The following is a 115343-nucleotide window of genomic DNA, read 5'->3' on the forward strand; positions in this document are numbered from 1 at the left end:
GATTGGCGAACGCGACTTCATCATGCGGTGTGCAAGTGCAACCACATCGACAGTTGGCTCCAATAGATCGGGCGCGATCTTGGCTGCGGGTTCCGGAACAAAGCGACCGTGGTATTCGACCATTTCACAGGCCCAGACCCAACCAAAGGTGCGCTGATCGTTGAAGTTGATAAGGTGCCGAGCGCCGTCCGGCAGGGCTATGTCAAATGCGGCCCTGGTGTGGCGTCCGGGCAGCGTATCGGGCGTGTACGGAGCTTCCACACGCAATTGGCCGCTCATACCCAGGTGGATGGCAATTGCGGAGTCGTCGTCAAGCGTGAGCCACATGAACTTGCCGCGGCGATCCGTAGCGATAACCGTGCGCCCGCGCGTACGACCGATAAACTCTGCGGCACCACCGGGTTGGCGCCGCACGGCACGAGCGTTGTAGACGAAAGTATCCTCGATGCGGCCACCGACGACGTAAGCGTCGAGACCGCGGCGTACGGACTCGACTTCAGGAAGCTCGGGCATTATGCAAGTGCAGTATGCGCCTGATGCGCGGCGTGCATCTCGGCTTCCTTCTTCGTGGCGCCGGTACCGCTGCCCTTAACCACGCCGTCAACCAGCACGTCGACGTAGAAAGTTAGGTCATGGTCGGGGCCGGTGGTGCGCACGGTGTACTCAGCAGCCGGTAGTTGCTTGGCTGCCAGGCGCTCCTGCAACAGCGTCTTCCAGTCACGACCGCGAGACTCCGTCGGGGCATCGTCAATCATCTGGTTAAACAGGCGAAGAACGGTCTCGCGGGCAACCTCAAAGCCATGCTGCAGGTAAATGGCACCCAGCAGTGCCTCGGTGGTGTCAGCGAGAATTGAGTGCTTATCCGCGCCACCGGTGGCCTTCTCACCGCGACCGAGGAGAATGTGCTCCCCCAATCCGATACTGCGGGCCAGGTCAGCCAGCGCGTACATGTTCACGACACCTGCGCGCATCTTGGAAATATCCTGCTCAGCACGGTCCGGGAAGCGACGGTAGAGTTCTTCAGCAACGCACATGCCCAGCACGGCGTCGCCCAGGAACTCTAGACGCTCGTTATTGGTCAGCATGCCATTTTCATTTGCGAAACTGCGGTGGGTCAGAGCGAGCTTCAGGGACTCCTCTGGTAGTTCAACACCGAGTTTTTCCAGCAGCGGGGCGTGATCGACGGCCTCAAAGGCCGCCTTTCTAGCCGCTTCACCGGTTAGCCGACGCTTGCGGCTCATCCGTTATATCTCCTTTAAAGTCTTCGTCTAAGTCGTCGTCGATTACTTATCGTCCCCGAGCGAGCCAAACTTTTCCGCCAGGCCAGCCCAACGCGGATCAATACGCTCCTCTTCACCCGAGATGCCGTCTGGTTCCGGCACTTCCGAGTCCGACTCAGCACAGCTGGAATCGAAATCCAGACAGGTCGGATTGAAGGGCAGATTCAAGCCCGCCTCATCGATGACGGCTTGAGTGATATCCACCGTATTGTCGACGATCTGACCAACTTCGTCCTCAACGTCTTCTTCCTCGGCATCGTCGCCTGTGATGAAGTCCTCGTTGTTGGAAAAGACAGCCGAAATATGGAAGCTGAGCTCCGGATTCAGCGGGGCTAGGCAGCGCACGCACTCGCCGGTGGCCTTGGCAGTCACAGTCGCGTCAACCATGACACCACTGCCGAGGTTCGTGACAATGCCGTCAACGACAACCTCCTCGCCAGCGGCGATGCCAATCATCTCGACACCAACGCGGACTGGGCTATCGCCTACCTTGCGGAACTGCTCGGGCATGCCGCCCTGCAGACATGTCGAAACGTCCAGAACAAATGGGGATGAGTCAGTCATGATAGACCTCAGTCTACCCCGAAGATGCGCTAACGCTCGTACCGGCGGCGTTCCTGCCCCTCGGAGAAGGAAGACGGCGCGTTCTGCGCCCCTGCACCACCGCCGACGGCACCGGCCCCTGAACGCAGTACAGAGCGATTGCGACCGACATTGCGCAGGGTCTCCTGGAGGGTCTGCTCAAACTCGGCGAGCTTGGAGTCAACGTAACGGTCACACTCTTCGCGGAGGCGAGAGGAATCCGCGTGTGCGTCGGACAGCAGACGATTCGCTTCGTCGTTGGCCTCGCGGACGACCGTCGACTCAGCGACCAGGCGAGCCTGCTCCTCACGGCCTTCCGCAACGGAACGCTCGTAGGATTCGTTACCAGCGTGAATCAGGCGATCGGACTCGGCAGAAGCACGATCCACAATGTTGTCGTACTCGTGCTGAGCATCCTCGCGGAGACGACGAGCGTCGTCCTCAGCGGCCGCAACGGTGCCAGCCGCGTGAGCATTGGCATTCTCAACGGTGTGGTTAGCGCGGGCCTCTGCCTCGTCGACAATACGATGGGCTTCTTCATCCGCAGACGAAATGGTGTTGTTCGCCCGGGCTTCAGCATCGTTGATAATCTCATCCCGCTGGTCCAAGACATCCTGCGCGTCATCGAGCTCAGCCGGGAAAGCATCCCTCAGTTCATCGAGCAACTCGAGAACACGCTGGCGCGGGACCATACAATTGGCCGACAGTGGCACGCCGTGTGCCTCTTCTAGGATCTGGACCAGTTCATCAAGAGATTCGAAGACGCGAAACATGACTTACATGCTACTTCAGTCTGAGCTGCAGGGCGTGCAAGACAGGCTCAGGAACTAGGCCTTCCACCGAACCGCCGTACCGAACAACTTCCTTCATCAGTGTCGACGACACGTGACCGTACTTCGGATCAGCCTCCACAAAGAGAGTTTCAATGCCAGTCATGCGCCGATTCATCTGTGCCATAGGAGCCTCATACTCGTAGTCTGCTGCCGAGCGCAGTCCCTTGACCAGGCAGGTAATCCCCTGCGCGGAGGTGTAGTCCACCAACAGCTTCGACCAGGAGTCCACCCGCACATTGTCCAGGTGCTGCGTGCACTGCCGAATGAGGTCCATGCGCTCTTCGACGTTGAACATGCCCTGCTTATTCGGGTTGTGGGTAACCAACACGGTCAACTGACCGAATTGGCGCGCGGCACGCTCAATCACATCGAGGTGACCACAGGTCATGGGATCGTAGGAACCGGGGCAGCATGCGTGAGTCATAGAGGTCAAACCACCTTTGGCCGTCGTAAAGCGTAAAGAAGAACGTTAAGCGTTGTGGATAGCGGTGTCGAAGCGCGCCAATCCATGAATGCGGCGCTTCAGCTTCTGCTGGAGCTGCTCATAGCCCTCCGGCCACTGCGTCTCGTCGTCATCGCGGTGACGCTCCACAGTCACTACCGCGCCCGGCGCGAGGAAGCTGCGCAGAGCCTCCAACATCTCTGTAACGGCCTCCCCCGCCAGCTCGTAGGGAGGATCAGCGATGACGCGGTCAAAAGGCTCGCCCGGCGCGCCCGCAAGGTACGATGACACTTTCATCGGAGACACGGCCACATCGGGATGCCCCACGGTGCGAATGTTCTTTTCAATGGCGGCAATGGCGTTCGGATCGTTTTCCACCAATACGACGGAACGCGCGCCACGGGAAGCCGCTTCCAAACCGAGCGCACCTGAGCCCGCGAACAAGTCGAGAACGCGAGTTCCCTCTAACCCAAAGCGTGTGGACCAGGATGAAAAGATGGCTTCTTTCGCGCGGTCACTGGTTGGCCGAGTGGTCTCTCCCTTGGGTGCGACTAGTCTGCGACCGCGCGCCTCACCTGCAATAATGCGGGTCATCTACTTCCCTTCGTGCGATGTGTTCTCGTTGCCGTTGTTCTGTGCCATCGTGCTGTGAGTTGCTGGCGTGATTCGTGCCAGCAGCTGACCACCTTCGACATCCACAAATTGATCTGCCGCCACCTCCGCGACCGTACCCGGGCAGGGCGCTAAAACCGGCGCTTCTAGCTTGACGGCCTCCACGACCGCAATGACCTGGCCAGTCGTCACCGAGTCTTTCTCGGCGACCTCCCAGCGGACTACTCCTGCAAAAGGTGCACAGACATTTACCATGCCCAACAGTCTACTTAGGTCTAACTAGGAGCGGTCCAAGTAGTTCGACTGCTCTTCATCAATATCGGAGATGAGCTCCCCCACAAGTCTCTCATCGCTGTCGAGGAGAGCCGTGGCGTCGTGCCGGGTGCGCTCGATGATCTCGCCGTCGGTGGTGAGGTCCACCAGACCGAGGCCAGTTGCCAGTCCCGATTGGTCATCACCGAGTAGATCACCAAAACTACGCGTGGCCAGGTCTAACTCCGCCAGTTGAATACCATCGGTGGTGGTGGCAATGCGTTCCAACCGGGTACGCTCCGGTGTCTGAGAATGCGTGTGTGTACACAGGAAACACAGTCCACCCCGGTCACCGCGGCCGACGCGACCGCGCAGCTGGTGAATCTGCGAGATACCGTAGCTCTCGGCGCGGCGAATCATCATGATCGTGGCCTCTGGTACATCCACGCCGACTTCGATAACTGTGGTGGACACCAGCACATCCAGCTGACCTCCGGCAAAAGCCTGCATCACGCGGTCTTTGTCCTCCGGTGCCATATTGCCGTGCAACTGACTGATACGTACACCGGGCAGTTTCTTCCTCGCTCGGTCGAACACCGCTTCCACAGACTCGTCGAGGAACTGTTCCTCATCGCGGGTAATACGAGGACAGACAATGAAGGCGCGGTTGCCCTTGGACACTTCTTCCCCAATGCGCTCCCAGGTTCGTGCCTCCCAGCGGGGTTTCTCCAGCGTCGGTACGACAAAGGATTGGATCTCCTGACGTCCCCGTGGCAATTCCGTCAACTGCGAAACTGCAAGGTCGCCAAAAATGGTCATCGCTACCGTGCGCGGAATCGGGGTTGCCGACATCACCAACAGATGCGGTGTCATTCCGCCCCGTCCCCTGCTGCGCAATTGATCGCGCTGGCGCACACCAAAGCGGTGCTGCTCATCGACGACCACCAACCCGAGATCGAAGAACTCCACGCCCTCACTGAGCAGGGCATGCGTGCCGACGACAATGTCCGCCTCCCCGTTGACTGCCTCCAACAGGGTTGCCCGGCGCTCCTTCGTCGACATCGAACCCGTCAGCAGTCGCACAGTCACTGCTACTCCGGCTTGCTCCAGCATCGCTGTCAGCGATCGGTAGTGCTGTTGGGCCAGGACTTCCGTCGGCGCCAGCATCGCGCACTGTCGGCTGGCATCGACTGCCTGCAGCATTCCCAGCAGGGCCACCACGGTCTTACCCGAGCCGACTTCACCTGCCAGCAGGCGGTTCATAGGGCTGGTCTGCGACATGTCGTGCGCAATATCGGCCGCGACCGCGACCTGACCGTCGGTAAGCGAAAACGGCAGTCCTCGGCGTAGCTCGTCGCGAAGCCCTCCGGTGACCTCCGTGCAGGCCGGAGCGGTGAGGCTCTCTTGAGTGCGTTTACGTGCACCAACGGCGAGTTGGAGCTCAAGCGCTTCGTCATACTTCAGCCGGGTGAGCGCAATGTCGGGGCCCGCGATGGAGGGAAAGTGTGCGCCACGCAGTGCGGAGTCGAAATCGGTAAGTCCCTCCGGTGTGGCGGGCAACGGGTCTGGCTGCAGCGGTAACCATTCGAGGATGCGCTGCATGAACAGAGCCAGGTGAATACCCGCTACTCCTTTGCGGCCACGGTAAATGGGCAGGTAAGGGCGAGTGAGAAGCCGCTGCATCTCCGCAATCCCCTTGGCCGTTTTCGTCAGTGTGGCCAGCTTGCCAGTGGCTGCGCCTACCGAACCATCGGCTTTGAGCACCATGCAGTCAACATTTTTCAGCTGCAGCTCATTGCGGAACTCGCTGAGTGTGCCAACAATGAGCAGACGCACACCGGGGTGCAGCATATTGCGCAGCCATTCGGCACCAAAAATCGCGGCCGGAAGAATGCGCACGCCGTCGCTGACATAGATTTTCAGTGGCTTGCGTCGGTCGGCGAAGGCGGGCGCTGGCGAGATGCTGTGCACCTCCACGACTGTGGTGATGGTGTCGCCAATGTCGGAAAATGACACATCTAAGCTCTTACCCTGCGCCACGTAGCGCTTTGGGAAATTCGTCAGTGCATCCGAGACGGTCTCCATACCGAAACCTGTGTGAAGTTTCTTCGCAATCTTTGGACCCACCACGATATTCAGGGGCGTGCGCGCATAATCCGAGCCGAGCCATCCGAGCATCGTGCTACTCGATTCCTATCTGCACCGGCTCATCGATGCCAGTTGCATCATAGGCTACGACCTCCACAGGCTTGTCCAGCCGCGCCCGCACTTGCTCTATGTCCACGTCCTCAGCTCCGCGCCCGAGCAGCAGAGTCACTAGTTCCCCGCCGCCAGCCAACAGGTCTGAGACGATCTCTGTGAGCGCGTCAGTCAAAGGCTTATCGACGTCCGCAGCGATTACAGCCGTTCGCGTGCCATTGGCAGCCTCGCCCATCGCGTACGCGGCAACCTCCAGCGGCAGCTCAGCCGAATGCACGGCCAAGGCCGCGAGGCCAGCCGGAATGGAGTCTGTAGAAACTACCGCGAGTGTCGGATTAGCCGCGGCAGCAGCGAATTCGATATCCGCCAATTCCTGGTCGCTGACTAGACCATTTGGCAGCAGGATTACCTCATCCGCACCCCGCATGGCAGTCAGTGCCTTGGTGACCACATTTTCAGCGAACTCCTGGTCGGCGATGGCTGCGCGATCTGTTGGAGTGGATGTGGGAGTCGGAGCGGGGGTCGGGCTGATAGCAATCGCTCCAGAGGAAGTGATGAGATCTTTCAGCGGACCGTCCGGCACTACCGCAATGAGGATGCGAGTGGACTCAGGTGTTGTCTCCGGTTCATCGAGCACCTCGATGCGGATGCCCTCCGGACGACCGAAGTCAAGTGCCGCTTCGATAACTGCGCCCGGCTCCACTGTGTGGATATGCACCATGTACTGTGCGGTCTCCGCATTACCAGCGTCACCTGCGATGATGAGCGAGTTTCCCAGCGGGTTTAACCGCTCTCGCAGTGTCTCCACCGCCTGGGTATCCGCCAAGGAAATCAGGTACATGACCTCCATCTCAACGGTGGCTACGTGCGGCGCGTCGACATGTAAATCAACCGGTGCGGCTGCGCGGCCGCTGACTTCGTCGGCAAGCGCGTCGAGCAGAATAACCAACCCCACGCCGCCGGCGTCGACCACACCCGCCTGCTGCAGTGCCGGGAGCTGGCTGGGGGTTTTCGCCAGCGCATCGCGAGCGGCATCTGCAATCGTGTCGGCGAGCTCCTCAATTGAGTCGCCCTCAAATTCCTCCGCGACAATCGCGGCGTGACGCAGGACTGTCAGAATCGTGCCCTCCACCGGATTGGCAATCGCCTGGGAGACATGTTGTACAGCTAGCTTTAGCGAGTGCTGCACCGACTCAACACCAATGCCGCTACCGGAAGCTGCCTCAGCCACCGCACGAAAAACCTGCGAGAGCACAGTGCCCGAATTACCGCGGGCACCACGCACCGCACCGGCAGCCAGCGCCGCGGTGACTGCGCGAACATCGGAAGCGTCTGCCTTTTGCGCTTCCTCATACGCCGAACTCAACGTCGCGAGCATATTCGACCCGGTATCGGAATCCGGTACTGGGAAGACATTGAGACTGTTGATCTCATCGCGGCGGGATTGAAGCGCATCAATACCCCGGGCAACCCAGCCGACAATCGCGGCAGAACCAATCTGCGAAGACATGAATTCCTATTCTAGCGTCCAGTCGATAGGGGTAGCTCCCTGACGAATCAGCGACTCATTGGCCCGGCTGAACGGGCGCGACCCGAAGAACCCACGGGATGCCGACAGCGGTGACGGGTGCGGCGAACAGATGCAGTCCACGCCCGGGAGCCAACGCTGCAAACTCTGCGCATCGCGTCCCCACAGAATTGCCACGAGAGGCTTGTCCCGAGCGACCAATGCTTTGATGGCATGCTCCGTGATTGCCTCCCAGCCCTTACCACGGTGCGAGGCAGCAGCACCCGGGCGCACGGTCAGCACACGGTTGAACAGAGCTACGCCCTGCCTACTCCACGGAGTGAGGTCACCGTTGGAGGGAGTCGGGAGCCCCAGGTCGGAGGAGTACTCCTTAAAAATATTCGCCAACGACCGCGGTACCGGCTTCACATCCGGTTGGACCGAGAAGCTGAGCCCCATCGCGTGCCCCGGGGTCGGATACGGGTCCTGGCCGATGATGAGCACCTTGACCTCATCGAATGGGTAAGTGAAGGCGCGCAGCACATCGGTGCCCGCGGGCAGGTAGCCGTAGCCGGCCGCGTTTTCCTCGCGCAGGAACTGCCCCATCCGGTGGATATCATCGGCCACTGGCTCCAGCGCTTTCTGCCACCCTTCTTCGACCGGCAACGGATCCATGTCATGCAGCCTTTCTTCTCAAAACCTCGTCGAACTCTTAAAAGGAAACCCAACCGGCATCGCGGGCAGGGGGTTTGCCGTCGATAAGCACCGAATCGAACTTTTCCTTCGACACCGTGCCGATAGCGCGGAATCCCGTCGGAGGCTCCCCCGGTGTCGAACCAATCAGTGTGTGGTCCTCCCCGCCGGTGAGCACCCACTCCCATGGATCGACGGCGAGGTATTCGCCAGCGGCAATCTGCAACTCATCGGGCGCAATCGCACTGCTGTCAACTTCCAAAGTAACCCTGGAGGCCTGCGCAATAGCGCGGAGATCCACCACCAGTCCATCGGAATTGTCCGTCAGTGAACGCACTCCTGTGGCTCGCGCCGTGGCCCCCCTGCGGTATTCAAATTCGGGCGTACAGTGTGCTGCCACCAGCTGCGCAAACTCACTTGGAACCTTTGCCGGGCTTCCGCAGTGCTGCAGCAGCGCAAGGCCCGCTGCAGAGTAGCCGATGCGCCCCGACGCAATCACCGTATCCCCCGCGCGTGCCGCTGAGCGCAGCAGCGGCCGCCCCAGCCCACCGAGTTCGCCCATCGCAGTGATGGAAATCACCAGAGAATCTCCGCTGACCATGTCACCACCGACGAGCTCCGCGGGACATTGCTTGCCTTCCTGCCACAACCCCTCGGCGATACCGGTGACCACGCTCACCGGAGTATGCAACGGTGCTGAGATGGCGAAAAGCATTGCCGTTGGACGTGCACCCATCGATTCGATGTCGGCGAAATTCTGTACCGCGGCCTTAGCTCCAACTTGCTGAGGTGTCGACCAGTCCAGGCGGAAGTGGCGCCCTTCCACCAGCATGTCAGTGGAGGTGACAAAGCGGGCGTTGGGGGTTGTCTGCGTCAAGACGGCGGCATCGTCGCCATTGCGTGCCGACGGGGCGATAGCCCGAATAGCCTCAATGACCCCAAACTCGCCAATATCGCCAATGGTCAATTCAGTCACAGTGTCGAGTCACATTCCTAATAGTCGATGGTTAACCGTTAATAACGGAACCCGTCTCGGCATTGCCCCCAACCAATTGGAGTTGGTACCGGACAACGTAGAATCAGGCCCATGGTAGACGCACCCCGATCGGGAGAAACAGTTCAGTCCAAGGGTAGCCGGACACGCGCGGGCATCGCACTCGCTATCGCCATTATCTCTATCCTCGGCATCATTTTTGCCGCAAAGATTTACCAGGATAGTCAGGCGGCGAAACCAGTCGCGATTTCCAACCCGGAGCTCCCCGCCAATGACTCGCCTGAGTGTGCGGAACTGCTCGACCGACTGCCAGAACGCGCCGCAGGTCTGGTTCGCGCCGAAATTGCAGAGCCGGCTCCAGAAGGTGCCGCTGTGTACCGAAACTTGGAACAAGACCGCATCACGCTGCGCTGTGGCGCGAACGTACCTAACCAGTACAACGAACTGGCCAAGACCGAAGAGGTCAAGGGCATTTCGTGGCTGCGCGTTGTCGACAGTACCGACGAATCTTTGGCGACTTGGTTCACCGTCGGCCGTGAGCCAGTGGTTGCGATTACCGCCGAAGGAAATGCAAAGGCGGACGACGCACTGCGTGATCTCGCCGAGGCGCTGCTCCCGGATTCCGAGTACAAGAACAAACCGGAGCGCGGCGGTGTCCCGCTGGCAGAATTGGCAGCTCCGGAAGCTGATAAGCGCTGTAGCGGCTTGGAAGCTGCCCTCCCCCGCGATCTCGGCAACCGTCACCGTCTGAGCGCAGCGGAAATGCCGGCTGACATGCCGAAGGACATGGTCATTTGGGGCGGTACCCCAGCCGATCCGGTGGTGCTGCGCTGTGGTGTCGACGAGCCGGCTGGCTACAGCACCACCACGCAGCAGCTAACACAGGTTGGTGACATTGTCTGGTTCAACGAACCAACGCTGTCCTCCGGTACCTCCGCCACCTGGTACGCCATGGGGCGTGAACGCTTCGTCGCCGTTGAAATGCCAATGTCGGAGGCCAGCTCTCTGATGCCGGTGCTCTCCTCGGTCATCGCTGACAACCTGGAGAACATCTCGCCGAGCGAAGAGAAGTAAGAACCAGCTTTTATCGACGAGCTACCAGCGCCCGCTCAATCAGGGCGCTGAGCAGCTCCTCGTAGGCAACACCTGAGGCCGCAAACATCTGCGGGTACATCGAAATCGGGGTGAAACCCGGCATGGTGTTGACCTCATTGATAATCGGGCCATTATCCGTGACAAAGAAGTCCACGCGAGTCAGACCATCAGAGCCCAGTGCCCTGAACGCCCGACGAGCATCCTTCTCCAGCGCCTTCAAAACATCCTCTGGCAGCTCAGCCGGAATCTGCGCCGAAACGATGTCATCCAAGTACTTGGTCTCAAAACCGTAGAAGCCCTCGTCGGAGTCCTCCGTGCCACGCAGCAAGGACGGAACCGATACCTGCAGGCTGCCGTCAGCGCGCTGCAACACGCCAATCTCCACCTCGGCACCGTCTACACCGGCCTCTACGATGACCTTCCAGTCATGCTCTCGGGCCAGCTCTACCGCCGCATCCAGATTCGCCCAATCATCGACGCGGGAGATACCAATCGACGATCCGCCACGGGCAGGTTTGACGAACACCGGCAGGCCAAGGGTCTCCTTGTCCTCGTCGGAAAGCGACTCGCCAACGTGCAAAACGACCTGCTTGCCGATAGGAAGCCCCGCTGCCTGCAGGAGATTCTTCGTGCGTTCCTTATCCATACCCGCCGCGGAAGCGAGCACGCCCGGGCCGACGTAAGCAATGCCGGAAAGCTCAAAGAGCCCCTGGATTGTGCCATCCTCGCCGTGCGGACCGTGGAGAACAGGGAAGATGACGTCGACAGTGTCGAAAACCTCGCCGGCGCGATCACCGGTGACATAGCGGAACTCACCGCGGCGTGACGGCGAGGTGCTCAGCGCAACTTCCTCGCCTGGGATGACCTCCGGCATCGTACGCCCCTGCGTGCGCAGCGTGTCCGTCTCACGCGTGCCGACGGTCCAGACACCATCCTTGGTAATACCAATGGGAACCACTCGGAAGCGGTTCTCATCCAGGTGATCCATAATTGCGCCAGCTGAGACACAGGAGACACTGTGTTCAGGGCTTGCGCCGCCGTAGATAACGGCGACGGAAATGCGATCTGCAGACGAGCTATTCGACGAAGTCATGGTGACTAAGTTTAGCCCCGCCCCTGCATTATTGGTTATTCCGACTTGCGGCTGCGCCCCATCAGCTTACGAATTGTCTCATCGACCTTCGCGCCTTCGTGGCAGACAGCGTAAACGGCCTCAGTAATTGGCATTTCCACGCCATTGCGGCGAGCGAGGTCACGGACCGAGATTGAAGAAATCACACCCTCAGCCACCTGACCACGCGTAGCGTGCTGCGCCTGCTCCATCGTGTCACCGCGACCGAGACGGTCACCGAAGGTGCGGTTACGCGACAGTGGTGAGGAACAGGTGGCCACCAAGTCGCCGAGACCGGCTAGACCCGCGAAGGTCTTATCCTCTGCGCCAACCGCGTCGCCCAAACGTGTGATTTCCGCCAGACCACGGGTGATGATGGTTGCCAACGTGTTCTCACCCAAGCCCTGCCCAGAGGCCATACCGCAGGCCAACGCAATGACGTTCTTGCAGGCACCGCCGATTTCGCAGCCGATCACATCGGTGTTGGTGTAGGGACGGAAGTAATTAGTGGCGACTGCCGCCTGAATCATCTTGGCGTTGTTCTCATCAGCGCAAGCAATGACCGTTGCCGCTGGCTGCTCCATCGCAACTTCGCGGGCGAGGTTCGGGCCCGATAGCACCGCAATACGCTCTGCTGGCAGGTCTGTGACCTCAGCGATGACCTCACTCATGCGCAGATGTGTCTCACGCTCCACGCCCTTCGCCAGGCTGAGCAGAATCGTCTCCGGTCCGATGAAGTCCTTCCAGACCTTGAGATTGTCACGCAGGGTCTGCGAGGGCACGCCCAGCACCACCACATCCGCGCCCTTCAGCGCGGCCTCTGCATCCGAGGTGGCTTCAATGTTTCGCGGCAGTCCCAGCCCAGGTAGGTAGTCGTGGTTTTCGCGGCTGATCTGAATACGCTGTGCCTGCTCTGCACGTCGCGACCACAGCCGTACAGGATTGCCCGCATCAGCAAAAACCTTGGCGAGCGTCGTGCCCCACGACCCCGCGCCCATCACTGAAACCTGCACCATCGCCGCGACCTTCCTCCGTTAGTCTCTAATCTCCAACAAGTCTAGCGAGACGTTCTCACACTGCGATACTAAACTAGGTCGGCGACAAAGGATTGAAAGGGAATTCACGATGATGCACGAAGAGGACAAGGACCTCAAGGGCGATACCTCCGTGACCGGTCGCCTGCGCCAGATTCCGACGAAGCCAGGTCAGGATGTCACCAAGCCGACCTTTGCGGCCGGCGCGGTTCTGTGGCGAGGCGATGTCCACAACCCTGAAATCTGCGTAATTCACCGTCCTTCTTACGACGACTGGTCGCTGCCGAAGGGAAAGCTCGACGCCGGTGAGAACCTGATTGCCACCGCTGTCCGCGAGATCTGGGAAGAAACAGGCTACCGAGTCCGGTTGGGCAAGCTGGTCGGCAACGTCTCCTACCCTGTCGCTGGACGCACGAAGTTGGTCTGGTACTGGACCGCTGAGGTGCTCGACGGCGACTTCGAGCAGAACTCCGAGGTCAATGAGCTTCGCTGGGTCTCCTGGGACGAAGCCGAGGAGCTGCTGTCCTACGATCTCGACCGCGACGTGCTGGTCAAGGCCCGCAAGCGCATGAACAAGGAACCGGACACCCGTCTCATTCTGGTTCGCCATGGGCGTGCGCACCGCCGCACCAACTGGAACGGCAATGATGCACTGCGGCCGCTGGATAAGAAGGGACGTCGTCAAGCGGAACTGCTCGTCTCTGCGCTGGAGGGTTTCCGCCCCGAGCGCGTCTACTCCGCCGAGCCCGTGCGTTGCCAGGACACCGTCGCGCCACTCGCCGCAGAGCTGGGCATGCAGGTCACAGTCGACGAACGGCTTGGCGACGAACACTGGATTGCCAACCAGGTCGAGTCCAAGAAGGCCTTCGAGGACATTGTCGCGCTAGGCGGAGTCAGCGTGGTCTGCTCTCAGGGCATCACCATCCCTGACCTGTTGGCCGCTTGGTCCGCCGAGGGCACCCTGCCCTTCGACGAGGAAATCCCGTGCAAGAAGGGCTCGGCCTGGGTACTCGGCTTCAACGACGGTGTGATGACCACGGCTGATTACTACGCCTCGGCGCTGCCGGTGAAGTAACCCCCTACAACCTCGGATCCATCGGTTCTGACTCCAGCGCCAACACGCCGAAGACAGGAACATGGATCCGATGCAGAGGCTCGCCCGCCGCTAGTCGCTCCAGCGACTCGATGCCGAGGGCATATTCGCGTAGCGCCGATGACTGCTTGTGCTGCAGATTTCGCCGCTTCAACCGCTCTTGACGCTGCGGGTGCAGGTAGTCATGCCCATAAATCATGCGCAGATACTTCCGTCCCCGCACCTTCATGCCGGGCTGTACCTGCCGGTCCACTGCGGCGTTTTCCATCGGCTTGACGACGGCCCCTTCCCCGCCCGACTCTGTCAGCTGCAACCACCACTGCGATGCGGCCTCCACCTGTTCCGGGTCACTGGGGTCAAGGACGAAGCAGCGCGTCAGCCGGTAGATCTCACTGTCAGCTGCTACTAGCTGGTTCGCGATATCCAAGTGCCATGAGTGGGGCTTGTGGTGCCAGGTGGCATCCTCACTTGCCAGCACTTGGAAAGGTGCGAACTGAATCTTCTTGTCACTGTCGACATACCGGTTGTAGGCAGCACGGAACTTCTCGAGCTCGTCCAGAATCTGCTCTGGCGCAGGACCACCGACCTCTACTCCCCTGTCGGTTGCCGCCTGCAGAGCGGCCGCGAGCTGTCTGGCAGCACCGATACCAGCGGCAGCGGTGGGTGCATAGATGTCGTCGATAAGCCCTTGGGCCTTAAGATTCCAGGGCAGCATTTCGCCGTCGAGCAGGACCCAGTCGCCGAATTGGTCGAAAAGCCCGGCGCGCTCTGCGGCCTTGGTCATGGCATCAAGTGCCGGGGACGCGTCATCGAAGAAGGCACGCCCCGTCCGGGTGTAGGCGTACGAGTTAGCACCGAAACGAGTCTTCGCCCCTGGCTGGATCAGGCACAGCACAGCTCGGGAACCCATGTGCTTTTCCTGGCACATGACCTGGTCAGTGTGCGCTGCGTAGTAGCGGAATGCCTCCTCCGGGTGTTCCAGGAATCCCTCTCGCTGCGAGGTCGGCGCCGGTGACATGGTCGGTGGCAGGTACGGAATTTTCTCCGGTGCGAGCGTGAAACGGCTGATAGTTTCCAGCGCTGCAGCTGCGCGGTCACTATCAATGCGAATGCGGCCATGCCGACCAGTCTGGATACCATCGACATCTAGCACGTCAGTGATGCGCAGCTCGGACTCCGGGCGGTTGGTGGTCTTGCGCGATGGAGCCTCCCACCAGGTCTGCTTTGCATCGACCTGCACGGTCTCTAGTTCGGGATAGCGCAGCGCAGAGAGCTTGCCGCCGAAGACACAACCGGTGTCGATGCACATGGTGTTATTGACCCAGCGCAGCCAGTCTGCTTCCATGTGGCCATAGACGACACGAGCGGAACCGCGGTAGTCCGCTGCCCAATCCAGTCGTTCTGGCAGGCCATTTTCGTCGATCTTGCCAGTAGTGGCACCGTAGAGCGCGAACTCACGGACCTTTCCGGAGGCCCTGCCATGGAGGTGCTCAGGCAGTCCCGCGTGGGCTACAACCAGGGCGCCGTCGTCAAGCACAAAGTGCACCGGCAGGTGGTCGATGAAGTCGCGGACGTCTTTCCGGAACTCCTCGCTTTCATCGGCGAGCTGAGTGAGCGTCTCGGCCAGCCCGTGACCAGTGGTGACGTTGTGGCCGTCGAGGGCGCGCACCAACTTAGAGTCGTGGTTTCCGGGCACGCAGAGAGCGTTGCCGGCCACGACCATCCCCATGACCAACTTCAAGACAGCTGGACTGTTGGGACCGCGGTCAACAAGGTCACCAACGAAAATGGCCGTACGGCCATCTGGGTGATGAGCATTGCCGCCATCTGCCGACAGCTGATAGCCGAGCTTTGCCAGCAGTGCGGTCAACTCGTCGTAGCAGCCGTGAACATCGCCGATGATGTCGAACGGACCGTGGAGATCGCTGCGGTCGACCTTCAGCGGCACACGTTCAATGGTGACGTTGTCGATTTCCGCCGCGGAATTCAAGATGAAAACATTGTGAATCTTCTCGCGCTTGAGGTGTTTGAGCCCTCGGCGCAGATCGCGGTGCTGGCGCTCCAACACCTCGACTCCGAAGTTGCGGTCAGCGCGCTGGCTGTGCCGCTCCTTCAGCTCCGCTAACGGAAGGTTCAAAACGATGGCAGCACTCAGAGCATGGTGGCTGCGCGCCAGCTTCACCAACCGGGCACGGTCCTGCGGTTTCACATTCGTCGCATCAACAACAGTAAGCAATCCGGCTTCCAGGCGCGTGCCGACGATTGTCTCCAGCAGTTCAAAAGCAGGCGCCGTCGCCGCCTGGTTATTCGGATCGTTGGAAACAATGCCGCGACAGGTATCCGAGGATACGACTTCAAATGGGCCGAAGTGTCGTGCCGCAAAAGTCGACTTTCCGGCGCCAGAGACACCGACCAGCATGACCAAGCTGAGGTTAGGAAGCGAGATGGTACTCATAATTAGCTCTCCTCTGCTGCGGTGAAGTCGAAGGAAAAGACCGCCATTTGGGTCGGTTGGCCGTAAGTTTCGTGCACGTCCCCAATACCGTCAAAGTCCACCAGATAACCGAACTTCTCGGCCACGCCCTTCGCCCACTGGCGAAATTCCACGCGGCTGAACTCGAAGCGGTGATCAAGGTGTCGGAACTGTCCGGGCGCTAGGTTTGGATAGCACGCGTTGTAGTCACTGTTCGGCGTCGTGACGATGACATACTGCGGCCTGGCAAGCCCGAAAACGTTGTTCTCCAGCGCGGGCAGCCGATCGGCATCAACATGCTCAATGACCTCCATCAGGATTGCCACGTCCATGTTCGCAATGCGCTCGTCGGCATAGGTGACCGAGGATTGGAAAAGCTCTACCCGCGCAGCTTGGCGCTCCGGCATGCGATCTAGGTTCAGCGCCTTGTGCGCCTTACGAAGCTCCCCTACAGAGACATCAGTGCCAACGATCTGCGCGATTCGCGGATTCTCCAGCAACGGCCCGAGCAACACGCCGGAACCACAGCCGATGTCCACCACGCTGCGCGGGCGCAGTCTAAATACCTCACGCAGGACTCGGTCTTGACGCTGTCGATTGAGCGGCTTGGCTGTCTGGTCACCGCTGGCCAGTTCGATTGCACCAGCTTCCCCGGCAAGCTTCACGACGGCTTCGTTGACCAGGCCTTTTTGATCGGCAAGGTAGCGCTTTAGGATTTTCTCCCGCTGCGGGTGCTCCGGCAGCCAGTCCTGGGCGCGCGCGGCCAGCTTGTCGATTTCCCGGTCATCAACCCAATAGTGTTTCCCACCGTCGAGGACGGGAAGCAGAATATACAGGTGATTGAGCAAATCACGAACGGTTGCTCGACCTGTGAGGGTCACCGTCGGTGAGAACTTCTGCCCGGCAATGTTGTTGAAGAAATCGCAGGTGACCTTCCACCCCAATGGCTCAAACAAAGCACGGATTTCTTCCTCGGTGCCGGGTACCGCCGCGACTGTCGCGGTGAGATCGCTTGGGGTTTCGTCGTAAGGCGAAGTCTTTTCCATGACCATCGCCGTGGAGAAGACCGACTTCAACGCCACAGTCAAAAGCGATGACGCAGCCCACTGCCGATCATTAATGTAGCCGGTCAGATTGAACGTATCGGCACGGTACTGCTTGAGTTTCAGCAACTCATCGCGGTCAATATCAACCCAGAGGGCTGCCGTGCATTCGGCATCGGTTGCAGTGGGGAAAAAGACGCGGGCAACACCGAACTTTAACTCGGCCTCATGCACGCGATCGGGATGCTTTCGCAAAATAAATCCCAAATCGCGTGCCGATTCACCAGGCGAAGATTCACCTAGCCGAGAGTGTTTAGTGATTGCCAGATACATACGGCAAGTTTAACGCCTACCGCGGATTGGACTAGAGCATTTTTGACCTACATCGTCTTCGGCTTGTGGGCCGGACGACTCTTCTCGTAGGCCACAATGTCCGCTTCGTTGCGCAGGGTCAGGGAGACGTCGTCAAGCCCTTCCATCAGACGCCAGCGAGTGTAGTCATCGACCTCGAATGGGAAGACCTGCTCGCCGGCCTCGACGGTGCGGGTCTCCAGGTTGACGGTGAGCTCCATGCCCGGGTTGGCCTCGAGCAACTTCCACAGCAGCTCGACATCAGACTGCTGCATCTGTGCGGCGAGCAGGCCCGCCTTGCCGGCATTACCGCGGAAGATATCGGCGAAGCGGGATGAGATGACGACGCGGAAGCCGTAGTCCATCAGCGCCCACACGGCGTGCTCACGGGAGGAACCGGTACCGAAGTCCGGCCCTGCTACGAGGATGGAGCCCTTGGCATATTCCGGGCGGTTGAGCACGAAGTCGGATTCGTTGTTGCGCCAGTTGCTGAACAAGCCATCCTCAAATCCGGTGCGGGTGACGCGCTTTAGGTAGACGGCCGGGATGATCTGGTCGGTGTCGACGTTGGATCGCTGCAGGGGAACGCCGACGCCGGTGTGAGTATCAAACTTTTCCATGGTGAAAGGTCCTTAGAAGTTCTGCTTGGGGCTGTTGTACAAAGATCGGCGGTTAGAGATCAGCCGGCGCTGCGAAGTGACCGGCGACGGCGGTAGCTGCGGCGACAGCCGGGCTGACCAGGTGGGTACGACCACCCTTACCTTGGCGACCTTCGAAGTTGCGGTTGGAGGTCGAAGCGCAACGCTGGCCCGGGGTCAGCTGGTCCGGGTTCATGCCAAGGCACATGGAACAGCCTGGCATACGCCATTCAGCGCCTGCCTCTTCGAAGATCTTGCCCAGTCCCTCTTCCTCAGCCTGCGCGCGGACCTTTGCGGAGCCCGGCACGATGAGCATCTGGACGCCGTCGGCAACCTTGCGGTCCTTCAGCACGTCGGCGACGGCGCGCATGTCCTCGATGCGGCCGTTGGTGCAGGAACCTACGAAGACCACGTTGACCTTGACATCGCGCATCGGGGTGCCCGGCTTCAGATCCATGTACTCTAGTGCGCGCTCGGCGGCGATGCGGTCGGAGTCCTCGGCGATGAACTCCGGATCCGGCACGGTCTCCCCCAGCGGCACGCCCTGGCCCGGGTTGGTACCCCAGGTAACGAATGGAGTCAGCGCGGAACCGTCGATTTCGACGACCTTGTCGAACTCTGCATCCTCGTCGGTAACCAGGGACTTCCAGTACTCGACCGCCTCGTCCCACTGCTCGCCCTGCGGCGCGTGCGGGCGGCCCTTCAGGTACTCGAAGGTGGTTTCGTCTGGAGCGATCATGCCGGCGCGGGCACCGGCCTCGATGGACATGTTGCAGATGGTCATGCGGGCTTCCATCGACAGCTTCTCGATGGCCTCGCCACGGTACTCGATAACATGGCCCTGGCCACCACCGGTACCAATCTTGGCGATAATCGCCAGAATCAGGTCCTTGGCGGTAACACCATCCTGCAGCTCGCCGGTGACATTGACCGCCATGGTCTTAAAAGGCTTCAGTGGCAGGGTCTGGGTAGCCAGAACGTGCTCAACTTCGGAAGTACCGATACCAAAGGCCATCGCGCCGAAAGCACCGTGCGTTGCAGTGTGGGAGTCACCACAGACAACGGTGGTGCCCGGTTGAGTCAGGCCCAGCTGCGGACCGACAACGTGCACGATGCCCTGTTCACGGTCGCCCATCGGATGCAGGCGGATTCCGAACTCTTCGGCATTCTTGCGCAATGTGGCAATCTGGGTGCGAGAGGTCGGTTCCTCAATTAAATCAATCTGGCCACCGGCTACAGTCGTCGGAACGTTGTGGTCCTCGGTTGCGATGGTCAGATCCGGGCGGCGCACCTTGCGCCCTGCCAGACGGAGGCCATCAAAAGCCTGCGGCGAGGTAACCTCGTGGACGAGGTGCAGATCGATATAAATCAGATCTGGTTCGCCGTTTTCGCCTTGCTTGACAACGTGGTCACGCCAGACTTTCTCGGCCAGAGTCTTCGGGCTAGTGTCCGTGGTGCGCATAGTGGGTGAGCCGCCTTCCGGATATATCGCTTTTATCTCAAAGTATGAGATGTTAATATCATGGCATGGGACAGATTAGCACATCCGAGACGCCAGCTCTAAGTGGCATTAAAGTTCTCGATCGTTCGGTACTCATTCTCAAGTCCGTTGCAGAAACTCCTCGCACCCTCGCCGAGCTCTGCGAGGACACCGGGCTGCCCCGCGCAACCGCCCATCGGCTGGCCACGGCGTTGGAAGTGCACCGCCTTGTCACCCGCACGCCGGACGGCCGCTGGACGACGGGCCCCGGGCTCACCGAGATCACGCCTGTCACCACTGACCTGCTTGCCGACGCCGCAGCGCACATCCTGCCGAAGCTGGTAGAGGTCACCGGCGAGTCAGTGCAGCTCTACCGGCTCACCGGCGACACCCGCACCTGTATTGCCTCCATGGAGCCCGCCACCGGGCTGCGTAACACCGTGCCAGTTGGCTCTCGCATGCCGCTAACCGCCGGCTCCGCCGCACGTGTTCTCCTGGCCTTTGGCCCGGCCAACCTCGCTGAGAGAATGCTTCCCGACGCCGACTTCAACCAACAGGACCTCGACGACTGCCGACGTCTCGGCTGGTCCGAGTCCATGGGTGAGCGCGACCCCGCACTTGCCTCCGTCTCCGCCCCGGTTTTCGACAGCAACCAGCGCATGATTGCAGTCCTATCCGTCTCCGGCCCCGTGGAGCGCATGACTCCGTCGCCCTACGAATGCTGGGGCGCAAAGGTTCTCGGCGCCGCTGAAGAGATGAGCTCCCGACTGTAATGCCCGCTTACCGTCACCTTGTCCTTCTTCTGTCCATGTTCGCGGCGGTCGGTTCGTCCGTCGTTCACATGGGTGTGCCTTTTCTCATCCCATCCCTACAGGAAAACGGCTTAAGCCTCTCCGCCGCCGGCCTCGTCGCAGCAATGCCGGCGGCCGGTATTGTCTTCACGCTCATCGCCTGGGGCTGGTTTGTCGACCGCTATGGCGAACGCGCAGCTCTGTTCGCCGGCCTGACCTCTACTGCCTTAACGACGGGGCTTGCGGCGCTAGCTTCGTCGTCAAGCCCGGCCCTGCTCGGGGCCACACTCTTCCTCGCCGGATGTGCGGCGGCGAGCGTGAACTCAGCATCCGGCCGCGTGGTGTCGGGCTGGTACCCACCGCATCAGCGCGGCACTGCGATGGGCATTCGCCAAATGGCTCAGCCCCTCGGAGCGGCGTTGTCCGCAGTCACCCTGCACCCGCTCGCACAGAATTACAGCATCGGAGTCGCACTCGCGATGCCCGCAATCCTGTGCACCGTGCTGGCGTTGCTTGTACTGATAGGCGTGAAGAATCCCCCACGCCCTGATGCCTCGAACCCCACCGTCACGGCCAGCCCCTACCGGGACGGCAAGTACCTCGTGCGCATCCACATCGCCTCGGCACTGCTGTCCTGGCCGCAGTCGATGATGGGCGCCTACATTCTCGTGTGGCTGTTGTCCGTGGGTTATGCCGATGGCACGGCGGGCACAATTGTGATGGTCTCGCAGCTGCTCGGTGCCGGATCGCGAGCATTGATGGGTGTGGTCTCCGACCGAGTGCGATCCCGCATCCGCCCCTACCGCTGGGTCTCGGGTGCGACCTTTGTTTTGGCTGTCGCAATGATGATTACCAGCTGGGCTGATTGGCGCACGCTTGGAACTTTGCTGGTCTGCGCACTGGCCGTTGCTGTGGTCAGCCCGAATGGTCTTGCTTTCACCGCAGTTGCTGAATACGCAGGTCCCTTCTGGTCCGGACGCGCTATGGGTACGCAGAACACGTTCCAGAACATTATCTACGCTGCAACGCCTCCGGTTTCGGGTGCGATTGTGGCCGCTGCGGGCTTCCCCGCGCTGTTTGCCGTCACGGCCCTGTTCCCCGCCGCCGCGCTGGGTATTGCGCCACGAGAAGACCAGAACCGCAACGGGCGGGTAGAGCTGGGCTAATTAGTCTGTCGCTTGCCGACGAATCGGTCGGTAGCAATGGTTGCGGCAACACCGAGGCTGGCTAGTCCAATCATCGGCCCCCACGCTAGCCACGGCGCCCGCTCGAGATATTGTGTGGATTCGTTGAGGATTACGCCCCAATCTGGACTGCCTACACCTGCGCCTACGCCGAGGAAGCCGAGTGCTGCAAGGGCTATAGCATTATGGGCAATCCTGGTCACGGCATGGCGAACTACTGCTGGAATGGTCGTGGGAAGAACATGCAGCTTCAAAAGGTGCCAACGGCTGGCTCCCATGGTTTGCGCAAATCGGTAGTGCCCGGATGCAGCGGCTTCGTTAGCAACTTCGACGCAATGTACAGCAAGTGGAATCCACCCGACCAAGAACACCGCTATCGCAGCTGTCAGCATCGAGCGGCCCAACACACCAGCCAGAATAAGGCCCAGCAATATTGCGGGTACCGCATTCATGGCGTCTCCGAAGAACTGCACTGGCGCCCCTAGATGCCCAATCACAAGGGCGATGAGTGCGCACACTACGGTCACCAGGATTGCAGTTCCGATAGTGGCGCCGATGCCGTCGGCAAGCCGCGCCCAAATGTCACGACCAAGTTGATCGGTCCCCAGTGGGTGTTGCCAGGACGGTGAAAAGAAGCGTTGCGCAGAGTCGATATCCGCGCTGCGGGGGACTCCCAGCGCAATTAGCACGATAGGAATAATCGACAGGATGAGACTCCAGAAACGTCGACCTCCTGTAGGCCGGCCAACAGTGGCGATGCTTCCTCGCAGCTTCCGCGCATACTGTCCCCGTATTGCCTGAGCCACGAATCCACAGATTATGCCGATTCCCAACACCACAGTCACCGCAGCTTGCAGAACAGGAATATCGCCCGCAGTAGCAGCCGCAACTACGTTGCGCCCAAAGCCCGGCAAATGAAAGGTGACCTCAATTGCTGCGGTGGCTGATAACGTGCCCGCAAAGAACAGCGTCAACTGTGACAGTGTCGGCAGCAGGCTACGCCAAGTGACAAATCGAATAATTGTTGATTTTGGAACGCCATTGGTGCGCCAAGATTCTACCCAGGGCTCTGCCAACGCAGTATCAGCTGAAATCAGCAGCACGCGCCCATAGAGTCCCGCGGCGGGCAGGCCAATTGCCAGCACTGGCAGCACCATATGCGCAGGTGATGCCCAACCGCTTACCGGAAACATCCGCAGTTCAACAGCCAACCACCACAACAGCAAGACCGCCACCACAAAGCTTGGCAGTGCGGCGAGAACCGCTAGCACGCTAGGTGTCCATTTCCCGGCTCGCATCCCCGCAATCCGCGGAAGTACGAGCGCCAGCGCAACGAAGACGCACAACGCCATGGAAGTCGCAGTCAATGCGAACGTAATACCGAAGCCGTTCACGGCCTGAGCGAAAGCATCTTGTCCGGTTACCCACGAGGTGCCAAAATCACCGTGAAGAATATTTGTCGTCCACTGCTGGAGTGACTCCCAAGGCGTTGTCGGCAGGCCATATTCTCTGCGAACAGCCTCAATAAGCTCCGGTGTTATCTCCCGTTCCCGCTCACGGGCACGCAGAACGGCGTATGCGGGTTCCCGTCCTGTCAACCACGGCAACAGGGCCGTGAGGACGAGAAGTCCCACAACTGAGGCAACTACCGCGAAAGCTTTCCGAATCACTTAGCCGTCTTCTCTGTGATCAGGTGGCGCTCCATCGGATCGAGTGCGATACCACGAACATTCTTCGCACCGATTAGTGATTTTTCATGAGACAGCGGAACTACTGCACCATCAGCAACAATTTCCGCGCCGATTCGAGCTGCTGCCGACAGGCGCTCCTCATCGTTGCCAAGCTCAGCGGCCTTCTCAATATCGGCATCTATGGTCTGGTTACACAGCTGCGAGAGGTTATAAGAGCTCTCACAGGTGAAGTCGGATTGTAGGAAGCTGATTGGATCAGCCGCACCGAGCATGTAATTACGGGAGCCGATGATGACATCAAAGTTCCCCTCGAGCATGTCGGCTTCCAAAGAGTTGTAGTCGGCTACCGTGATGTCGACTGTGAATCCCATCTTGCGCAGCTGATCTGCGACGAGATTGGCAACCTCGGGCAGCTCCGCGCGGGAATCCCACGTAGCCAAGCGGATTTCCTTCCCCTTGCCATCCGGCCCCGGCTTGACAGTGGTCTCAGGAGTTGTTGCCGCCCACGGGGCTGAACGATTGAAAATCGCCCCCTTCGGATTCACCGCTTGAGCTTCAAAAATGTCCCTAACCACCGGTTCGGGATCGATTGCAGCGGCTACTTCCTTACGCAGTGCGGCGTCGGCAAACACGCCTTTTTCGGTATTAAAATGCAGGAGATTGACACGAGGTAAATCCACCTTGGACACGTCGACGTCATCGAGGCCGCCAAGCGATGAGATTGGCAACCCCTTCACCAGGTCTTGTTCATCTGCGCGCAGTGCATTCGTACGAGCTGTGGAATCCCCAATGAAAGACAATGTCAGAGTCTCAGTTTCCGGCTTACCATTCCGGTAGTCGGCGAATGCACGTGCGGATACGGTACCGTCTGGATTCTTCGTCTCGAGCTCAAACGGACCTGTACCATGCCCAAAGGGATCAGGCGCGTCCCCTTCAAATGCTGCGGGTGAGAGAACCATAGTTCCCGGGTCGGCAAAGCGCTTCACCAGAATTGGATCATCTTTATCCGAAGTGACGGTAACCTCTCGGTCTCCCGTCGCGGTAGCCTGAAGTCGGTCCTTGCCGAGTCCCTTTGGCCTCGTCGGCGCATCAATGGCATGTGTAAGCGAATTAGCTACGGCCTGTGCATCGACTGGCGCTCCATCGTGAAAAGTCAATCCATCCGGCAGAGTGAATACAACGGTGCGAGCATCTTTCACTTCCCACTTCTCTGCCAGTTCGGGCTTAACGGTGCCCTCGTCATCAATCGCCACAAGCATTTCCGTGGCACCTGCGCGGGTCGACAGGACTGCGTCATCGGAGTATGGCGAGAACTCTGCAACCGGTTCGAATTGCAGGGCTACGCGCAGCGCATCCGCATCACCGCTGCCCTGCGCAAAGCAGGAGGTCAACGCGAACGGCAAAGCCGCAGTGGCCAGAATTAGGCCAATTTTTCGATTCATAAGGCTACTTCTCTTTCGCAAGTGTCTAGGTGGATTTTGAATAGTTGTTTGATGTTGTCTAGTGCTGCTGTCTAGTGCTGCTGTCTCAGCTTGATTAACCCCACGGCTGATATCAGCAATAAAACGGTCATGATTGCCCACGGCGCTGCTGCCAACAACTGTGGGGTCTCGGCCCAATCCAGGGTGGCGCCAACCACAATCGACCCCATTAAAACGGCGAGTCCACCGAAGCTGTTGAGAAAACCGTATGCAGAACCGAGGTCCCTATTCCCGGTTAGTTTTCCGACGAGGTCTTTGGCTATCGGAACTGCAATCATCATTCCGAGATGCATCACTAGCAGCATTGTCACTGCCGGCGCGAAGGCCCACCATCCCTCCATGCGGATAGGTGCGCAGACCGCAATGATGGCGAAGGCAAACGCCATCAGGCCAAAACCGCCACCGATAGCAACCCCTAATGGCAATTTCTCGGCCCACTTAGTCACGGTGGTTTGCAGCCCGATAACAAATACCGCTGAGATGACAAAGAACCAGCTCAGGTATTCATCGCTGCCTGTGGCGCGACGCAGTTCTACCGGAAGAGCCAAATACTGCTGGTTATAGGCGAGCAAATAAGTCGAGTAGAACACCGCAAACACAATGAACGCTCGATTGCGAAGGATTCGCCCCCACGCAGCGGTCATACTGCCACCAGCTGAATGTACACCTTCCCATCTCCGTGCTAACAGCAGATGCATGACAAAGATGCCGGCAAAGATGGCTGCGCCGGCAAAGGAGACAGCTGAAAAACCGATCGGGATCAGCAGCGCACCAATCACGGGGCCGGTGAGTGAGCCCAAACGGGAATAGCTTTCGTCAAGCGCAAAGAGTTGTGCCCGTGTACACACTCCTTGTTTCTCGAGTTCGGCACCCCCACCGGCCAGCAAGGACTCAACTGCAGGCGAGAACAGTGCTGCCGCAAAGCCAATGAGGACAACGCCAAGAAACACCATTGGCACAGAGGTTGCCAGTCCAGTTACCAGGAAACCTACAACGCGAAGCGCAACTCCAACGAGCAACACCTTGATTGCCCCGAAACGATCGGCAAGACCGCCGCCGAGGAAGAACATTCCCTGTTGGCTAAAGGTTCGTACACCGAGCACCAGACCAACCACGACACCGCTGGCACCCAAATTATTCGAGAGCTCGACGGCAATGAACGGGACAACGAGGTAAAAACCGATGTTGAAAAGCAGCTGCGTAATCAACAGTGCTTGAATCTTTTTGGGCAACTGCTTCACGACGCTAGCTCCTCTGCAGCCGACAGAAGCTCAACAACTTCAGGAATATCGGTCTTATGGAGCTCTCCAACCGGGCCGCTAAAGACCGCTTCTCCTGCTGACATGACAATTATGTGATTACACAATCGCAACAAGCTGCTTATGTCATGAGATACCAGCAGTACCGTCGCCTCAGTGCTGAGGAGCACCTCTTCCAACATGGCAGCGGTATCCCTGTCCAGAGCAGAAAAAGCCTCATCGGCAATGATAAGTTCAGGTTTACCAATGAGCGCACGCGCAATTGCCATTCGCTGTCGCTGACCACCAGAGAGCTCATGGGGTCGTCGATACGCAAATTCCGGATTGAGTCCCAGAGATTCCAACATCGCTCGAACATCTCCAGTTGCAAACTCACAAATGCTGTCGATTACCGGTCGATGTGGCAATAACGTGGTATCTGGATTCTGCGGAATATAGCCAATTGGCCCCTGTGCCATAGTGACCGTGCCACTGTCAGGACACAACTGACCTGTCAAGAGACTGATTAGGCTACTCTTGCCCGCCCCTGATCGCCCCATGATGCCAACCACACTTCCCTGCGGAATCGTGAGAGTGACATCGAGGAGCCTACCTTTGCAAGTAACTCCATCGATACTGATCATGCGCAGACTCGCTCTTGCACAGTGCCACTCTCCAAATAGAGGATTCGTGTAGCGATCTTTCGCGCTACTCGCTCGTCGTGGGTGGCAATAACAATGGCTGTTTGCGTGCGCTCATGCAGCTTCCGCAACGCGCCTACTACCTCTAGAGTCGCAATCGGATCCAGCGAGGAGGTAGGTTCGTCGGCAAGCAGCAGCGAAGGAGACGGTTTCATTGCCAGCGCCGCCGCAATTGCGACACGCTGACGCTGACCTCCGGACAACTCCATGGGATAGCGATGAGCCTGTTCTCGGGAAATACCACAAGCTTCGAGCGCATCGAAACCACTATTACGCGCAAGAATTCGTACTTGCCTATCGCAGCGCACAAGAGGATTAAGGCACGCCAAGGTGTCTTGCATAATAAAGCTGGTACGCAGACCTTGTTGGCTTAATGTGCGAAGTAGCGACGTCTTTCCGGATCCGGACTGTCCCATCACCGCGATAATGTCCTTTGGAAAAACATCAAGTTTGTCGATGTGGAGTACATTCAAATCGCCAGCTGATACATCGACATCATGCAAGCGCACTATCGCGGAATCGCCCATTCTCCCCTTCTTGCCAATCAGTTTCATTAAGAGGAGTTTAACACGTTGAACTCTAAATCCGTACTGCCTGCTCCCGCGCCCACCAAACAAATCGAGCCACGCACGCGCTCCAGTGCACAGCCAGTAAACACAACAGCACACCACTGACGGTGTACAGCCACTGCGCTCCAACGGTGTCGCCCAGCATGTGCGTACCAAGGCTCAGCGTGCCCACGGGGAAGGTTGCACCCCACCAACCAGGGCTATAGCCAGCCCAACGGATTACGGCGCGAGTGAATCGTCGTAAAGCAATGGCAGCGAGGAAGATGCCGACAATGAGCACCACAGCGCCGTAAGCGACAGCGAAGGTCCGATCGAAAAGCAGCTGCGCGGCAGCCGTCGACTGACCGACCAGCCCGAGCGGGATCCATGCAGTACCGGCGATGGAATCGGGGATGCGCATGGTGCCAGAGAGCAGCGCGACGTAGCAGCGTACGAAAATTGGTAGGACGGTGATTAGCGCCATCCAGAAGAATATTTGCCCGCAGACGTGATAAAAGGTGCCGTAGTCGATACTCAACTGTGCACCGCTTGTCGCCGCCACCATCGGGGCAACCAGCGCGAGGCCCCACTGAAAAGTTGGTTCGCCTTCGAATCCTCGCAGTTGGCGAAGGCTGACGTAGATTGCCAACGGCGCACCGATCCACCAGGACACCAGCTGCCACGATGAGTTACTAGCTAGCGCAGTCGCAGCACTACCGAGAGCCATGATGCCCATCGAGAGCATGCCCCACGGCGCCATCAGCTTCGAGCGGAAAGGCGGGTTTCGAAGACGCAACCAGCCGACCACGATAAAACCGAGAATACCCACCGCCATGACGAGAAGAAGCTCCGGAATCACCGGCACGTCATGGATGTGCGCAAGCGTGGCGAAGATGGACGTACCCATCAGAGATCCTGCCCACGCGGGCCCGGCGGGTGCCAGCACATCACGGCGAGAAGAGTTGGTCATGCTCATACCGTATTTGTTCTTGCCACAGCTACAGCTATCACCAGACTCTGTGAGGGGTACCATAAATGCATGTACCCCTCCGCTGTGGCCGAACTCGAAGCACTTCTCACCGCCGCCCGTGCAGGCTCGATCTCCAAGGCCGCGCGTGAGCTAGGCATCAATCAGCAGACCATGTCCGCACGCATCGCGCGGGCGGAAAAAGCGCTGGGAATCACCGTCTTCGAACGCTCCCCCTACGGCGTATCTCCCACGGAAAACGGGCAAGTGCTTATCGACGCCCTCCCAGACCTCCTCGCCGCCTGCCACAGGTTTTCGGGCATTGCCGCCAGCTTGCGTTCCGACGATGTTCCCCGCCACCTCACCCTTGCGGTGTCCAACACTGTCGCTGAGCTCTACTACCCCGGCTGGGCCGCCGAGTTCCACCGGCAACATCCCGCAGTCAAACTGTCGATGGTGCAGGCAAACTCCCGTGAGGTGCGACAACTAGTGGCCAACAGTGCGGTGGACTTCGGCCTGGTAGAGGGCGAGGCTGGTCGACACGACCTCGAAGAACGGATCATCGGCACCGACGAACTGGTCCTCGCCGTGCCGACGGGGCATCCGTGGACTGAGCGGGCTGCGGTGCATAATGCAATATCCACCGAGGAACTGCGCACTACCCCGCTTGTTATTCGCGAACCCGGTTCCGGCAGCCGGCAGGTGGTGGAAGATACGCTCGGCACTCTCACCGAGCCCGCCGGCGAATTCGGTTCCCTTTCAGCACAGCGCGCCGGCATGATTGCGCTGGCAGCGCCAACAATCATCGCCCGTGGCGCAATCCGCGATCAGGTAACACTTGGGCGCATCGTCATTGTCCCCACTGACACCCGCTTCACCCGCAACCTCAGCGCCGTCATGCGTCGCGGCAGCGAAACTAGCGGGGACATTTCGGAATTTATCCGCATTGCAAGTCCTATACTTAGCAAGCATGAGCAATCCCAATGATGAACTCTTTTCCTCCGACCGCTATGATGCCGGCATCCAAATTCGCCGCGAGGTAATGGGCGACGAATTCGTCGATGCCGCCCTCGCCCGCAACGCTGGTTCCGACGGAGAGACCCTGCAGAAGCACATCACGGCCACCGTCTGGGGCTCCGTCTGGAGCCGTGAAGGCCTGGCCAAGCGTGATCGCTCCCTGCTCAACATTGGAATGCTCGTCGCTCTGCGCGCCACCGAAGAGCTGCGCGGCCACATCAAGGGTGCCCTCGCCAACGGCCTGACCCGCACCGAGATCACCGAAGCCATCGTCCACGCTTCCGGCTACTGCGGCGCACCGGCCGCTCTGTCCGCGATGAAGGTCGCGCAGGAAGTGCTCGTCGCTGAGCTCGGACCGCTTGACGACGACGATCGGTAGGTAGCCCACGGGCTCGCAGGCCCTGGCCTCCGCGTAAGCACATCAGTGATGCGGCGCAGCAGCCACGACAGTGGCAGGGCAAAGGCAGCGGTGACGATTGCCACTGCCAACATCGAGCCTTGGAAGGTCTGATAGCCCATCAACGTCATCACCCAGTCCATGACCAGCACGTGGACGAGGAAGAACTCGTATGAGACCTCTCCCAACCACATCAAGGCTGGATGACGAAGCCACCTTACCTCCGTACCCAGTGCAATCGGGGCCACGAATGCACCAGCGGATAGGCCGTACAATGTGGTCTTCCACAACGCCTGATCGACATCATCCGGCACCAAGGTTGCTGGCCCCACATGCGTGGTCGTGGATAGGAAAAACAGCGCTAGCGCTATCAGCCAACTTGCAGCCAAATTAACGCGCCAGCCAACCTTTCGCCCATAGGCCAGCAGCATACCGATAGCGAACCAGTCAAAATACGCCATCGGCCACAGCCGTGCCACCACCGGCAGCAGGTTTTCCTGGTGCGACAGCACAGTCCAGACCGGGCCAATGAGGCCAAAACCAATAATGATGGCCAGCGTCGGACCGGGGCGCAGCCGCCCCTTTGTAACCGTCCAGATGGCAAGCCCCACCAGCGGCAATACCAAGTAGAAGCCGACTTCCACCACCATCGACCACATCTGCGGCAAGCCCGGGTGAATCCAGCCGAATTGGAGAGTCTGAGTAAAAGACATCGACCGCAGCCAGCCTTGCAGACCGCCACCGGCCGGTGGCGGGTCGTCTGCGGCGTGGATGAGGAATACCGCAGTGACCACAATCCAATAGGCCAGCAGGACTCGCTTGGCACGACTGATGAAGTATTTCCTCAGGCTAGGCGGTTTCGCGGGGACGTCGTCAGGCCAACCGAGCCAACGTCCTGTAAGCAGAAACGCGCTGAGCACAAAGAAGATGGTGACACCAATTTCGAATCGACCGCTGAGGCGCCCCCACCAATCGTCCGTGTAATGTCCAGTCCAGAACGCGGCATGCGTGAGCAGGACGCCGAATGCGCCGATTGCACGGATACTGGTTAACTCCGGAACATAGGTGGACTTGGCCGAATTCATGCCAATATTTTAGGAGCGCAAAGTACTTCCCCGTGTTATTTCGGCAAAAGTGGAATCTACATAATTTCTTCTACATGTTCTCGACGGTGCTCAAGATGTACTGAGCAGATTCACGCAGTCGCTCCAGCTCCCAGCTGTTTAGCTGTGGCGACATACGGCGAATAATTCCACCTCGGCCAATCACTGCTGGCATCGACAGCGAGACATCCGGCAACCCGTATTCACCATCCAAGCGTGTACACACCGGGTGGACGCTGTTTTGATCCAGCATCACCGCGCGGGCAATTTCCAAAGCGGAGCGTGCAACACCGGCATTAGTCCAGCCCTTGGCATTGAGAACATCGTAAGCTGCCCCGACTACGGCATCTTGAATTTCTTGCGGTGAAGGCAGCGGCGTGCCATGCCATTTTTCCAGTTCTGTCCACCTCACACCTTGCACGTTCAGCGTGGACAGAATCGGTACGGCAGTAAGACCATGCTCACCCATCATGTAGCCAGTCACTGACTTTGGGTCAATTCCCAGCTGCTTGGCAACTACCCACCGCAGTCGGGCCGAATCTAGCATCGTGCCGGTGCCAAAGAGTTTTTCCGCGGGATAATCGAACTCGGTATGTGCCAAGTGCACCACCGCATCGAGCGGATTAGTAATAAAGAGGACAATCGCATCGAGCGTATGCTTCACGATTCCCGGCATGACATCGCGAACAACTTCCCCGCTGAGCTTGGCCAATCCAGCACGGTCCGGACGGGAATCCGGGTCGTCCGGGTCCGGGAGAATGGACGCACCAGCAGCGACGATAATCATATCCGCGTCGGCGCAATCGCTGTAGTCGCCAGCATGCACATTGACATAGTCCGTGCCGGGAACACCAGTGGACTGGGATTGGTCCAGAGCCTCGCCATGCGCGACACCTGCTGCTGTGTCAATTGTGGCAATCTCAGCGAACAGCCCGGATTCCATGGCATATGTCAGGACATACGAACCGACATGACCGAGACCAATACAAACGAGTTTTGAATGTTTCATAGGTTCGATACTAGGACTGTGGAAATCCAGTGCCGCGGTGGAGGGGTAGGCAATGTAGGGGCACAAGCACGAAAAGCAAAAAGCCTCCACCCAATCACGGGCGAAGGCTTGTGCTTTGTATATCTTTGTACCCCGTACGGGATTTGAACCCGTGTTACCGCCGTGAGAGGGCGGCGTCCTAGGCCGCTAGACGAACGGGGCTTAGAACTTTTCATCCACGCGCTGCGGACTTGTTAAACAATACACTAGACACGAATAGTAACTACAAATCCGCAGGTTAGCGCCTTAAATACCTATCGTTTTCGCATTGTTTGCCAGAGCGTCTGTAAGCTCCGCTTCATCCATATTTCGCAGCGCCGCAACCTCGGCGACAGTTTCCCGCAATGCAGCGATTACCTCTGCAGCGACCATCTCCGCCCCATCACCGCTTCTAGGTTCGCGCGGAAGATCTGTCTCCAGCAAGAGCCTATCGACGGGCACCTGCGACACATAGGCCCGTCCGCGCTTTGTCCGCAACATGAGCGGGTTGACGGAGATATAACCACCGGCGCGGATCAGCCGCGTCAGTTCATCGCTAGTGCCACCGAAGCGGTGAAAGATGGGCACGAAGGTCTCGCCTGGTGCGACGCTGGAGCTGGTGTCCAAGCGCGGTTCCAGCAGGTCGAGGACCATATCAGCGCTGCGAACCGTGTGAATGGAAAGGATATGGAACAGACTCGAGGCTCGGACAGCATCCAGGATGCTGGTGAGGACATGGATTTGAGTCTCGGCGGAAACGTCGTCAAGCCTGCGGGGCGCGAAGTCCAAACCAATCTCGCCGACGAAACGGGTGCGTGGAAGAGCCTCGCGAAAGATCTCGAGCTCACGCTCATAATTATCATCGATGTACCACGGGTGATAGCCCACGGCGACCATGGGTAGGTTTTCGCGCTCTAGCTCGATAAATCCGGAGGGCCGAACCGTCTGCGCGATGATCTCCACTCCTTCCCGCGCGATACCGGCTTTGAAGCGCTCGCGCGACGCCGGTGGCAGGAAATCGTAGTGAAAGTGGGTATCGATGAGCCGCATTATTTTTCTGTTGGTGGCTGGTTTTCGTCGGCCGGACCACCGATTCGCGGGGCCAGCGGGGTTTCCTCGAAACCGAGCAGACGGCGAATGACCTTTCCGGCCAGCATCTGCCCCATGATTGGCGGTATGTAGCTCATGGTACCGAGGGTTTCCGCTTTGGTGCCGCTGCCTTTGTCCGCAATTCTCACTGGTTCTTCGGAGGAGTACAGCACTTCAAGACCGCGAATGCGTCGGCGGATACACACCTGACGGACGACCTTCGCCAGCGGACAGACCTTTGTCTTATTGATTTTTGAGAAGGTCAGCCGAGATGGGTCGAGCTTATTTCCGCCGCCCATAGCGGAAATGAGGTGGATACGATTTTCCGCGCACCACTGCGCGATCTCAATTTTCCCGGTGACATCGTCGATAGCGTCGATGATGTAATCCGGACACGGGAACTGCTCGAAGGTCTCTGACAGGTTCTCACGGGTAAGGAAGATCTGGCGGGCGTAGGTCGTACAGTCCGGGTTGATATCGGCAACCATTGCCTCCATGACCTCGGCTTTAACGCGGCCAATAGTAGAGACAAACGCCAGCGCCTGACGGTTGAGATTACTTGGCTCCACGACGTCGCCGTCGATCAAGATGAGGTTGCCCACGCCACCTCTCGCGAGAGCTTCGGCACAACTGGATCCCACGCCTCCGAGTCCGACAACCATGACGGTAGATTCAGCCAACGTTTCCAGCCCCTCCTCCCCTAGGAGTAGCTTCAATCGTGCGAAACGTTCACTGGTCATAGTCGCCCCTGGTCATAGTCGCTTCGATTCTTAAAAAACAAAAACTCCCCAGCCGACTGACTGGGGAGTATCTTTGTACCCCGTACGGGATTTGAACCCGTGTTACCGCCGTGAGAGGGCGGCGTCCTAGGCCGCTAGACGAACGGGGCTTAGAACTGAATTCGACTCAACTAATCAAGAGACTAACCAAGCGAATTCCGCTGGCCTACCAGGACTCGAACCTAGAATGACGGTACCAGAAACCGTAGTGTTGCCAATTACACCATAGGCCAATAAAGACTGGCGCTTTCACACTGTCTTTGTACCCCGTACGGGATTTGAACCCGTGTTACCGCCGTGAGAGGGCGGCGTCCTAGGCCGCTAGACGAACGGGGCTTAGAACTTTGCAGTTAGTGAATACATTCAACAATGAACTTCTTCACTGCTGGCCTACCAGGACTCGAACCTAGAATGACGGTACCAGAAACCGTTGTGTTGCCAATTACACCATAGGCCATCGCTGCTGAACGCAACGAGGAATAATATAGCCAATTAGCGTAAACAAGAGCAAATCACCTGGTCAAAGGTTCGTTGTCAAAGGTTCGTTTAAATTCGCGAGCTCCCCACAGCCCACCTCAGCAGTGCGCATAACTAATGCATAACCAATGCAGTGCATATAGCTAACACAATCCCAGATCGAAAGCCCATTCGATCGCAGCGCAAAGCCGATCCGCCCTTCAGGAGACACTTCGTGGTGATGCGGCTGGCAAACAGCCGCCGCACATCAAAAACAGACCTGAAAGGCAATCATCATGACTTCCCCCACATCCGTCAGTTCGCGAAAATCATCTCGGCCCTCAACCTCGATGCCAACCCACGCGTGTCCCGCACCGGCCGCATCACCGATGCCATCATGGAAACCATCGACACCACGCCGGAGCTCTTCGCCTACAAGTCCAAGGGTGTGCTCCTGGCCTCCACTCAGTTCACCAGTGAAGACAGTCTCTACCGCTTCACCTTCAGCAACCGTCGCATCGAAGGCATCCTCGACGGCGGCCACAACTCGCTGGCAATCGCGCTGTTCGTCCTGGGCAAGCTCACTCCGCCGCCTAGCCGCAAAATCAAGACGTGGTCCGAAATGAAGGAGGTCTGGATGGAGCGCTCCGAAGAAATCGAGGAATTGCTTGCCGACAAAAGCCTCACCGAGCTCGATGCCCGAGCTCCGGTAGAGGTACTCGTGCCCGGTGCTCGGGACGAAGACACAGTGCAAGAGTTCTCCGATGCTCTGCTCGATATCTGTGCCGCCCGCAACAACAATGCGGAGCTCAAGGCGGAAGCAAAACTCAATCGCGCCGGCTACTTTGACGATCTGAAACATGCTCTGCCGCAGGGAATTAGCGACAACGTGCAGTGGCGCACCAACGATACTGGTCGACTAAAGGTGGGCGATGTCATCGCTATGGCGTGGATTCCACTGTCCTGTATTGACCTGCCGAAGGATGCCGACGGCAAGCAGATTGAAGCACCGACCCCTACCAGCCTCTACTCCGGCAAGGCCAAGCTGCTTGACCGCTTCGAGGATGTCATGAGTTCCCCGGAGGTCACTAAACCCAGCACTGAAAGCATCAATGAGCGCACCGAAGAGGTCGTTCTCTACAATGAGAAGGTCCGCAGTGCCTTGAACCTCACGCGTGACTTCATCGATATTTTCGAGCGCATCAACGCGGAGCTACCCGATCTCTACAACAAGAGCGGGGGCAAATTCGGCGGCATTGATGCTGTTGACAAGGCCAACAAGAAGAATCCGCGGACTGGCAAGACTTCACAGAAGTACTCGAAGTTCTACCGCCAGCCCATCGGCTACGCGATTCCGGACGGGTTCATCTACCCGCTCGTGTACGCATTTGCCGCACTGCTCAAGCGAAACGAGGACGGCACGGTCTACTGGGGAACCGACTGGCACGAGTTCTTCAACAACCACATGGGGGCGCTGGTCAAGGACTACCGCGAAACCTCCATGAATATGCTGAACCGCGACCCGCAGAAGGTGGGCAAGGAAGCGGGCTCTTACACGAACCTGCTTCGCTCAGCCCAGCTCGCACTCTTTACTGAGCAGCAGTAAAAGGAGTGACCTCGAGAGCCTTGCGCAGTCGACTCAGGCTACGGCTGCGGCCAAGCAGCTCCATGGACTCGAACAGCGGCGGCGATACCTGAGCACCAGTTACAGCCACGCGCACCGGGCCAAAGGCCTTGCGTGGCTTCAGCTCCAGGTCCTCGATGAGGGCCTTCTGAAGTGCAGCTTCGAGCTTCTCGGTGACGAAGTCCTCTTCGCTGAGCGGTTCCACAGCTGCAATGGTGGCCTCCAGGACAGCGACGGCGTCTTCCTTGAAGTTACGGCGTGCCGAGCGCTCATCGAAGGTGAACTCGCCCTCTTCCACAACCAGGAACTTCGAGAGGTCCCAGGCGTCGGAAAGCGTCTTCACACGGGTCTGCAGCAGCGTTGCCAGGAAAGCGAACTTATCCTCCGGGTAGTCGGCCGGGAAGTCGAAGTGGCTTTCCAGGTAGGTGCGCAGACGCTGTTCGAAGTCCTTCGGATCGAGCATGCGGATGTGGTCAGCGTTGATAGCGTCGGCCTTCTTCTGGTCGAAGCGGGCCGGGTTGGACAGCACATCGTGGATGTCGAAAGCCTTGACCATCTCGTCCATGGTGAAGATGTCCTGATCGCCGTCCATGGACCAGCCCAGCAGCGCCAGGTAGTTCAGCAGACCCTCGCGAATGAAACCGTTATCGCGGTGGATGAAGAGGTTGGACTGTGGGTCGCGTTTGGACAGTTTCTTGTTGCCCTCGCCCATCACGAACGGCAGGTGGCCGAACTCCGGAGTGAACTTGGCGACACCGATGCGCTTCAGCGACTCGTAGAGAGCAATCTGACGCGGAGTCGATGGCAGCAGGTCCTCACCACGCAGGACGTGAGTGATCTCCATTAGAGCGTCATCCACCGGGTTAACCAGTGTGTAGAGAGGTTCACCGTTGGAGCGGGCGATGACAAAGTCCGGAACCAGGCCGGCCTTGAACTCAATGCGACCGCGAACGAGGTCCTCGAAGACAATGTCCTCGTCCGGCATGCGCAGGCGGATCACCGGCTTGCGCCCCTCTGCGCGGAAGGCTTCCTTCTGCTCCTCGGTGAGGTTGCGGTCGTAGTTGTCGTAGCCCAGCTTCGGGTCACGGCCGGCGGCCTTGTGGCGCTCCTCAACCTCTTCAGCGGTGGAAAAGGCCTCGTAAGCTTCACCAGCGTCAATGAGGCGCTGCAACACATCGGCGTAGATGTCCTTGCGCTGCGACTGGCGGTACGGGCCGTGCGGACCGCCGACATCGATGCCCTCGTCCCAGTCAATACCGAGCCAATTCAGGGCCTCGATGATTGCCTGATAGGACTCTTCGGAGTCGCGAGCGGCATCGGTATCTTCGATGCGGAAGACCAGCTTGCCACCAGTGTGACGGGCATATGCCCAATTGAACAGGGCGGTGCGGATGAGGCCAACGTGCGGGGTACCGGTTGGCGACGGGCAAAAGCGTACGCGAACATCTGACATGCTTTCCCACGATACCCGCCCTCCCACCTGCAGGCATGCATAGGGTTTTACATAGGGTTACAGAGTCCATTCCCCAGCCACTTCACCGGCGTATCCAGCGGCGCGCAGCCGCTCAACCCAGCTGCGCAGCGGCACCCCGCCGGTGCCCGGCGCGCCGCGGCCTGGGAAATCGGCAATCTGGACGTGCGCCGGCAGACTCACTCTTCCGGCCTCCACATCGGTGAGCCAGGCATCCACGTCCACGCCATTGGCCGCAAAATGGTAAAAGTCCGCGAGCACGCCAGCACCAGTCTGTTGCGCTAACTCCTCGGCCTGCCAGGGATCGGTAATGGGATAATCGCTCATCCCGGACAGTGGCTCAATCAACGCGCGGACACCACTGAGCTCCAGCTGGGCAGTGATCTCAGTTAGCCTCTGCACCTGCAAGTCCGTTAGCTCCCCAGACCGCCCCAGCAGCACATTCGAGCACTTCAACCCCGTGGCACTCGCAATCTGGCTGACTGCTTCCAAGTGTCCGGCAGGCAACCCGTCTGTATCGAGCACTCCCCGCTGTCCCGCTGCCATGTCCCCTCCCCACAGGTTCATGGCATAAAGACCAAGGCTGTCGTCAAAGAGGTCACAAAAAGCGGAAACCTCATCGGGTGCGGGCACTGCGAGGTCAAATGGCCACCAGAATTCCACGGCCGCGTAGCCGTCGTCACGCGCGGCGTTGACGGCGTCGTGCGGGGACATGTGTGCGTAGACCGTAGAACAGTTAATAATGGTGCTCATGACCAAAACGGTAGTAGTAACTGGTGGCGGCGCGGGCATTGGTCGCGAAATTGCTCTGGCTTTCGCCGCCGATGGCTGGCACGTGCATATCTGCGGCAGGCGTATCGACGCGCTCGAGACTGTTGCCGCCGAAGCGGACAACATCACCTACTCCAGGTGTGACATCACCGATCCTGAGCAGGTCCGTGCGATGTTTGAGAACGCGCAGGTGGCTACGGGAACCATCGATGTTGCAGTGCTCAATGCGGGGCTGCCCGGCACGCCCGCGGAGTTCGGAGAGACTGACATTGAGGACTTCCGGGCGGTCATCGATACGAATGTGGTCGGCTCGTACCTGTGTGCACGCGAGGCTTTTTCGCGGATGAAGGCGGGGTGCGAGGGGAAGACAGAGCAAGCGGGCGGCCGAATCCTGGTCAATTGTTCTATCGCAGCGCAGGTGCCGAGAGCGCACACGGCGGCGTACGCGACGTCGAAAAGCGCGCTTGCCGGAATGACCCACGTGCTTGCCCTCGACGGACGCGAGTATGGCATCACGGCAACGCGCATTGATATTGGCAATGCGCAGACTGACCTGTTGGGGACGTTCACAGGCAGCGAGCCGATGTTCGATGCCAAGCAGGCTGCGGAAACTTTCCTCTACGCCGCGAATCTGCCGGCAGGTGCCGTCATCGATCAGCTTACGATTACCGCTGCGGGTATGCCCTTTTTGGGCAGGGGTTAGCCTGCCCCTTAAACTGGAGCACAATTGGGTTTAGATTGAGGAGGCGGGTTAGGGCGATGTCCATGGAAAACCACCCCTCTCTGGGCGGCGGAAACGAAGAAGAGCAGCAGGAAAAGTCTCACCCGTCGAACGAGCCTGCAGCGACTCCGAAACGTTCGACGCGCTGGGACACGTCCCGCCCAACCACCGCTCCTGATTTTTTGCTCTCCCGTGCGCACGGCTCCATCCGCACGCAAGGTATTGAAGAGCAGATTTCCGACCCCTGGCTCGCAGCCGAGGGACTGCACTCGGGCATTCACAAGATGGTGGTCGGCGCCCTGCCCTTCGACTTGGACAAGCCCGCCGCCCTGACCGTTCCCCGGGAAGTCATCCGCTCCTCGCAGCCGCTGGAGCCACCCGCGCACTACCGCTGGAACGCACCGAAGCCTCACGCCAGCATCGTCGCTTACGATCCCCCGCTCGTTGAGCACGCTGAGCGCATCGCCGCAGCCATCCGCACCATCGAGTACTCGGCGCTGGAAAAGGTCGTGCTCGCGCGCGCTGTGGAACTCGAAATCGATCCCCCGATTGACCCACTCCTTCTCGCATCGCGGCTTATCGACGGATCCCCCAACCGTGATGGCTTTGTCGTGGATCTCTCTCCCGCCGGTTCCGATTATGAGGGCAAGTTGCTCATCGGTTCCTCCCCGGAGATGCTGGTCCGCCGTACGGGTGACATCGTTGAGGCATTTCCCTTGGCCGGGTCGCTGCCGAGATCCCGAAATGAAGAGGCGGACCGGGCGTCGGCTCGTCGTTTAGCGGACTCGCGCAAGAACCTGGATGAACACGCCTTCGTTGTCGATGACATCGCCGACAACCTGGCGCCGCTGTGCAGTTCGCTGGATGTTCCGGACAGCCCCGAGCTGATGAGCACCGCCGAGATGTGGCACTTGGCCACACATATCCGCGGTCGATTGAAGGATCCGTCGCTGTCCGCGCTGGATTTGGCACTGGTGGTGCACCCAACACCTGCCATTTGTGGCACGCCGACGGAATCCGCCTTCGGTGTCATCCAGGCCGTGGAAACCGACCGGGGCTTCTACTCCGGCGCTGTCGGCTGGTGCGATGAGAATGGCGATGGTGAGTTCGTGGTCTCCATTCGCTGTGCCGAAATCGACACTGAGGGGTCCGTGGCACGACTATGGGCCGGAGGCGGCATTGTGTCGCACTCCGACCCAGAAGAAGAAGTCACGGAAACCAGCGCCAAAATGGGCACTGTGCTCCGCGCTTTTGGAGTTAAGGGGGCTTAAGCCCGCTCCACCGGGTTGGCCAGCTTGCCGATACCCGGAATCTCGATTTCGATGCGGTCGCCCGGGAACATCGCAGCGGTACCGGCCGGGGAGCCGGTGCAGATGACGTCACCCGGCAGCAGCGTAATCGAGGCGGTGATGAACTCGATGATCTCCGGGATGGACATAATCATCTGGTTGGAGTTGGAGTCCTGCTTAGTCTCGGTAACACCCTCGTGAGTCAGGTGCGCCTTGATTGGCAGCTCGTTGTAGTCCAGCTCCGTCTGGATCCACGGGCCCAGCGGGCAGAAGGTATCGATACCCTTTGCGCGCGCCCACTGACCGTCGGCAAACTGCAGGTCACGGGAAGAAACATCATTGACGATGGTGTATCCGAAGATTACATCGTGAGCGTTTTCCTTCTTCACGTTCTTGCACGGCTTACCAATAACCAGTGCCAGCTCGCCCTCAAACTCGACGTTAGTGGCGAAATCCGGAATGCGAATCGGCGCTTCCGGACCAATAACGGCCGTCGGCGGCTTAATGAACATCGTCGGCGGCAGCGATTCTGCCGACTTCTTGAACACCTCGGCGACGTGGTCAGCGTAGTTACGACCAATAGCGATGACCTTCGACGGCAGCATCGGGGCGAGCAGACGTACGTCGGCAAGCGGCCAGGAACGACCAGTCTTATTCAGCTGACCGAAAGGGTGCCCTTCGATCTCGTGCAAAGTAACTTCATTGCCTTCGCCCTCGACGAGCGCGAAGCACATGCCCTCTGGGTGGGCGATTCGAGCAATACGCATAAAAATAGGGTACACGTCACATTGCAATAATTATGCAACGACCCCCACTCTCAAACACTTACGATTTAAACTCCGCGCGATTCCTGCGCAAGCCACACCAGTGCACAAGCCAGCGCATCGTTGAACGCGTGATGGGCCTTAAAACGGGGAATGCCGTACTTGTCGCACAGTGACCACAACCGCAGCTCATCACGGACCGGCTCGCGGTTGGCTCGCAGAATCGCGTCGTACTCGCGTGTCATAGTGTCCGCCACCGGCACATCAAAGCGGGCATCAAAGTACTTCCGGCACAACGGATCCAGGAACCCAACTTCCATCCGCGCGTAGTGCGCCAGCAGCTTCCGTCCCCGCAGAGCTTCTAACAGCTTGCCGACGGCTACTTCTGCCTCTACCCCGGTTGCGACCATGTCGTCGGTAAGCCCATGCACCGTCGCCGACTCGCCGACGCTCACCTCCTCGCGCTCTGGGCGAATGAGAAGGTGACCGGATTCCTCCAGCACGATGTCGTGGTCTTCCACCGCAACCCAACCGATGGAAAGCAGCTGATCTTTGGAAGGATCCAGACCTGTGGTTTCCACGTCTACCGCGAGCCAAGCATTGTCGCGGATAGGTGCGTCCAGGATTTTCTTGCGAGGTTTGAAAAACTTCAACATTGCGTGCTCACACAGCTAACTCACACAGCTAAATCACGACATCGCCCGGATGGGATACTTCGCCCCGAGACTCTGCTGCAACTTGCGGATAACACCAAACGCGTCACGCAGGTGCTCTCTTTCCAGGCTTGATAGGCGCTTCGGGTAGATGTGGTTATTCGGCTGGGTGCCGGCGTTGAACTGGGCCTGCTGGTGATGAAGCTGCACCGTGCACAGGAACTCGAACGCATCCGCAAGGTCCTGAGCACCTTGACGACTCACGCTTCCGGCTCCGGCACTTGCCGCCAAACGTTCACGTGTCGATTGCTGTGGCAGACCAGCTGCCACAGCAAATAGACGCGCGATCTGCACCACAGCAGCAGTTCCCCCCTTCTTGATGTCCAGGGTTTCCGCGTGCTCGCCGCCCTTTTCCAGCACCAGGCCACGGAAGAAGCCGAGCGGCGGCTCCCGCCAGGCCGCGAGTTTGGCCAAGTGCGCGTGCAGGCGCTGCGACCCCTGCGCCAGCGGCAGGTAGGCGGCGCGCAGTTCCTCCACTAGTTGCACGTCGCCCGCCACCCCACGCATGTCGAAGAAGGTCTGCGCATGCAACAGGGCTTCCGCCTCCGGCACAGTGATCCACCCGTGGAAAGTGCGCAACCACTGCGACTTAGTCATCCTCCACGCGGGATTGCTGGCCATCATATCCCCTGTACAGAGCGGATAACCGACTCGGTCGAGGTTAGTGCAAATCTCGTCGCTAAGCGCGGCGAAATAGTCAGCGTGAACGTCGGCGTCGTAGTCGTCGGCGAGAACCAGCGCATTGTCCTGATCGGATGCGAGCCCCATCTCTCCGCGCCCATGCGAGCCCAGGACTGCAATCGCGTAGCTGACCGGTGGGGGCCCGAGCTTTTCCTCGGCGAGAGCAACCAGGCGCCGGGTAACAGCATCGGCCACGGCAGTCAGCAGCTTCGAGACCTCCTCCCCCGAATCACCCCGGTCAATGAACCGGCCGACAATTCGTCGCGCGTTCTGGGCAATCTCTGCAATCTCTGAGATATCGCTCTTTCGCGCCAGCGTCGCCGTCGCATACACGGGATCGGTGTGCAGACTGCGCAGGAGGTCACCAATAACAATCATGCCGACCACTCTCGTCCCGTCATGCACTGGCAGGTGGTGGTAACCGCGCTCGGCCATCAGCAGCATGGCCTCGAAAACCAGCAGGTCGGGACTAATGGTTTCCGGGGTCTCGGTCATCACTTCGCTTACGAGCGTCGCCGCGGGCTTGGCCTCTGCCAGGACTCGACGACGGAGGTCGCGGTCCGTGATGATGCCAACGAGTGGGCTCTGATTAGCGCCTGCAGACTCCATCACCAGCAGACTGGAGACATTCCACTCCGTCATAATCTGCGCCGCCTCTTGCACTGTCGCATCGGCGCTGCAGGTCACCAGCGACGTTTCCATTAGGTCCGCAACCCGTGTGCGCAACGACTCCGATGCCGCAGTGCTCCGCAACTTCGAGGCCACTGCGCGAATGCGCGCGTTCTCACCGCCGTAATAGCGCCGGACCTCTACGAACTGGTCATTGAGGTGGTTAAAGACCTCCTTGGAGATCACCAGGAATACGCAGTCCTCCACCGCCGTCATCGTGTATAGCGAAGGGTCACTGCTCAGCAGCGTCGAATAGCCGAAATGATCTCCCACATCTCGTCTGTCCAGCAGTGTGCCAGCTGGGTCGAAGAGATCCACCATGCCGGAGCGAATAATGAAACAGCTATTGTTATCCGCACCCGCCCGGATAATCTCCGTGCCACGACGGGCATAGCGCATGGTCAAAAGCGGTGGGATAGTTGCGCGCTCTTCATCGGTAAGGTCCGAAAACGGGCGAGTTTGGCTGAGGAAGTCTGCGATTTCCGCAAGCTCGACGGTCATGGGGTCAATTATCCCCTATTTTTGGCCCCAATAGGAGTGATTTGCGGGAATACTCGACCTTATGACCGATTCCACACACAGCGCTTCCACAAATCCCGAATGGCCGCTCGATGCCCACATCCTCGGCAGGATGGACAAGCTCGCGGCACTCGTCGCCACGCTTGACGACGATACCTTCAACGCACCCCTCCCCATCCCAGCCATAAACTCCCTGGCCGTGCTGCTGCGTCATGTGACCGGATCAGCGAGGTACTGGCTCGAGCGCGTCTGCCTTGGGCGCGATTATGTCCGCAATCGCGATGGGGAGTTTTCTGCTCATTGCAGTGTTTCGGAAGGGCTGGAGATTTACCACCGTGATCGCGCGGCTATTGAATCCGCGCTGGTGGAGCTGCAAGGCGTTGACCGCGCTGGTGCTCCTGCTGCGATTCCTACCGATAAAGACCGTTGGTGGTGCGGCAGCATCGAAGGAGTGATTGTGCATGTCTTCCACGAGGCGGCTCAGCACCTGGGACATGCGGAGATTACGAGGGATGCACTGGTGGCAGGGCTGGGAGGGAATGGCCCCGATGGCGGCGCAGAAAGCCCTTCCCCACACACCCTCGACACCATCATCAATGTGCTTGCCCAGGTCGGACATGCGTCGGACTTCATCGAGCACACCGCCGACGGTAAGACTCACATCACTACCGTCGATGGCAAAACTGTGATTGTCTAACCCTTCCCCTGTTTTACTGCACTACTGTTTGCACTACCGCATGCGCTACTTCAAAGCAGCAGCAATGCGGTCGCCAACTTCACTGGTCTTGATTGGGCCACTACCGCGGGTAGCCATGTCAGCTTCCACAGCAGCTTCGATGCGCTGAGCGTCTTCCTCACGACCCAGATGGCGAAGCATCATGGCACCCGACAGAATGGCTGCCGTCGGGTCAGCGATCCCCTTGCCAGCAATGTCGGGCGCGGAGCCGTGAACGGGCTCAAACATGGACGGGTTGGTATTGGAGGCGTCAATGTTGCCGGACGCTGCCAGGCCAATACCGCCCGAAACTGCACCAGCTTCATCAGTAATGATGTCGCCGAAGAGATTGTCGGTGACGATGACGTCGAAACGCGAAGGATTAGTGACGAGGTAAATCGTCGCAGCGTCGATGTGCGAGTAATCGACATCTACCTCAGGGTATTCCTTAGCGACCTCGTCGACCGTACGCTGCCACATACCGCCGCCGTGCACCAGCACATTGGTCTTGTGGACGAGAGTCAGCTTCTTGCGGCGGGTCATAGCCAGCTCGAAGGCGTAGCGAACAACGCGCTCAGCACCGAAGCGGGTATTGACGGAGGTCTCGTTGGCAACCTCGTGTGGCGTGCCGACGCGAATCGCACCGCCGTTACCGGTGTAGGCACCTTCGGTTCCCTCGCGGACGACCACGAAATCAATTTCGCCCGGATTCTTCAGCGGTGACTCGACACCCGGGAAGAGCTTGGAAGGACGCAGGTTGACGTGGTGATCCAGCGCGAAGCGCATCTTCAGCAGCAGGCCGCGTTCGAGAACGCCCGGAGGAACGTTCGCCGGGTCACCGATGGCACCGAGCAGAATAGCGTCGTGCTCGCGCAGGGAGTCAAGGTCGGCGTCGGTGAGCAGTTCGCCATTGCGCAAGTAGCGACGCGAACCGAGGTCATACTCGGTGGTGTCGAACTCGCCGATAGCAGCCCCCAGCACCTTCAGTGCCTCTGCCGTAACTTCCGTGCCGATGCCATCACCCGGGATGACGGCGATCTTCAGCTTTCCTACCTCAGTCATTTTTTGAGATACCCTTCTCACTATATGGACACAAATGAGTGTAGCAGAACCTAGCACTCACTCCCCATCGCTGTCTCCGCGGTTTTTACCATCTCCTTCGCTTTCACAATCCACCCCGTCTACTGCCCTCTCCTTTTCCAAATCCCTCCGCACCTTATCCACTAGACTGCGGAGGCTGTCATGCAGTTTGCGACGTTTCTCATTGTGCTCGGCCAGCGCAGCGGTTTTCTTTTCAGTCTGCGAGGCAAAGGTGTAACGACCATGCCCAGTGTGCTCTTTGTCCGAGTGCGCAAACGGCCCCTCATCACAAGAGAGGAACGTCCAGGCTTCAGTCCCATCATCACCTCGAACAACTCGCCATATACCAGCAGTTTTAAGGTTGTGGTGCCGTCGACAAAGACAATGGAGATTATCCGTGTGCGTAGCCCCTTCCATTTGCCGCTCACCACCGGAAAGACTGTGATCAAATTCCACAATATGGTCGATATCGCACTTTTCCGCAGGGATATCGCATCCAGGAAAACTACACACACCGTCACGGGCACGCACGAATGCACGCTGCGACTCGGAGGGTCGATAGCCCTCAACGGCACTATCCCCCAGCACCCGCAATGTCGATACCCGTTTCAGCCAAGACTCGGCCACCAGCGTAGAAAGCCAACCAGCACCAGCGAGCCACACTGGAGTGTTTTCCGGTTCGCCATCCTCCCCGAGAGAGAGCACTCGGAAGAGCTCCAGATTCACCTCCACCTCACAAGTACCGCGTAGCGCATGCATGAAAGCTGCCGCGCGACTCACCTTCATCTGCTTAGCCACTGCGTCGATAATTGCAAGGGCTTCCACCGCATGATGTCGCTCGAGCACAGTAGTCAGCGTTGTCACTCCAGCGTCACCATGTTCATCAACCGCGATAAACTCCTTAGCCGTCATGCGATCGCCAAAGTAATCGAGAGCCGCAGCTTGAACCTCCTGCACCTCAGGCGACTCCGCGGGATCCTCCGCAGATTCCCCATCCTTCTCGACTTGATATGCCGCCGCATCAATTGCAGCATCTACGGTCGCTTCCACATTCCGGGCCAGGACCCTATCAGTGTGCAACCCAGCGACATCCACATCGCGTGGCCGGACTTCCGGAGCACACTCACCAATCACTCGCTGCACCCGCGTTGCCATCGCCCGCACTCCACGGAGCGCTTCCCCGTCTCGCCTTGGCTTAACGACATCCACGAGACCCGACTCAACTGCGTCAACTTTTTCATCGACTACAGGGCGTGTGTGTTTTCCGAGCATTGTCAAATGCTTCATTGACAAGTGCCCGCGCTCCCGACACATTTCCGCCAATTGCGGCATGCGCCCAAGCATGTAGCCAATTTCCATATATTTATTCACTTCGGTGCGCGAGATGCCCAGCACCACCGACCAATAAGCCAGATGAGCTTCAACATCGCCATCATCTGGTGGTGCGACCCGCTGAGCGATAACCACTTGCAAGCGATTAATCTCCCGCATCACTTCAGCGAGCGGATGAGCCCTCACCTCATGACTGAAGCGAAATTCCCCACACGATTCCAACTCCGACATTGCACTGCCCCCTCCCTAACGAGGTCCCCTAACGAACAGTTCTTTATCAATTCGCCCACACCATATCCCTCACCCCGGATTCAAACCGCCACCCAAGCCCAAGAATCACCGCCAAATTCGAACACTCTTTCGAGACGATACTAAAAGCAAATCCCGCCCTACGACGCAAACTTCGTCGTAAAGCGGGAAACGCGCTAGAACCTTAATCGACCGGCTTCATCGAGCCGTTCTCAAGGAAGCGACGGTGGAAGTCGTAAGAAGTACCCAGGTCATGCGGAGTGTGCAGGTACGGAGTGGCCTTCTCGGCACGCTCAACGTACTCGAGCAGCGCCTCCTTGTACATCGGGTGAGCACACTTCTCGATAATAAGGCGGGAGCGCTGACGTGGGGCCAGACCACGGAGGTCAGCCAGACCCTGCTCAGTGATGATAACCATCACATCGTGTTCAGTGTGGTCAACATGGGAGACCATGGGCACGATAGCAGAAATATTGCCATTCTTAGCCAACGACGGAGACACGAACGACGAAATGTAGGCGTTGCGGGTGAAGTCGCCGGAGCCACCAATACCGTTCATCAAGCGCGAGCCAGCCACGTGAGTGGAGTTGACATTACCGTAGATGTCGGCCTCAATCATGCCGTTAGTGGCAATCAGACCCATACGGCGAGTCAGCCCCGGGTTATTAGAGAGATCCTGCGGACGCAGCACAATCTTGTCACGGTAGTCAGCAGCATTCTCATTCATTCGAGCTGCATATTCCGGAGACAGCGAGAAAGCAGTGCCGGAAGCCATGGTCAGCTTGCCAGCATCCATCAGGTTAATCATTCCATCCTGAATAACCTCAGTAAAGGAGGTCAGGTTCTCATACTTGGAGTCAAGCAGCCCCGCAAGCACAGCGTTTGGAATGTTGCCGACACCCGACTGCATCGGCAGCAGGTTCTCCGGCAGACGTCCGGCCTTGACCTCACAATCGAGGAAGTCGAGCAGGTAACCCGCAATGGCCTTAGAGTCATCATCCAGCGGCTTGAACGGCGAGTTACGATCCTCGGCGTTAGTCTCAACGACAGCAACAACCTTGTCGACATCAATCGGAACATACGGGGTGCCAATACGGTCACCCGGAGTCAGAATCGGAATCTCCTTGCGGTTCGGAGGCAGGCCGACACTGTAGATATCATGCATGCCCTCGAGGTCCTCAGATTGCCAGGAGTTGACCTCAATGATGATCTTCTCGGCGGCATTCAAATATGAAACACTATTACCAACCGAAGAGGAAAGAATCAGGGAGCCATCGGCCTTAATGCGAACGGCTTCAACGACGGCAACATTGACCGGACCAAAGAAGCCCTGCTCCGTCATCGGACCAGAGTGCGAAAGGTGAATATCACTGTAGTACGCGTCGCCCGCATTAATGAGGCTACGCATTGTCGGATCAGACTGGTATGGCATGCGCCACTCGACACCATTGGCCCTTGCCAACACACCATCGAGTTCCGGAGCGGTAGAAGCACCGGTCAAGACCTTAATCTTGAACTCGTCACCCCGTTCGTGAGCGGCCTCCATGCGCTCAGCGAGAGCCGGCGGAACAACCTTCGGATAACCGGCGCCGGTAAATCCGGCAAAGCCCACCATATCTCCGTGATTGATGAACTGTGCCGCCTCCTGCGCGGTCATCACCTTGGATTTGAGGCCAGCATGGGCAATACGATCTGACATGAACTCACCTTTCTGCATCCCCCAACGCGACTATCGGGGGTAGCACTTCGAACACCGAAGCACACCCCCAACCCTATCAACGAAGCGGTTAGCACCCTTCATTCAGAAGCCCGAAAGCGCCCCCGTTTTAGGCACGCTCCATGCGCCACTAAAACCGACTACAACACCGTTTTATGCCCTACGTCACAACTGGCCAATAATCAGCCATACGACACATTTACAACCTTCCCCGCACCTTAATTTACGCACACGTTATTGATAATCATTTTCAGTACGCTAGTCTTGTTGGGTGACTTCTACCGAATTTTCTGATATCACCACCCCGACCACTCCCGTCACCGTCCTGTCCGGATTCCTGGGCGCCGGCAAGACCACGCTCCTGAACAACCTCCTGGCAAACTCACAGGGGCGCAAAATCGCGGTTATCGTCAACGACTTCTCGGAAGTCAACGTCGACGCCGCCCTGATCGAGCAGGGCACATATCTCGAGCGCGGCGAAGACCGTTTCATCGAAATGTCCAACGGCTGCATCTGCTGCACACTGCGAGATGACCTCGTTGAAAACGTCGGCAAGCTCGCGCGCAGCGGCAAATTCGAGCACATCGTCATCGAATCCACCGGCATCTCCGAACCCATGCCAGTCGCCGCTACCTTCGAGTGGGAATTCGACGACGGCCGTCGCCTCGCCGACATCGCCCCCATCGACACGATGGTCACGCTCGTCGACGCCTCCACATTCCTCGACAGCCTCCGCCAGGGGCGTGCACTGCCTGACGACGAACGCACGGTCGCCGACCTCCTTGTCGACCAGGTGGAATTCGCCGATCTCATCCTCATCACCAAATCCGATCTCGCAGGCGAAAAGCTCACCGGCGGTACCGAGGAAACCATCCGCGCAATGAACCCTCGTGCACGCATCGTCCGCGTGACTAACGGAGAAATCGCCACCTCCGCCATTCTCGACGCATCGCTTTACGACGAAGGCACGGCGGCCACTTTCCACGGATATGCAGAAGAACTTGCGAATCCCCACACGCCGGAGACCGAAGAATACGGTATTTCTTCGGTTGTTTTCCGAGGCAACCGCCCCTTCGACCGCGAACGACTAATCAAGGCCCTCCGCGGCACAAAGGGCCTCGTACGATCCAAGGGGCACTGCTGGATTTCCGACCGCCTCGAAGTCGCCCACGTGTGGAGTCAGGCGGGACCGAACCTGAAGATCACCCCTGCTGTCATGTGGGCACAAACCGATGTCCCACCATCCAATGAGGTCGTACTCATCGGTGTGAAATTTAACCCAGAGGCCACACTGCAAGCATTCGAGGATGCCATGCTGACCGACGAAGAAGTGCGGGAGTTGCTGTAGCAAAGCCCCTGGAAGAGCGCCGATAAACAACCAGCTGAAGCGATTACTATGCCATGAATCACTTCCCAACCTGCGGGTGTGGCAACACACTGTTAGCGCATGCTAGGTTAGGCGACAAAACTAAAGTCGAACAGTCAATCTAGGAGATGACATGTCTGATCGCATCGCACATGCCGGTTTGCGCGGCAAAGTAATGACCGCCGACGAGGCGGCACAGTTTATCAATCACGGTGATGCCCTCGGCATCTCTGGCTTCACCGGTGCTGGCTACCCGAAGGCTCTGCCGACTGCGCTGGCAAACCGAGGCAAGGAACTCCACGCCAAGGGTGAAGAATTCGCTGTCGACATCTACACCGGCGCTTCCACCGCCCCGGACTGTGACGGCGTGATGGCAGAAGCTGACATCATCCGCTACCGCATGCCGTACCAGGGAGATCCGGCACTGCGTAAGTCCATCAACGCCGGCAAGGCAAAGTACCAGGACATCCATCTCTCCCACTCCGCGCTGTACATCGAGCAGGGCTTCCTGCCGATTGACGCCGCAATTGTAGAGGTCACTCGTATTACGGAAGATGGACACCTCATTCCGTCGTCAAGCGTTGGCAACAACGTCGAGTGGATGGACAACGCTGACAAGATCATCATTGAGGTCAACTCGTGGCAGTCCGAGGAACTCGAGGGCATGCACGACATCTACCGCATTCAGCACCTGCCTAACCGCACGCCGGTGCCGATCAATGCCCCGGGTGATCGCATTGGTACCCCTTACATCGACATCAACCTGGACAAGGTTGTCGCAGTTGTCGAGACCAACGCGCCGGACCGCAACTCCCCGTTCAAGCCGTTGGATGAGACCTCGAAGGCCATTGCTGGCCACTTCCTCGACTTCCTCGAGGGCGAAGTTCGCGCGGGTCGCCTGGCTTACGACCAGTACATCATGCAGTCGGGCGTCGGTAACGTGCCGAACGCTGTGATGGCAGGTCTGTTGGACTCCAAGTTTGAGAACATCAAGGCCTACACCGAGGTTATTCAGGACGGCATGATTGACCTGATTGACGCAGGTAAGATGACCGTCGCTTCGGCTACCTCCTTCTCCCTGTCTCCAGAAGCAGCCGAGCGCATGAACAACGAGGCTGCTCGCTACCGCAAGAACATCATCCTGCGCCCGCAGCAGATCTCCAACCACCCGGAGGTTGTCCGTCGTGTGGGCCTGATCGCCACCAACGGCATGATTGAGGCCGACATCTACGGCAACGTCAACTCCACCCACATCAACGGCAGCCGCATGATGAACGGCATCGGTGGTTCCGGTGACTTCACCCGTAACGCCTTCGTTTCCTCGTTCATCTCGCCGTCGCTGGCGAAGGACGGTGCGATTTCGACAATCGTTCCGTTCGCTTCGCACATTGACCACACCGAGCACGACGCCATGGTCATCATCACCGAGCGTGGATTCGCTGACCTGCGTGGCCTGGCACCGCGTGACCGCGTGGCTAAGATGATTTCCGTTGCACACCCGGAGTACCAGCCACTGCTGGAGGAGTACTACGAGCGCGCGCTGAAGACCGCTCCGGGCATGTCGACCCCGCACGATCTGCGCACTGCCTTCGACTTCCACGTCAACATGATTGAGAAGGGCTCGATGAAGGGCTAAGGCTTGTAAAACTAGCAGGCAAACAAAAAAATCCCCTCCGGTTGGAGGGGATTTTTCATAGGCTAGGAAGTAGCTCTAAAACGCCTAGGCGCTCAAAACTAGTCCAGCTCAAGCTGCAGAGCGTGGGTAGCGGAGATTTCCTCGGCAATCTTCTCGACGAGCTCCTCCGGAACCTCCTTGGAAACACGCAGCACCAGGATGGCAGTCTGATCTGCTTCCTGCGGAGACAGAGCAGCAGCCTCGATGTTGATGCCGGACTCACCCAGGGTGGTAGCTACGCGGCCCAGAGCACCCGGAACGTCCTTGTACAGCAGGAAGAGGTTACGGCCCTGAGCACGCATGTCGATGCCGCGGCCATTGATACGAACAATCTTCTCAACGCGGTTCAGGCCAGTGAGAGCACCAACGACGGTAGCGGTGGAGCCATCAGCGCCGATGACCTTGACCTCGAGGACGGAGCGGTGGGAGACGGACTCCGGCTCAGTCTCGACAGTGAAGGTCACACCCCGCTCTTCTGCAATACGCGGAGCGTTAACGAAAGTGACAGGCTCTTCCACCATGAGGGAGAACAGTCCACGGATTGCTGCCATCCCCAGAACGTTAACGTCCTCAGTGTGCAGCTCACCGCGAGCGGTGACCTCAACAGCGGCCGGAGCGCCCTCCAGCAGACCACCAGCAACCAGACCCAGCTCACGAGCCAGCTCGAGCCACAGGGCCACCTCTTCGCCAACAGCGCCACCGGAAACGTTGACGGCATCCGGGACGAACTCGCCAGCCAGTGCCAGCAGTACGGACTTAGCGACATCGGTACCGGCGCGGTCCTGAGCCTCAACGGTGGAGGCGCCCAGGTGCGGAGCACAAACAGTTTCCGGCAGGCCAAACAGCGGGGAATCCGTGCACGGCTCGGTCGCGTACACATCGAAGCCAGCACCGCGGATGTTGCCAGCCTTAATCGCGTCGGCAAGCGCCTGCTCGTCGACGAGACCGCCGCGGGCAGCGTTGATGATGATCTGCCCCTTCTTGGCCTTGCCCAGGAGCTCAGCATCGAACATGCCAGCGGTTTCCTTGGTCTTCGGCAGGTGGATGGTCACGAAATCAGCGCGAGCCATCAGGTCTTCCAGCTCAACCAGCTCAACACCGAGCTGAGCAGCACGGGCCGGGTTCGCGTACGGATCGTACGCAATGATGTTGGTCTCAAAAGCAGCGAGACGCTGCGCAAACAACTGGCCGATGTGACCGAAACCGACGATACCGACGGTCTTGCCGAAGATTTCGACCCCCTTGAAGGAAGAGCGCTTCCACTCCCCCTCACGCAGGGACGCGTCCGCAGCCGGCAGCTGGCGAGCGGTGGCCAGCAGCAGCGCGATTGCGTGCTCACATGCAGAGTGAATATTGGAGGTCGGAGCGTTGACAACCATGACGCCGCGCTTGGTAGCGGTATCGATGTCGACGTTATCCAGGCCAACGCCGGCACGGCCGACGATCTTCAGATTCGGAGCCGCTTCGAGGACTTCCTGATCCACGGTGGTAGCGGAGCGGACGAGCAGTGCGTCAGCGTCACCAACCGCAGCCAGGAGCTCAGCGCGGTTCGGACCATCTACCCAACGGACCTCAACGGAATCCCCCAATGCGTCCACTGTGGACTGTGCCAGCTTGTCGGCGATGAGGACAACGGGGCGAGCGTTCTGGCTCACAAGCATCTCCTGGTTTGTCTCGAAAAATTTATGCAGTATGTGCGGTGTCACTTAAGAAAACTACTAAAGCGTGCACGCGCATTACGTCTCATCATAAACTCTGGGGGTGAGGCGCGGGGGTACTTACCTAAGCAAAACGGCGCTTACTACCCTTTGTTTAGGGAGTAAGCGCCGTTGCCCCCGACATTCAAGTCGGCAAAACTCTTCGCGTTTTATTTTTATTTCTGCTGGTCTATAACCTACTGGTACGTAACCAACCATGGACGCGGTTCGATGTTCATGGTCTCCTCAGGAGTAAACATCGGCTGGTCCTCGTCGATGAAGTTCTTCCACGCCTCGAAAATCTCCGGCTGCAAATCCTGCAGCATGACGTTCCAGGTCTCAAACTTTTCCTGCGCGGTGCCATGGCCGTCGGCATGCAGTACGAATGCGAGCTCCGGGTGCGACAGATCCAGCGTCTCGCGATCGCGAATCATCTGTAGCTGGAACTGGTGCAGCATCAGCATCTTCTGCGGAAGGTTGTTCTTACGAGTCAGCTCAGCCAGCCAATCAGCAACGCGGTTGACCTCTTCAGCCTTAACGTGACCAACCTGAGTCGCCGGAACCTGCCCCGGTTCCATCTTCCACTCCGGATCCAGCGCCAGACCGACGTTTGGCATCTTCAGCAGTTCTTCGTAGAACTTGGCCTGGTCCAGGAAGTCTGCACTGCCCGGCTGCAAGTCGATGATGACGTAGCCGCCGGCCTTGGTCATGGCCTCGACGTACGGCTTCAGAGTCTCAACCGGAGCCGGCTCGGAGTAGTCACCACGCGGGCCCGGATCAGCCTGTGCGACCGAAGCAATAATCTCAAAGGCCGGCAGTACCGGGTCATCGGCGAACTTCTCGTACTGCTTGACGTAGTCCTTCGCACGTGCGACGGCATCCTCCGGATCATCCTCGCCCATCACACCCAATGGAGCGACACCTGGGTGACCATACGTTGCAATCAGATGACGACCGGGGAACAGCAGCGTGCCTCCACCCGGCAGCTCCTTGACCTTGTCATCCTTGGCCAGCTCGATGGACTGATCGAACTTGTCCTGATCGCCGAAAACCTTACCCAGAGCAATCAGGGACTCGCCGTCACGAGCAGCCGAAATCGACTCAGAGGTAGCACGCGCGTCGCCCACCGGCAGCCAACTGACCTTCAGGCCAGCTGCTCGAGCAGTAGCAATGGAAGCCAGGCCGGTACCCGGTGCAGCCAATGCCAACTTGTCCTTAACCTCCTTCGGCGATCCCTTCGGCAGGGTGATGCTCTCCTGCCCCTTGTCATCCTGCCCATCGCTGGCGCGATCCTGCGCCTCCTGGTTGGCGCCCCCATCCTTCGTTGCGTCACCCTTGACGACAGTGGGCTTCTCCGGATCCATCTCAACGACAGCGCGAGTCGGCTTCGACTCCGTCTCTTTGAGAACCTTGAATTCAGTACCGACAAGCTCCTTGAGGCCATCGGTCGTACCCGGATCTGCAATAACCTGACGCTCCTCTCCCCCGGTCAGGTCAACTGCCCCCACTGTAAGGACTGTCTTTGCGCCCAGGCGGTCAATCTCTTTTTCCACATCGGCGATATCAGCGCCAGTATCGTGGCCACGAGCGTCCTTCTTGGGACTCTTGGCGGTACTGTCATCTTCCGCATCTTCGGCAGAACCAGCCACCAGCATCGGCAGCCCAGCAGCAACCGCAATGCCTGCCGCCCGACGCTGCTCAGCTGCACCAGCCGAGGAAACGACAACTGCTTCCGAACTGCCGATCAGGCTTTCCGACGCTGCGATGTCGTCGCTAAGCACCGTCGACTCAGCGTCCACCTTCTTCGTGGAAACAGCACTGTCGGAATTACCACACGCGACCAGGGCGCTCGATCCCAGCGCCAGACTGACCGTCAGAGCAACGGTTGCCGTCACGCGCCGCGTCATTGCGGATACTCGCACATTTACCTCCGTGAAATGATTTGATTGCAACGATTAGACTATCGAACGTCTTTGTTGAGGGAGACCCTTCAACCCAGATTAGAACCCCGGATACGACTGGGGCTACACCCGTTTGGCCGTAGTTGCTTTTATCTCAGACGTTTATCCCACCCGTCTACCCCACACGTTTCAGTGAAAGAAAACGAGTAAGAGAGATACGAAAAGGGCCTCATCACGGCGGTGAAGCTCAGTGATGAAGCCCTACTTCGCGAACAAGCGAAGGATTCGCTTAAGCAACAAACTTAGGCGGTCTCAGCGCGAGCGTCGACCTTAACCCAGCTCATCAGGTCGCGCAGCTTGGAGCCGACCTCTTCAATCTGGTGGTTGTTGTAGGAAGCGCGCAGGTCCTCGAGCTCCTTGTTGCCGCCCTCGACGTTGGCAATCAGACGCTTGGTGAAGGTGCCGTCCTGAATGTCAGACAGAATCTCGCGCATGTGCTGCTTGGTATCAGCGGTAATAACGCGTGGGCCAGACAGGTAGCCACCGAACTCAGCGGTGTCGGAGACCGAGTAGTTCATGTTGGCAATACCGCCCTCGAACATCAGGTCAACAATCAGCTTCAGCTCGTGCAGGCACTCGAAGTATGCCATCTCCGGCTCGTAACCAGCTTCAACCAGAACCTCGAAACCGACCTTGACCAGTTCCTCGGTGCCGCCACAGAGAACAGCCTGCTCACCGAAGAGGTCGGTCACAGTTTCTGCCTCGAAGGTGGTCGGGATAACGCCAGCGCGGGCGCCACCGATAGCTGCAGCGTAAGACAGAGCCAGGTCGCGGCCCTCGCCCTTCGGATCCTGGTCAACGGCGATCAGGCACGGAACGCCCTTGCCATCGACGAACTGACGACGAACCAGGTGACCCGGCCCCTTCGGAGCAACCATACCGACGGTGATGTTGTCAGCCGGCTTGATGAGGTCGAAGTGGATGTTCAGACCGTGGCCGAAGAACAGCGCGTCGCCGTCCTTCAGGTTCGGCTCGATGTCCTCGCTGTAAACCTTTGCCTGGGTGGTGTCCGGAACCAGCACCATAATGACGTCTGCCCATGCAGCGGCATCTGCGTTGGACTTAACCTCAAAGCCAGCTTCCTGGGCCTTCACAGCGGACTTGGAGCCTTCACGCAGACCGATAACAACCTCGACACCGGACTCGCGCAGGTTCTGAGCGTGAGCGTGGCCCTGGGAACCGTAGCCCAGGATGGCAACCTTACGCCCCTGGATGATGGACAGATCAGCATCGTCGTCGTACAGCAGTTCAATAGCCATTAAAATTAGCCTCTTTTCGAATCGGATTCGTTAAAAATCTTAGCGTTTAGTTGTTAGCGGGGCTGGAGCATCGGCTTCGGCCCGCGTGCCATTGCGACGGTACCGGACTGAATGAGCTCACGGATACCAAACGGCTCGAGGACCTCCAGCAGGGCTACAAGCTTCGAGCGCTCACCCGTCGCCTCAATGATGACAGACTCTTGAGAGACGTCCACCACGCGGGCACGGAAGAGATTGGCGGCATCGACGACCTGCGGACGATTGGTGTTGTCGCAGGAAACCTTCACCATTAGCAGTCCGCGCGACACCATGGTCTCTGGGGGCTGGCGGACCACCTTCAGCACGGGCACTAGCTTGTTGAGCTGCTTAGTGATCTGTTCGATCGGCAGCGTCTCCGTCTCAACCACGACAGTGATGCGGTTGACTCCCTCGGTCTCAGTTTCACCCGAGGTAATCGACTGGATGCTGAAACCTCGGCGGGTGAACATGCCCGCAATGCGGACCAGAATACCCGGCTCATCGAGGGTCAACACGGATAGAGTGTGCAGTTCAGCCATTTTGGGACTCACTTCCTGTTGCTTCGGATCCCGATTAGCGGGTCTTCATGGACGGGTGGTTAGCGTCGGGCTGCTTCGCGGCGTCCTCGGCGTTGTCCACAACAGTGCCGTGGATGTCAGCCGGGGTCTCGGCCGCTGAGTTCTCATCGTTGAACAGCGGGCGCAGACCACGGGCGTATTCGACCTCATCATTGGATTTGCCAGCTGCCACCATCGGCCACACCTGAGCATCCTCACCGACAATGAAGTCAATAACCACCGGTCGGTCATTAATCTCGCGTGCCTTCTTAATTGCGGCCGCGACATCTTCCTTCTTGGTCACGCGAATCGCCACGCAGCCAAGCCCCTCGGAGAGCTGGACGAAGTCTGGCAGGTAGGAGTTGTCCTCCGGGCGCAGCTTGGTGTTGGAGTAGCGCTGATCGTAGAACAGCGTCTGCCACTGACGAACCATGCCCAGGTTACCGTTGTTGATCAAGGCAACCTTGATGGGAAAACCTTCCATTGCACAGGTGGTTAGCTCCTGATTGGTCATCTGGAAGCAACCGTCACCATCAATGGCCCAGACTTCCTTTTCTGGAGCAGCCGCCTTGGCGCCCATCGCAGCCGGGATTGAGTAGCCCATCGTGCCGGCACCACCGGAGTTAAGCCAGGTGCGCGGGTTCTCGTACTGGACGAACTGCGCTGCCCACATCTGGTGCTGGCCGACGCCAGCGGCATAGATGGCCTCCGGGCCAACGATGTCGGACAGGGTCTGAATTACAAACTGCGGAGCGATTGCACCATCAGCGGGCTCTTCCCACCCGAGGGGGAACTCGTCGCGGAGACCGTCGAGAAGCTTCAGCCAGTCGGCAATCTGGGGGCGACTAAGACCGAGCTTGGTGTAGGACTCGCTAAGTGCGGCAAGGACCTCGCGGGCATCGCCGACGATGGGAACGTCAACTTCACGGAGCTTGCCAATCTCTGCCGGGTCAATGTCTGCGTGGATAACCTTCGCGTTCGGCGCGAAGGAATTCAGATCACCGGTAACACGGTCGTCGAAACGCGCACCGATAGTGATGAGCAGGTCGGACTTCTGCAGAGCAGCGACGGCGGACACCTTGCCGTGCATGCCTGGCATACCCATATGCAGCGGGTGCGAGTCCGGGAATGCGCCGCGAGCCATCAGCGTGGTCACGACCGGAACTCCAGTCTGCTCGGCGAACTCGACCAGCTCCGTGGAAGCATCAGCCTTAATGACGCCACCACCGATGTAGAGCACCGGACGCTTGGCCGCAGCAATCATCTCAGCTGCTTCGTCAATCTGACGCTGGTGCGGAGTCGTCACAGGACGGTAGCCCGGCAGGTCAATCTCCGGCGGCCAGGTGAAGTCAATCATCGTATTCTGGAGGTCCTTCGGAACATCGACCAGAACCGGGCCTGGGCGACCAGAAGAAGCCAGGTGGAATGCCTCAGCGAGCGCGCGCGGGATGTCCTCAGCTTCGGTGACCATGAAGTTGTGCTTAGTGATCGGCATGGTCACACCGCGGATGTCAGCCTCCTGGAAAGCGTCAGTACCCAGCAGCGGGCGACCGACCTGACCGGTGATGGCGACAACCGGAACGGAGTCCATCTGAGCATCCGCGAGCGGGGTAACCAGGTTAGTAGCACCCGGGCCGGAAGTCGCGATACACACACCGACCTTGCCGGAAACCTGCGCGTAACCAGTGGCAGCGTGACCAGCTCCCTGCTCGTGGCGCACGAGGACGTGGCGGAGCTTTTCCGAGTCATAAATCGGATCGTAGAGCGGAAGCACTGCACCACCGGGGATACCGAAGGCTACCTCAACACCAAGCTCTTCAAGAGATCGGACAATGGCTTTTGCACCAGAAATTCGCTCGGGGGCGCTGGTGCGCGCCTTAGCTGCGAATTGGGCGGGCGATGGGGTGTGCTGCTCGTGCGCGTTCACGATTTCGCTCCTGGGTCATGGTGGGCAACTACTCAACTCACATTCACGCGAAGAAGCTACGAATGTGGCGTTGACTACAACCTTAACGTCCACATAGTGAGAAGTCAATCCCGCCAATTGGACACCCCCGCCCGCTTAACACCCGAGCGCCTACCCACTTCCCACCCGTTTCCCCACAGCAGTCCCACCCCAGCTTTGGGAATCACTTTACCCAGAAACACCCCCACCCCCGATACGCTGGTGCACCCGAGACGGTGCAGAGGCGGTGTATCCGAGTCGGCACGCCAGAGCGGCTCACCTCGAAGCTCCTCTTTATGCATAATTCCTTATCTTTAAACTCAGCCCATCTTAAGGCGAACGACCTACGGTGGAGAGCATGGAATTTTTACAATTCATGTTGTTACGGGCATGGCAATGGATAGCCAGCAACGGTCTTGCCATTGCAAGCCTGGCCATTCTGCTAATTCTTGTTCCCCGCATCCGACGTTTCGTTCTGGCAATCGCAGACGGAAATATCTCCTCTGAGGACGAGCAAGCCAAGGGACGACGCGCGCTCATTGGCGCTGTTGTTTACATCGTCGAAGTTATTGCGTACTTCGTCTTAATCATCGCGATTCTGTCGAAATTCGGAATCTCGCTAACCGCCGCCGCCATCCCCGCAACGGTTGTTTCCGCTGCTGTTGGTTTTGGTGCCCAGGGAGTCATCGCCGACTTCCTCGGAGGCATGTTCATCATTGCCGAGAAACAGTACGGCATCGGCGATTGGGTTGAGTTCCATTCCCCTTCCGGCACCGTGCAGGGCGACGTCGTCAATATGACATTGCGCGCCACGACCATTCGAACCCTAAACGGCGAGGAAATTATCGTGCCGAACTCCGAGGCACGTATGTGTATCAACTACTCCTCGCAGTGGTCGCGTGCCGTCGTCGAAGTACCGGTACCGATGACCGCCGGTGGTTCCATTAAGGATTTGGAAGAGCGCACCGTCGCCGCTGCTAAGCGCGCAATCACGCTGGACTCAATCAAGGACTCCGTTCTCTCCGAAATCAAGATGCAGTCCTCTACAGAGCTCAATCCACCAACGGTTATGGGGCTGCCGTGGACCGTCACCATGCGCTTGATTGTCGACTGCAAACCGGGCGACCAATGGCTTATCGAGCGCGCCATCCGCGCCGCAGTCATCGACACCTGGTGGGATGACTACGGCGAGCGCGCCCAACAGACCCCGTTTGCTCCCGCCGAAGAAATCACCGGCCACGTCCGCGATGACACGATGATTGAACAGCTCAAGCAGGCCGACGCTAAGCGCGAGAACAAGCAGGCGCTTGACGACGTCGACAGCGCTCCAACCGAGGTTGTCGAAATGGTACCGGACACAGCAGTCGAGCCAGTCACCGCGGAAACTAAGCTGATGGAAACTCAGACCGTCGACAAGCAAGACGAGAATGAGCGATCCGATCTTCCGCACGCGGGAGCCGATCTTGACGATGCGCGACGCGAGCAGGAAGACAGTGAAAGCAACAGCGCCATCCGCAAGCTGATTAACCACCCCGATTGGAAGACACTCACGACGCGCCAGAAGGTTCGTCGAACCCTCTCCGCAGGTGGGCGCGCTCGCGTTTCGACGATTGTACTCCTGGTAACCTTACTGATTCTCTTCATTTTGAACCTGATGACACTCGAAACTGAGGACGGCCCATCTGGATGGTTGGCACCGAGCAGGTGGAACGATCGCGTAGCGACACAGGAAGAGGACTCGGAAGAGTCGTCGGCACCACAGTCATCCAACCAGCCGACTAGCACCACACAGAATGTGCAGCCCACCGAGACCACTCAGCAGAATCAGACATCTCAAAACCAGCCAACGGAGACTTCTCAGCAGCCGCAGAACACACAGAACCGCGCACCTTCGACCACCACCTCCACCCAGTCAAGCTCCGAGCAGAGCAACACTGGCAACGAGGACACTGGTGGATCACAGTCGACGGACTCCACTAACAACGCGGAACCGAACTCGGCTGATACGCAATAGCGCGCAACCGCCTACCGTGCACTAGCCAATCCGAACTACCCGCTACAATCAATAGCCATGACTGACTCGACTCCACAGCCAAAAATTGCGACGCAGCGATTTCGCCCACAGAAGACGCATCTGTTCATCGTTGCGTTCATGGTCGTGCTGTGTGTAATTGCCGCCGGCTTTACCCCGTGGCTGGCCGTTACCTTCCTGGCACCGTTGATTTATACGCTTTGGATTTTCCGAGTACGCACCACCGTGGGGTCACGCGGCATCACTGCGGTTTATCTACTGTCCCAGCGCCGTTCGGTGCCCTGGAGTGATTTTGCAGGCATCTTCTTCAACAAGGGCGGTCGAGCCTTTGCGGTCACCAAGTCAGATGAGCGTATCGCGCTGCCGGCCATCTCTTTTAATTCACTGCCCGAGCTAAAGGAAGCCACCGGCGGTCTGATTCCGGATCCGATTACTTCGGCTCGCATGGCGGAAAATGACAAGGTCGAGGTCTTTGACCGCGATGGCTACTCCGTAATGAAGAAGGCCAGTGAGGTTGAGGCTGACGCCAAGGTTAAAGGCGCTAAGGCTAAAGGCGAAGCCTCTGCTGAGTAACATCTAAGCAGTCCACAAAAGCCCCTAAATCTCATTATGCGGACACTAGTGACCGCGAAATGAGACATTAGGGGCTTTTGTGATTAGTATGGACAATTAGTTACCTTGCACCCTATCTAGGAAGGGCAGCCCACATGATCCCCCTTCGCTCTAAAGTCACCACTGCCGGACGAAATGCCGCTGGCGCTCGTTCCCTATGGCGTGCGACTGGCATGTCCGATAGCGACTTCGGCAAGCCGATTATCGCAATTGCAAACTCTTACACCCAGTTTGTGCCAGGGCACGTGCACCTGAAGGATGTTGGCGACATCGTTGCGGAAGCTGTAACCGCGGCAGGTGGTGTCCCCCGTGAGTTCAACACCATCGCCGTCGACGACGGTATCGCAATGGGACATGACGGCATGCTCTACTCGCTGCCATCCCGTGAAATTATTGCCGACTCTGTGGAATACATGGTCAACGCTCACACCGCTGACGCGTTGGTGTGTATTTCCAACTGTGACAAGATCACGCCAGGCATGCTCAATGCGGCTCTGCGCCTGAATATCCCGGTGGTCTTCGTTTCCGGCGGGCCGATGGAATCGGGGTCATCGGTTGTTATCGATGGCGTCGTCAAGCCTGGCTCTGACCTAATCTCGGCTATTTCTGCATCCGCGAATGACAAGGTCGATGACAAGAACCTGCTGGACATCGAGCGCTCGGCGTGCCCGACCTGTGGTTCTTGCTCGGGTATGTTCACCGCAAACTCGATGAACTGCCTGACCGAGGCCCTCGGCCTGTCCCTGCCGGGCAATGGTTCTACGCTGGCGACTCAGCAGGCTCGCCGCGACTTGTTCACCCGCGCCGGTGAGCTAATCGTGGACCTGGCGAAGAGCTACTACAACGATGGCGACGAGTCCGTGCTGCCGCGCAACATCGCCAACCGCGACGCATTTGTCAACGCCATGACGCTCGATGTTGCCATGGGTGGCTCCACCAACACCGTGCTGCACATTCTCGCTGCCGCGCAGGAGGGCGAGATTGACTTCGACCTCTCTGACATCGACGCGATTTCCCGTCGTGTTCCGTGTCTGTCTAAGGTAGCGCCGAACTCTGACTACTACATGGAGGACGTCCACCGCGCCGGTGGTATTCCAGCCATCCTCGGCGAGCTGCGTCGCGCCGGCCTGCTGCAAATGGATGTCCGCTCTGTACACTCCCCGTCGTTGGAGGAGCACCTGGATAACTGGGATATCCGCGGCGGCAAGGCCACTGACGAGGCCATCGAGCTGTTCCACGCAGCACCGGGCGGTGTGCGCACCACCGAGCCGTTCTCCACTTCCAACCGCTGGGAAAGTCTGGACACGGACTCCGAAAATGGCTGCATCCGCGACTTCGACCACGCCTACACCAAGGAAGGCGGTCTCTGTGTCCTGCGCGGCAACATCGCCGAGGACGGCGCTGTCCTGAAGACCGCGGGTATTGGCGAGGACCAGTTCCACTTCGAGGGCACCGCTCGCGTCGTAGAGAGCCAGGAAGAGGCTGTCTCTGTCATCTTGAACCGCACCTTGCAGCCGGGCGAAGTTCTCTTCGTCATCTACGAGGGGCCGTCAGGTGGTCCGGGCATGCAGGAGATGCTGCACCCGACCGCATTCATCAAGGGTGCTGGTCTGGGTAAGGTTTGCGCCCTGGTCACCGACGGCCGCTTTTCCGGCGGTTCCTCTGGACTGTCGATTGGTCACGTTTCCCCGGAGGCCGCTGCAGGTGGCGCAATCGGTCTCGTCCGCAACGGCGACCCAGTGTACATCGATGTCGCAGAACGACGCCTCGAAATTCAGGTGTCCGACGAGGAGCTTGCGGCCCGCCGTGATGAAGAGCTCAAGCGCGATAAGCCGTTTACTCCCCACAAGCCACGTCCGCGCAAGGTGTCCAAGGCGCTGCGCGCATATGCCAAGATGGCGTCCAGTGCGGATAAGGGCGCGGTCCGCATTGTCGACTAGCTAGATCAAACCCGCTTAAAGGCCTGTGCTTACCGCACGGGCCTTTGGCGTTTCTAGGGTAGCTTTGCGCCCAGTCTTCCGCGTGGGCTTCACCAAATCCCGGTACTCGACGTCGGCAATCCCCTCAGCGACGTCCTCGGTGTGTGCATATTTGCTGCCCTCGGTAATGGCCGCCATTACATATCCGGGGCCAAAAACAACGGAAGAGTGCCACGAACGCCGGTTGGACCAGCCCATCTTCGCGCCTTCAGAACCGGGCAGGCCGGCAAGACCAAAATTCTGTCGATAGCCATCGGCAGCAATCGGCGACCAGTGTCGCATCGCCTCAAGCACCTCAGAATTAGGATGCTTCAGACGAAGCTGGGAAATAAAAGACACCACATCTTCCGCAGTGGTCCTCGATACTCCCCACTTTTCTCCGCCGGAGGTGTTGAACAGGCCGTACTCGGTCGCAACGGAATCGACCGATTCCGGGTACTTCCGGTAGAAGTCGGCTGCCAAATCGTCGTCGGAACGCGAAATCATCTTTTCGACGCGCTCGGCATCGTCGGCAGTGCCGTGTTCGAGCACATACTGACCGATATACAACTTAATCAGGGATAGCGCCGGCAGCGGGCGTTGCGATGCCTGGCTGCTGTACCCCACGCCCACCGGCTCGTAGCTCACCGCCATTTGCGTGCGTGGGTCAACCTCAATCAACCCTTCGGCGTTGAGGTCCATGCGTGGCAGACTCACCTGATGTGTCGGCCAGACGCTTGCCGACGAGACGGAGGCTGCAACCTCACTGTGCTCGTCGGCAGCAGCTGTCGATGGTGAGTGGATCGACGTTGTCGCGCCTATCGAAGACATGAAAAAGACCACCGCAAGGGTGGTCTTTAGTGCGTGTCTCGACTTTGGCATAGGGGGCATTGTACCCCGGCCCTAACCGAGAACCTAGTTTAGGCCGCTCGACTGTTTGTGTAGCTGCGAGCTGCCTTAGCCGATAAACGGCAGCGTGCCGGTCGTCAGCCACCACAGGCCAATTGCTGCAGCGATGGACAGAATTCCGAAGATCCACGACGATGCCAGTGGGCGACGAGCCCAGCCGCGTCCGAAGTCGATGCCGATGCGGCCCGGGCCGGTGAACTGCAAGCCAAGTGCCATGGCGGTCATCAACAGTTGTAGCTGAAGGTTGCTGGAATCCTGGCCGACGATATTCACGCCATTGGCAGAGGTAGCCACATCAAACATGCTGAGGTAGGCGGACAATGCCAGCGCCAATGCTGCGGCCAGCGGTGTCGCAAGCCCTAAGATGAGCAGGGCACCCGCGATGAGCTGAACCGTTGGGATGGCAGTGGCCATCACAGGGCCGAGGGCGAAGTTGTTCTGGCTAAACTGTGTCTCCAGCGCAGTGGTGCCACCGGAGCTGCCCCAGCCGAGCAGCGTTGTCAGGCCATGGACCAACAGCAGCGCACCCAATCCAAGACGCAGCAGCAGGAGGCCGAAGTCGGTGGTACCGCGACGGAACTCCGGTTCGTTGTCGTCGTTGAAGTCCGTGTCTTCATCGTCGTCAGCAGCGGCGGTAGTCGTAGCCGCAGTTGCCCCGGCGGCCCCTACGCCTGCTCCTGCAACACCAGCGGCACCAGCGGTATCGCGAGAGGCAGCCGGTTCAGCGAAATCCGATTCATCGAAATACTGAGTCTCAGCTGCGGAATTGCGTGCAGAGCCATAGGTTGACTCCGCCTCATCGTCGAATGCTGACTGTGCTTCCGACTTATTTGCGGCAGTTCCCGCTGTGGACGCTGCTGCCGCTTCAGAAGCCGAGAAGGCTTGCGTCGGCTGGCTGAAATCCTCATCTGAATCAACGCGCTCGCTACGGGCCGGCTGCTCAAAGATCTCGGTCGCCTCCGACTCCGGGGCTACCTCCGACTCTTTATCGGCCGCGGGTGCCAATTCAGTTTCGGCCTGTTCATCCCGCGGCGAAGGCTTACCGGCAGGGCTAATCACCTGAGGTGCCGTGCGGCCTGCAGCGGCGTAGGCGTCGTAGCGCTTCTTCGGGGTTTCCTGAACTTCAGGCTCCGGTTCCGAGCTCGGCTCGACCTCTGTCTCTGCCACTGTCTCTGATGCAGCGGCGGATTCCGGCGGCAGGTTTTCTTGGTCTACCTCCGCCTCCGGCTCCTCATCTACGCGCTTTTCCGGCACACCCGGAAAAATTTGCGTTGCGGTGTTGTCGCTGTCATCGCGGTTGGTTTCTTCGTTCATTGGCTCAGCGAGCTTGCGGTAGGTCGGGACGTCGAGATCGTCATCGAATCCGTCCTCCACATTCTCGAGGGCGCGGTCGTTCGGGTACTTCTCTGAGTCGCTCACATCGTCCACATTAAAACTACTGCCTCACTTTTGGTCGCAGGCGTGGCCGTGAAACGAGGCTGTATTGTGTATGCCTATGGGATTCCACCTCGTCCACACCAGCAGTGCACAGGCTCGCGCTCGCGGGCGGCGTCGTCGTGCTGCGCTCGCCGCTGGTGTCGTCGGGATGGTCTCTCTTTCCGGCTGCATGAGTGCCTCGAGCGCGCTTGAGTTGCCGTTTACTGAAGACAAGTCAGAACCGACAGGCATTGCCATGCCGAAGTTTTCCTCCCCTGATTTGCCCTCTACCCCGGTCCCGACCACGGAAAGCAAAGCCAAAGACAAAGGTCCCTGCGACCTCGATGATGTCACTCTCGCCGCCTGCCTACCGCTTACCACCGCGCTAGCCTCAACCGGCCCTGGGGAAGCTCTCGTCGCCACCGACGACGGTGCACTCACCGCTGTCGCACCGGGTAAGACACCGCGTGAGGTCGCACGGCTCGGCGCCCCTGCAAAACAACTGCTGCCCAGTCCCTCGGTTGAAGAGGACCGTCAGGTCTTTGTTTTGCGTAACGACGACACCATTGCGCGCGTCACCCTCGTGGAGGGCAGCACCGCTGATGTGCGCGAACTTCCGGACCTCAGCGAGCCCGGCATTCTCGGAATCTATTTTGACCGAACTTCGGACACCCTGTCCCCGCGCAAATTGCTCGTGGGAGATCCAGGCATTGAGTTTCAGCAGTTCTGCCATGGTCCGGACGGAATGCCGCCGTTGGCAACCGCCATTCTCGACGGCACCCCACAACTGGTTCAGCTCACCGGCCCTGTGATTAACCCCCTCGGCGGTGTGGACCTGAACGATTCCATCGGTGGATGCGCAGTGATGGGTGACCGCGTGGTCATTGCCATCCCAGACGCGCAGAAGGTCATCTCCATGCCGGTGGGTCCGAAGTCAAGTGGGCCCGACGCGGCGTGGGAGGTCAAGGGTTCCCCTGAAGTGCTTGTCGACGGCGACTTCGGCCACATCTCGCATGTAGCGGCTGTCGCAGCGAATCAGGGTATTGAAGTTTGGGGTGCCACGACCAACAAAACCGCCGGGGCACAACCGTCGGAGTCCGACGAACGCGTCGTCAGACTGCCGAGCGATGGTGCCGCCGGCGGTTCCCCGGATTAGCTTTCAGGGAGGCTAGCTCAGCTTCTTCGCAATCAGCTGGTTGACCTGAGCCGGGTCTGCCTTGCCGCGGGTGGCCTTCATGACCTGCCCCACGATGGCACCGACGACCTTCTTGTTGCCAGCTCGGTACTTCTCGACGATGTCCGGGTTAGCAGCCAGTGCATCGTCGACGGCCTTCTCAATAGCACCGTCGTCGCGAACGACCTCCAGGCCACGGGCAGCAACGACCTCATCAACATCGCCCTCGCCTGCGAGCACGCCGTCGACGGCCTTACGGGCCAGCTTGTTGGTCAGCTTGCCCTCTTCAATCAGTGCAATCACACGTGCAACCTGTGCCGGGGTAATCGCGAGCTCAGCCAGCTCCACGCCTGCCTCGTTGGCCTTCTGCGCCAGGTAAGCGACCCACCAGGAACGAGCCTCAGCCGGGCCGGCACCAGCCTCAACGGTGTCGACAATCAGGTCGAGAGCGCCGGCGTTAACCAGGTCGCGCATTTCCTCGTCCTTTAGACCCCACTCTTCCTGAATACGGGCACGACGCACCCACGGCAGCTCCGGCAGAGTTGCGCGGATTTCCTCCACCCACTCACGCGGAGCAATCACCGGTGGCAGATCCGGGTCGTTGAAGTAGCGGTAATCCGACTGCGATTCCTTCGGGCGGCCCTTGGAGGTCGTGCCGTCGGTCTCCTGGTAGTGGCGAGTTTCCTGAACAATCTCCTCGCCATTAGTAATCGCAGCAGCCTGGCGCTGCATCTCGTAGCGAACAGCCTGTTCAACCGACTTTAGGGAGTTGATGTTCTTAGTCTCGGTACGAGTGCCGAACTCCTCCTGGCCGATTGGGCGCAGGGAAACGTTGGAGTCCACACGCATCGAGCCCTGGTCCATGCGGGCATCGGAGACACCGAGGGACTTCACCAGGTCACGCAGCGCAGAAACGTACGCACGAGCAACCTCTGGGGCACGCTCCCCCGCACCGAGAATCGGCTTAGTGACAATCTCAATCAGCGGAACACCTGCACGGTTGCAGTCCACCAGCGAACGCGTAGCACCGTGAATACGACCATCGGCACCGCCCAAGTGCGTCAGCTTGCCGGTGTCCTCTTCCATGTGAGCGCGCTCAATTTCGACACGGAACTCCGTGCCGTCGTCAAGCTGAACGTCAAGATATCCGTCGTAGGCGATTGGCTCGTCGTACTGCGAAATCTGGTAGTTCTTCGGCTGATCCGGGTAGAAGTAGTTCTTGCGCGCAAAGCGAGAGGACTCAGCAATCTCGCAGTTCAACGCCAGGCCAATCTTGATGGCCCACTCAACGCCCTGACGGTTAACCACAGGCAGCGCGCCCGGCAGGCCGAGGCTGCAGGGATCGACGTTGCTATTCGGCTCGGCACCAAAGTGCGCCGAGGAGGACGAGAACATCTTGGTATTCGTCGAGAGCTCGACGTGAACCTCCATGCCCATTACCGGGTCAAAACGTTCGAGGACCTCATCAAAGTCCATCAAGTCATCAGCGTATGCAGCGGTCATGTTTGTAGAGTCTACTAGCGATGGCCCCGCAGGCGTGCCCTAGGGTATAAGTCGTGCCCGGAGTTAACGAACACCCACCGATTCCACCGACGTCAGCACGCGAAACGCCAACGTTCCGTGACGCCGCTGACCGCCACCGCGCAGGCGCTACTTTCGACGACGACCTACAAGAAAGCGCTGACGGCGCCACTGGCTACCACCGCGTACGCCCCGGATATCCTCCAACCGTCAGTGAAGCGCTTACCCGCCTTGCACCGCGCCCACAGGTAGTCGCCGATATCGGCGCCGGCACCGGAAAACTCACCGCCTCGCTTGCCGACGTCTACCGCGACGCCACCCTGCTGGCACTCGATCCCTCCACCGCGATGCGGCAAGCACTGATGCACAATGTGCCAGCGGCGGAATGCCTGAACGGCACTGCGGAGCACACGGGACTGGAGTCCAACAGCGTCGATGTAGCAACATGTGCGCAGACATGGCACTGGGTGGACCCGACAGCTGCAAGTAAAGAACTCACTCGGGTGCTACGCGCGGATGGCGTGGCTATGTTGGTGTGGAACACCTTGGATGTTTCCGTACCGTGGGTGCATCGGCTCAGCCGTATCATGCACGCCGGCGACGTGTTGCGTCCCGGCTTCTACCCCGAGGTTGGCCCGGAGTTGGAGCTAGTCGATGAGGTACGCCTGGCCTGGGAGCAGACACTGACCATCGAGGACATCGTGCTGCTGGCACGAACCCGTTCCTATTGGCTTCGTTCCAAGCCTGCCACACGCGCCAAGGTGGAGACGAACTTACATTGGTATCTCCACGAACACTTGGGGCACACATACGAAGAAGGCATCGCCCTTCCCTACCGGTGCGATGCCTTCTATTTTCGAGCCACCTAAATTTTCGAGCCGCCTAGTCGCGCTAGTTACTTTTCTTTCTTCGGCTTAGGGTGAGCCACACGCTTCAATGCGTTCTTAGTCTGTCCGGCAAGCTTCTTCGGCGCAGTAGCCGTGACCTCGCCTGGGAAGGAGTCCCTCGCGGTCTCGCGAGGATTGTCCTCATCGGAGGCTTCCTCGATTTCGGAAAGTTTCTCCAGGCGCTCATTATCCTTTTCTACGATGCGCTCGGCGTCATCCTCGGTGAATTCAACATTATCGTCGCTAACCAGTTCCTCGACGATGTCGTCGCGGACGCTCTCCTGAAGATCGACGTTGGAAATGTTGGAGTTGGCCAAAGCGCGGTCGAGCTTCTTCTGATCGGCGGTGGTGAACTTCTTGTTCGGATGCATCTTCCGGCGTGCGAGCTTACGGATACGGCCGCGACGCTTCGACTCCTCCATCAGCTTGTTACGTCCAGCCAGGTACGCACCACACAGAATCACGATAAGAGCGATACCGACGTAGCCAAGGGCCGGGTAGATGGAGCCAACCAGGGCCTTGAAACCGAAGAAGCTCAATCCAAAACCAATCAGCACCGTCACGATGAATACCAGTCGGAAACGCTGCGGAGTATTGCGTGTCAAGCGGCGACCCAACGCGTAGAACATACCGATGGCGGTATTGAAAATCATGGCGTAGATGATGATCGCCATCACCGTACCCAGAACCGGATGAATTTCATTGACAATTGCCAGAGTCGGCATATCCTCATGGCCAACGGACTCGACCTTGAAGAAGAGGGCAAAGGTCACCAACGTCAGCAGACCTGCGTAAATGGTGCCGCCCATGAGACCACCGATGCCAGCTTCACGCGGGTTCAGGTAGCTACCGCCAATGACGATGGACATCGATACGGCCACCATCACGCAGAAACCAACATAGTTCAGGGCAGAAACAGACCAGTGCGGCAGCGAGGTCGACAGTTCAGTGGTGTACTGCGCGGCCTCCGACATCGAAGTATCGGTGGTGAACAAAGTGTAGATACCGGCTCCCAGCAGGAACACGATAATGAATGGAGTGATCATGCCGATCACTCGGCTGACCTTGTCCGCATCCAGCATGCCGACACCCAAAGTCAGGGCAACCATGATGACGGCGCCGATCCACACCTCAAGTCCGAATTGCTGATTCAGGTTCGCACCGGCACCGGCGAACATGACGAAGCCGGTACAGAACAGCGTGATCATCACGGCGATGTCCAGAATCTTCGAAACCCAATTGCGGGTGATTACGTCGAAGACCTCGGAGTGCTCATCAGCCTGCAAGTAACTGGCAATTGACAGTACCGCCAAACCACTGGCAATCATCACGACGGAAGCGAGTACAACGCCCCACAAGCCGTTAGTGCCAAATGCCACGAAGTACTGCATCATTTCCTGGCCGGATGCGAATCCGGCACCGACAGTTAGGCCGACAAAGGCCATCGCGATTGTTGTGGCTCTTTTCCACATAACGAAAAAATCCTAAATATAAGTCTATTTTTCAAAACCGGAACCTTACAAAGCATACTGCCCGAGCTGGTGATTGATACACCAGCTCGGGCAGTATGCCTATTTTGTTACGAAGATGTGCCTAAATGTTTAGCAACGCGTGCTTAACCAAACAGCGCAGCAGCGGCACGGTAACGGCCATCCGGCACAACCTTCAACTCAGCAACCGCATCGTCGATGTCGATACGCTCGATGTTCTCACCGTGCAGAGCGACAATCTTGCCGAAGTCCCCCTCGTGTACTGCTCGGGTGGCATGGACACCGTAGCGGGTAGCTAGCACGCGGTCGTACGCAGTCGGCGTACCGCCACGCTGAATGTGGCCCAGAACCGTGGTGCGAACGTCGTACCCGGTGCGCTTCTTAATCTCCGCGCCAATGACCTGACCAATACCGTTGAAGGTCTGGTGACCAAACTGGTCAACACCGCCCTCTTCGTACTCCATGGTGCCCGGCTTCGGGGTGGCGCCCTCAGCGACGACGATAATGCCGTACTTCTCACCCATCTGGAAACGGCGCTCCATCGACTTCACAATCTCGTTGATGTCGAATGGCTTTTCCGGAATGACAATGTGGTGAGCACCGCCGGCCATACCCGCATGCAAAGCAATCCAGCCCACGTGTCGACCCATGACCTCAACAATCATGACGCGCTGGTGGGATTCCGCAGTGGTGTGCAGACGGTCAACCGCGTCGGTGGCAACAGCCACAGCCGTGTCGAAACCGAAGGTGTAGTCCGTACCGTTGACGTCATTATCAATAGTCTTCGGAACACCGACAACCGGCACCCCATTGTCCGAAAGCCACTTGCCGGCCTTCAGCGTACCTTCGCCACCGATTGGGATCAGGGCATCGATGCCCGCATCAGAGAGATTTTCCTTGATGCGGTCGAGGTTAGACATGAGAATGTCCGGATGCACGCGGCCGGTGCCCAGCATCGTGCCGCCACGCAGCAGCATGCGGTCAATCCGCTCATCGTCGTAAAGCTGGACCCTACGGTCTTCCATAAGACCAATCCAACCGTCCTCAAAACCGACGACGGTTGAGCCGTACTCGCTCGAGCTGGTACGGACAATTGCACGGATAACGGCATTCAGACCGGGACAATCTCCACCGGAGGTAAGGGTCGCAATTCGCATGATGCCCACCTTAGTCGCGTTAGTCAGTTCGTGCTTGACGGCCTTGGTCGAAACTACTTCTGCAGGTACTCCTGCCCTGGTAGCTCGGACGGTAGCTCCATCTTCGTCGTCACCTCCGATGTCGGCAGAAGACCATATTCCTCGAGCGTCTTGCGCACGTACTCTGCGGCATCGACGTTCAGCGGAGACTCCGTCCACAATGCAATCGGTAGGTTAATAAAGCGATTCTCCTTGACCGCCTCGAGATCCTTCGTTGCCGGATTCGTGCGCAGAACCTTGATCTTCTCTTCAAAGGTCTGACCCGGATAGTCCACAATCGCGATGAAGTCTGGATTCATCTCCGCGACATGCTCCCAGGAGGTCGTAGTCCAGGTGTCCTTAATCGACTCGGTCGCATTGGTCGCACCAGCCTTGTCCAGGATGCCCTGTGGGGCACCAAAGGAACCCGAAGTAAACGGGGCGTCACCAGCAGAGTCAAAGAGGAAACCCACCGGCTTCTTGTCGCCCTTCGGTGCGGTATCCAGGGCATGTAGACGGTTATCAATATCCGCAATAACCTTGTCGCCCTCACCGTCGTGGCCAGTCAGGGTAGCGATGTTCTTCAGATCAATTTTGACAGCTTCCCACGGATCCACCAGACCACGAGTATGCCCCGGGTCGCCACTGCCTTCCTTGCCCGCCGAGGCTGCGTCACCAGTGCGGCAAGATTCCGTCAGGGTGTAGGCGCCGATACCGTGCTCGGAAAGCGATTCCGGGGTAATACCCTTATCCTCGCTAAACCCATAGCCCCATCCCGCCAGCATCACATCCGGCTCGGCCGCAATAACTTGCTCCAGATTCGGGTACTCCTTCGCGACCTCCGGCTTCTGCGCGATTGCATCGCCGTAAGCTGCGGTCAACACCGGCAGATGCGAGGCCATAGAGCTCACCGCTGTGATCTCATCCGCAGCCCCCACCGCCAGCGCCAGCGAAGCAATATTGCCGTCATTGATTAGCAGTTTCTTAGCCACACCCGGGTAGCTAACTTCTTCACCGCAGTTGGTGAGAGTAAGGCCTGACGACGAGGCCTGCGTTCCCTCATCAGAGCCACAGGCGGCGGCTCCGAATGCCAGAGCAGCCACAGCGATACCAGCTGCTGAGGCACGAAGAGGACGTCGGAAAGTGTGTCCGTAATTCATGGGAATACTCCTAGTTGATGGTGACAGCATCCAGCTCGCTATCGATTGCGAGGTGGCGGCGGCCAGCGGGGGAATTGAGCTGACAGGATTCAACCTGAAAGATTTGGGCGACAAAGTCGCGGGTAAGCACTTCTGTGGGAATGCCGTCGGCCGCGATACCGCCGTCCGCGACCACGATGACGCGGTCGAAGTGGTTCATCACCAGGTCCAAGTCGTGGATCGCGGCAATGACACACGCTCCGCTGGAGCGGGCCAGACGGAGGACGGATTGTTGATGGCGCACGTCGAGGTGGTTAGTGGGCTCGTCGAGAAGCATGATTGGCGAGTCCTGGGCGATGGCACGCGCCAGACACACGCGACGGCGTTGCCCACCCGAGAGTTGCCCACACAGGCGTTGCGCAACCGCTTCCAACCCCACGAGCTCCAGCGCACGGTCGACGTGGGAATTGTCCTCGGCAGTGTTGCCACCAAAAAGGCGCTGGTAGGGCAAGCGCCCCAGGGAGACAAAGTCGCGCACGCGCATTTCGGCGGGTGGAACCTCGTTCTGCGCGACGAAAGCCAGATCGCGGGCGCGGTGCTTCGAGCTGATTGAGCTCATCGATTTGCCGTTAATCTCAACCTCGCCCGTGGCCGGTTTCGTGATTCCACCGAGCGCACGCAGCAACGTGGATTTGCCCGCGCCGTTAACACCGATGATGGCGGTCATGGGTTCTGCACCGAAGTTGAGGTTGACTCCGCTGACAATGGTGCGCCCAGCGATATCGCAGCGCACATCTTTAGCGGCGAGTACAGATTTTTGTGGGGCGCTCATTTACTCGGCACCTCCGTAGCTGTAGTGCGAACGGCTCATGAGGTATAGGAAAAGTGGTGCACCAACCAATCCCGTGACTACTCCCAGCGGCATTTCCTGGCTTCCGCCCACTACGCGCGCGATGATGTCCACCCAGATGAGAAACAGTCCACCCATGAGTGCAGCAACCGGTAGGACAACGCGGTGTGTGGCCCCTACCAAGATGCGGGTCAAGTGTGGAATCACCAGGCCGACAAACCCGATGCCACCCGAGACCGCAACAAGCGTGCCAACGAGGACAGCCTGGAGCACAAATACCTGTGTGCGTAGCCGAGAAACGTCAATACCTACGGCCGCTGCAGTGCTCTCACCAGTTGCCAACGCATCCAGATGACGGGCTTTGACCAGGAAAAACAACAGTACTGCGATGAGGACAATGAGCGGGAAGAGCGTCTTCAGCCATGTCGCACCGGCAACAGAGCCCAGCATCCAAAACATCACGGACTGCGCGGCCCTCGGGTCTGGCCCAGCGAAGACCATGAAGCTACTCAGCGCGGAAAACGCAGCGGAGAGCACAACGCCAGAGAGCACCAAGCGCAGCGGAGTCAGCCCACCGCCTGCAGTGGCGAAAGCACCGACTGCGAGGGTGGCCATGACTGCACCGAGGAGTGCGCCGAATGTCAGCGGCGCGATGGGGCTACCGGAGAAAGCACCAAAGATAATCACCGCGGTCGCACCAGCGCCGGCGCCGGCAGAAATACCTAGCAGATACGGGTCTGCCAACGGGTTACGGACCAATGTCTGCATAGCCACACCGGAGACAGCTAGCCCCGCCCCTACAATCGCTGCGAGAATTCCCCGGGGAGCGCGGAGGTTCCAGATGATGGTGTCCGAACTGGCGGGCACAGATTCATCGAGCTCAGTGCCGAAGATGTGATGCGAGATGACCTGTATCGTGGTGGACCAGGTGATATCCGCCGAGCCGAAGACCACCGCAGCGACCAGACTGACGGCAATGGCTATGACAATGACCAGCCCATAGATCCACGGCATAAACCGCGGTGGGTTTTTAAATCTAACTCTCTCCATGTTTGCGTTCCTGCGCATGTATGAAACTCTCCCCGACACGACAACAACCGCCGCTCTCCCACTTCAGTGAGAAAACGACGGTTGCAGAAAACCGACTAAGGCTTATTGAACGCTTTTATGCAATCGAGCCGCGAACCTTTTCGTAGGCAGCGCCGACCTTGTACAGACGATCATCACCGTGGCGCGGAGCCATAATCTGCAGGCCTACCGGCAGGCCGGTGTCTTCAGCCAGGCCCGACGGCACGGACATGCCACACATGCCGGCCAGGTTGAGCGGCAGAGTACACAGGTCGAACATGTACATGCTCAGCGGGTCGTCAACCTTCTCGCCCAACTTAAACGCAGTGGTCGGAGTGGTCGGCGAGATCAGGACATCCACCTGTTCGAAGGCCCGCTCGAAGTCCTGCTGAATCAGGGTACGGACGCGCTGTGCCTGGATGTAGTAGGCGTCGTAGTAACCGACCGATAGCGCATAGGTACCGATGATGATGCGTCGCTTAACCTCATCGCCGAAACCAGCGGCACGGGTCATAGCCATGACCTCATCGGCCGAGTGCGAACCGTCATCACCAACACGCTGGCCGTAACGCATGCCGTCGAAACGAGCCAGGTTGGAGCTGACCTCACACGGCAGAATCAGGTAGTACGCGCTCAGTGCGTGGTCGAAGTTCGGGCAATCGACCTCGACCACCTCTGCGCCAGCTTCCTTAAGCTTGTCGACGGCCTCGTGGAAGCTGTCCAGTACGCCGGCCTGGTAACCCTCGGTGCGGTCGAACTGCTTGACGATGCCGACCTTAACCCCCGTGAGGTCACCGGTAGCACCTTCCTTGGCAGCAGCAACCACATCGGCAATCGGCTGCTCCGTGGAAGTCGAGTCATTCTCGTCGTGACCAGCAATGATTTCGTGCAGCAGCGCGGTGTCCAGAACGGTTCGCGCGGTCGGCCCACCCTGGTCCAACGAGGAGGCACAAGCGACCAGGCCGTAGCGGGATACCGTGCCATAGGTCGGCTTCACGCCGACCGTTGCGGTCAGAGCTGCTGGCTGACGAATCGAGCCACCGGTGTCAGTACCGATAGCCAGCGGAGCCATACCGGAAGCCAGCGCCGCGGAAGAGCCACCACCGGAACCGCCTGCGGTGCGCTCAACATCCCACGGGTTGTGAGTCGGGCCGTAAGCGGAGTTTTCAGTCGACGAGCCCATGGCGAACTCATCCATGTTGGTCTTACCCAGGATTGGGATGCCAGCTGCACGCAGCTTGGCAGTAACCGTTGCGTCGTAAGGGCTCATGTAGCCCTCGAGCATCTTGGAAGCACAGGTGGTCGGCGCATCGGTGGTAGTGAAGACATCCTTCAGTGCCAGCGGAACACCGGCCAGCGCGGAGGCCGGCTCCTCGCCAGCATCCAGCGACTCATCGACCTTGCGAGCTGCAGCCAGGGCCTCTTCGGCACCGACGTGCAGGAATGCGTGAATGTCCTCATCAATTGCCGCGATACGGTCGAGGAACGCCTGGGTGACCTCTACCGAGGTCAGCTCACGAGCGTGAATCTTCTGTGCGAGCTCGAAAGCGCTCAGCCCCAGAATCGGGTCCTCAGCAACAGCGGCATGCAGATTCGGGTTAGCTGCAGTCATTTCTTCCACGTACTCCTACTCGCCGAGAATCTGGGGAACTTCAAAGCGCTGGCGGTCCTGCGACGGCGCCTGGTCCAGCGCCTGCTCCGCAGTCAGCGTCGGCTTGACGACGTCCTCGCGCATCACACCGGACAGCGAAGAGGGGTGACTCATCGGTTCCACATCATCCGCAGCCACCTTTTGAACGGCCTGGACGTGGTTAATAATGCCGTCGATCTGACCGGCGAACTCGTCGAGTTCCGCGTCAGTCAGAGCCAGACGGGACAATCGCGCTAGGTGTGCGACCTCATCGCGTGAGATAGCTGGCACGCTAGTACCCCTTTCATTTCTTCGTACGAAGCTAGTGCACAGAAGTTTAGTTGAAACTGATTTTGAACCGCGCGAGCGGGCTGTACTTGCCAACAGTAGTCGTTATCGTTGAGTCGTTGTCCGCAGGGTCTTACATTTCAGAGGTTTACCCTGTAACCTAAATCACTACTTCTATAGTTACACCGCAAGAATCACTCTCAATTATTCGAAAGGTTGTACACACAGCCATGAGTTACCTCCTTCGCATCCAGCTTCCCGACGAACCAGGCGCACTTGGCTACGTCGCGGCTGCCCTGGGCGAAGTAGAAGGTGATATTCGCAGTGTCGACGTCGTAGATTACGGCGCTAATGGCGTTGTTGTCGACGACATCGTGGTTGACCTGCCTATGGGCCTGCTCCCAGACACACTGATTACAGCGGCTCAGTCCATTAGCGGAGTGGAAGTCGATTCAATTAGACCTTTCTCCGGCTCGGTTGACCGCCGCGGACAGATTGCGCTGCTGGCCAAGTTCTCACAGCACACGAAGAACTTGGATCGTGCCCTCGGAGATGTCGTCGACGGCCTGCCTCAGACTATGACTGCAGGCTGGGCTATCGTCCTCGGCGAACAGAGCGATGGCCACTGGGTGCGTCGCGCTTCCTCTACCGCTGCTCCAGAGGATAACGGCCGGACTCTGCCGGAAGCCCCGATTGACTCGCCACGAAACCTGGATCCGGACGAAGAAACGTGGCTGCCGGAGGACTGGACGGTTATGGACTCCTCCATTGCCGCTACTCCAATGGGCGAGGGTCTGGTTCTCGTTATTGGCCGGCCCGGCGGGCCGGACTTCCTGCCAAGTGAGGTTGAGCACTTGGGACGTATTGGCACGATTGTCGGCGCGATTATCGACTAGCAGCGACTAGTGGGCTGCTCCCTTCTGCTCGAAGCTCTTACCCTATGGCTCCTCCCCTATGGAGCGCAGTGATTCACGCTTAGCGGTAAAGTCTGGAAATGATACCAGTCAATAAGGAGCTTCTTTGATGTCGAACTTGAGTGACCTCGTCGGATCCCACGTTCGTGCCGAATCCGGCCGTGTCCCCCAGTCGTCCACTGAGATGGAATTCTGGTCCGGTCTGTCACGGGTTGTTGTCGATGACCTAGCGGACAACTGGCAGCGCACCACGGAGGCATACGCTGCTACCCGCCAGCAGCACTACTTCTCCGCCGAGTTCCTCATGGGTCGCGCCCTGCTGAACAACCTGCTCAATGCAGGCCTGGTGGATGAGGCCTCCGCTGCGGTGGAAAAGTACGGCAAGAATCTGACAGACGTGCTCGAGGCCGAACACGACGCCGCTCTCGGTAACGGTGGCCTGGGTCGTCTGGCCGCCTGCTTCCTGGATTCCTGTGCCACGCAGAATCTGCCGGTGACCGGTTATGGCATCCTCTACCGCTACGGTCTGTTCAAGCAGAGCTTTGAAAACGGCTTCCAGGATGAGCACCCGGATCCGTGGATGGAAGAGGGCTACCCCTTCGTCATTCGTCGCGAGGAACTGTCCAAGATTGTCACCTTTGATGACCTGGTCGTGCGCGCTGTTCCATATGACATGCCAATTACCGGCTACGGCACCGATAACGTCGGCACGCTGCGCCTGTGGCACTCGGAGCCAATGCGTGAGTTCGACTATGACGCCTTCAACTCGCAGCGTTTCACCGACGCCATTGTCGAACGGGAGCGCGTCCATGACCTGTGCCGCGTGCTCTACCCGAATGACTCGACCTATGACGGCAAGGTGCTGCGCGTTCGCCAGCAGTACTTCTTCGTCTCGGCTTCGCTGCAGACAATGATTGATTCTTACATCGAGAATCACGGCGAGGACCTGCGCGATTTCCACAAGTACAACTCCATTCAGCTCAATGACACCCACCCGGTGCTCGCGATCCCAGAGCTGATGCGTCTACTCCTGGATGAGCACGATATGAGCTGGGACGACGCCTGGAACGTCGTTTCCAACACCTTCGCCTACACCAACCACACCGTTCTGGCAGAAGCGTTGGAGACCTGGGAATACTCCATTTTTGACCGTCTCTTCGGTCGCGTTCTGGAGATCACCCGTGAGATCGACCGCCGCTTCCGCGAAGACCTGGCGGGGCGCGGCTTCGACCAGGGCAAGATTGACTACATGGCGCCGATTTCCCACGGCCGCATCCACATGGCGTGGATCGCCTGCTACGCTGCGTACTCCATCAACGGTGTGGCTGCCCTGCACACGGAAATCATTAAGCGCGAAACGTTGAAGGACTGGCACGATATCTGGCCGGAGCGCTTCAACAACAAGACCAACGGAGTCACCCCGCGCCGCTGGCTCAACCAGTGCAACCCGCGCCTGTCGGCACTGCTGACTCGCCTGTCGGGTTCGGATGCCTGGGTCACCGACCTGGACAAGCTCGCTGAGCTCGAAAAGTTTGCTGACGACGAGGCCGTGTTGCGTGAGATTCTCGACATCAAGCACGAGAACAAGAAGGACTTCGCCACCTGGCTGGAGCACCGCCAGGGTATTTCGGTGAACCCGGACGCCATCTTCGATACCCAGATTAAGCGTCTGCACGAGTACAAGCGCCAGCTTCTCAACGCGCTCTACATCCTGGATCTCTACTACCGCATCAAGGAAGACCCAGCGCTGGACGTGCCACCGCGCGTGTTCATCTTCGGTGCCAAGGCCGCCCCAGGCTACGTTCGCGCGAAGGCCATCATTAAGTTCATCAACGCTATCGCGGACAAGATCAACAACGATCCGGACATGGACGGTCGCCTGCAGGTCGCCTTCGTTGAAAACTACAACGTCACCCCGGCAGAGCACATCATCCCAGCCACCGACGTCTCCGAGCAGATTTCCACTGCCGGTAAGGAGGCTTCGGGTACCTCGAACATGAAGTTCATGATGAATGGCGCACTGACGCTGGGCACCATGGACGGTGCAAACGTCGAAATCGTCGACGCCGCCGGCGAAGAGAACGCCTACATCTTCGGTGCGCTGGAAGAGGAACTGCCGGAGCTGCGCCGCACCTACAGCCCGCGTGGCACTTACGAAACGGTGCCGGGGCTCAAGCGCGCTGTCGATTCGCTTGTCGACGGCACTTTTGATGACGGTGGCAGCGGAATGTTCCACGACCTGCACTTCTCGCTGCTAGAGTCCAACGGGTACGAGCCGGCCGACGTTTACTACGTCCTCGGCGACTTCGCTGACTACCGCGAAACCCGTGACCGCATGGCCGAGGACTACCGCGACGAGCTGGCGTGGGCCAAGAAGTGCTTCCTGAACATCATCCGTTCGGGCCGCTTCTCCTCCGACCGCACCATCCGCGATTACGCCAACGAGGTCTGGAAGCTAGAAGAGACCAAGATTTAGGCCTGACCAGTTTCCAGCAACCGCTTGAACCCATCCTCATCGAGGATGGGCAAGCCCAGTTCCTCGGCCTTTGTGGCCTTGGAGCCGGCGTTTTCGCCAACCACCACGTAGTCGGTCTTCTTCGATACCGACCCCGCGGCCTTACCACCACGGGAGATAATGGCTTCCTTCGCGCTATCGCGTGTGAAGTCCTCCAAAGAGCCGGTGACTACCACGGTCAATCCCTCTAGCACCTGATCTGGGCGATCGGTGACCTCATCGGCCATGCGCACACCCGCAGCTTCCCAGCGCTCAACAACCTCGCGGTGCCAGTCCACCTCGAACCAATCGGCTACGGAATCGCCAATAATCTCACCGATCCCGTCAATCGCCGAAATCTCCTCACGGCTCGCAGCCCGCAGCGCCTCCATCGAGCCGAACTTCTGCGCCAAGGTCCGCGCTACCGTCGGGCCCACATGGCGAATAGACAGACTGACCAATACACGCCACAGCTCTTTATCCTTGGCTGCCTCAATATTGGCCAGCAGCTTCTTACCATTGGCATTCAGCGTTTTGCGCGAAGCCGTGGTGTAGACCTCAGTGCCGAGCAAATCTTCCTCGGTGAGGTCGAAGAGCAGGGACTCGTCGTCAAGCACGCCGCGATGAATCAAGTCGGCAGCACCCCTCTCCCCCAGGTTTTCAATATCAAACCCGGAGCGAGAGGCGAGGAATTCAATACGACGACGCAGCTGACCTGGGCAGTAACGGGTATTGGGGCAACGCCAATCGGCATCGCTGTCCTTTGCCGGAGCCAAACGAGTACCGCACTCGGGGCACAGAGTCGGGTAAATGTACTTTCGCTCGCTGCCATCTCGGAGATCGGCCACGGGACCGAGCACCTCTGGAATCACGTCACCGGCCTTGCGGATGGTCACGCGGTCCCCGATGAGCACTCCCTTTCGGTGCACTTCAGAAGGGTTGTGTAGCGTCGCCATCTCGACCGTCGATCCCGCCACAAAGACTGGCTTCATGACGGCATATGGCGTCGCACGACCAGTTCGTCCGATGGAGACTCGAATGTCCAGCAGGTCCGTCGTGACCTCTTCTGGCGGGTACTTATACGCAATCGCCCAGCGTGGCGCCCGCGAGGTCGCGCCCAGCGCGCGCTGCTCGGAAAGGGAGTCAACCTTGACCACAAGCCCATCCATCTCGTGGATAGCATCGTGGCGGTGCTCTCCCCAGTACTGCATCTGCTTGACGACGTCGTCCGCGGAATGAACCTGCTTTGTATACGGCGACACGTGGAAGCCCCACTCGTCCAAAGCCCGATAGGCCTCGTGTTGGGACTGCGGACGCCATCCCTCGATATGGCCAATTCCATGGCAAATCATGGACAAACGGCGCTTTGCCACTTCTGCAACGTCCTTTTGTCGCAGTGAACCCGCAGCTGCGTTACGCGGGTTCGCGAACGGCTTCTGGCCTGCGTCGACGCGGTCGGCATTGATGCGTTCGAACTCTTCCAACGAGATAAAGACTTCACCACGTACCTCGAGCACGTCGGGGATGTTCTCGCCGCTGATTTCATGCGGAATATCTTCGATGGTGCGCGCATTAGCGGTGACGTTCTCCCCCACGCGGCCGTCTCCGCGGGTGGCCGCCCGGACAAGGCGACCTTTCTCATAGACCAGGTCAATTGACAGGCCATCGATCTTCAGCTCAGTCAGGTATGTGCTGGCCGGAGTGCGGGCCAACCAGTCGCGCAGTTCCTGCTCATCGAAAACATTATCCAAGCTGTAGAGGCGTTCGAGATGCTCAACGGGCTCGAACACTTCGCCGTCGGCAGGCGCTTCGACCTGCGCACCGACCTGCTGCGTGGGGCTGTCCGGCACCACCAGATCGGGCCACTGCTCCTCTAAGTGCTGCAATTGACGGAACATCTCGTCGTACTCAGCATCGGAGATAACCGGCTGTGCGGTGTAGTACAGCGCAGCGTTTTCACGAATGCGAGTAGCTAGATCTTGCCAATTCTCCCGGACGTCCGCCGGCGCTGGTTCGGAGGCGGGGGCGCTGGAAAACGAAGACAAATCGGAGGTTGACAGGTCGGAGTTCTCATCGGTCGAGGAAGTCACGTCGCTCATTCTATGTCATTGCCCGGATGCGCCGGTCGAACTGAAATTCTCTTGACCCGTTCCTGTCACGTCAGTGAATCCGTGCTCTCCGCTACAGTTGAGACATGCATAATTTCGATCCGCGACGCATGCTCGCGTTTGATCTGGAGACTACCGGCACGGACCCCCGTACCTGCAAAATCGTCACTTCCGCATTGGTCCGGCTGACGGAGCAGGGCAAAGATTCCACCATCATGCTCGCCGATCCCGGTGTCGAAATTCCGCAAGCTGCGTCTGATGTGCACGGCATCACCACTGAAAAAGCTCGCGCGGAGGGGCGTCCGCATGATGAAGTTTTGGCGGATACCATTGCGGGTCTTCGAGCTGCCTGGCGCGATGGTCTGACTGTAGTGGCCTACAACGCGGCCTATGATTTGACCGTACTTCGCTCGCAAGACCCCAGTTTTACTGTTGACGGGCTCGTGGTCGATCCTTTTGTGCTGGACAATTACTTCGATCCTGATCGCCGTGAAAAGCGCACTCTAACTGATGTCTCCCGCCACTATCAGGTGCGGCTAGACGGGGCACATGATGCCACCGAGGATGCTCTCGCCGCCGCGCGCATCGCGTGGGTGATGGCGCGTCACTACCGTGAATTGACCGAAAAATCGGGAGACGAACTCATGGAGCTGCAAGCTGTCGCGTACTACCAGTACAAGAAGAACCTGCAGCGTTGGCTGGCAGACAAAGGCCGCGACGTATCTAACTTCACTTTCGGGTGGCCGACCGACGTTACTGACGCTTAAGGTCGGCTCACCGTACTTGCACACGGAAGGGCTGGTTAGCCACTGCCCACTAGTGTTCGGCTGACACTATTTCTGCCCGCGGCTGTTCCTTTGATTCGGCGAGCAACTTGCTCGGCTTTGTTGGCCACAGTGCATTGTCACCAATCAGGCGGACAATGGCCGGGACAATGAAGGGGCGGACCACGAAGGTATCCAGCAAAATACCAAGTGCCAGGCCCAAACCGAACTGGTAGAGCTCACGGATTGGCTGAGTCATCAGCACTGCGAAGGTAGCTGCCAGAATCAGACCTGCCGATGAAACCACGCCGCCAGTTCGGGCAACGGCAATCTTCATTGCCGCACGCATATCGTGGTGCTTCAGCTCCTGCCGCAGCCTACTCATCACAAAGATGGTGTAGTCCACCCCCAGTGCAATCAAGAACACCAGAATGTAGGAAGTCACGCGGTTACCAATGCCCTCATCTCCCTGAATATTCAGTGCAATTAGGACGGTTACCCCCATCGTGGCGACGAACGACAGCAACAGTGTCGCTGCCAAGTACAGCGGCGCTAGTAGGGATTTGAGTAGCACTGCCAACACAATTGCCACGATGACAATCATCACTGGCACCAGCATCTTGATATCGCGATCGAGCTCAGCGCGGACGTCGCTAAGCTCAGCGGTTTCGCCCGTGGCAGTCACTGTCGTGTCTGCGGAAGCACCAGCCGTCTTCAGTGCATCGCGCACATCATTGCTGATGGGTTCCAGAGCTTCCATGGATTCTATGATGTATGGATCCTGATTGAGCACAACAGTCATGTGTGCCGTCTCACCGTCATCGGTGACATCACGGGCAGTGACACTAATTCGGGCGATATCCGCAGAATCCTTCTTTGCCACCTCTTCAGCGGCCTGCTGCAGCTGCGGCAAGTCGAGATTCTTCCCTTCGATAAGCAAGGTAGTCGGGGCAATTTCGCCCGCACCAATATCGCGGGCCGCAAGCTCCTGCCCCGCCGCCGAGTCGGTATCCACGCGGAAGCCAGTGAGGAAGTTGAAAGACTCCTTGTAATTCAAGACCCCCAGCGACATCACAATCAGCAGTGCCAGGCCTGCGGCTAGAACAGCCTTTGGCTTCTTGTCGACGGTATTGGCGACCTTCGTCCACATCTTCGAGTCGACTCGCTGGAGTGCCTTGTCATATCCGCCCGGCCAGAATGCAGCCTTGCCCACCGCAATGAACAACGCCGGCAGGAACACGGCAGCAACGATGGCCATTGAAGCGACACCGATAGCGAGATACGGGCCGAAGCCTTGCAACGCGGGCGACTTGGTGAATAGCAGCGCCATCATTGCCAGGATGATGGTGCCTGCGGAGCTAGCGAGAACCTCGCCAGTACGCCCCATTGCATCCACCATTGCAGCATTACGGTCCAGCTCTTGCCCCTTTTCTCGCTGGGTAGCCAGTGCTTCACGGTAGCGGGCATTGATAATCACCGCATAGTCAGTACCGACACCGAAGAGCAACACTGTCATAATCGATGCGGTCTGCGAGCTGATCTCAATGGCACCGGTATCTGCGAGCAACGCGCCGACGCTCTGTACCAGCTGCATTGCAACACCAACGGCCAACAACGGCAGGACCGCGAGTACTGGCGAACGATAAACTAGTAGCAAAATAACTAGCACCAAAAGAATGGTTCCGAGCATGAGCACCCGGTCACCAGAGGAAAAGACCTTCACGGTATCGGTGACGATGCCCGCTGGGCCGGTGAGGTGAGTTTCCACGTTGCCGGATTTGTCAGCATTATCTGCAATGGCGGCGATATCCTCGCGCAGTGCATCAATGTCATCGCGGTAGGACTTCTCAGTAGCATCGCCCACCGTGGGGACAACGATGGTTACGGTCTTTCCATCCTCGCTGCGGGTTCCTTCCGGTGAACCCGGGATACACTTGCCTTCACGAAGCACCTGGCTTCCCAAGCTGGTACACACGGGGCTAATCGGCGCCCGAGTAAAACCCCCGTCCCGCTCAGCTAAATCAGCGAGAACGTCGTGCGCGGCTTTCTCAGTGGTCTTTGCCGAGTCTGAGGTCAACACTACGACGGCAGGCAGAAGATTTGGCTCGGTGGGAAATGCCTCACGGAGACGCTTCTTCGCTTCCATTGACTGCGCAGTTTCCGACGGACCGTCGCCGGAATTCGTCTTTACGTCCTCCACAGAGGGCGCTACTGCTGACAGAAGCCCCACTACCAGCAACGACACGACGATGGTGAGCCACATGCGTCGTTTAGTGCCAAATAAAGCGGCGTTGAATCGCCGATACATGACGCGGGTGTCCTTTCTAGGTGATTATCTGCATTTTCTTGTGGATTGTCTCCAGTTCCTGAGATTATGAGAACACCGTGACTTATAAAATCAGAGAAACGAACGCTCCATTTCTTCTCAGAATCCGAGGATTTCGCCATGCCTAGAATTTCTGCGGCCACCGTTGTCGAACACCGTCGACAAGTCAATGAAAAGCTGATGGATGCCGCTAGCAGCCTGCTCGCAAAACAAACACTTAGCGACATCGAGGCACCCCTTAAGGTGGGTGAGATTGCAAAGGAAGCCGGAATTGCTCGGTCCAGTTTTTATCGCTACTACAACACTGTCGATGATCTGGTCGCAGCGTTGGTCCTACGCGACTTCCCCGAATGGAAAGCCACCGTCGGCACTTCCGTGAAAGAGGCAAAGGACCCTATTTCCGCAGCTCGCGCATTTGTCCGCGCCAACATCAGTATGGCCAGCGACTCAAAGCACGCGTGGCGCACCGCTGTCTTTTCCTACCACTTTCACCAAGATGCACAGCGCGAAATCGGTGCGATTCACTCGGAACTGCATGACATTCTCGTCGTGGCAATCACTAAGCTCGACAGCCTCGCCGAATCTCAGGGCTATCTCGTCGCACGCACAATCCAAAACATTGTCAACTCCGCCGTCACTGCCGTAGAGGCACTTTCGCTTAACGACGAACAGTTGGATACCTACATTGCGTGGCATGAAGAAGCTGTGGAAGCGATATTGGTCTCCGCTACCGCGCAGGCTACAAATCCCCCGCAGCGCGACGCATCAACTCAGCTGTCTCCCGACCCGCACGAAGCTGAGCAATAGTTTCATCAACGTCGCTGTGCGCAAACCCTGACACTGGGGCAATGGAGAGTTTGCTTGCGCGGTTCTGGTGGGAATACCCCAATTCCTCCCACAACCGTGCAGCCTGCTCAGCTACTCCACGCGGAGAGCTACCGATAGCTGCTCCGGTAAACTCTTCCCGCTCCGCTACATGCACGGGCACGATGCCAAGCTGCAGCTCTATTCCCTTATCGACCGCCGCAGCAACAAAGTCCAGGTTTGCATTCGTCGAGAGTTCAGTATGCGGAATCCACAGCCCGGTAACACCGGAGTCTGCAATTGCGCTGAGCTCCACACCCTCAATTTTCTCCACGGCGATTGCGGTCTCGATTCCATCGTTAAGCAATTCGGACGTGAGACGGCGGTACTCTTCGGCGATCTCACGCGATCCGACAGCTGGAAGGTAGCCGTTGATACCAAGCATCATTGAAGGGGCGCGTACTGTCCCGCTGGCAACTGCACTGAGCATCGGCTCAACGAGAAGGACTTCCACGGCGCAATCAAAGCGACGTCGCACATCGGCAGCCTGGTCGATGAGGCCAGCAGCCAGAGATTCGGCGAAGTAGGAAACTGCACCAGGGTCTGTTGCCACTAACCTGCCACCGGCAGTTTCCACGGAAGCTGCCATAGTCCAGGGGCCAGCTGCTACCAGGCGAACCAGCTGAGGCGCCGTTTCCCACAGTTCTTCGCAGGCATCAATGTCTCGAGCGAGGAAATCACGGGCCCGGGATTGAAGCCGGCCGACTCTGTCAGCTATCTTCCAGCTGCGCGCTCCCCTATCCACGTTCAGGTCGGCCATGAGTACAGCCGTGCGGCCAATCAAATCAGCACCGAGGCCGCGCGCAGGAAGTAGCGGCAGCGCTACATGTCCGTCCAAGCATTCACCTATAATGATCTCTGCTGCTGCACGGGGATCGATACCCGGCATGGGGCCTAAGCCGACAAAAGATGTCACGGAAAACGCGCTCTCCTGAATGAGGAATTAACAAGTAGCAATAATCGTGCCAGAACCGAGCACATAGTCTCCGGCCGGATCAGCGTGATACAGCACCGCCGCCTGGCCTGGAGCGATACCGCGAAGCGGCTCGGAGAGCTTTAGCTCAAAAGCACCACCTCGGCCGGTGAGTGCATCCTCTGGACCTGCCTTAACGTCGACAGTGCAGTCCACAGGCTGACCGTGGGCACGTACCTGCACCTGTAGTTTCCCTGCATCTGCCGCTGCCACAACCTCCGAAGGCTCAACCAACCAAATAGCTCGGTCCGCCTGCAGCACATTGACCTTCAGATCTTCGGCAGTGCCAATGGTCACCGTTGCGGTATCCGCATCGATTCCAGTGACATAGCGTGGCTTGCCGTCAGCCATAGGCCCGGGCAGGCCAATGCCTTTGCGCTGGCCGATGGTGAACCCATAAACACCATCGTGCTCAGCGACGGTATCGCCGCTCTCCTTATCAACGATAAGGCCCGGCCGACGCCCAATTTTAGCGCCCAGAAAAGCCTGGGTATTCCCATCCGGAATGAAACAAATATCGTAAGAATCTGGCTTATTTGCCGTGCCCAGCCCCATATCGCGCGCTTCTTCGCGGATCTCGGGCTTTTCAGTATCGCCGACCGGGAAAAGGGAGTGGTTGAGTTGCTCACGGTCGAGCACTCCAAGGACGTAGGACTGATCCTTTTTCATATCGCGGCCACGGCGCAACAGACCATCGTCGCCAAGCAAAGCGTAGTGACCAGTCACCACCGCGTCGAAGCCGAGCGCCAGACCGCGTTCCAACAGGGCTGCGAACTTAATCCGTTCGTTGCAGCGCAGGCAGGGGTTGGGGGTTTCGCCACGTTCGTATGAGTCGTAGAAGTCGTCCATGACCTCTTCTTTGAAGCGCTCGGAGAAGTCCCATACATAGAACGGAATCCCCAATTCGTCGCATACCCGTCGCGCGTCGCCGGAGTCTTCCAGTGAACAGCAACCCCGGGAGCCAGCGCGAACGGACTGCGGATCCTTCGACAGGGCTAAGTGCACACCCACAACCTCGTGTCCTGCTGCCAATGCGCGAGCAGCTGCCACCGAAGAATCGACGCCACCACTCATAGCCGCCAAAACACGCATAGTGAATCCTTTCTGTGATTTGTACACCTAGTTTTGCCACCGTTGGAAAGCTCGTGTCACCGTACCATCGTTGAGCGGACCTGTAGTGATCCGCCGTAGTGACCCCGCGCCCGTGAGACCAAACAACTACTACGCCATGCCGGCCTTGCGTGCTCGCATCACTGTTTCGGACAGTGCTGCGATAACGGCATCGACATCGTCCTGCGTCGAGGTCCACCCCAGCGTAAAGCGGATGGCAGAACGCGCCTCGGACTCACTCACGCCCATGGCTGAGAGCACATGAGAAGGACGATTAACGCCTGCACTACATGCCGAACCGGTCGAGCAATCGATACCAGCAGCGTCGAAAAGCATAATGAGGCTATCTGCTTCTGCACCGGGAAAACTGACATATACGTGACCAGCTAATGCCGGCTGAGTTGTGTGCACGATTGCACCGTCAATGCCGGCAATCGCATGAGTCAGCTGTTCAGTGAGATTCTTGACCCGGTCATGTTCGGCTTGCATGTCAGAGACCGCCGCGCGCAAACCGGCCGCCATCCCCGCTGCCGATGCAACATCCTGGGTACCGGAACGCAATCCGCGCTCCTGGCCACCACCGTTGTTGTGGGGACATAGCGTTATATCCCGGCGCACTAATAACGCTCCGATGCCGCGGGGTCCGCCAAACTTATGGGCTGAGATTGCCATCGTCGCGGCACCCGAAGAATGAAAATCGATAGGCACATGACCAGCGGCCTGCACAGCGTCAATGTGGAAAGGAACCCGCGCTTTTCTAGCGAGCGCTGAAATCTCACTAATCGGTTGTACAGCCCCTGTTTCATTGTTGGCCCACATACAAGTCACCAGTGCAGTGGAGTTTCTGTCCAGCGTGGGAAAGGCTTGTAAATCCACCCTTCCCGTAGAGTCCACCGGGGCTGGGACAATCCGCGCCCAGTGTTCCTTCTCCAAATGACGACAGGTCTTCAACACTGCGTCGTGTTCAATTGGGGGAACCACAATGTCTGAACCTGTCGCCTTGAAGTACAAGCCGGAAACTGCCAGATTGTCAGCCTCCGTGCCCCCAGAGGTAAAAACTACCTCAATAGGGTCGGCACCAAGCAGCTCCGCTATTTCTTCGCGCGACTCCTCCAGAACTTTCTTAGCAACGCGAGCGGTAGTGTACTGCCCCGATGGGTTGGTCAAACCCAAGTTATCGACCATTGCCGTGCGTGCTTCTGGGCGCAGTGGTGTGGTGGCGGCATGATCCACAAAGTGGCGCGTCTTCGCAGAAGAATTCACGCCACTCTTTTTACGCGGAGCGGCAACATTGCGGTCATTAGACATGCAGGCAGTATAACGCCGGGCACGCCTAAAACTCACTACGCACCATCACCGAGGTCCTCTCACCACATCGGGTGAGATCAGTGGCGAATAAAAACCGTCCCATACAAAAACGCTCGGGGCGGGAACAGACGTGGAAATCTGTGCCCACCCCGAGCGGGTAGTTGCTAGCAGCCTTACGGCAAGTGCGTATTACTTCAGGTTCTCGATAGCCTGCGGGACAACGTCGAACAGGTCACCGACGACACCGAAGTCAGCAATCTCAAACAGCGGAGCCTCTTCGTCCTTGTTGACCACGACGATGGTCTTGGAGGTCTGCATACCGGCCTTGTGCTGAATTGCACCGGAGATACCCAGAGCAAGGTAGAGGTCCGGGGAAACGGTCTTACCGGTCTGGCCGACCTGGAACTGGCCCGGGTAGTAGCCAGCGTCAACAGCGGCACGGGAAGCACCAACAGCAGCGCCGAGAACGTCTGCCAGCGGCTCCACAACGTTCTTGAAGCCATCCTCGGATGCGACACCGCGGCCACCGGAAACAACCAGCTTAGCCTCGGTCAGCTCCGGACGGTCGCCGCCCTCAGCCGGTGCGAAGGAAACGATTTCGACAGCGTTGTTGCCGATCTCCGGGAATGCAATCTCAGTGACGTCAGCGGAACCGGACTTCTCCTCCGGGTCAACGGAACCCGGGCGCAGAGCGTAGACCGGGGATGCGCCGTAGCCGACACCGTCGACGATGTACTCGCCACCGAAGATGGAGTACTTAACGGAAGCGTCGTCGTTGATGGCAACAACGTCGGACAGCAGACCGGAACCGGTCAGTGCTGCAACGCGGCCAGCGATTTCCTTGCCGGTTGCGGAAGCGGAAACCAGCACCGGAACCTCACGCTCGGAGGCCAGGCCGACGAGAACGTCAACCTCAGGGGTGATCAGGTACTTAGCGGCATCGTCCGACTCAGCAGCGAGAATCTCGCCAGCGCCGTAGGAAGCCAGGGTCTCTGCAAAGCCAGCAGCGGTACCCGGGGTGCCCACGACAACTGCGGCCGGGGTGCCGAATGCGGAAGCAGCAGTCAGCAGTTCAGCGGTGGTGTTCTTCAGCTCGCCATTTGCGTGCTCGACGAGAACGAGGACGTCGGTCATAGTGATCTTTCTCCTACTTGTATCTCTATTTGTCTTCTATTCGCGTCAAGCGCCTTAGATGAACTTCTGGGCCTTGAGGTACTCGGCCAGCTTGGCGCCGCCGTCTCCCTCATCGTTAATGCGCTCACCAGCGGTCTTAGCAGGCTTCGGAGTGGAGCCAGTGACACCGGTAGCAGCGTTTTCGAGACCAACCTGCTCTGCCTCAGCAGCAACATCGTCCAGGGTCAGCTCGGTGACCGGCTTCTTCTTAGCGGCCATGATGCCCTTGAAGGATGCGAAGCGCGGGCTGTTTGCCTTCTCAGTGACGGAGACGACTGCCGGCAGGGATGCCTTGAGCTGGTAGATGCCGTCTTCAACCTCGCGCTCACCTGTGATGGAGTCACCCTCGATAGCCACAGAGCGCAGGTGAGTCAGAACCGGGAGGTCGCGGTAGACACCGAGGACAGCCGGGACGGAACCGGTGCCGCCGTCAGTGGAGGCGTTACCGGTGATGATGAGGTCAACATCCTCGAGGGTGTCAATGATATTGGACAGAGCCCATGCAGTCTGGACTGCGTCAGAGCCCTCAAGTGCGTCGTCCGAAAGAATGACGGCGTCGTCAGCACCCATGGACAGAGCCTTGCGCAGTGCCTCGATGGCACGATCCGGGCCAACAGTTGCGACGGTAACGTTACCGCCGTGTTCTTCCTTCAGCTGCAGGGCAGCCTCAACAGCGTTCTCATTAATTTCGTCGAGAACTGCGTCTGCAGACTCACGATCGAGGACAAACTTGTCGTCGGTGAGCTTACGCTCGGACCAGGTGTCCGGAACCTGCTTGACCAGAACCACAATGTTCGGCATTTTTCTGTCGTCCTTACTGGTTGATTACTGGTGAACGTTTATCTGACCTTACTTCGCAAGCCACCTCACAATAAAGTGAACCAGGCCACGCTCTAGGTCGTCTGTGTTGAAGATAACAGAACCTGTCGGGAATGCGAAGGTGATCCAGATAACAATGTCGTTATTTTTTTAAATTTTTTCTCACGCCACGAGCCCACCCCACCCGCTAACATGTCATTTCCGCATGTCAGAGGTTAATAATACGCAACCGATCGCAGTTGTCTCCGTGGTATTCGCCAACAGCAAACACCGATCCCCAACAGGCTACCCCCACCAATTTTCCGTCGTAACGCGGTCCTTAACCGACCTCTCGAGGCTCACAGATAAACGCCGTCGCGCTCCGCCCAATACGCGTGATCACCACCGCCAATGCCCTGGCACCTTTCAGCTTCCACTGCTTGCGCAACACGTCAGGGTTCACATCCACACCGCGCACGAGAATCTCCGCCGTCCCGCAATCCAACGCCGCCAGCGCCTTGCGAACCTGCTTCAAGCTCACTTGCTCAATAACTTCAAACCCGGCAATGCCCTGTGGCAACGCATCACCGCTAAGATGCGCAATCCGTTCATCGAGCTGCCACAGCCCATGTGCCGCCGCAAAATGCCGCACCAGCCCGGCGCGCACGATTGCTCCGTCCGGGTCAATGATGTACCGACCGGCCGCCCGTACGTCGATGTCGTCAGGCATGGTGTCGTCGTATGTCTGCACGTTCACCGCCGACAACTCTAACGGCCTGTGCTTATCGACGGTCTGGACAACCATCGCCGACCGCGTTACGGATTGCCCCTCGGTAACTCTGACCAGCCCCGGCGTATATAGACACGCCTCCTTGACCGCACCGTCAACCGAAGTGACAGCTACTTCCCCGCTCCACTCGCTGAAGTCGAGCCCCGGCGCGCATTTGATAGCTAGTTCTCTATCTGGCCAGGCGGCTATGAGCGCCGGCAGCGACGGGAGCAAATCCTCCGGGTTGGTGATCCTACGCCCACCGGAACGGCGTGCAGGGTCAGCGACAATGACAGGTACGTCAAAGGCCGGTTGCAAAGCATCGGCCTGCGCGAAGATGTTCTTGCCGACGTTATGCCGCGCCATGTCCAGCCGTGCAAGGTCGAGATCAGACCCGACAACGGTCAGACCCTCGTGGTCAATCGCTGCCACTTCAGTACCAATGGAGCAGGTCACATCGGCCACTGCTTCGACACCGAGATGCGAAAGCCTACGAGCGCGAGCCAGCGCGACGACAAAGGGCGTGGCCTGTTGCGCTGCTTCGGAAGAGAAAATCCAGTCCCCTGGCAGTTTGCTGACCGCCGAACGCCGAGCTGTTGCGACTTCAATGACCGCGCGACCAAACTCGCCACAGTGCCCGCGTAGATGCGCGGAGTCTGCAATCAGAGACTTTTTAGTAAGCGCGAGTTGGTCGGCCTCATCTAGCCACTCCGGGTGAGCCGCAACAGCGGCCACCTCTGCAGCGGACAGGGACACTCGTTATCTCCTTCCAATTAGGGGTTAGCCGATTAGCGGGGTTGAGTAGTCGATTAACGGTTCATACCTTTTCGCAAATGCCCCATGTGGGTGGCAACGGCAAAGTACTCATCCATAAAAGGTTCCCCGAGGAAGTCACTACTGGTGCGTCGCACCGGAGTGTTTCTAGCTGCCTCGAGAGCCTCCGCCACAGTACTGACACCGTCCAAGCGAGTCAGTTGCGCCCAGGTCGGAGGCATGAGGCCAAGTAACCCACGGCGCCATCCATCCAAAATCGTAGTCGGGCGGAACCAACCCGAAGATGACGCCTCAGAGGTGTCACCGTCGGCCCTTTGACCGTCGGGAAGCGCGGCGAGGAAGAAATAGGTGTCGTAGCGAATGGGGTTGGACTCGGGTGTCACCCAGTTAGCCCAAGGACTGACGAGTTCGGCATCGAGCACCAGATTTTCATTGCTAAGGAAATCCGTCAATGACAACTCGTGGGCTTCCAACTGTCGTCGCTGACGGTGGAAGCAGTGGCCATCTGCGACAATCTCACCGCCAGCATCGCGAACCAACAGAGTGCCTGTTTCCTCAAAGGTCTCACGCACGGCCGCGCAGGTGAGCGCGTGCGCCCGCGCGCGGTCGACGTTAAAAGCCTGTGCAATCCGCGACTCGGGGGCGGCTTCCGACGGCTCAGTCACGGTCATGCCCTCATTCGCGACAGCGGGGAAATCACGTCGGTCTACTCCACCGCCGGGAAACACGGTCATATTGGCCGCAAAGCGCATTGAGGATACACGTTCTTGAACGTAGACCTCGAGCCCGCAGTGGGTGTCACGGAGCAGCAATACAGTCGCTGCCAGTTTCGGCGACGCGGGCGTATTCGGAGTTTCAGGTGTCGGAACCGCCATGAGCGTCTACTTCTTCCGGTGCTTTCCAGCAGGCCGTGCCCGGCGCGCAAAGTAGCGATCATCGATGCGATCGACGACGATTTCCTGGTGGAAAGCCTTGGTCAGGTTCTCACTGGTCAGGACGTCGTCAATAAGCCCCTGTGCAATGACATTGCCTTCGTCAAGGAGCATCGCATGGGTGAAGCCGTACGGAATCTCTTCCGGGTGGTGCGTAATCATCACCATCGCCGGCGCATCCGGGTCGAGCGCGAGTTCGCCTAAGTAACCGACCAGGTCTTCACGACCGCCCAGGTCGAGCCCAGCGCCCGGCTCGTCGAGAAGCAGCAATTCAGGGTTGACCATCATGGCTCGTGCGATGAGCACGCGCTTTCGCTCTCCCTCACTGAGAGTTCCCCAGGTGCGGTCGGCAAGATGCTCAGCTCCCATGCGCTCGAGAATCTCGGAGAGCTGTTCGAAATCCATCTCTTCATAGGTCTCACGCCAGCGGCCCAAGACGGAGTAACTGGCGGAAATAACAAGGTCCGCGACCTTTTCATCATTGGGTATGCGGTGAGCAATCGACGACGACGTCAAACCGATCATGGTGCGCAAATCACGCATGTCGGTGCGACCAATCTGCTCTCCCATCACATGGGCCACCCCTGAAGACGGGAACTCCTCCGCTGCGGCAATGCGCATTAAAGAAGTCTTGCCTGCACCGTTCGGCCCCATGATGACCCAGCGCTCGTCAAGTTCTACTTGCCAATCCACCGGCCCGACCAGCGTACGGCCACCACGGATGAGGTGTACGTCGCGAAAGTCGATTAACAGATCTTCGTTAAAGTCTTCTTCCAATTCAGCCACACATCCATGGTGCCCTAACTTTGCCCAAATGTGCGCTCGGACATTCTCAACTATCCTCGGTAGAGAGCAAATCGAGTTCACTCGAGATGGCTTTTGCTTCGATTTTCACCTAGCTCGCCGACAATTAGGAGAACGTCTTTTATGACTGGTCGAATCGGTATTGATGACATCCGTCCTCAAATCAACGGTGGTGCAACTCCATCGAAGGCCGTAGTGGGTGAAGTCGTCCCAACCTTCGCCGTCATTTGGCGAGAAGGCCACGACGCGATGAACGCTACGCTCAACGTTAAGGGGCCGAAGGAATCAGCTTTTGCTTCCCGCTCACAGCGCATTCCAATGCACTTTTCTGACCACGATCTAAATCAGGTCAATGCCACCTTCGTCCCAGACGTCCCCGGACTGTGGACCATTCGCATTGATGCCTGGTCAGACCCGATGGCAACATGGCGCAACGCTATCACCAAGAAGTTCGAGGCCGGTCAGAGCGAAGCTGAGCTTTCTAATGATCTAGAAATTGGTGCCGCTCTCTTCGACCGCGCCGCCGCTGGTGCCGCTGCTATCCACCGCAACCACCTACGTTCCATCGCCGCAGGTCTGCGCGGCGACGGCGATCTTCGCGCCCGCATCGCAGCCGCGCTTTCCGACGAGACCCGCGCCATTTTGCAGGCGCACCCGGTACGCGACCTATTGACCCGCGGAAAAACCCGCAAAATCAAGGTTGACCGCCGCGAAGCCCTGTACTCCTCTTGGTACGAGTTCTTCCCCCGTTCTAACGGTGGTTACGGCGAAAACGGCGAGCTGCTGCACGGCACGTTCAAGACCGCGGTTGCACAGCTTGATCGCGCACAGCGCATGGGCTTCGACACGGTCTATCTGCCACCGATTCATCCAATCGGTGAAATCAACCGCAAGGGTCGCAACAACACCCTGACCCCGGAACCGGGCGATGTCGGTTCTCCGTGGGCTATCGGCTCCGCAGAAGGTGGCCACGACGCCATCCACCCGAGCCTCGGTGACGAAAAGGACTTCAAGGAGTTCATCAAGGCTGCTAAGGAGCGCGATCTAGAGGTCGCTATCGACCTAGCGCTGCAGTGTGCACCGGACCACCCGTGGGCTAAGGCTCACCCGGAGTGGTTCACTGTGCTGCCGGACGGCACCATTGCCTACGCCGAGAATCCGCCGAAGAAGTACCAGGACATCTACCCGCTGAACTTCGACAACGATGCCAAGGGCCTGTACGCAGAGGTTCTGCGTGTAGTGAAGTTTTGGGTCAAGCGTGGAGTCAAGGTCTTCCGCGTGGACAACCCCCACACCAAGCCGGGCAACTTCTGGGAATGGCTGATTGAAACGGTTCACGAAACCAACCCGGAGGTCATCTTCCTCGCCGAGGCCTTCACTGCCCCGGCCCGTCTCTACGGCCTGGCCAAAGCTGGCTTCACTCAGTCCTACATCTACTTCCCGTGGAAGACTACGAAGGAAGAGCTGACCGAATTCGGCGAGGAGATTACCCGCCATGCGGACATCGCTCGCCCATCCCTATGGGTTAATACCCCAGATATTCTGCATGATTTCCTGGTCAAGGGCGGCCGTGGCGCCTTCGCTATCCGCGCCGCGCTGGCTTCAACCCTTTCTCCGCTGTGGGGCATGTACTCCGGCTTCGAGCTGTTTGAAAATGTCCCGGTCAAGGAGGGCTCCGAGGAGTACCTCGACAGCGAGAAGTACCAGCTCCGCAGCCGCGACTACGACCAGGCACTGGCGACCGGCAACTCGCTGGAACCGTTCATTGCCACGCTGAACAAGATTCGCCGGGAGCACCCGGCTCTGCAGCAGCTGCGCAACCTGCACTTCCACGACATCGACAATGACAACCTGCTGGCTTACTCGAAGCACGATCCGGTCACCGGCGATGCCATCCTCGTTGTTCTCAACCTCGATCCATGGAATGCCCAGGAAGCTACCGTGCACCTCGACATGGATCGCATTGGGCTCCGCAACCACGACCGCATGGATGTCACTGACCTGATTACCGGCAACCAGTTCAACTGGGGCAAGGACAACTACGTCCGCCTGGCACCGTGGGAAAACGTCGCGCACATCATCAAGCTGCCGGAAATCGATGTCAAGCTCCGCCACAAGTTGGCTTGGCGCAACGTCCCCGACTACGAGGGCTAAAACGCTTGCTGGGAACTTTCGGGGTTAGTGGGCCGCTGACCTGGCCACTGTCGCAACGATTCGTCGTTAGGCTGGCAGGTGAGTTAGCAGCCCACTGTCCCCTACCTCCCTCTATTTCTTTAGCACTGAACTCAACAACTTCACATTCACCTACCTAGAAACGCTTCGGAAGGACCTTCCATGGGAGCCCACACAGATCCCCGCCTCGCAATTGATTCCGGCGATATGGATCGCCTGCGCTACTGCACCCATCACGATCCGCACAGCATCTACGGCGCACACGTCGTGGACGGTGACACGGTAATTCGCACGAGGGTCTTCGGCGCTCAGACAGTTACTATCGTCAGCACTCGCGGCGAATTTGAGGCGGAAAACCTGGGCGACGGTTTCTTTACCGCCCTCGTCCCAGGCGGCGATGACTTCGACTACCGCCTGCGTATTACGTGGGACTCCGGCGAAACCGTAGAGCGTGCCGACGGCTACCGTTTCCTCCCCACTATTGGCGCTGGTGACCTGCACCTAATCGGCGAGGGACGTCATGAGGAACTGTGGAAGGTCCTCGGTGCTCACCTTCGCAGTTACGACACCGAGCTGGGTACGGTCGAAGGCACCTCGTTTACGGTCTGGGCTCCGAACGCACGCGGCGTCGCCGTGGTCGGTGACTTCTGTATGTGGAACGGTGCGCAGTACCCAATGCGCTCTATGGGTGGCGCAGGTATCTGGGAACTGTTCATCCCGGGTGTTGGTGAGGGCGATGTCTACAAGTTCGCCATCACAACACCGGAGGGACAGCGCCGCGATAAGGCCGACCCGATGGCGCGTGCTGCGGAACTGCCACCAGCTACCGGATCGATCGTTGCGACCTCCGACTACACCTGGGGCGACCAAGCGTGGATGGAAAAGCGCGCTAACACAGACTGGGCCGAAGAGCCCATCTCTATCTACGAGGTCCACTTGGGTTCCTGGAAACAGGGCCTGAGCTACGAGGTTATGGCGGAGAAGCTGGTGCGCTACGTGGTCGACATGGGCTACACCCATGTGGAATTCATGCCAGTATGTGAGCACCCGTTCACCGGTTCCTGGGGTTATCAGGTTTCCGGCTACTACGCTCCGACCAGCCGCTACGGCACCCCAGATCAGTTCCGCGGTCTTGTTGATGCCTTCCACGCCGCTGGCATCGGTGTCATCATGGACTGGGTTCCGGGGCACTTCCCGAAGGACGAGTTCGCACTTGCCCGCTTCGATGGCACGGCTTGCTACGAGCACCCGGACTGGCGCCGCGGCGAGCAGCGCGACTGGGGCACCTACGTTTTCGACTTCGGCCGCAACGAGGTACGCAACTTCCTCTATGCCAACGCACTGTACTGGGCGGAAGAGTTCCACATCGACGGTCTGCGCGTCGACGCAGTGGCTTCCATGCTGTACCTGGACTACTCCCGCAATGAAGGCGAGTGGCTGCCGAACCAGTACGGTGGCCGTGAAAACCTCGATGCTGTTCAGTTCCTGCAGGAATTCAACGCCACTGTACACAAGCACAACCCGGGCTTCCTCACCGTGGCCGAAGAATCTACTTCCTGGCCGGGTGTGACCGCACCTACCGAACACGGTGGCTTGGGCTTCTCTATGAAGTGGAACATGGGCTGGATGAATGACACGCTGGAGTACTTCAGCAAGGAGCCGATTTACCGCTCCTACCACCACCATGAGCTCACCTTCGCTATGGTCTACGCTTACTCGGAAGAGTTCATTCTGCCGATTAGCCACGACGAGGTCGTGCACGGCAAGGGCTCGCTGTGGGAGCGCATGCCGGGCGGTGACTGGGATAAGGCCGCAGGCCTACGTACTTTCCTGACCTTCATGTGGGCGCACCCGGGCAAGCAGCTTCTATTCCAGGGTCAGGATCTTGGCCAGAACCACGAGTGGAACCACGATGAGTCCGTGGCTTGGGACAACCTCGAAGGTTGGGGCGGCGAATTCCACCGCGGCATTCAGCTTCTGGTTAAGGACATCAACGCCATCTACAAGGAAAACCCGGCGTTCTACACCCAGGATGACCGCCCAGAGGGATTCCAGTGGATTAACGCGGATGATTCCACAAACAATGTTGTGTCCTTTGTCCGTTACGGCACCGATGGCTCGGTCGTCGCCTGCGTCTATAACCTGTCGGGAACCACGCAGGAAATCTACAAGATTGGCGTACCGCGCGGTGGTCAATGGACGGAGATTCTGAACACAAATGCATCACGTTACGAGGGCTCCGGCTACGGTGAAAACGGTACGGTAACCGCGGTCGAGCACGGTTGGAACGGCCAGGCTCACTCGATTGATTTGGTACTGCCGGCCAACACCGCCGTTTGGCTGAAGTGGCAGGGCTAATCCCGAATCCACCCGAATAGAAGACAATCGCATAGGAATTGCCCGTGTTGCACGGTTTTCAGTGACCTGAGTTTCGGCCTGAAAACCTGACCCACGGGCAATTTTGTTTTGGGGAGCGTATCCAGGTCCTATCCTCGGAACGGATTGAACCAGTCAGGTTCCAAAGATTCGTTGTAATTCGCAGAATCTGAATCATCGGTGTACGCGGATCCATCCATGCTGTCGGTTCCGATGCGATCCGGAATGCCGTCGCCATCCTCATCCGCGCTCCACGTTGCAGCCTGCTTGGCAGTCAGTGGCTTTCCATCCTTACCAAGGCGATTGTAATCCGGCAGAAGCGGGGCGATTTGGGAACCCAGCTGGCCGAGCAGGCCGTCGGTAAGCTCATTGAGCGGCACCCCATCAAAGCGCGTCGTAATTGCGTAAGCGATAGGTCCGGCCGCGGTGTACAAAATACCGTGGTCATTAACGCCCTCGGCAGTGTCACCGGTCTTCTGTACCGCGGATCCGACGTACATCACAAACTTCTGCGAACCACCGTAGGTGAGGTAGGTCAATGCAGTTTGTGCCGTGTCCTTGGTAATGAAGTTGTGCTTTGAGGTGCCATCGGCCACTTCCTGGAGACGTGCCATGAACAGCGCAGCCTGAGAGGGAGTAAACCAGGACCGATCACCGCTGGGATTGGGGATGTTGAACTTGTTGCCCAGGTGGTAGCGCTTGTCATCAACACCGGCTTCCTTGATGGTTTTATTGACCTCGTCGAAACCACCGACAGCGTCAATCAACCCATTCGCCGCGGTGTTGTCCGAATACCGCATCACGTATTGCAACAGCCCGTCGAGCGTGTATTGACCAGGACCAATCACGCTTCCGCCAACACCGTTGCCCCAATCGACCGTCACCGTCTTGTCTAGCTCATCGCCAAATTTCTTCAGCGCAGTAACCACCAACGGAGCCTTAATGGTCGATGCGGAGTACTCCTTCGTGTCCTCGCCTACCGACGCCGTGAGCCCCTTGTACGGACCGTCAATGACGCGCAAATAGGCGCCCAATTCGATGCCATAGTTGTCGGAGAAATTCTTAGCTGCGGTATCGAGGGCGTCCTGGGCATCAGACCAGGCGACTTCCTCGGAAGCATCCCAACCGTTATCTGGAGCTTTTGGCTTTGCGGCAGCAATGGTGGCCTTGGCCCCGGTGGCGTTTGAGCCATCGATGGTGCATCCCACCAACAGAGTCGAGGCCGAAAGCGCAACAAGGACCGAGGCGGAAGTAGCGCGAAGGACTTTGGGGCGAAGTCGCATGCAAAACTCCTGGCTGCAGAAAACTGAAGACCAAAGGCACCTAGCGCAGTATGAACTGTCTGAGGTGAATAGGCGGATGAAAGGCAGTGGTAACTGCTGTAAACCACTATGAACTGTTGGAAGATTACCACCTTCCGAAAAATCTCGTTGCACTGGGGCGCAACTTTTGTGCAACAATGGATTAAATATAGACATGATTAAAAATAGTCAATGTCCAACGGTGCACCCAGGCAGTTGAACTGCACATTTGATGTTTGTTGTGTCAACGATGCCTTGTTTTGAGACCGCTGCTAGGAGTACTACACGGCACCGAAAATCGGAGGAAGTGAATCGCAATGGAAGAAAAGGTACATCGCTTGATGGACCGCATGCAGATTCGCCATGCCCATATGCGTAACACCTGGTACGGACCGGTGCTCTCCCCAGTTCTTCTCGTCGCAGGCTTCGCACTGCTCATTGTTGGCATTATCATTTTGCCAACTCCTGCCCCCGGATGGCTCTGCATCTTTGTTGCACTGGGAATTCTCTCGTTGGTCCACCCACCGACACGTCGCCTGAACATCTGGTTGGCAGCAAAATTGGACGCCTTTTACGCCTGGTATGCGCAGCGCCATGTGGCAATGAAAGCAACGCTTTTCCTGTTGCTGATGGCGTTTATGGCCGCTGTAATGGGCAGCGTCTACTACTTCATGGCTCCGGATGCCTGGCCGTACACCGACGCTTCTAGCTAGGAGCCTGCGCTTTCAAGGCTCCTAGTACAGTGCTCCTAGTACAGTGCGCTAGCCATCCTCCGGCGCGCATCCAATGCCACTGGATCCGTGGTATCGAATAGCACAAGCAGCTCTAGTAGACGCGACTTGATGGTCTCACGGTCATCGCCAAACACCTGCGGGAGCAACTTCAACAAACGATCGAGCGCCTTCGCTGGGTCGTCGACAAGCATCGTGACATCCGCGGCATCGAGGGCGAGCGCGACGTCCTTCGGCGCTGCGTCGGCTTTTGCCATTGGATCTGCACTGCGATCAATTTTGGCAGCGCGGGCGAAGAAGGACACATTCGCGTGAGCGCGCTTCAGAACCTGATTTGCGGGCTCGGACTGCAGCATAGCGTCATACAACTCCAACGCCCCGTCGAAATTGCCCTCCTCGAGCAACTCTTCGGCCTGCTCCAAACGCGGGTCATCGGTGGGTACGGGATTGCCGAAGAAGTCAGTCGGCTCGGGAGCCTCCGGCTCGCTGCCCTCCCCAGCCATACGAGTTCCCGCCGGCAACCCCTTGAGACGCCCCCGAGTGGCCTCCATAACCTGCGCCAGCCACTGCTCCAGCCAATCCCTGGTTTTCTCGCCTACAAACATGCCAATGGGACTGCCCATAGCCACGGCCGTGACTGTCGGCACTGCCTGCACACCGAATGCCTGGGCCAGCTGCGGATGCTCCTCAGCATCCGCCCACGCCAGAATCCAGTTCAAATTGGCCTCACGGGCCATGCCTTCTAGCTCAGCCCGAAGACGTAGCGAATCAGCTGCTCCCGCCATGCCGATTAAGACAATTACCGGTACCTGCTCCGAGCGCAGAACGACTTCTGCCTCAAGGGTCTGCGGGGCAATCTCCACCACAGGAGGAAGCCCGTCTCCCTGATCACTGGTTGCCCGCTCGATTTCCTCTCGGCGCTTACGTTCGGCTTCGGCGCGCTGGTGGAGCTGCTCCAAATCAACCGTACCGGGCGGTGGTGGCGGGGTCGAGCACTCGCGGTGACCGTGTGCTCCATGCGAGTGACCATGCGAATGGCCATGTGCGTGACCATGTCCAGCTGGCATCGTAAAAGGGTTCCTCTCCAGTGTCGTCGTAAAGCCTATGTAAAGACCTATGTAGAGCCTACGTGTCCAAGCCGAACAAGAGACTAGTCGGTAGCTTTTAGCGCATCCTCCACCGCATCGACTTTCGCACGCAGCTGCCCGGTGTACCCGTTGCGAATGTCCGCTTTGATGACGAGAGAAGTGCGCGGACTGACACGGCTGACTGCTTCCGTGGCTCGCTTAACCACGTCCATGACCTCATCCCACTCGCCTTCAACAAGGGTGAACATGGCATTAGTTTCGTTGGGCAGGCCAGATTCGCGCACAACACGTACGGCTTCAGCAACGGCCTCAGCCATTCCCTGCTCAGGATCGGAGAAAGTGGGGGCAACAGAAAATGCGACAATCATGGCGCCGATAATAGCGAGTACTCTGGAAACTATGAGTGAGACACAGATTCCCGTTCCCCATAAGTACGTAGTCGCTGTTGATCACGTCGGCGTCGCGGTCCCAGATTTTGATGCCGCTATTGAGTGGTACCGCGCAAACCTGGGGTTCATCAACTACCACGATGAGGTCAATGAAGAGCAGGGCGTCCACGAGGCCATGGTCGGCCCGGCCGACAAGGTTGAAGGTGGCACTCTGGTTCAGATTCTCGCGCCGCTGAATGACCAGTCCACCATTGCAAAGTACCTGGACAAGAAGGGGCCGGGAATCCAGCAGTACGCAGTTCGCGTCACTGATTTGGAGGCTCTGATGGCACATCTGAAGGAGCAGGGCACCCGCGTGCTCTACCCGGAGCCGAAGATTGGCACCGCAGGTTCGCGCATCAACTTCATCCACCCGAAGGATGCCGGTGGCGTCCTGCTGGAGCTCGTTGAGCCGGCAAAGTAAATCTATCCCCAGCGGCGCGTGATAGTGCGGTGAGCTCTGTTGCGCCAGCAGTTAGTGTGCCAATGGCGCCGGTCATCGGCGCCGGCACCATAATCCTGTGGCCATGCCACAATGTGAGAGGTCCCAGGCATGATTTCCTGGTCGCACCCCGGACAGCGATAAATCTTATTGGACTGGCCAGCGCTGATGTTACGCACCGCAAAGTCCACGTCCTGCCAACCGGCAGGCCCGGATTCAGTGCGAGTGTTTTGAAAAGAACTGCCAAATGCGGGCAGGCTGCCGCGATTCTGGCCTTGGTTATTACGCCTGCCGCGTTGATTACCCCGTTGATTGCCGCGCCGCTTGTGGTTTCGCCTAGGCATGACTAAAACAACCGCAATTCGTTGGACTCCAGGCCACGCAGCGCGTCGTAATCCACGGTCACACAGCGAATACCACGGTCCTCTGCCAGAGTCTTGGCCTGTGGCTTAATCTCCTGGGCAGCAAAAATCCCCTCTACCGGTGCCAGCAGCTCATCGCGGTTCAGCATCTCCAAGTAACGGGTTAGCTGCTCGACACCATCGATACCACCCCGACGCTTAACCTCCACTGCTACAGTGGCTCCGTTTTCATCGCGGCCAAGCAGATCCACCGGCCCAATCGCGGTTGGGTATTCGCGCCGAATCAGGGTGTAGCCCTCGCCAAAAGTTGTGAACTGATCTGCAAGCAGCTCCTGTAGATGCGCTTCTACACCATCCTTCTCCAGGCCGGGATCCTCTCCCAGCTCGTAGGTGCTATCAGCTAACACCTTGCCGATAGTGATACGAAGCTGCTCGCCCTTCTTGTTCTCAACGACCCAAAGCTTTTCACCAGTGTCCTCACCCGACTCGTCGAGAATATCCTTCTCCGTCAGCGTGCACGGCGGTGTCATCCAGTTCAGGGGCTTATATGCACGGTCGTCGGCATGCACAGAGACAGACCCATCAGCTTTCACCAACAGCAAGCGCGGAGCATGAGGCAGATGGGCATTCAAGCGACCGACATAGTCGACGGTGCATTCAGCAATCACAAGGCGCATTCCCCTACCCTAACGTGACTGCCGCGCGGGAGAAAACAATACCCACTAGAGGCTTCGCAATAACCTGCCGTCGCAGCCTAGTACTGGCTTCCCCGGCCGCGGTTATAAGCCGAACGAAAACGTCGCTCAATATCTGTAGGAAACTCACGAGTCTGGCGTGACGACGGCTTCGACTCCACCCACGCCACCAGCGCGGTGTCCGAGGACGAGTCCACGGCAAACTCCCATTCGGTATTTTTCCCCGATTTAATCCTGACTACCCGAAGCCCGGGCGCGAAAAAACCCGCCTCGATGTCAGTCGGATTTCGGCGATCCACAATAGTGACATCGTGACGGGCAAATTCGGCATCACAGCCAGGACGCAGCGAACGTAGCTTGTACATCTTCAACGTCGACTCTGAATAAACCATGACTCCATGGCGCCAGTGACTGCCATCACCGGCAGGAAGACGACGAGCGATAACAGGGGTACCTTTTGCATGCAGGCTAGCAAAACGCCACAGGGCAAGCGCCCCGCCGACGATTAACATCGCACCGATAATCATGAGCATCATTGACATCATGGTTACGCTTGAAAACACTATCTGCCAGCCTCGCATCCGGGTGAATAGACGACGAACCTTGGTCCAAAAGCGCATTAGAGGCTTTTTACAAACCCTACCCGATTGTTGCACTGACATGAAAAATAACTAAGAAAAACGGGGCGGGGAGCTCGCAAGATTTCTCTTGCGAGCTCCCCGCCCCGTTTAAAGAAGCAGGAAGAATACGGTCGTGCGACCGGATGTTCAGGCGAACAGACTACTTGGTGGAAGCGCGACGAGCCGCGCGAACCTCCGACTCAGCCTGTGCCTTTACTGCAGGGTCATCCGAAGTCAGGTTGGACTCGGCCTCGGAGAGGTTAACCTCGTCAGCCCAGATTGCCTTATCCGCGAGGATCGAAACCTTCGAGGTAGACACGGAAATGAACCCACCCTGTACCGAAGCGACAAGAACCTTGCCGTCTGCGGTCTTGATGGTCACCGTACCGTTGTTGACCAGCTGGCCAAGCAACGGCTGGTGTCCGGGCAGCACGCCGATCTCACCCTCGGTGGTCTGAGCAGAGACCAAAGTGGCCTTACCCTTCCAGAGCGGTCGCTCAACAGCAACCAGTTCAGCGGTGATTTCAGCCATGAGGATGCCCCTTACTTCTTCTGCATTTCAGCGTACTTCTTCTCGACATCGTCGAGGCCACCCAGGCCGTCGAAGGCCATCTCCGGGTAATTGTCGAAGTCACCCTTGCAGATGCGGTCGAAGGCAACAATGGTGTCCTTCAGCGGGACGTACGAACCAGGCAGACCCGTGAACTTCTCAGCAACGAAGAAGTTCTGACCCAAGAATCGCTGGATACGACGTGCACGCTGCACGGTCACCTTGTCCTCCTCAGACAGCTCGTCCATACCGAGGATGGCGATGATGTCCTGGAGTTCCTTGTTCTTCTGCAGGATGTTAATAACCTGCTGGGCAACGCGGTAGTGCTCCTCGCCGACGATCGACGGCTCGAGGATACGAGAAGTCGAAGTCAGCGGGTTCACTGCCGGGTAAATACCCTTCGATGCAATTGAGCGGTCGAGCTCGGTGGTTGCATCGAGGTGGGCGAAGGTCGTTGCCGGAGCCGGGTCGGTGTAGTCATCGGCAGGCACGTAGACGGCCTGCAGAGAGGTAATCGAACGGCCCTTGGTGGACGTAATGCGCTCCTGCAGAACACCCATCTCGTCAGCCAGGGTCGGCTGGTAGCCCACGGCGGAAGGCATACGACCCAGCAGGGTCGAAACCTCAGAACCGGCCTGGGTGAAACGGAAGATGTTGTCAATGAAGAGCAGCACGTCCTGGTGCTGAACATCGCGGAAGTACTCTGCCATGGTCAGACCCGACAGCGCGACGCGCATACGGACTCCCGGAGGCTCGTCCATCTGGCCGAAGACGAGGGCGGTGTCCTGGAGAACGCCCATCTCTTCCATTTCCAGGAAGAGGTCGGTGCCCTCACGGGTACGCTCACCAACACCGGCGAAGACCGAAGTACCGGAGAACTCGCGTGCAATACGCGTAATCATCTCCTGGATCAGAACGGTCTTACCGACACCGGCACCGCCGAACAGACCAATCTTGCCGCCCTTAACGTACGGGGTCAGCAGGTCGATGACCTTAATACCGGTTTCGAGAATCTCGGTCTTACCCTCGAGCTGGTCGAAGGCCGGCGGCTCACGGTGGATGCCCCACTGCTCACCATCGCGACCCAGGCCCGGCTCGTCCAGGCAGTCGCCCATTGCGTTAAAGACGTGACCCTTGACGACGTCACCAACCGGAACCGAAATCGGCTTACCGGTGTCCTTGACCTCTGCACCGCGGACCAGGCCGTCGGTCGGAGCCATAGCAATGGTACGAACCATGTTGTCACCGAGGTGCTGTGCAGTCTCGAGGACAATGGTCTTGGCGACCGAAGGAAGGGAAACTTCCACGGTCAGCGCGTTGTAAAGTGCCGGCAGTTCGTTACGCGGGAACTCCACGTCGACGACGGCACCGATGACACGCACAACACGGCCCACAGCCGTGGTGGTGTTCTGCTCACTTAGAGCTGTGCTCATATCTAGTCACTTTCTCCGCTGTCGTCGAGCGCACCGGCGCCACCGACGATTTCTGTGATTTCCTGGGTAATCTGTGCCTGACGTGCCTGGTTAGCAACACGCGAGAGGTCCTTGACCAGCTCGGTAGCGTTGTCCGTCGCAGACTTCATAGCGTTACGACGGGCAGCGGACTCAGAGGCAGCGGCCTCGAGCATCACTGCGAACAGGGTGCGGGACACGTACTGCGGCAGAAGCTCTGCCAACAGGGTGTCTGCATCAGGCTCGAATTCATAGTCCGGCTTGAGGTCATCTGATCCATCGGACAGCATGTCCTCGCCCTGAGCAATCTCGACATCCTCGTACACAGGCTCAATCGGGAGCATCTGGTGTGCACGCGGAATCTGAGAAAGCATGGACACGAATTCCGTGTAAACAACGTGGACCTGGTCAAAGCCCTGAACGGCCTCGCCGTTGGTGCCACGCAGGCCTTCGCGGTACTTGGCAGTGCCCTCGGCCGTAGCGTTGAAACCATCAATGAGGTGACGACGCACGTCGTGGGTTGCGGCGTAGTCCGGATCCTGGGAGAAGCCCTCCCACGTACCGGCGAGCTCGACACCACGGAAGTCGTAGTAGTCGGTGCCCTTACGGCCAGTCACGTAGAGAACGACCTCATGCCCTTGCTCTTCCAGAGCGGTACGCAGCTCTGCAGCTTTCTTCAGGACGTTGTGGTTGTAGCCGCCACACATGCCGCGGTCACTGGTGACAACCAGGACTGCAACACGCTGGTTACCCTCACGCTCTACGAGCATCGGGTGATCCAACGACGAAGCCGATGCGAGACGTCCGATGACCTTCTCGATTTCGTCGGCGTACGGCTGGGAGTCTGCCACGCGACGCTGCGCCTTGGTGATGCGCGAGGTTGCGATAAGCTCCTGGGCCTTGGTGATCTTCTTGGTCGAGTTCACCGACTTGATTCGGGCTCGAAGTTCACGAAGATTCGCCATGTCCTATTCCCTCCCTTCAATTGCGAAAACGGTCATTGAATAGCTCAACCTGCCTAGTTCTGGGCAGTCTTGCGGGAGACCGTAATCTGCTGCTTCTTGAGCTCGTCCTCGTCGAGTGCCTCGACCGGGGCCTCGGAAGCCAGCGGTGCGCCCTCAGAAGTCTGGAAGGACTTCTTGAAGTTAGCGGTAGCGGACTTCAGAGCCGCCTTGGACTCGTCAGAGAAGGCAACGCCGCCGTCAATCTGCTCGAAGACTGCAGGCTGAGTGTCCTGCAGGTGCTCAAGCAGCTCGGCCTCGAAGCGACGGACATCCTCAACCGGGACATCGTCGAATTCGCCCTCACCAGCGAGGTAGATGGAGGTCATCTGGTACTCGACCGGCTGCGGGTGGTTTTCCTTCTGCTTCAGCAGCTCAACCAGACGCTGACCGCGCTCCAGCTGACGCTTGGAGGCATCGTCCAGGTCGGAAGCGAACATTGCGAATGCTTCCAGGTCGCGGTAGGACGCGAGGTCCAGACGCAGGTTACCGGAAACCTTCTTCATGCCCTTGGTCTGTGCGGCACCACCAACACGGGAAACCGACACACCGACGTTAATAGCCGGGCGGACACCCTGGTTGAACAGGTCGGACTCGAGGAAGACCTGGCCGTCGGTAATGGAAATGACGTTGGTCGGAATGAAGGCCGACACGTCGTTTGCCTTGGTCTCGATGATCGGCAGTGCGGTCAGCGAGCCTGCACCCATGTCGTCGGAGAGCTTCGCAGCACGCTCCAGCAGACGGGAGTGGAGGTAGAAGACGTCACCCGGGTAAGCTTCGCGTCCCGGCGGGCGACGCAGCAGCAGCGAGATGGCACGGTAGGCCTCTGCCTGCTTAGTCAAATCATCGTAGATGACCAGGACGTGCTTGCCCTGGTACATCCAGTGCTGACCCAGTGCGGCGCCTGCGAATGGTGCAAGCCACTTGAAGCCTGCGGCATCCGACGCCGGGGCAGCAACGATGGTGGTGTACTCGAGTGCGCCCTGCTCCTCGAGGGTCTGACGCACACCAGCAATAGTGGAGCCCTTCTGACCGATAGCAACGTAGATGCATCGCACCTGCTTGCTCGGGTCACCGGACTCCCAGTTAGCCTTCTGGTTCAAAATGGTGTCCAGGCAGACCGCGGTCTTACCGGTCTTACGGTCACCAATGATCAGCTGACGCTGACCACGACCAATTGGGGTCATTGCGTCGATGGCCTTAATACCAGTAGCCATCGGCTCTTCAACCGGCTGACGCTGCAGCACGGTCGGTGCCTGCAGCTCGAGGACGCGGTCCTCTTCAGCCTCAATGTCGCCCAGGCCGTCAATCGGCTGGCCCAGGGGGTTAATTACGCGACCGAGGAACTTGTCCCCGACCGGAATCGAAAGGACGTCACCCGTCCGCTTTACCTCGTCACCCTCTTTAAGCGACTCGAAGTTACCCAGCACCACAACGCCGACCTTGTCGGTGTCGAGGTTCTGAGCGACGCCAATAACGCCGCCCGGGAACTCCAGAAGCTCATTCGTCATGACCGACGGCATTCCCGAAACCTGGGCGATACCATCAGCTGCACTGATAACAACGCCAACCTCCTCGCGGGAGGCCTCCGGGGAGTAGCTCGAGGTGTAGTTCGCAATCGCGCTACGGATCTCGTCGGAGGAGATCGTCAGCTCCGCCATGTTCTTCCTGCTCTCGGTAATATTCTTCCAGTGATTAATCGTCTAAACCATCCGTCAGCCGAGGCCGACGCGCAGCTTCTCAAGCTTTGTTGAAAGGCTACCGTCGATGACCTCGTCGCCAACCCGGATGACCAGTCCACCGAGAATCGACTTATCGATCACGGTGTGGATGGACATCGCCTTGCCGTAGACTCGGCCGAGCTTGTCCGCCAGTGCTCGCTCTTGCTCGTCAGAGACGGCCGTGGCACTGGTCACGCGAGCGACGACGTGGTTCCGCAGGCCGGCGGCTAGCCGGGACAGGGAGTCAATGTCGTCCGCGGGGCGCTTGGATGGGCGACCAACAGCCTGCAGTGCCAGGGTCTCGGTCACGGAAGTGACCTTGCCGTACAGCACAGAGGCGAGGAGCCCACGCTTGGCTTCGGGGGTTGCGGCCTTGTCGGCCAGCAGCTGTTCAAGCTGCGACTGCTCAGCCAGGATGTGTCCCAGTTGGAACAGCTCAGACTCAACAGTCTCAAGCTGTCCCTGGCCTTCGGCAGAGCGAAGGAGGGCGCGACGGCCCAGCTCTACCAAACCCTCACGCATTTCACGCGGGGTGGACCATACCTGCGCGGCAGCATCCACGACGAGGTTAAGAGTCGTCTCAGATACCTTGCCCGCGAACAGGCTCCGGACAAGGCCGGAACGCTGTTCCGCAGTCGCCGAGGTGTCGGCGACAGCGACACGCAGGCCGCGGTCGGAGTCCAGGACCTCGACGATGTCGAAAAGCTCGGAACCAGTCTGAGCAGCCTGAGTAACAGCAACATTGTCGCCACCGATAGCGGCGTCCAGTCGCTGGCTAAGGGCTGCCAGGGATTCGCGGCTTGCTGCGTGCATGTCGCCTACTTTCCGGCCGGGGCCACGGTGTCAAGGTTGGACAAGAAGTTATCAATCGTCGACGAGTTACGAACGTCGTCGGAGAGCTGCTCGCCCAGAAGGCGCTCAGCCAGATTGATGGAGTTCTGGCCCATTTCCTTGCGCAGCTCTGCGACTACCTGCTCACGCTGGGCAGCGAGCTGCTTTTCACCGGACTCGATGATTCGTGCGCTCTCGTCATTGGCCTTGGTCGTAGCGTCTGCAATGATGCGCTGGCCCTGTGCACGGGCTTCGTCGCGAATCTTTGCTGCTTCAGTACGGGCCTCTGCGAGCTGACTGTTGTACTTTTCCAGAGCGGCCTTCGCCTCGGCCTGTGCAGCCTCAGCGCGCTCAATGCCGCCCTCAATCCGGTCCTCCCGCTCGGTCAGGACCTCCTGGAACTTCGGAAGAACGAGCTTCCAGAAGAGAACCAGGATAACTACCAGCGGGACAACGGACCAGACGATGTCATAGGTCTTTGGCAGCAACGGGTCAACGGACTCTCCCATCGGGAGGTCACCCGCCGCTAGCAAAAAGGTGAAATCTGTCATGGTTTACGTGTTCTCCGCTTGAAGGTCCGGACTTAGAAAACGAAGCCTGCGACCAGGCCGATCAGGGCGAGAGCCTCAGTGAAGGCGATACCCAGGAACATGGTGGTACGCAGCTGGCCGGCCATCTCAGGCTGGCGTGCCATACCCTCAACGGTCTTGCCGGCGACGATACCGATACCGAGGCCCGGGCCCAGGGTGGACAGACCGTAACCGATGGTCTTCAGGCCAGCGTTGGTGTCGACAGCCTGGACAGCGTCCTGGGCGGAGAGGATGACGTCGTTCATTATGAACCGTTCCCTTTCTTAAAGGATGGCCCCGGATTAAAGATTGTTCTAAGTAGGCCCGGGGCTTTGTGGGTCAAGTGGGTCTTGCTATTAAATTGGCGAGGCCTTGTTGCCGAATGTGCGGCCTCATTAGTTATGGGTTAGTGCTCGTCTGCGTGCAGCGACAGTTCGATGTAGACGGCGCTCAGCAGGGCAAAGATGTATGCCTGCAGGAAAATCACCAGCATCTCGAACAGCGTGAATGCTACCGCAGCGACAAGGGTCAACCCGGACAGGGCGGTCCAACCATTCAGCTGCCAGAAGAAGAAGTTCGTGGCACCGAAAAGCAGGACTAGAACCATGTGGCCCGCCAGCATGTTGGCCATCAGACGGATGGTCAGCGTAACTGGGCGGAGAACGAAGTTGGAGAAAATCTCGATCGGCACCACGATGAGGTGGAGTACCGGTGGCAAGTTCGGAATAACAACTGCCGACTTCACAAACTTGAAGAAGCCCATCTTCTTCGAGCCTGCGTAAATGAAGGCAACGTATGCGAACAGGGCCAGAACCAGTGGCATACCGATTCGGGCGTTCGGCGAAATATTGAGGCCAGGAATAATAGCCGCAATATTCATCGAGATAACAAGGAAGAAGATGGTGGCCAGAACCGGAAGGAAACGACGCCCCTCCTTCTTACCCAGAATCTCCTCCGCGATGTGGATGCGGACGAAGTCCAGCATCAACTCCGCAACGTTCTGCAGACCAGTCGGCACGAGCTTCGGACGACGCATTGCGACGACGAAGAACACGGCGACGATCACGGCCATCAAAAGACGAACAATCATCAGACGATCCATGGCGTACCAGTCGCCACTGCCACCTAAGATGAAGTCGCCAAATTGTTCACCCGGGAAATACTCCTCCTGCAAGTTGGGTGAGTGAAACTCACCCCGCATCTCGGCAAGTGTTGTAACGCTCAGCGTTCTCTCCCGTGATTGGGCCGCTAGAACTATTGTCAAGCGGTGCGAAGGACGTCATTTAACGTGTCGCGCCGCGGATTCCATTCGCTCATCAGCACGGCGCTCACGGGGACCGTACCTGTGGAAATGATAGTTATTTCGATACAGGCCGTCTTACCCGAAACTCAGGATAACAGTTCTGACTCATTTTCCCCACCCGGTACACCCCCGTGTTTCCGACCCCGAAACCAACAAAGAGGCCGACACCCTCTGTGGGTTTCGGCCTCTATTTGTGGCATCTTCTGCACAAACTCGGCAATCTGCTTATTACCTGCGGTTTTAGAAGCGCATTACAGCCTCTCAGCAGGTCAACAAGTTATTAACGAGCTATTCGTCCTTCATTGGTTGCACATAAGTGAGGTTAGATTGCGACATTCCCCACACTTCTGCGCCAAGCGTCACCATCAGCGTAAGTACAACAGTGACGAAGAAAGTCATGTTGTCATAAAACTCAAGATTTCTAATAACGACCAAGACGCCAATTAGCACCACAATCTTCAACAGCCAGCCCCCCAGCACAACAGCGAGCGTGACAGACGGGGAAGTTCGAGCAGTAAAGAGGATGCCTAGAACGGTAAGCAATACGAAGGTTCCGCTAATGCCCGCGCCAAGGAGTACGCCCCACACGCCGGGCATACCGTTTTTTCCACCCCAGACCAGCAGCGAAAGCACGGTAATCACAGCGAGCGCAATTGCGCCCGAGCGAGCAGCAGCCAGCAGCGGTCGCCGCGAATCGTCGTATTTAGACTCGGGCTCCGGAGTTGTTTTTTCAGTCACGGTCGAAGATTGTACCTTCTGCGTCCACGTCGACGTCCCATAACCTGCCGGCCCCCACTTCCCCGTCTTGGACGCGCTCCGCTTGAACGGTCGTCGGCAAGCGCATTGCGACGGCGGAGGGTGAAGATAACCGCAACAATGAGCAGGAACCCAAAGGTGAGAGCAACGAATTCGAAGGGGAAAACGGTGGTGGCAACGGCGGCGTACGCGACGACCGACACCCATAGGTAGAGCACCAATACCACGCGGCGGTGACTGTGTCCCATCGACAGTAGTCGGTGGTGAATATGCATTTTGTCCGGCGAGAAGGGTGACTTGCCCTGGCTAACGCGGCGAACAACAGCCAGCAGCAAGTCGAGCATTGGCACACTAATTGCGGCGATGACGACCACAATCGGTGAGATCAGGGCGATGACGTCGGCAGTGCCGTACATGGAGGGCGCGATGCGTCCCGACGCCGACACCGATGCCGCTGCGAGAAGCAGGCCAATCATCATGGCGCCGGAATCACCCATAAAAATGCGTGCCGGCTCGAAGTTGTGCGGCAAGAAGCCCAGGCAAGCGCCAAGGAGACACGCGGAAATCATCGCGGGTGGATAGGCAGAGACGGTGCCGCCTTGGTCGTGGAGCATGACCATCGAATAGACAAGGATTGCCGCCGCGGCAATCATACCGAGTCCCGCCGCGAGACCATCGATGCCGTCTACAAAGTTGAAGGCGTTAATCAGCGCCACAGTAAAGAGAACAGTCAAGACTGTGGACATGATTGGGTCGAGAATAAGCGTGGCACCACCACTAAATGGGATATAGAGCAAATACCAGTTGACACCCATAAATGACATCAAAAGTGCCGCCGCAACCTGCCCTATAAGTTTAGTGATGGCATCTAGGTCAAAGAGATCATCCCAAATACCGACAATCAGCAATAGCGACGCAGCCGCCACAACTGCCCTCATATCTGGAGTCATGGGCGGAAAACCACGGGTGAGAGCCGGCATCACCGAGGCAAGGGCGATAGCTGCGACCACCCCGGAGTACATCGCCACGCCTCCGAGCCTGGGCTTCGGAATATCGTGGACATCGCGCGTGCGGGGCGCATCCAACCAGCCCGAGCGAACCAGCACATAACGCACTACTCCAGTGAGCAAATAACTGACAGCAGCGGAAACTAAAACGAGCATGGCGAGCTCTCGGATGGGCACACCTGCCCCACCCGACTGGGCTGCCAATAAGCTCATGTCCGCCACTAGGTACTACTCACCCACACAATCGCTGCAGATACTAAACAGGAAAGACTTTAGGTAGCCAAGATTACTGCCCCAGCAGTCGCTCGGGTGTCGTACTCAAAACCTCGGCAACCGCCGCAGCCGACACAGCGCCTTCGCGCAGAATCCTCGGCACCGGAGTCGAGATATCGACAATCGTCGATGGGGTCCCAATCGTGGCTTCGCCGCCGTCGACGTAGACAGCCGCTTCCCCACCGAGCATCTGCTTGGCACGCACGGCATTGGTGGCCGGTGCCTGGCCGGAGATGTTCGCGCTGGATACCGCCATCGGACCGGTTCGGCGCAGAATCTCGATGGCGATTGGGTGCAGCGGCATGCGCAGCATGACCGTACCCGCGGTATCACCAAGGTTCCACGGCAAGCTCGGCGCCTGGTTCACAACCAGCGAAAGGCCACCCGGCCAGAAAGCCTCCACCAGCGTGCGAGCAGCTGGTGAGTATTCGC

101 protein-coding genes and 5 tRNA genes (2 of these 106 running past the window's edge) are annotated in these 115343 nt (G+C 58.5%); 25 read left to right on the plus strand and 81 right to left on the minus strand.

Features of this window, described 5'->3' with window-relative positions; genetic code table 11:
- The 11 genes from mutM to I6J19_RS09400 all read right to left on the minus strand — a co-directional run.
- A protein-coding gene (mutM, locus tag I6J19_RS09350) for a bifunctional DNA-formamidopyrimidine glycosylase/DNA-(apurinic or apyrimidinic site) lyase (RefSeq protein WP_038628632.1) crosses the window boundary here: on the minus strand, window positions 1-513 show its 5' portion. The gene continues 351 nt to the left of window position 1, outside the view; the window shows 513 of its 864 coding nt (coding positions 1-513); the start codon lies at window positions 511-513; its stop codon lies off the left edge, out of view.
- Window positions 513-1241 (minus strand): ribonuclease III, encoded by a 729-nt coding sequence (gene rnc / locus I6J19_RS09355; protein ID WP_038628630.1) that lies wholly within the window; start codon window positions 1239-1241, stop codon window positions 513-515. Before rnc ends, mutM begins: the two co-directional genes overlap by 1 nt.
- 42 nt (window positions 1242-1283) lie before the next feature.
- Entirely contained in the window at window positions 1284-1844 is a 561-nt protein-coding gene (locus I6J19_RS09360) for a YceD family protein (RefSeq protein ID WP_038628628.1), read from the minus strand.
- Window positions 1845-1873: 29 nt separating this feature from the next.
- The gene (locus tag I6J19_RS09365) at window positions 1874-2635 is read right to left on the minus strand and encodes an SPFH domain-containing protein (protein WP_038628626.1); all 762 of its coding nucleotides are present in this window, start codon (window positions 2633-2635) and stop codon (window positions 1874-1876) included.
- A gap of 10 nt (window positions 2636-2645) precedes the next feature.
- Window positions 2646-3119: a pantetheine-phosphate adenylyltransferase gene (coaD, locus tag I6J19_RS09370; RefSeq protein ID WP_038628624.1), complete on the minus strand. Its 474-nt coding sequence runs from the start codon at window positions 3117-3119 to the stop codon at window positions 2646-2648.
- A 45-nt stretch (window positions 3120-3164) separates the two neighbouring features.
- Window positions 3165-3731, minus strand: coding sequence for a 16S rRNA (guanine(966)-N(2))-methyltransferase RsmD (gene rsmD / locus I6J19_RS09375; RefSeq protein ID WP_038628622.1), 567 nt, complete (start codon window positions 3729-3731; stop codon window positions 3165-3167).
- Entirely contained in the window at window positions 3732-4004 is a 273-nt protein-coding gene (locus tag I6J19_RS09380) for an acyl-CoA carboxylase biotin carboxyl carrier protein subunit (RefSeq protein WP_005509454.1), read from the minus strand.
- Between the two features lie 24 nt (window positions 4005-4028).
- Window positions 4029-6086 (minus strand): ATP-dependent DNA helicase RecG, encoded by a 2058-nt coding sequence (locus tag I6J19_RS09385; RefSeq protein WP_235191248.1) that lies wholly within the window; start codon window positions 6084-6086, stop codon window positions 4029-4031.
- 97 nt (window positions 6087-6183) lie between these two features.
- The gene (locus I6J19_RS09390; RefSeq protein WP_038628619.1) at window positions 6184-7710 is read right to left on the minus strand and encodes a DAK2 domain-containing protein; all 1527 of its coding nucleotides are present in this window, start codon (window positions 7708-7710) and stop codon (window positions 6184-6186) included.
- A gap of 6 nt (window positions 7711-7716) precedes the next feature.
- Window positions 7717-8382, minus strand: a complete 666-nt coding sequence (locus I6J19_RS09395; RefSeq protein ID WP_038628617.1) for a uracil-DNA glycosylase — start codon at window positions 8380-8382, stop codon at window positions 7717-7719.
- 37 nt (window positions 8383-8419) lie between these two features.
- Window positions 8420-9376: a thiamine-phosphate kinase gene (locus tag I6J19_RS09400; RefSeq protein WP_038628615.1), complete on the minus strand. Its 957-nt coding sequence runs from the start codon at window positions 9374-9376 to the stop codon at window positions 8420-8422.
- A gap of 111 nt (window positions 9377-9487) precedes the next feature.
- On the opposite strand from I6J19_RS09400, the gene I6J19_RS09405 reads away from it, so the two are divergent.
- Window positions 9488-10468, plus strand: a complete 981-nt coding sequence (locus I6J19_RS09405; protein ID WP_038628613.1) for a DUF3515 domain-containing protein — start codon at window positions 9488-9490, stop codon at window positions 10466-10468.
- A 10-nt stretch (window positions 10469-10478) separates the two neighbouring features.
- On the opposite strand, the gene I6J19_RS09410 is transcribed toward I6J19_RS09405, so the two are convergent.
- Together I6J19_RS09410 and I6J19_RS09415 are read right to left on the minus strand one after the other, a co-directional pair.
- Window positions 10479-11582, minus strand: coding sequence for a D-alanine--D-alanine ligase family protein (locus I6J19_RS09410; protein WP_038628611.1), 1104 nt, complete (start codon window positions 11580-11582; stop codon window positions 10479-10481).
- Window positions 11583-11617: 35 nt separating this feature from the next.
- Complete coding sequence (locus I6J19_RS09415) at window positions 11618-12616, minus strand: NAD(P)H-dependent glycerol-3-phosphate dehydrogenase (RefSeq protein WP_038628610.1); 999 nt, start codon at window positions 12614-12616, stop codon at window positions 11618-11620.
- Between the two features lie 112 nt (window positions 12617-12728).
- On the opposite strand from I6J19_RS09415, the gene I6J19_RS09420 reads away from it, so the two are divergent.
- On the plus strand, window positions 12729-13709 hold the full coding sequence (locus I6J19_RS09420; protein WP_187402598.1) for an NUDIX hydrolase: 981 nt from the start codon (window positions 12729-12731) through the stop codon (window positions 13707-13709).
- 4 nt (window positions 13710-13713) lie between these two features.
- Here the strand turns inward: I6J19_RS09420 and I6J19_RS09425 are convergent, their stop codons facing one another.
- Genes I6J19_RS09425 through leuC form a run of 4 tightly spaced genes read right to left on the minus strand, consistent with a single transcriptional unit; the run spans window position 13714 to window position 19694 of the window.
- On the minus strand, window positions 13714-16182 hold the full coding sequence (locus I6J19_RS09425; RefSeq protein WP_038628606.1) for a polynucleotide kinase-phosphatase: 2469 nt from the start codon (window positions 16180-16182) through the stop codon (window positions 13714-13716).
- Window positions 16183-16184: 2 nt separating this feature from the next.
- Window positions 16185-17576, minus strand: a complete 1392-nt coding sequence (locus I6J19_RS09430) for a 3' terminal RNA ribose 2'-O-methyltransferase Hen1 (RefSeq protein WP_038628604.1) — start codon at window positions 17574-17576, stop codon at window positions 16185-16187.
- A gap of 47 nt (window positions 17577-17623) precedes the next feature.
- Entirely contained in the window at window positions 17624-18214 is a 591-nt protein-coding gene (leuD, locus tag I6J19_RS09435; protein ID WP_038628602.1) for a 3-isopropylmalate dehydratase small subunit, read from the minus strand.
- Window positions 18215-18266: 52 nt separating this feature from the next.
- Window positions 18267-19694, minus strand: a complete 1428-nt coding sequence (gene leuC, locus I6J19_RS09440; RefSeq protein ID WP_038628600.1) for a 3-isopropylmalate dehydratase large subunit — start codon at window positions 19692-19694, stop codon at window positions 18267-18269.
- 65 nt (window positions 19695-19759) lie between these two features.
- On the opposite strand from leuC, the gene I6J19_RS09445 reads away from it, so the two are divergent.
- Together I6J19_RS09445 and I6J19_RS09450 are read left to right on the plus strand one after the other, a co-directional pair.
- The gene (locus tag I6J19_RS09445; RefSeq protein WP_038628598.1) at window positions 19760-20485 is read left to right on the plus strand and encodes an IclR family transcriptional regulator; all 726 of its coding nucleotides are present in this window, start codon (window positions 19760-19762) and stop codon (window positions 20483-20485) included.
- The gene (locus I6J19_RS09450) at window positions 20485-21669 is read left to right on the plus strand and encodes an MFS transporter (RefSeq protein ID WP_038628596.1); all 1185 of its coding nucleotides are present in this window, start codon (window positions 20485-20487) and stop codon (window positions 21667-21669) included. Before I6J19_RS09445 ends, I6J19_RS09450 begins: the two co-directional genes overlap by 1 nt.
- Here I6J19_RS09450 and I6J19_RS09455 read toward each other — a convergent pair.
- The 6 genes from I6J19_RS09455 to I6J19_RS09480 all read right to left on the minus strand — a co-directional run bounded on the left by I6J19_RS09455 (window position 21666) and on the right by I6J19_RS09480 (window position 28316).
- Window positions 21666-23357: an ABC transporter permease subunit gene (locus I6J19_RS09455; RefSeq protein ID WP_187402574.1), complete on the minus strand. Its 1692-nt coding sequence runs from the start codon at window positions 23355-23357 to the stop codon at window positions 21666-21668. The genes I6J19_RS09450 and I6J19_RS09455 overlap by 4 nt on opposite strands.
- The gene (locus I6J19_RS09460) at window positions 23354-24820 is read right to left on the minus strand and encodes an ABC transporter substrate-binding protein (protein ID WP_038628592.1); all 1467 of its coding nucleotides are present in this window, start codon (window positions 24818-24820) and stop codon (window positions 23354-23356) included. The genes I6J19_RS09455 and I6J19_RS09460 overlap by 4 nt, the downstream gene beginning before the upstream one ends.
- A gap of 71 nt (window positions 24821-24891) precedes the next feature.
- Entirely contained in the window at window positions 24892-26100 is a 1209-nt protein-coding gene (locus tag I6J19_RS09465; protein ID WP_038628590.1) for an MFS transporter, read from the minus strand.
- Window positions 26097-26741, minus strand: a complete 645-nt coding sequence (locus I6J19_RS09470; RefSeq protein ID WP_038628588.1) for an ABC transporter ATP-binding protein — start codon at window positions 26739-26741, stop codon at window positions 26097-26099. Before I6J19_RS09470 ends, I6J19_RS09465 begins: the two co-directional genes overlap by 4 nt.
- Window positions 26738-27352, minus strand: coding sequence for an ATP-binding cassette domain-containing protein (locus I6J19_RS09475; RefSeq protein WP_224786641.1), 615 nt, complete (start codon window positions 27350-27352; stop codon window positions 26738-26740). Before I6J19_RS09475 ends, I6J19_RS09470 begins: the two co-directional genes overlap by 4 nt.
- Before the next feature lie 25 nt (window positions 27353-27377).
- Complete coding sequence (locus I6J19_RS09480) at window positions 27378-28316, minus strand: TDT family transporter (protein ID WP_235191247.1); 939 nt, start codon at window positions 28314-28316, stop codon at window positions 27378-27380.
- Between the two features lie 69 nt (window positions 28317-28385).
- On the opposite strand from I6J19_RS09480, the gene I6J19_RS09485 reads away from it, so the two are divergent.
- Both I6J19_RS09485 and I6J19_RS09490 read left to right on the plus strand, forming a co-directional pair.
- Window positions 28386-29300, plus strand: a complete 915-nt coding sequence (locus I6J19_RS09485) for a LysR family transcriptional regulator (RefSeq protein WP_038628586.1) — start codon at window positions 28386-28388, stop codon at window positions 29298-29300.
- On the plus strand, window positions 29284-29709 hold the full coding sequence (locus I6J19_RS09490) for a carboxymuconolactone decarboxylase family protein (RefSeq protein WP_038628584.1): 426 nt from the start codon (window positions 29284-29286) through the stop codon (window positions 29707-29709). The genes I6J19_RS09485 and I6J19_RS09490 overlap by 17 nt, the downstream gene beginning before the upstream one ends.
- Here I6J19_RS09490 and I6J19_RS09495 read toward each other — a convergent pair.
- The 9 genes from I6J19_RS09495 to I6J19_RS09535 form a co-directional block, all read right to left on the minus strand.
- Window positions 29616-30812, minus strand: coding sequence for an acyltransferase family protein (locus I6J19_RS09495; protein WP_239122776.1), 1197 nt, complete (start codon window positions 30810-30812; stop codon window positions 29616-29618). The genes I6J19_RS09490 and I6J19_RS09495 overlap by 94 nt on opposite strands.
- Before the next feature lie 70 nt (window positions 30813-30882).
- Window positions 30883-31839 (minus strand): lactate/malate family dehydrogenase, encoded by a 957-nt coding sequence (locus I6J19_RS09500; protein ID WP_038628582.1) that lies wholly within the window; start codon window positions 31837-31839, stop codon window positions 30883-30885.
- Window positions 31840-31967: 128 nt separating this feature from the next.
- Window positions 31968-32040, minus strand: a tRNA-Glu gene (locus I6J19_RS09505).
- A gap of 84 nt (window positions 32041-32124) precedes the next feature.
- The gene (locus tag I6J19_RS09510) at window positions 32125-32907 is read right to left on the minus strand and encodes a TatD family hydrolase (protein ID WP_038628581.1); all 783 of its coding nucleotides are present in this window, start codon (window positions 32905-32907) and stop codon (window positions 32125-32127) included.
- On the minus strand, window positions 32907-33686 hold the full coding sequence (locus I6J19_RS09515; protein WP_038628579.1) for a tRNA threonylcarbamoyladenosine dehydratase: 780 nt from the start codon (window positions 33684-33686) through the stop codon (window positions 32907-32909). Before I6J19_RS09515 ends, I6J19_RS09510 begins: the two co-directional genes overlap by 1 nt.
- A 76-nt stretch (window positions 33687-33762) precedes the next feature.
- Window positions 33763-33835: transfer RNA gene (locus I6J19_RS09520), tRNA-Glu, on the minus strand.
- 51 nt (window positions 33836-33886) lie between these two features.
- Window positions 33887-33958: transfer RNA gene (locus I6J19_RS09525), tRNA-Gln, on the minus strand.
- Window positions 33959-33988: 30 nt separating this feature from the next.
- A tRNA-Glu gene (locus tag I6J19_RS09530) sits at window positions 33989-34061 on the minus strand.
- Between the two features lie 49 nt (window positions 34062-34110).
- Window positions 34111-34182 (minus strand) — tRNA-Gln (locus tag I6J19_RS09535).
- Between the two features lie 240 nt (window positions 34183-34422).
- On the opposite strand from I6J19_RS09535, the gene I6J19_RS09540 reads away from it, so the two are divergent.
- Complete coding sequence (locus tag I6J19_RS09540) at window positions 34423-35787, plus strand: hypothetical protein (protein ID WP_235191245.1); 1365 nt, start codon at window positions 34423-34425, stop codon at window positions 35785-35787.
- Here the strand turns inward: I6J19_RS09540 and gltX are convergent.
- Together gltX and I6J19_RS09550 are read right to left on the minus strand one after the other, a co-directional pair.
- Window positions 35771-37258, minus strand: a complete 1488-nt coding sequence (gene gltX / locus I6J19_RS09545) for a glutamate--tRNA ligase (protein ID WP_038628577.1) — start codon at window positions 37256-37258, stop codon at window positions 35771-35773. The genes I6J19_RS09540 and gltX overlap by 17 nt on opposite strands.
- A 57-nt stretch (window positions 37259-37315) precedes the next feature.
- Window positions 37316-38029: a TIM barrel protein gene (locus I6J19_RS09550; RefSeq protein WP_070432192.1), complete on the minus strand. Its 714-nt coding sequence runs from the start codon at window positions 38027-38029 to the stop codon at window positions 37316-37318.
- Here I6J19_RS09550 and I6J19_RS09555 point away from each other — a divergent pair.
- Both I6J19_RS09555 and I6J19_RS09560 read left to right on the plus strand, forming a co-directional pair.
- Window positions 38028-38750: an SDR family oxidoreductase gene (locus I6J19_RS09555; RefSeq protein ID WP_038629531.1), complete on the plus strand. Its 723-nt coding sequence runs from the start codon at window positions 38028-38030 to the stop codon at window positions 38748-38750. The genes I6J19_RS09550 and I6J19_RS09555 overlap by 2 nt on opposite strands.
- A gap of 56 nt (window positions 38751-38806) precedes the next feature.
- Window positions 38807-40039, plus strand: coding sequence for an isochorismate synthase (locus I6J19_RS09560; protein ID WP_038628575.1), 1233 nt, complete (start codon window positions 38807-38809; stop codon window positions 40037-40039).
- On the opposite strand, the gene I6J19_RS09565 is transcribed toward I6J19_RS09560, so the two are convergent.
- From I6J19_RS09565 to I6J19_RS09575, 3 genes are all read right to left on the minus strand, one after another.
- Window positions 40036-40824 carry a fumarylacetoacetate hydrolase family protein gene (locus tag I6J19_RS09565; protein WP_005509430.1) on the minus strand — a complete coding sequence of 263 codons (789 nt, stop codon included), beginning with the start codon at window positions 40822-40824 and terminating at the stop codon, window positions 40036-40038. The genes I6J19_RS09560 and I6J19_RS09565 overlap by 4 nt on opposite strands.
- Window positions 40825-40889: 65 nt before the next feature.
- Window positions 40890-41477, minus strand: a complete 588-nt coding sequence (locus I6J19_RS09570; protein WP_038628573.1) for a 3'-5' exonuclease — start codon at window positions 41475-41477, stop codon at window positions 40890-40892.
- 33 nt (window positions 41478-41510) lie between these two features.
- Window positions 41511-43385: a DUF294 nucleotidyltransferase-like domain-containing protein gene (locus tag I6J19_RS09575; RefSeq protein WP_038628571.1), complete on the minus strand. Its 1875-nt coding sequence runs from the start codon at window positions 43383-43385 to the stop codon at window positions 41511-41513.
- Window positions 43386-43446: 61 nt separating this feature from the next.
- Between I6J19_RS09575 and I6J19_RS09580 the strand changes: the two genes are divergently transcribed.
- On the plus strand, window positions 43447-44100 hold the full coding sequence (locus I6J19_RS09580; protein ID WP_038628569.1) for a mycothiol transferase: 654 nt from the start codon (window positions 43447-43449) through the stop codon (window positions 44098-44100).
- Between the two features lie 45 nt (window positions 44101-44145).
- Here I6J19_RS09580 and I6J19_RS09585 read toward each other — a convergent pair whose 3' ends face one another.
- The 3 genes from I6J19_RS09585 to I6J19_RS09595 form a co-directional block, all read right to left on the minus strand.
- Window positions 44146-45162 carry a 3-isopropylmalate dehydrogenase gene (locus tag I6J19_RS09585; protein ID WP_144242510.1) on the minus strand — a complete coding sequence of 339 codons (1017 nt, stop codon included), beginning with the start codon at window positions 45160-45162 and terminating at the stop codon, window positions 44146-44148.
- 75 nt (window positions 45163-45237) lie between these two features.
- Complete coding sequence (locus I6J19_RS09590; RefSeq protein ID WP_052155600.1) at window positions 45238-46761, minus strand: HNH endonuclease signature motif containing protein; 1524 nt, start codon at window positions 46759-46761, stop codon at window positions 45238-45240.
- A gap of 202 nt (window positions 46762-46963) precedes the next feature.
- The gene (locus tag I6J19_RS09595; protein WP_038629527.1) at window positions 46964-48478 is read right to left on the minus strand and encodes an acetyl-CoA hydrolase/transferase family protein; all 1515 of its coding nucleotides are present in this window, start codon (window positions 48476-48478) and stop codon (window positions 46964-46966) included.
- A 289-nt stretch (window positions 48479-48767) separates the two neighbouring features.
- Between I6J19_RS09595 and I6J19_RS09600 the strand changes: the two genes are divergently transcribed.
- Window positions 48768-49844: a GTP-binding protein gene (locus I6J19_RS09600; protein ID WP_038628564.1), complete on the plus strand. Its 1077-nt coding sequence runs from the start codon at window positions 48768-48770 to the stop codon at window positions 49842-49844.
- Between the two features lie 151 nt (window positions 49845-49995).
- Complete coding sequence (locus I6J19_RS09605; RefSeq protein ID WP_038628563.1) at window positions 49996-51498, plus strand: acetyl-CoA hydrolase/transferase family protein; 1503 nt, start codon at window positions 49996-49998, stop codon at window positions 51496-51498.
- A 98-nt stretch (window positions 51499-51596) separates the two neighbouring features.
- On the opposite strand, the gene serA is transcribed toward I6J19_RS09605, so the two are convergent.
- From serA to I6J19_RS09630, 5 genes are all read right to left on the minus strand, one after another.
- Window positions 51597-53192: a phosphoglycerate dehydrogenase gene (gene serA, locus I6J19_RS09610; RefSeq protein WP_038629526.1), complete on the minus strand. Its 1596-nt coding sequence runs from the start codon at window positions 53190-53192 to the stop codon at window positions 51597-51599.
- A 239-nt stretch (window positions 53193-53431) separates the two neighbouring features.
- Complete coding sequence (locus tag I6J19_RS09615; protein WP_038628561.1) at window positions 53432-55156, minus strand: hypothetical protein; 1725 nt, start codon at window positions 55154-55156, stop codon at window positions 53432-53434.
- A 281-nt stretch (window positions 55157-55437) separates the two neighbouring features.
- Window positions 55438-56454 carry a ketol-acid reductoisomerase gene (gene ilvC, locus I6J19_RS09620; protein ID WP_038628558.1) on the minus strand — a complete coding sequence of 339 codons (1017 nt, stop codon included), beginning with the start codon at window positions 56452-56454 and terminating at the stop codon, window positions 55438-55440.
- A 53-nt stretch (window positions 56455-56507) separates the two neighbouring features.
- On the minus strand, window positions 56508-57011 hold the full coding sequence (gene ilvN, locus I6J19_RS09625; RefSeq protein WP_038628556.1) for an acetolactate synthase small subunit: 504 nt from the start codon (window positions 57009-57011) through the stop codon (window positions 56508-56510).
- A gap of 34 nt (window positions 57012-57045) precedes the next feature.
- The gene (locus tag I6J19_RS09630) at window positions 57046-58956 is read right to left on the minus strand and encodes an acetolactate synthase large subunit (RefSeq protein WP_038628554.1); all 1911 of its coding nucleotides are present in this window, start codon (window positions 58954-58956) and stop codon (window positions 57046-57048) included.
- A 394-nt stretch (window positions 58957-59350) separates the two neighbouring features.
- Between I6J19_RS09630 and I6J19_RS09635 the strand changes: the two genes are divergently transcribed.
- From I6J19_RS09635 to ilvD, 3 genes are all read left to right on the plus strand, one after another.
- Window positions 59351-60988 (plus strand): mechanosensitive ion channel family protein, encoded by a 1638-nt coding sequence (locus tag I6J19_RS09635; protein ID WP_239122777.1) that lies wholly within the window; start codon window positions 59351-59353, stop codon window positions 60986-60988.
- 57 nt (window positions 60989-61045) lie between these two features.
- Entirely contained in the window at window positions 61046-61579 is a 534-nt protein-coding gene (locus I6J19_RS09640) for a PH domain-containing protein (protein ID WP_038628550.1), read from the plus strand.
- 134 nt (window positions 61580-61713) lie between these two features.
- A complete protein-coding gene (ilvD, locus tag I6J19_RS09645) occupies window positions 61714-63558 on the plus strand; it encodes a dihydroxy-acid dehydratase (protein ID WP_038628548.1) in 1845 nt (614 codons plus the stop codon).
- A 15-nt stretch (window positions 63559-63573) separates the two neighbouring features.
- On the opposite strand, the gene I6J19_RS09650 is transcribed toward ilvD, so the two are convergent.
- Together I6J19_RS09650 and I6J19_RS09655 are read right to left on the minus strand one after the other, a co-directional pair.
- A complete protein-coding gene (locus tag I6J19_RS09650; protein WP_224792292.1) occupies window positions 63574-64458 on the minus strand; it encodes a hypothetical protein in 885 nt (294 codons plus the stop codon).
- Window positions 64459-64533: 75 nt separating this feature from the next.
- Window positions 64534-65904, minus strand: a complete 1371-nt coding sequence (locus I6J19_RS09655) for a DoxX family membrane protein (RefSeq protein ID WP_224792293.1) — start codon at window positions 65902-65904, stop codon at window positions 64534-64536.
- Between the two features lie 76 nt (window positions 65905-65980).
- Between I6J19_RS09655 and I6J19_RS09660 the strand changes: the two genes are divergently transcribed.
- Window positions 65981-67057: a glucose dehydrogenase gene (locus I6J19_RS09660; protein ID WP_224792294.1), complete on the plus strand. Its 1077-nt coding sequence runs from the start codon at window positions 65981-65983 to the stop codon at window positions 67055-67057.
- A 12-nt stretch (window positions 67058-67069) separates the two neighbouring features.
- On the opposite strand, the gene gatB is transcribed toward I6J19_RS09660, so the two are convergent.
- Window positions 67070-68578, minus strand: coding sequence for an Asp-tRNA(Asn)/Glu-tRNA(Gln) amidotransferase subunit GatB (gene gatB, locus I6J19_RS09665; RefSeq protein WP_038628540.1), 1509 nt, complete (start codon window positions 68576-68578; stop codon window positions 67070-67072).
- A 53-nt stretch (window positions 68579-68631) separates the two neighbouring features.
- Between gatB and I6J19_RS09670 the strand changes: the two genes are divergently transcribed.
- The gene (locus I6J19_RS09670) at window positions 68632-69465 is read left to right on the plus strand and encodes a class I SAM-dependent methyltransferase (protein WP_038628538.1); all 834 of its coding nucleotides are present in this window, start codon (window positions 68632-68634) and stop codon (window positions 69463-69465) included.
- Between the two features lie 26 nt (window positions 69466-69491).
- Here I6J19_RS09670 and I6J19_RS09675 read toward each other — a convergent pair whose 3' ends face one another.
- From I6J19_RS09675 to gatC, 7 genes are all read right to left on the minus strand, one after another.
- On the minus strand, window positions 69492-70955 hold the full coding sequence (locus I6J19_RS09675) for a YkvI family membrane protein (protein ID WP_038628536.1): 1464 nt from the start codon (window positions 70953-70955) through the stop codon (window positions 69492-69494).
- Between the two features lie 143 nt (window positions 70956-71098).
- Window positions 71099-72130, minus strand: coding sequence for an ATP-dependent 6-phosphofructokinase (locus I6J19_RS09680; RefSeq protein WP_038628534.1), 1032 nt, complete (start codon window positions 72128-72130; stop codon window positions 71099-71101).
- 53 nt (window positions 72131-72183) lie between these two features.
- The gene (locus I6J19_RS09685) at window positions 72184-73308 is read right to left on the minus strand and encodes an ABC transporter substrate-binding protein (protein WP_038628532.1); all 1125 of its coding nucleotides are present in this window, start codon (window positions 73306-73308) and stop codon (window positions 72184-72186) included.
- A gap of 10 nt (window positions 73309-73318) precedes the next feature.
- A complete protein-coding gene (locus I6J19_RS09690; RefSeq protein ID WP_038628530.1) occupies window positions 73319-74119 on the minus strand; it encodes an ABC transporter ATP-binding protein in 801 nt (266 codons plus the stop codon).
- Window positions 74120-75187, minus strand: coding sequence for a FecCD family ABC transporter permease (locus tag I6J19_RS09695; RefSeq protein WP_371199669.1), 1068 nt, complete (start codon window positions 75185-75187; stop codon window positions 74120-74122). It lies immediately after the preceding gene.
- Window positions 75188-75302: 115 nt separating this feature from the next.
- Window positions 75303-76817 (minus strand): Asp-tRNA(Asn)/Glu-tRNA(Gln) amidotransferase subunit GatA, encoded by a 1515-nt coding sequence (gatA, locus tag I6J19_RS09700; RefSeq protein WP_049181171.1) that lies wholly within the window; start codon window positions 76815-76817, stop codon window positions 75303-75305.
- 15 nt (window positions 76818-76832) lie between these two features.
- Window positions 76833-77126, minus strand: coding sequence for an Asp-tRNA(Asn)/Glu-tRNA(Gln) amidotransferase subunit GatC (gene gatC / locus I6J19_RS09705; RefSeq protein WP_005509328.1), 294 nt, complete (start codon window positions 77124-77126; stop codon window positions 76833-76835).
- Window positions 77127-77353: 227 nt separating this feature from the next.
- On the opposite strand from gatC, the gene I6J19_RS09710 reads away from it, so the two are divergent.
- Entirely contained in the window at window positions 77354-78019 is a 666-nt protein-coding gene (locus I6J19_RS09710) for an ACT domain-containing protein (RefSeq protein WP_038628526.1), read from the plus strand.
- 127 nt (window positions 78020-78146) lie between these two features.
- Window positions 78147-80513 (plus strand): glycogen/starch/alpha-glucan phosphorylase, encoded by a 2367-nt coding sequence (locus I6J19_RS09715; RefSeq protein WP_038628524.1) that lies wholly within the window; start codon window positions 78147-78149, stop codon window positions 80511-80513.
- On the opposite strand, the gene ligA is transcribed toward I6J19_RS09715, so the two are convergent.
- Window positions 80510-82630, minus strand: coding sequence for an NAD-dependent DNA ligase LigA (gene ligA / locus I6J19_RS09720; RefSeq protein WP_141745475.1), 2121 nt, complete (start codon window positions 82628-82630; stop codon window positions 80510-80512). The two genes, I6J19_RS09715 and ligA, sit on opposite strands and share 4 nt — an antisense overlap.
- 95 nt (window positions 82631-82725) lie before the next feature.
- On the opposite strand from ligA, the gene I6J19_RS09725 reads away from it, so the two are divergent.
- Window positions 82726-83406, plus strand: coding sequence for a 3'-5' exonuclease (locus I6J19_RS09725; protein WP_038628522.1), 681 nt, complete (start codon window positions 82726-82728; stop codon window positions 83404-83406).
- A 49-nt stretch (window positions 83407-83455) separates the two neighbouring features.
- On the opposite strand, the gene I6J19_RS09730 is transcribed toward I6J19_RS09725, so the two are convergent.
- Entirely contained in the window at window positions 83456-85666 is a 2211-nt protein-coding gene (locus I6J19_RS09730) for an MMPL family transporter (protein ID WP_224792295.1), read from the minus strand.
- Between the two features lie 183 nt (window positions 85667-85849).
- Here I6J19_RS09730 and I6J19_RS09735 point away from each other — a divergent pair, with 183 nt between their 5' ends.
- Window positions 85850-86536, plus strand: a complete 687-nt coding sequence (locus I6J19_RS09735) for a TetR/AcrR family transcriptional regulator (RefSeq protein ID WP_052155599.1) — start codon at window positions 85850-85852, stop codon at window positions 86534-86536.
- Here I6J19_RS09735 and I6J19_RS09740 read toward each other — a convergent pair.
- The 8 genes from I6J19_RS09740 to I6J19_RS09775 all read right to left on the minus strand — a co-directional run bounded on the left by I6J19_RS09740 (window position 86469) and on the right by I6J19_RS09775 (window position 95216).
- On the minus strand, window positions 86469-87509 hold the full coding sequence (locus I6J19_RS09740) for a uroporphyrinogen decarboxylase/cobalamine-independent methonine synthase family protein (RefSeq protein ID WP_038628519.1): 1041 nt from the start codon (window positions 87507-87509) through the stop codon (window positions 86469-86471). The genes I6J19_RS09735 and I6J19_RS09740 overlap by 68 nt on opposite strands.
- A gap of 27 nt (window positions 87510-87536) precedes the next feature.
- The gene (gene mnmA, locus I6J19_RS09745) at window positions 87537-88658 is read right to left on the minus strand and encodes a tRNA 2-thiouridine(34) synthase MnmA (protein WP_038628517.1); all 1122 of its coding nucleotides are present in this window, start codon (window positions 88656-88658) and stop codon (window positions 87537-87539) included.
- 129 nt (window positions 88659-88787) lie between these two features.
- Window positions 88788-89984 (minus strand): cysteine desulfurase family protein, encoded by a 1197-nt coding sequence (locus tag I6J19_RS09750; RefSeq protein ID WP_081914012.1) that lies wholly within the window; start codon window positions 89982-89984, stop codon window positions 88788-88790.
- Between the two features lie 189 nt (window positions 89985-90173).
- The gene (locus I6J19_RS09755; protein ID WP_038628515.1) at window positions 90174-91118 is read right to left on the minus strand and encodes an electron transfer flavoprotein subunit alpha/FixB family protein; all 945 of its coding nucleotides are present in this window, start codon (window positions 91116-91118) and stop codon (window positions 90174-90176) included.
- Between the two features lie 54 nt (window positions 91119-91172).
- Window positions 91173-91958, minus strand: a complete 786-nt coding sequence (locus I6J19_RS09760; RefSeq protein WP_038628514.1) for an electron transfer flavoprotein subunit beta/FixA family protein — start codon at window positions 91956-91958, stop codon at window positions 91173-91175.
- A gap of 337 nt (window positions 91959-92295) precedes the next feature.
- A complete protein-coding gene (locus tag I6J19_RS09765) occupies window positions 92296-93480 on the minus strand; it encodes a THUMP-like domain-containing protein (RefSeq protein WP_038628511.1) in 1185 nt (394 codons plus the stop codon).
- A gap of 53 nt (window positions 93481-93533) precedes the next feature.
- Window positions 93534-94373: an NUDIX hydrolase gene (locus I6J19_RS09770; protein ID WP_038628510.1), complete on the minus strand. Its 840-nt coding sequence runs from the start codon at window positions 94371-94373 to the stop codon at window positions 93534-93536.
- A gap of 6 nt (window positions 94374-94379) precedes the next feature.
- Entirely contained in the window at window positions 94380-95216 is an 837-nt protein-coding gene (locus tag I6J19_RS09775; protein WP_038628508.1) for an ABC transporter ATP-binding protein, read from the minus strand.
- Window positions 95217-95357: 141 nt separating this feature from the next.
- Between I6J19_RS09775 and I6J19_RS09780 the strand changes: the two genes are divergently transcribed.
- On the plus strand, window positions 95358-97388 hold the full coding sequence (locus I6J19_RS09780) for an alpha-1,4-glucan--maltose-1-phosphate maltosyltransferase (RefSeq protein WP_038628505.1): 2031 nt from the start codon (window positions 95358-95360) through the stop codon (window positions 97386-97388).
- Window positions 97389-97568: 180 nt separating this feature from the next.
- A complete protein-coding gene (glgB, locus tag I6J19_RS09785; protein WP_038628502.1) occupies window positions 97569-99764 on the plus strand; it encodes a 1,4-alpha-glucan branching protein GlgB in 2196 nt (731 codons plus the stop codon).
- 128 nt (window positions 99765-99892) lie between these two features.
- On the opposite strand, the gene I6J19_RS09790 is transcribed toward glgB, so the two are convergent.
- The gene (locus I6J19_RS09790) at window positions 99893-101065 is read right to left on the minus strand and encodes a serine hydrolase (RefSeq protein ID WP_038628499.1); all 1173 of its coding nucleotides are present in this window, start codon (window positions 101063-101065) and stop codon (window positions 99893-99895) included.
- Between the two features lie 335 nt (window positions 101066-101400).
- On the opposite strand from I6J19_RS09790, the gene I6J19_RS09795 reads away from it, so the two are divergent.
- Entirely contained in the window at window positions 101401-101796 is a 396-nt protein-coding gene (locus I6J19_RS09795; protein WP_038628495.1) for a TIGR02611 family protein, read from the plus strand.
- Between the two features lie 35 nt (window positions 101797-101831).
- Here I6J19_RS09795 and I6J19_RS09800 read toward each other — a convergent pair whose 3' ends face one another.
- On the minus strand, window positions 101832-102881 hold the full coding sequence (locus tag I6J19_RS09800) for a co-chaperone YbbN (protein ID WP_038628492.1): 1050 nt from the start codon (window positions 102879-102881) through the stop codon (window positions 101832-101834).
- An 83-nt stretch (window positions 102882-102964) separates the two neighbouring features.
- The gene (locus I6J19_RS09805; protein ID WP_038628488.1) at window positions 102965-103270 is read right to left on the minus strand and encodes a thiamine-binding protein; all 306 of its coding nucleotides are present in this window, start codon (window positions 103268-103270) and stop codon (window positions 102965-102967) included.
- 31 nt (window positions 103271-103301) lie between these two features.
- Here I6J19_RS09805 and mce point away from each other — a divergent pair, with 31 nt between their 5' ends.
- Complete coding sequence (gene mce / locus I6J19_RS09810) at window positions 103302-103754, plus strand: methylmalonyl-CoA epimerase (protein ID WP_005509354.1); 453 nt, start codon at window positions 103302-103304, stop codon at window positions 103752-103754.
- A 364-nt stretch (window positions 103755-104118) separates the two neighbouring features.
- Here mce and nucS read toward each other — a convergent pair whose 3' ends face one another.
- The 13 genes from nucS to I6J19_RS09875 all read right to left on the minus strand — a co-directional run.
- Entirely contained in the window at window positions 104119-104811 is a 693-nt protein-coding gene (nucS, locus tag I6J19_RS09815; protein WP_038628481.1) for an endonuclease NucS, read from the minus strand.
- A 77-nt stretch (window positions 104812-104888) separates the two neighbouring features.
- Entirely contained in the window at window positions 104889-105392 is a 504-nt protein-coding gene (locus I6J19_RS09820) for a DUF2550 domain-containing protein (RefSeq protein WP_038629512.1), read from the minus strand.
- Window positions 105393-105609: 217 nt separating this feature from the next.
- Entirely contained in the window at window positions 105610-105981 is a 372-nt protein-coding gene (locus tag I6J19_RS09825; RefSeq protein ID WP_038628479.1) for a F0F1 ATP synthase subunit epsilon, read from the minus strand.
- Between the two features lie 11 nt (window positions 105982-105992).
- Window positions 105993-107432: a F0F1 ATP synthase subunit beta gene (gene atpD / locus I6J19_RS09830; RefSeq protein WP_038628477.1), complete on the minus strand. Its 1440-nt coding sequence runs from the start codon at window positions 107430-107432 to the stop codon at window positions 105993-105995.
- A 2-nt stretch (window positions 107433-107434) separates the two neighbouring features.
- Window positions 107435-108415 (minus strand): F0F1 ATP synthase subunit gamma, encoded by a 981-nt coding sequence (locus tag I6J19_RS09835; protein ID WP_038628474.1) that lies wholly within the window; start codon window positions 108413-108415, stop codon window positions 107435-107437.
- A gap of 53 nt (window positions 108416-108468) precedes the next feature.
- Window positions 108469-110112, minus strand: coding sequence for a F0F1 ATP synthase subunit alpha (gene atpA / locus I6J19_RS09840; RefSeq protein ID WP_038628471.1), 1644 nt, complete (start codon window positions 110110-110112; stop codon window positions 108469-108471).
- Between the two features lie 54 nt (window positions 110113-110166).
- On the minus strand, window positions 110167-110985 hold the full coding sequence (locus I6J19_RS09845; RefSeq protein WP_049180803.1) for a F0F1 ATP synthase subunit delta: 819 nt from the start codon (window positions 110983-110985) through the stop codon (window positions 110167-110169).
- Window positions 110986-110990: 5 nt separating this feature from the next.
- Window positions 110991-111554 carry a F0F1 ATP synthase subunit B gene (locus I6J19_RS09850; RefSeq protein ID WP_038628467.1) on the minus strand — a complete coding sequence of 188 codons (564 nt, stop codon included), beginning with the start codon at window positions 111552-111554 and terminating at the stop codon, window positions 110991-110993.
- Between the two features lie 32 nt (window positions 111555-111586).
- Entirely contained in the window at window positions 111587-111838 is a 252-nt protein-coding gene (locus I6J19_RS09855; RefSeq protein ID WP_016422456.1) for an ATP synthase F0 subunit C, read from the minus strand.
- Between the two features lie 140 nt (window positions 111839-111978).
- A complete protein-coding gene (gene atpB / locus I6J19_RS09860; RefSeq protein WP_016422455.1) occupies window positions 111979-112773 on the minus strand; it encodes a F0F1 ATP synthase subunit A in 795 nt (264 codons plus the stop codon).
- Between the two features lie 390 nt (window positions 112774-113163).
- Window positions 113164-113613, minus strand: a complete 450-nt coding sequence (locus tag I6J19_RS09865; RefSeq protein WP_038628464.1) for a Cg1360 family ATP-synthase-associated protein — start codon at window positions 113611-113613, stop codon at window positions 113164-113166.
- Window positions 113610-114851: an MraY family glycosyltransferase gene (locus I6J19_RS09870; RefSeq protein WP_038629508.1), complete on the minus strand. Its 1242-nt coding sequence runs from the start codon at window positions 114849-114851 to the stop codon at window positions 113610-113612. The genes I6J19_RS09865 and I6J19_RS09870 overlap by 4 nt, the downstream gene beginning before the upstream one ends.
- A 73-nt stretch (window positions 114852-114924) precedes the next feature.
- Window positions 114925-115343: the 3' portion of an L-threonylcarbamoyladenylate synthase gene (locus I6J19_RS09875; RefSeq protein ID WP_038628463.1), read on the minus strand. The gene runs 238 nt beyond the window's last position; only the last 419 of its 657 coding nucleotides appear in the window; its start codon lies off the right edge, out of view — the gene reads right to left on this strand; it ends in the stop codon at window positions 114925-114927.

It is taken from the genome of Corynebacterium amycolatum (assembly GCF_016889425.1).
Classification (GTDB): Bacteria; Actinomycetota; Actinomycetes; order Mycobacteriales; family Mycobacteriaceae; genus Corynebacterium; species Corynebacterium amycolatum.

Excerpts from the sequence above, each read along its gene's own strand:
- rnc (WP_038628630.1), bottom strand. The coding sequence starts at position 1,241 with ATGAGCCGCAAGCGTCGGCTAACCGGTGAAGCGGCTAGAAAGGCGGCC.
- I6J19_RS09360 (WP_038628628.1), bottom strand. The coding sequence starts at position 1,844 with ATGACTGACTCATCCCCATTTGTTCTGGACGTTTCGACATGTCTGCAG.
- I6J19_RS09365 (WP_038628626.1), bottom strand. The coding sequence starts at position 2,635 with ATGTTTCGCGTCTTCGAATCTCTTGATGAACTGGTCCAGATCCTAGAA.
- coaD (WP_038628624.1), bottom strand. The coding sequence starts at position 3,119 with ATGACTCACGCATGCTGCCCCGGTTCCTACGATCCCATGACCTGTGGT.
- rsmD (WP_038628622.1), bottom strand. The coding sequence starts at position 3,731 with ATGACCCGCATTATTGCAGGTGAGGCGCGCGGTCGCAGACTAGTCGCA.
- I6J19_RS09380 (WP_005509454.1), bottom strand. The coding sequence starts at position 4,004 with ATGGTAAATGTCTGTGCACCTTTTGCAGGAGTAGTCCGCTGGGAGGTC.
- I6J19_RS09385 (WP_235191248.1), bottom strand. The coding sequence starts at position 6,086 with ATGGAGACCGTCTCGGATGCACTGACGAATTTCCCAAAGCGCTACGTG.
- I6J19_RS09390 (WP_038628619.1), bottom strand. The coding sequence starts at position 7,710 with ATGTCTTCGCAGATTGGTTCTGCCGCGATTGTCGGCTGGGTTGCCCGG.
- I6J19_RS09395 (WP_038628617.1), bottom strand. The coding sequence starts at position 8,382 with ATGGATCCGTTGCCGGTCGAAGAAGGGTGGCAGAAAGCGCTGGAGCCA.
- I6J19_RS09405 (WP_038628613.1), top strand. The coding sequence starts at position 9,488 with ATGGTAGACGCACCCCGATCGGGAGAAACAGTTCAGTCCAAGGGTAGC.
- I6J19_RS09410 (WP_038628611.1), bottom strand. The coding sequence starts at position 11,582 with ATGACTTCGTCGAATAGCTCGTCTGCAGATCGCATTTCCGTCGCCGTT.
- I6J19_RS09415 (WP_038628610.1), bottom strand. The coding sequence starts at position 12,616 with ATGGTGCAGGTTTCAGTGATGGGCGCGGGGTCGTGGGGCACGACGCTC.
- I6J19_RS09420 (WP_187402598.1), top strand. The coding sequence starts at position 12,729 with ATGCACGAAGAGGACAAGGACCTCAAGGGCGATACCTCCGTGACCGGT.
- I6J19_RS09425 (WP_038628606.1), bottom strand. The coding sequence starts at position 16,182 with ATGAGTACCATCTCGCTTCCTAACCTCAGCTTGGTCATGCTGGTCGGT.
- I6J19_RS09430 (WP_038628604.1), bottom strand. The coding sequence starts at position 17,576 with ATGTATCTGGCAATCACTAAACACTCTCGGCTAGGTGAATCTTCGCCT.
- leuD (WP_038628602.1), bottom strand. The coding sequence starts at position 18,214 with ATGGAAAAGTTTGATACTCACACCGGCGTCGGCGTTCCCCTGCAGCGA.
- leuC (WP_038628600.1), bottom strand. The coding sequence starts at position 19,694 with ATGCGCACCACGGACACTAGCCCGAAGACTCTGGCCGAGAAAGTCTGG.
- I6J19_RS09445 (WP_038628598.1), top strand. The coding sequence starts at position 19,760 with ATGGGACAGATTAGCACATCCGAGACGCCAGCTCTAAGTGGCATTAAA.
- I6J19_RS09450 (WP_038628596.1), top strand. The coding sequence starts at position 20,485 with ATGCCCGCTTACCGTCACCTTGTCCTTCTTCTGTCCATGTTCGCGGCG.
- I6J19_RS09460 (WP_038628592.1), bottom strand. The coding sequence starts at position 24,820 with ATGAATCGAAAAATTGGCCTAATTCTGGCCACTGCGGCTTTGCCGTTC.
- I6J19_RS09470 (WP_038628588.1), bottom strand. The coding sequence starts at position 26,741 with ATGATCAGTATCGATGGAGTTACTTGCAAAGGTAGGCTCCTCGATGTC.
- I6J19_RS09475 (WP_224786641.1), bottom strand. The coding sequence starts at position 27,352 with ATGAAACTGATTGGCAAGAAGGGGAGAATGGGCGATTCCGCGATAGTG.
- I6J19_RS09480 (WP_235191247.1), bottom strand. The coding sequence starts at position 28,316 with ATGACCAACTCTTCTCGCCGTGATGTGCTGGCACCCGCCGGGCCCGCG.
- I6J19_RS09485 (WP_038628586.1), top strand. The coding sequence starts at position 28,386 with ATGTACCCCTCCGCTGTGGCCGAACTCGAAGCACTTCTCACCGCCGCC.
- I6J19_RS09490 (WP_038628584.1), top strand. The coding sequence starts at position 29,284 with ATGAGCAATCCCAATGATGAACTCTTTTCCTCCGACCGCTATGATGCC.
- I6J19_RS09495 (WP_239122776.1), bottom strand. The coding sequence starts at position 30,812 with ATGAATTCGGCCAAGTCCACCTATGTTCCGGAGTTAACCAGTATCCGT.
- I6J19_RS09500 (WP_038628582.1), bottom strand. The coding sequence starts at position 31,839 with ATGAAACATTCAAAACTCGTTTGTATTGGTCTCGGTCATGTCGGTTCG.
- I6J19_RS09510 (WP_038628581.1), bottom strand. The coding sequence starts at position 32,907 with ATGCGGCTCATCGATACCCACTTTCACTACGATTTCCTGCCACCGGCG.
- I6J19_RS09515 (WP_038628579.1), bottom strand. The coding sequence starts at position 33,686 with ATGACCAGTGAACGTTTCGCACGATTGAAGCTACTCCTAGGGGAGGAG.
- I6J19_RS09540 (WP_235191245.1), top strand. The coding sequence starts at position 34,423 with ATGCGGCTGGCAAACAGCCGCCGCACATCAAAAACAGACCTGAAAGGC.
- gltX (WP_038628577.1), bottom strand. The coding sequence starts at position 37,258 with ATGTCAGATGTTCGCGTACGCTTTTGCCCGTCGCCAACCGGTACCCCG.
- I6J19_RS09555 (WP_038629531.1), top strand. The coding sequence starts at position 38,028 with ATGACCAAAACGGTAGTAGTAACTGGTGGCGGCGCGGGCATTGGTCGC.
- I6J19_RS09550 (WP_070432192.1), bottom strand. The coding sequence starts at position 38,029 with ATGAGCACCATTATTAACTGTTCTACGGTCTACGCACACATGTCCCCG.
- I6J19_RS09560 (WP_038628575.1), top strand. The coding sequence starts at position 38,807 with ATGTCCATGGAAAACCACCCCTCTCTGGGCGGCGGAAACGAAGAAGAG.
- I6J19_RS09565 (WP_005509430.1), bottom strand. The coding sequence starts at position 40,824 with ATGCGTATTGCTCGAATCGCCCACCCAGAGGGCATGTGCTTCGCGCTC.
- I6J19_RS09570 (WP_038628573.1), bottom strand. The coding sequence starts at position 41,477 with ATGTTGAAGTTTTTCAAACCTCGCAAGAAAATCCTGGACGCACCTATC.
- I6J19_RS09575 (WP_038628571.1), bottom strand. The coding sequence starts at position 43,385 with ATGACCGTCGAGCTTGCGGAAATCGCAGACTTCCTCAGCCAAACTCGC.
- I6J19_RS09580 (WP_038628569.1), top strand. The coding sequence starts at position 43,447 with ATGACCGATTCCACACACAGCGCTTCCACAAATCCCGAATGGCCGCTC.
- I6J19_RS09590 (WP_052155600.1), bottom strand. The coding sequence starts at position 46,761 with ATGTCGGAGTTGGAATCGTGTGGGGAATTTCGCTTCAGTCATGAGGTG.
- I6J19_RS09595 (WP_038629527.1), bottom strand. The coding sequence starts at position 48,478 with ATGTCAGATCGTATTGCCCATGCTGGCCTCAAATCCAAGGTGATGACC.
- I6J19_RS09605 (WP_038628563.1), top strand. The coding sequence starts at position 49,996 with ATGTCTGATCGCATCGCACATGCCGGTTTGCGCGGCAAAGTAATGACC.
- ilvC (WP_038628558.1), bottom strand. The coding sequence starts at position 56,454 with ATGGCTATTGAACTGCTGTACGACGACGATGCTGATCTGTCCATCATC.
- ilvN (WP_038628556.1), bottom strand. The coding sequence starts at position 57,011 with ATGGCTGAACTGCACACTCTATCCGTGTTGACCCTCGATGAGCCGGGT.
- I6J19_RS09635 (WP_239122777.1), top strand. The coding sequence starts at position 59,351 with ATGTTGTTACGGGCATGGCAATGGATAGCCAGCAACGGTCTTGCCATT.
- I6J19_RS09640 (WP_038628550.1), top strand. The coding sequence starts at position 61,046 with ATGACTGACTCGACTCCACAGCCAAAAATTGCGACGCAGCGATTTCGC.
- ilvD (WP_038628548.1), top strand. The coding sequence starts at position 61,714 with ATGATCCCCCTTCGCTCTAAAGTCACCACTGCCGGACGAAATGCCGCT.
- I6J19_RS09650 (WP_224792292.1), bottom strand. The coding sequence starts at position 64,458 with ATGCCAAAGTCGAGACACGCACTAAAGACCACCCTTGCGGTGGTCTTT.
- I6J19_RS09660 (WP_224792294.1), top strand. The coding sequence starts at position 65,981 with ATGGGATTCCACCTCGTCCACACCAGCAGTGCACAGGCTCGCGCTCGC.
- gatB (WP_038628540.1), bottom strand. The coding sequence starts at position 68,578 with ATGACCGCTGCATACGCTGATGACTTGATGGACTTTGATGAGGTCCTC.
- I6J19_RS09675 (WP_038628536.1), bottom strand. The coding sequence starts at position 70,955 with ATGTGGAAAAGAGCCACAACAATCGCGATGGCCTTTGTCGGCCTAACT.
- I6J19_RS09680 (WP_038628534.1), bottom strand. The coding sequence starts at position 72,130 with ATGCGAATTGCGACCCTTACCTCCGGTGGAGATTGTCCCGGTCTGAAT.
- I6J19_RS09685 (WP_038628532.1), bottom strand. The coding sequence starts at position 73,308 with ATGAATTACGGACACACTTTCCGACGTCCTCTTCGTGCCTCAGCAGCT.
- I6J19_RS09690 (WP_038628530.1), bottom strand. The coding sequence starts at position 74,119 with ATGAGCGCCCCACAAAAATCTGTACTCGCCGCTAAAGATGTGCGCTGC.
- I6J19_RS09695 (WP_371199669.1), bottom strand. The coding sequence starts at position 75,187 with ATGGAGAGAGTTAGATTTAAAAACCCACCGCGGTTTATGCCGTGGATC.
- gatA (WP_049181171.1), bottom strand. The coding sequence starts at position 76,817 with ATGACTGCAGCTAACCCGAATCTGCATGCCGCTGTTGCTGAGGACCCG.
- I6J19_RS09710 (WP_038628526.1), top strand. The coding sequence starts at position 77,354 with ATGAGTTACCTCCTTCGCATCCAGCTTCCCGACGAACCAGGCGCACTT.
- I6J19_RS09715 (WP_038628524.1), top strand. The coding sequence starts at position 78,147 with ATGTCGAACTTGAGTGACCTCGTCGGATCCCACGTTCGTGCCGAATCC.
- ligA (WP_141745475.1), bottom strand. The coding sequence starts at position 82,630 with ATGAGCGACGTGACTTCCTCGACCGATGAGAACTCCGACCTGTCAACC.
- I6J19_RS09725 (WP_038628522.1), top strand. The coding sequence starts at position 82,726 with ATGCATAATTTCGATCCGCGACGCATGCTCGCGTTTGATCTGGAGACT.
- I6J19_RS09730 (WP_224792295.1), bottom strand. The coding sequence starts at position 85,666 with ATGTGGCTCACCATCGTCGTGTCGTTGCTGGTAGTGGGGCTTCTGTCA.
- I6J19_RS09735 (WP_052155599.1), top strand. The coding sequence starts at position 85,850 with ATGCCTAGAATTTCTGCGGCCACCGTTGTCGAACACCGTCGACAAGTC.
- mnmA (WP_038628517.1), bottom strand. The coding sequence starts at position 88,658 with ATGCGTGTTTTGGCGGCTATGAGTGGTGGCGTCGATTCTTCGGTGGCA.
- I6J19_RS09750 (WP_081914012.1), bottom strand. The coding sequence starts at position 89,984 with ATGTCTAATGACCGCAATGTTGCCGCTCCGCGTAAAAAGAGTGGCGTG.
- I6J19_RS09755 (WP_038628515.1), bottom strand. The coding sequence starts at position 91,118 with ATGACCGACGTCCTCGTTCTCGTCGAGCACGCAAATGGCGAGCTGAAG.
- I6J19_RS09760 (WP_038628514.1), bottom strand. The coding sequence starts at position 91,958 with ATGCCGAACATTGTGGTTCTGGTCAAGCAGGTTCCGGACACCTGGTCC.
- I6J19_RS09770 (WP_038628510.1), bottom strand. The coding sequence starts at position 94,373 with ATGGCGGTTCCGACACCTGAAACTCCGAATACGCCCGCGTCGCCGAAA.
- I6J19_RS09780 (WP_038628505.1), top strand. The coding sequence starts at position 95,358 with ATGACTGGTCGAATCGGTATTGATGACATCCGTCCTCAAATCAACGGT.
- glgB (WP_038628502.1), top strand. The coding sequence starts at position 97,569 with ATGGGAGCCCACACAGATCCCCGCCTCGCAATTGATTCCGGCGATATG.
- I6J19_RS09790 (WP_038628499.1), bottom strand. The coding sequence starts at position 101,065 with ATGCGACTTCGCCCCAAAGTCCTTCGCGCTACTTCCGCCTCGGTCCTT.
- I6J19_RS09795 (WP_038628495.1), top strand. The coding sequence starts at position 101,401 with ATGGAAGAAAAGGTACATCGCTTGATGGACCGCATGCAGATTCGCCAT.
- I6J19_RS09800 (WP_038628492.1), bottom strand. The coding sequence starts at position 102,881 with ATGCCAGCTGGACATGGTCACGCACATGGCCATTCGCATGGTCACTCG.
- I6J19_RS09805 (WP_038628488.1), bottom strand. The coding sequence starts at position 103,270 with ATGATTGTCGCATTTTCTGTTGCCCCCACTTTCTCCGATCCTGAGCAG.
- mce (WP_005509354.1), top strand. The coding sequence starts at position 103,302 with ATGAGTGAGACACAGATTCCCGTTCCCCATAAGTACGTAGTCGCTGTT.
- nucS (WP_038628481.1), bottom strand. The coding sequence starts at position 104,811 with ATGCGCCTTGTGATTGCTGAATGCACCGTCGACTATGTCGGTCGCTTG.
- I6J19_RS09825 (WP_038628479.1), bottom strand. The coding sequence starts at position 105,981 with ATGGCTGAAATCACCGCTGAACTGGTTGCTGTTGAGCGACCGCTCTGG.
- atpD (WP_038628477.1), bottom strand. The coding sequence starts at position 107,432 with ATGAGCACAGCTCTAAGTGAGCAGAACACCACCACGGCTGTGGGCCGT.
- I6J19_RS09835 (WP_038628474.1), bottom strand. The coding sequence starts at position 108,415 with ATGGCGAATCTTCGTGAACTTCGAGCCCGAATCAAGTCGGTGAACTCG.
- atpA (WP_038628471.1), bottom strand. The coding sequence starts at position 110,112 with ATGGCGGAGCTGACGATCTCCTCCGACGAGATCCGTAGCGCGATTGCG.
- I6J19_RS09845 (WP_049180803.1), bottom strand. The coding sequence starts at position 110,985 with ATGCACGCAGCAAGCCGCGAATCCCTGGCAGCCCTTAGCCAGCGACTG.
- I6J19_RS09850 (WP_038628467.1), bottom strand. The coding sequence starts at position 111,554 with ATGACAGATTTCACCTTTTTGCTAGCGGCGGGTGACCTCCCGATGGGA.
- I6J19_RS09855 (WP_016422456.1), bottom strand. The coding sequence starts at position 111,838 with ATGAACGACGTCATCCTCTCCGCCCAGGACGCTGTCCAGGCTGTCGAC.
- atpB (WP_016422455.1), bottom strand. The coding sequence starts at position 112,773 with ATGCGGGGTGAGTTTCACTCACCCAACTTGCAGGAGGAGTATTTCCCG.
- I6J19_RS09870 (WP_038629508.1), bottom strand. The coding sequence starts at position 114,851 with ATGAGCTTATTGGCAGCCCAGTCGGGTGGGGCAGGTGTGCCCATCCGA.